Raw genomic sequence first — 108,896 nt, forward strand, 5'->3', positions numbered from 1 at the left:
GCCGGATGCTGGTGGTCAGTATAGAGGGGCTACTGAGAGGTGAACGAACACATTTCGTCATAATCACGGTTACAACCACTCCCGATTTGAAATTCTAGGCCATCAAAGCGATACCAGACACCCGCAACAACACAATCGGTTTCAGAACTAACCAAAGTATCTGCGGGAAGTAGTGACTGGTTCCTCCATTCATTGCTGTCCACTCTGGCGGACACTGTATATTCCCCAGCGGTGCTTCCCCACGTACACTCGACTGCCTCACTGTGAACGACGTTTCCGTCTTTCCCAGCAATAGTGTGTGATGAAGAGTGCACTTGTTTGCCGTCCCGCTTGACTTGAACATCGAACTCGTGTTGTTCCCTGTCAAAGTTACCAACGTCTAGATACCCCAGCTGAATTGAGGAATCCTCAAATAGAGACAAACAACCTCCACTGAACAAACTGACCGATGTACCCCCAGTCGCCAGAAATGAGCGTCGATGCATGTTTCAGACCTATGTATGTAATACTATGAATTTGATGTGTTCGCAGACGCAGTGAGCAGCAAGCATCCGCGCGACCGCAGGGAGTGCGGTTCACTGAACGCGAGGCGAAGCCGAGCGTTCAGCCTTTTTCGCCCACGTTTTTGCCGCGAACGGTGAGCGCTCCGCGCTCACCCGAGCGGGAAAAACGTGGCTTCGGAACGCTTAATGGACGGTCATACGAACCTCGGGCCATGAAGCAGCTCATCATTCACGGGGACCCAGGCATCCGGAAGAACGCCGTCATCGAGTACGACGGCGAGGAGTACGTCTGCTTCGGCATCCAGCGCCAGGGTGAGTGGCACGGTCCCGACCGCGTCCAGCTGTGGTGCACCATCGGCAAGGAAGACGAGTACGAGGACTACCAGCGCCGCGACTACATCCCGAACCACCTCGAAACCGTAGACGCCGACGCCGACGAGATCGGGGTCGTCGCCAAGAACTTCCTCTAACTGTCTCGCTTTCGTTTCACACTCGCGCTGCGACACCGCAGAGCACTGCTTCACTCCCCAGCTGTTTCCCCGCTTGGTCGTTCGCCGGCGATGCGGGGTTGATAATTTGATAGTCTATTTATAGGAGTTTGCACAGTAATAGTGAGTATGGGGGTTGCCGAGCGGGAGGTGGTGAGGGTAGCCTGGGTTCCTGGAACGCACGACGCGGCCGTAGCTGCAGGTCTCGAACGGAGCCATGGACGCCTCACCGTCTCAGAGACGGCACCGACAGACGTCGTGACTCGCATCGCAGACCGGGCGGTCGATTGCCTCGTCACTGGCCAGCAGCTACCGGAGACAACCGGCCTCGACCTGCTTCGCAGCGTGCGCGAAACCGATCCCGTGTTCCCGGTGCTGCTGTACCCTGCCAACAGTGATTCCACTGTCGCGCGCGAGGCGTTCCAGGCCGGCGTCACCGAGTACCTCCCCGGCGGGCCGGACGGCGTGTCGCCCGCGACAGTCGGGGAACGCACCGTCTCGGCCGTCGAGCGGTACCGACGCGAACGGGCGTTCGAGGCCAACGAACGGCGCTACGAGACGATGCTCGACACGGTGGGAGACGTGATTTACACGCTCGACCCCGACGGGGTCATCACGATGGTCAACGATGCGGCGTGCAGTCTGGCTGGCTACGGGACCGACGAACTCGTCGGCGAGCACGTCACGACGGTCATCGACGAGGACGACGTCGCCGACGGCACGGCACTCATCGAGCGCCTGCTCGCCGGCGAGCGCGAGCGCGGCACCGTCGAAATGGACCTCGTCACCAGGGACGGCGAGCGGATTCCCTGTGAAAACAACATCGCGCTCCTCCCGTCCCCGGACGGGGAGTTCGCCGGGACGGTCGGCGTGATGCGCGACATTTCCGAGCGGAAACGCCGAGAGCAGGCGCTGGAGGCGCTCCACGACGCGACGCGCGAGATGATGACGGCCGAGCAACCGGACGACGTCGGTCGGATCGCCAGCCGAACGGTGAGTAACGTCCTCGGCATGCCGGTCAACGGGATGTTCTGGTACGACGAGGTCACGGATGCGCTCGTCCCTGTCGTGGTGTCCGAGGGGGCCGCGACGTTGCTCGACCCGGACATCCGATTCGAGCGCGGTGATGGCATCGCCTGGGACGTGTTCGAGCGCGGGGAGGCACGCGTGTTCGCCGACGTCAGCGAGACGTCCGAGGCGTACAACCCGCAGACGGAGATTCGAAGCGAGTTCATCCTGCCGCTCGGTGACTACGGCGTCCTGCTGATCGGGTCTACCGCGCCCGACGACTTCGACGAATCCGACGTGGCGCTCGCGAAGGTCCTGGCCGCGAACCTCCAGACGGCGCTGGCGGCGACCAGTCGCGAACAGGCACTGCGGGACCGGGAGCGGGAACTCCAGCGACAGAACGAGCGACTCGACCGCTTCGCCAGCGTGGTGTCTCACGACCTGCGGAACCCGCTCAACGTCGCGCAGGGGCGACTCGAACTGTACGCCGAAACCGGCGACGAGAGCCACTACCGCAAAGCCGAGCAGGCACACGAACGGATGGGCGAGATCATCGACGAGGTGCTGGCACTCGCCCGCAAAGGCCGGACTGTCAGTGAACTCGAACCGGTCGACGTCGCTGCCGTCGCCAACGCCGCCTGGTCCCACGTCCAGACGGAAGCGGGAACGCTCCTCGTCGAAGACGCGTTCGCGATCGAGGCCGACCGGAATCGCCTCCAGCAACTCCTGGAGAACTTCTTTCGGAACTCGATCGAACACGGGAGCGCTGACGTCACGATTCGCGTCGGTTGCCTCACCGACAGCGAGTCGGACGGTTTTTTCGTCGCGGACGACGGCCCGGGCATCCCGGAAGCCGAACGCGAGCAGATCTTCGAGTCGGGGTTCTCGACGAGCGACGGCGGAACCGGGTTCGGGCTGTCGATCGTCGAGCAGATCGTGGCGGCACACGGCTGGACGATCTCGGTGACCGAGAGCCGGCAGGGCGGGGCACGGTTCGAGATCACTGGGGTCGACGCGGTCTGAGCGCAGTTACAACGGTTCCGCAGCGGTGAGTTCGCTCTGATCGACGCGATAGATCGTGACCTCGTCCCACTGTCTCGCCACCGTCACTCCCTCGAGCTGGGCCACGTCGACCGGACCGTACGTCGTCCGCTCGGCCGGCCCGACGTAGACGTAGCTCACGTTGTACTCGGTCAACAGCCGCGCCTGGTCGCCCGAAGGACCGGTGTAGATCGTCCGCACGTCGCTCGCCCGGCGTTCGTACGCCTCCTCGCCGCGGTAGCCGATCTCGTGGTGCCAGCCGACGACGGTCGGGACGCCCGTGAGGCTGGCGGCCGCGCTCGCACCGTGGCCCATCGGTGCGTTCCATCGGTAGCCGCCGGGGGCCGACACGATGGTCGGTCGTCCGGGCTGTCGATCGAGCCAGCGGATCGCGGGCGCTTCGTCGGCGTGAGTCGTCCCGACGAACAGCGTCGCGTTCAGCGTCGGATCGTCGGTTTGTGACGTCGGCCCCTCGGCCGTGAAGTGATCGGTGAGCGCGAGGCCACCGTAGATGGACGTCGCTGCGATCAACACCACGGCGAAGATCCGGAGTGTCGGTTTCCAGCGACCGCCGCTGAGTGCCAGCGACGGCCGGTGTCGCCAGACGAGGTCGGTCAGGGCTGCCCCAGCGGCGACGCCCCACAGAACCCACACCTGCATGTAGGTCTTGAACACCGTGTTCATCCGCCCGGGTCCAGCCTGTTCTTTGACGTACAGGAACTCGACGAGCACCACCAGTCCGGCCCCGGCGATGAGCAACACTGACTCGAAGCCCAGTTCGGACAGGAGCCCAGGCTGCCGTTCGTCTGCCGACTCGGTCGCCGCTGCACCCGCGGTCTCCTCACTGCCAAGCAACTGTTCGGCGTCGCCGTCTGTCGCCCTCGCTGTCCCGTTCGTGGGTTGGGCGTCGCGGCCACCGTCTGTCCGTTCAGCGCCTGTGGCGCGCCCGGCACGACCAGCGTCGAGTCGGTTAAGCGCCCAGCCGACGGCGATGAGCGGGGCGAACAGGGCGACAGCGGGAGCCTTACTGAGGACGCCGATGCCGACCACCAGCAGAAGCATGACCGCGACGCGTCCGGCGTTCTCTACTTTTGGGAGCGCGTATCTGAGGAGATACGGGACGAACACGAGCAGGAAGGTGCCGTGAACCGTGACGAGCGGGCCGAGGGCGCTCCGGTCGGGGAAGAGGCCGAGGCTACGCCCGCTCGCTGTTCCGAACCAGAACGGCCCTGAGACGACGACGCCGATGACGACGACGAGGACGCCGACCGCGCCGGCCGTCGCCAGTCTCGCCAGTTCGTCGCTCGTCCAGCGGTCCGGTCGAGCGAGTCGGTTGGCGATCGGCGACGGAGCGAGCGTCCGCGGGTCGCTCGGAGCGAAATACAGGGTCAGCAGGGTCAGCCCTCCGACGCTGGGGAACGACCAGGTGTTGACGACGGCCAACAACCCTGCCAGCGGGGGGAGCGTCGCGAGAACGAGTAGCCGACGCCGCGTGACCTCGGCTTCGGGAGTCCGATAGTAGCTGTAGAGCAGCGTCGCGACCAGCAGGAGGAACGGCGTACTCATCATGTGCGCGTGGAGGTCGCCGTTGAGCCACGCGAACAGCGGGAACTCGTTGATCGTTCCCCCGATGATGCGACTGGCGTCCCAGTAGCTGAACGCCTGCGTCCCCGTGGCCAACCCTTCGACGGGCATCGAGAACAGCCCCGCGACGAACCCGCCGAGACCGTCCGGCAACTGCCAGATGAGAAGGCGACTTGGCGTCGAGAGGTTGCTCGCGATGCCGACGAAAAACACGCCCATTAGCCCGCCGAGCCACCGGGGACTGCCTCGATCTGCGGTGATCGAGCCTGCGAGTCCGTACGCCGCCGTCACGAGCATCGCGTAGAACCCGGCGAGTGCGAGGTTGTACGCGAACTGCGGCTCGGTGCCCGTCAGCCGAGTCAACAGCGACGCGAGCAGGTGCCCGCCGTAGTAGTACTTCACCGGCTCGTCGGCGAACCACATGTCCTCTGGCGGTAACGTTTCTGCGCGGAGGAGCGACTGCAGCAGGCCGAAATCGAGGAACTTCTCCCCGCCGAGGGGGTGGACGGCGGGATCGACTGCCCGAATCGCGATCAGGAACAGAAAGGCAACGGTGAACACGCCGACGGTCTCTGCGAGGACACGCGCGTCGATTTCGACGTCTCGGACGTACACGAGCGCGATGACGAGGCCGAACAGCGTGAGGAGGCCCGCCCAGACGGCGAGTGCGAGGGAGAACTGGCCGATCCAGTACCCCGTGAGCCAGATGATCGCCGCGGAGAGGGGGAGTGCGACGCCGAGACCCCTGTCGGCCAGTCGGGGGAAGAGCGTCGCGGCGATCGGCACGCCGGCCAGGAGGAGGGCGAGATAGACGACCAACCAGAGCGCGACGAGGCCGTATGCCATCACCCGAGAGAGGCGCGTCCGGCCCTATACCTCTTGTGACTCGGTACCTCCGTCGCGATACGAGGGTGTGAAGTCGAACAGTTTTTACACTCCCATCTGATTTTTCACCACAATGAGTCGGTCTCTGGGGATCGTCGTACCAGCGTTCCGACCCGATGCCGAGCGGTTGTCCTCGTACGTCGGAGCCCTCCGCGAGCGGCTCGATCCCGCCGAGATCCGCGTCGAGATCGACGTTCCCTCGAAGGAGATGGTCGCAACGCTGGAGGACCTCCCGGTTTCCGTCGGCGTTTCCCCGTACCGACGAGGGAAGGGTGCGGCGATCACCGCCGGGTTCGAACGACTGGAAGCGGACGTGCTGGCGTTCGCAGACGCCGACGGGAGCACGCCCGCTTCCTCCATGGCGGCAGTCGTCCGGCCGGTGCTGACCGATGCTGCGGACCTGGCCGTCGGCTCGCGGCGTCATCCCGATGCGACCATCCACAGCCACCAGACGCTGGCGAGGCGATACCTCGGCGACGGCTTCGCGCTGCTCGGTCGACTCCTCCTGGATGTCGATCTCCACGACTTCCAGTGTGGGGCCAAAGCGATCGCAGCGCCGACCTGGGACCGCATCCGCGACCACATCTACGAGCCGGGGTTCGCCTGGGACATCGAACTGATCGCGATGTCCGCTGCGGTGAACCAGCGCATCGCGGAGGTGCCCATCGACTGGGAGGACCAACCGGGGTCGACTGTCTCACCGATTCGGACGACGCTGTCGATGGGACGGGCACTGTTCGTCGCCCGGCATCGCGCGAAGCGACTGCGTGATAGCCGGCTGCACAACGTGATCGCCAAGGGCCGCGAGGAGCAACCGGCGCTCATCGACCGCGACGACGCCGAGATGTAACTATGAGTGACGACTACCGACTGCTCGGAATCATTCGTGCCCGTCTGCGCGCGATCGCGTCAGGCATGCGGTTCGGTCGCTTCGTCTCCGTGGGCGTCGTCGGCTTCGTCGTCGACACGATCGTCATCACGCTTCTCACGGTCGGATTCACGGTACCAACGCTGGGTGCCAAGTTGGCCAGTGCCGAGACGGCGATCATCGTCATGTTCGCGCTGAACGAACGCTGGACCTTCCAGCGGTGGGGCGAGGCGGAACTGGTCTCGTTGCTTCGTCGATTCGTCACCTCGAATCTCGTCCGGACCGGCGGGGTCGCAGTGGCCACTGCTGTGTTGCTCGCGCTGAACGGCTGGTTCGGCGTGTGGGTGCCGGTTGCGAACGCGATCGGTATCGGCGTCGGGTTCGTCGTGAACTTCGTGTTCGAGAGCCTGCTGACGTGGCGTGTGCACACGAGCCACAGCGGGGATAATTAACAGACGGCTTCCGAATCACAACCCTTAATTGGCGGTCGGCGTTACAGAAGAGTAGCGGGATGGGATAGCCAGGAGATTCCGGCGGGCTCATAACCCGCAGACCGGTGGTTCAAATCCACCTCCCGCTATATTCTGTCGCTCACAAACCATGAGCGACGAAATCGCTGTGTGGAGTTGAAGCAGGGAGTGGAGTATCACGGAACGACCGTGGTTCAAATCCACCTCCCGCTACTTTTCAGCGACCAACACGCCGCAGCGTCTCGTCTCTGCGGCACCTGTGAGCTGTACATCGGGTCACGGTGATTTGAACCTGGGAACGAGGGAGCGAAGCGACCGACGTTCACGTGGTTCACATCCCGTGAGTGTAGTCGAGTGGATTCGAACGTGGAAACGAAAAGGCAGTCGTGGCGTCAGTCGTCGCCGGTTTCGTCGACGATGACGACGTCGCCGTCGACGACGTCGACGTTGATGAGTGTCTTCGGTTCGTATTTGGTATTCTCCAGCGCGTTGTCGCCGCCGACTTTCTTGATGACGGTAACGATGTCGACGATGTCGGCGCCGATCTCCTCGAGGGCTCCGCACAGTGCTTTGAGGGTGCCGCCGGTCGAGAGAACGTCGTCGAGCAGGAGGACGCGGTCGCCCTCGTAGACGTCGTTCATGTACATCTCGCTCTCGGAGTAGCCAGTGACCTGCGAGAGGGCGACCTCGCCGTCGAGCCCATATTGGCGTTTGCGGACGACCACGAGGGGGATGTCGGTCATCAGTGAGACGGCGGTCGAGATGTGGATGCCCATCGCGGCGGGCGTGACGATCTTGTCGACGTCTTCGAGCTCTACTTTGCGGATGATCTTGATGACGATCTCGCGGAGCAGTTCCGGACGGAGCATCGGAACGCCGTCGCTGATCGGGTGTACGAAGTACTGATAGCCGCTTTTCTCGACGATAGGGGCGTCGCGCAGCGACTCCTGCAATCGGTCCATATCGCCCGCTTTACCTGCGACCACAAAAAGATGCGCGTCACACGAGCGCGAGGAGATCGCTTACCAAACCCACGACGGGCAACGCGAACGCCCCGGCGTAGTCGAAGTACGTCACCCCGGACAGGAGGACGAAAGTCGTCCCGAGACCGCTGGTGAGTCCGAGCGTCACCGCACCGATCCGGTCTGGGACGCGGCCGGAGAGCGAGCCCGCGACAGTCCAGCTACCGAGGAATCCGCCGGTCGCGATTGCGAGGAGCGCGTGGAACTGGAGTGCTTCACCGAGGCCAGGGTTCGTGAGACCGAGATAGGCGACGACGAGTTGGCTGCCGATGAACACGGTCCCGGCGAACGTCCAGAGCGCCGGTTTCCAGTGTGCATCGAGCGTTCGGTGAACGGCTGGAATGCGGATCAGTGCGTAGATCGCGAGGGGGAACAGCGGGTGAAGATAGCGGACAGTGACCTGCGCATGCAGGGGGAGCTTTGGAATGTACAGGAGCACGAAGAGAGTCGAACACGCCAGCACGTACGCGTCGGTCGCGCCCGCAGGCGACTGGAGGTATCGCCGCACTCCTGTCGTTCGGCTCCTGAACGACGCTACGATCGCGATTGGGAGTCCGAGCAACCCGCCAACGAGCGGCGCGGACTCGAGAATCGTGAGGTTGATCGCCTCGAGCCCGTCCTTCTGAGCGACTCCCGGAAGATACCCACTTCGGACGAACGTCCGATAGTATCTCACGGGTTCAGATGCCGTGACGAGGACGCCGTCCCACAGCAGCGATCCGAACGCCGACGCGATGGTAATCACCTTTCCCACGACGGGAACTGAGGAAATATTGTCCCCGCCACTCATATCCAAATCTGCCGCTGATGGCTGATAGGAGGGAAGCATTCGCGGTGGTTTGACAGGATTCCCGGAGATCAGCAGGTTGGTCAGGAAGAAGGGAAGCAGGGAGACGACGAACACGAAAGCGACGAAACCGACGGACCGACGGTCGTTCGAGGGCGCCGTAGCGGCGTCGATCACGACCAGCGGGAGAACCAGTATGAGGGCCTCCGCGGCGTGAATCCAAGCCATGTATCCGACGGCAGCGTATGCGAGTGCACGCGGCACGACCTTCTCGCTCGACTTTCGACTCTCATAGAGGCCGGACATGACGATGACGACGGCGAGAACGGTAAACGAGTGGCGCTTGGGCAGTGAGGCCCAAAACCCAACTGGGGTTCCGATGACTGTCGCTGTCCCTGCCATGAGGCCGAGCCGGTGTGAAGTGAGGTCGGCAACGAGGCGATAGAGCAACACGGCAGTGAATGCACTCGCGGCCATCGTTACGATCTGCAACGCCAGGATCGGGAACAGTGACTGTTCGATAGGCGTCGCGACGCTGACGTTCGCCACGAACGCGACGACCGCGAACCCACTCCCGCCGACGACGAGCCCGTCGCTGTCGAGTAGCCGTCCGACGGTCGCCGCAAAACTGAGAAGGAGGAGACTCCAGAGTGCGATGACGACGACCTGTGGTGCCAGCACTGTTGCCGACGCTCGGAGCGCCCACAGAACGGGGAGTGCCAGGAAGACGATCCCGTAGTCACGACCGAAGACTTTCCCGTTCGCGACGTAGGTCCCTGGTGCATTGAGTCCGCTTCCGTACGGGGCCGTTGAAATGGAGAGGTGACCGTCGGCGACGTTGACGAGCGTAGTCCCGATGGCGTTCGTGTCCGTGATGAACACGCCGATTCGCCAGTAGAGAGCGAAAAAACAGAGCGCACCGAGAAAGAGCGCGAGTCCACGCCGATCTCCGAAGATCGCTCGACCGACCAGTTTGCCGTACGCTTTACCTCGCGCAGTCAGTGTGCTCGATCTCGTCACTCGCTGTGTGCTCATTCTCTCACCTCGACGGTGATCGTCCGGTTCGCGAGCACCCGTGCGCTTCCGTTCGCTCTCATGACCAGTCGCACCTCGCCAGTGTATTCCTCGCGCGTGAACGTCTCGGGCGGCAGCGTGTCTTTGTTCAGTTTGAACGTCACTCGCTCTCCCGAATCGCTCTCGTCGACGAAGTAGACGGACTGGCGACTGTAGCTGAGTCCGGGAACGTCGAGCTTGTAGTTGAGCACCGGCCGACCAGTGACGCGCTCGAACGTGACTGTGGCGGCGGGAACGCGGAGGTAGTAACTCTCGGAGCCGTACTGTCCCTTCTCGAACCCAGCCGACGACGGCAGCGACGCCTCGGTAACAGTCACGTTGCCAGTTCCGAGTTCGCCCTGAGACTGCCGGTTGTCAGTGAAATCGACGAGACCGACAGCAGGCGAGGCGACGAGCGTCCCGAGGACGATGAGCGTCGCTGCGATGAGTGGACTCTGGGACGCAATTTCCATCAGCTAACATCTCGGAGATATATCGTATAAATGTACTGGCTGGTCTGGGGAGCGCTGTCGCTCGTCGATAGCGGACACAAAAAACAGTGTAACGCGGAATTACGAGGTGTTCGGACCGGTGTCGGAAGCGAGGGTCGCGGAGTTGTCGCCTTCCGAGGACTCGTAGACGAGCCGTAGATCGTAGTCGTTGTTCACCCAAGCGGTCATGTAGTCACCGGAGACGACGGCGCTGTCGCCCCCCTTTTTTGAGCTTGTGGTTGTGGTTGGGTTTGCTTCAGCGTCAGCCCACGTTCTGTCACCTTTATTCACAATATCTACTTCTTTAAATGGGAGACTTGAATCGACCGTGGAATTGAATCCCTGGCCTCGAATCACCAACTCTTTTGCTTTGATCGTGGCTCCTCCATCATGCGTAACTGTAAGATTTCCACCAGCCCAACCGTTGTATGAATTATAGTCCCACGTGAATTTCGCCTGCGGTGTCTTGGTCGTGGACCCGCCCAGTCCCAGAACGAACGATGCGATGACGGCGGCCAGGATAACCGTAATCGCGACCATCAGGATGACCCCGATGACCGGGCTGACCGCGTCTTCTTCCTTCAACAGTTTGCGCACCTGCATGGTTACCCGGTTACTTGCTTCTTTACTTATTTGTTTGGGCCAAATCAACTATTAGTTATAATTTAATTTGATATCTGCGCGGATGGAGAAACCGAAAGACAGGCGCTGTTAAGACCGTATTAAGAGTCGAAAATAGAATTAAATGTGTCTTATGCGTCGGGGCCTTCCCAGGATGCGATAGTTGCCGAACTGTCGGAGCTCGCGCCCTGGTAGACGAGGCGGAGCTGACTGTCACTGCCGAGCGGGAACCTGATGTAGTCACCGCCGACGACTGCCGATGCTCCGCCTTCCGTAGTGCTGGCAGTGCCCGTAGTTGCGTCGTTTGAACTCGGGATGGTCGCTGCTGTGTTGTCACTGGCAATCTCTTTCCAGGAGCTGTCACTATCTATCGTCGTTGCACTGTTATCAGGATCGTTAAGCTGCCCACGCACGAACAGTTCCTCGGCTTTGATCGTATCTCCGCCGTCGTGAGTGGCTGTCAGGTTCTCATTACTGTACTCGAAAGTAACCGAGGCCTGCGGTGCGGTCGAACTCACTTGCTCACCGAGACCGAGCACGAACGTTGCGATGACTGCTGCCAGGATGACCGTGATCGCGACCATCAGGATGACCCCGATGACCGGACTCACTGCGTCGTCATCTGAAAGTAATTGTTTGAGTTGCATGGTTTGGGTGGGTGGAATCACACACAGCCCACGGATGGGGAGTCAAGATTCATCAGCCCTGACGATGCCGTCCGGCTTCGAAGTGATACCCGAGGGCGTGCTTATCTCGAAACATGGAAGCAAGCTCATATAAATGCTCGGCCTGTTTTAACCACTGTTTACTGCTTCGGTAAGTACGTATTTACCTGTTACAGCGCCGCCAGGATAGCCGATTCACGTACAATTGTTGGCACATCGGACGATTGCAAACTTGTTTGCTACATGTAATACTTGCATCACTAATCCGGCAGTCGATCGTGAACTTGTCCAATACAAGTAAATATTTTTATAGATGGGTCGCTGGCCCAGCGCCGATGGAAAGCAAAATGGCTTTGATTGGATGCCTCCAACGCGAAGGATAACAGTGAATATTGCCAGGTTCCGAGGGCCTGCACTCGTTTGGACCACTCGGTCACGGGTCTCGATGGGTGAGACAGGATGACGAGCGGGCGACTGATGGTGCCGATAAGCGAGTCGGTCACCCTCCGCAACACCGTCGCGTACGCCGTCCGCCACGCCGTCGAACTAGACGTCCAACGGCCGGTCGTTCACTTCGTCTACCCGTTTTCCCGACAATCGGCCAGTGATGAAGACACTGCAGACGCCGAGGAACTCCTGGAGCGCGTCGAAGTCTGGGCACGGGACGACATCGGCGACGACGAAGGTGCCGTGGACATCGAAACGGCGGTCGTCGGGCTCGACGTGTATCTCTTCAGTCCTGGCGATTACGCAGACGTCTTGACGCGGTACGCAGATCGAGAGGACCTCCGGACAGTGGTGCTCGATCCCGAGTTCAATCCGTCGGGAACGACGCCGCTGTTGCCGCCACTCCAGTCTGAACTCGAACAGGCGGGGTTCGAGGCACTCCAGGCGCCCGTCGAGCGGCCGACGAAGCGCCCTCGATTGGTCCGCGGAGCGGGGGTGGGTCAATTTCTCCTCCTCGCCACGCTCTCGTACGGCTTCTATCTCCTCGTCGGGGGCTCGCTCGCCGTCTTCGATCTCGTGACCGGCGCGATATCCGGACTCGTCGTCGCGACGGTCCTGTGGCACATCTCGTTTACGGGGCCGGTGCGGCCCGACCGACTGCTCGTGCGACTCGCCCGCATGGTCGTCTACGCGCCGTACCTCCTCTGGGAGATCGTCCTGGCGAACTTCCAGATCGCCTACGTCGTGTTGCATCCCAAGCTCCCCATCGACCCGGAGATGGTCGAGTTCGACGCCGCCGTCTGGTCTGCCATCCCAGTGACGACGCTCGCAAACAGTATCACCCTCACGCCGGGAACGCTCACGGTCGACGTCAACCGACAGAACTTCACCGTACACACGCTCACGCCCGGGGCGCGTGACGACCTGTTCTCCGGTTCGCTAGAGCGGGCCGTCCGGTTCGTCTTCTACGGACGCGTCGCCGCGCGAATCCCGAGTCCCAAAGAGCGAGGCGAGGCCGGGGGTGACGAGTCGTGACGCTGGTCACCGACGCGCTGTTCGCGACCGTCGGGGTGTTCGTCGGCTTCTCGCTCGTCATCATCTACCGGATCTTCCGGGGGCCCACGATGCAGGACCGCGTCATCGCGGTCAACGTCGTCGGGACGAACACGGTCGTCATCATCGCGCTCCTCGGCGCCGCGACCGACGACCCCGGCGTCCTGGACATCGCGCTCGTGTACGCGCTGTTGAACTTCCTGATGAGCATCGCCATCTCGAAGTTCACCGTCGAACGCGGAGGTGTCATGTAGATGGTGTCGATCACAGACGGAACGGTCGTGGTACTGCTCGCAGGCGGCGCCTTCTTCGGGCTCGTCGCGGCGATCGGCCTACTTCGGTTGCCTGACCTCTACACGCGCGCTCATGCGGCGTCGAAGACGGACACGCTCGGTGCGGGACTCACGTTGGCGGCCGTCGCTATCGTGTTCGACGCGGGACTGCCGACGGTCAAAACGGTCCTGCTCCTGGTGTTCCTGTTCATCACGAACCCCACGGCCGCCCACGCTATCGCCCGGGCAGCCACCGAGCAAGGAATCGAGCCCTGGACGAGCGATGGCGGAGGTGACCAGTCGTGAGCAATACGCTGGTCCTCGTGATGTTGGCACTCGTGCTCGCGAGCGCCCTCGCGACTGCGGTGCTTCGCGACGTGCTCGGAGCGATCATCGCCTTTGCCGCGTACAGCCTGGGCATCTCGATAATCTGGGTGTTCCTCCGCGCGCCCGACGTGGGACTGACGGAGGCGGCCGTCGGTGCGGGAGTGACGACCGTCCTCTTCCTGCTGACGATCACGAAGACGGTCAGACCGCCTGGAGAGCGAATTATCGAACCGATCGACTGGCGAGGGCTCCTCGTCGCGGTCCTGCTGGTCGGGGTGCTCGCATCGACGCTCGGTGCACTCCCGCCCGTCGGATCGGCCGAGACGCCGGTCGCCACGTCGGAAGTCACCGAGTACTACCTCGGCAATGCCTACGACGAGACCGGCGTCGAGAACGCCGTGACGGCGGTGTTGGCTGCGTACCGTGGCTTCGACACGCTCGGTGAAGCCGTGGTGGTCTTTGCCGCTGGTGTCGGCCTGCTGGTCGTGCTGCAAAAGGAGGAGTTCGCATGAGTGACGCAGACGAGACCGAGGCCGCAGAGCGCCTCTACGTCGAGAGCCCGATCATCATGGCGACGGTACGCGTCGTCGCGCCGTTCGTGCTCACGTTCGGCCTGTTCATCATGTTCCACGGTGCGGACTCGGCCGGCGGTGGCTTCCAGGGCGGCGTCATCGTCAGCACGGTCATCCTCATGGTCGCTATCGCGTTCGGGATCGAGCCGACGCGTGACTGGGTCGACCCGGCGACCATTGTCGCGGTCATGGGGATCGGCGTGAGCGTAATCTTGCTCATCGCGATGGGATCAGTCGCGCTCGGCGGCCGGTTCCTCGACTACCACGCGTACCCCATCCATCACGCGAGCAAGTACGGGATCGAACTCTTCGAAATCGCTATCGGCGTCATCGTCTCGGGCGTCGTCGTCGGCCTGTTCTTCGCCATCGCGGCCGGCGTCTCTCGGGCGCCAGAGGCCGAATCCGAGGACTCGGAGGGACTGCTATGATCGACATCATCGCTTCACGGAGCTACTATCTCGCGACCTTCCTCCTGCTGGGTATCGGCACCTACATCATGATCGCTAGCAAGAACCTCGTCAAGAAAGTCATCGGCATGAACGTCTTCCAGACGGGGATCTTCCTGTTTTTCATCGCCTCTGCCTACATCGACGGGGCGAAAAACCCGGTCATCCACGGCGAGGGACCGTACGTCAGTCCGCTCCCGCACGTGCTCATTCTCACCGCTATCGTCGTCGGTGTGAGCCTGACCGCCGTCGCGCTCGGCCTCATCGTCCGCATCTACGGGGAGTACGGGACGCTCGAAACGGACGTGCTGGAGGAGGTGCGTGCCGATGAGTGATCTTGCCCCCTTCCTGATCGCGTTGCCGATCCTGACGGCCGTCGTCGCGTTCCTGGCCGGCCTCGTGCGCTCTGAGTCTGGCTGGCCGGTCGCCGTCGTCGGGATGGCCGGCCAGGCTGGACTGGCAGGGCTGCTGGCGTACCGCGTGTTTACCGCTGGCCGAATCCAGTACGTGGTCGGTGGATTCGAGGACACGTACGGCATCGAACTCGTCATCGACGGCCTCTCCGCGTCGATGATCGTGCTGATCGCCGCAGTCGCACTCGGCGTGCTGGCCTACGCGCACGCTGCTGGCCCGCGCTCGAACGCGTTCTACACGATGTACGCGCTCCTGGTCGCCGGTCTCACCGGCATGAGCATCACCGGGGACGTGTTCAACATGTACGTCTTCCTCGAAATCACGGGGCTCGCGGCCTATGCAGTGGTCGCCAGCGGAGAGTCGGGCCGGTCGGCGGTCGCGGCACTGAAGTACCTCATCGTCGGGACCGTCGGGGCGTCGCTGTTCCTGCTCGGCGTCGGGTACGCCTACATCGGGACGGGGACGCTCAACATGGCCGATCTCTCGACGGGACTGGCAGCGGTCGGCTACACCTCGACGCTGGTCCAGACGGCCTTCGCGTTCATCGTCGTCGGCCTGTTCATCAAGGTCGCCGTCTTCCCGCTGCACACCTGGCAGCCGGAAGCCTACGCCGGCTCGCCGGACAGCGTCAGCGCGCTCATCGCCGCACTGGTTTCGACGGTCGCTGCATACGCGCTCGCGCGGATCACGCTCGACGTCTTCACGGTGGAGTTCCTGGCGGCGAACCCGCTGGCCCGCGATCTCATGATCGCCGGCGCGATAGTCAGCATCGTCGCCGGCAGCGCGCTCGCGGTCGCACAGACCGAGATCAAACGGATGCTCGCGTACTCGTCGGTGTCGCAGTTCGGGCTCGTGCTCGCGGCGCTCTCGGTGACCAACGAGACGGCGCTCATCGGCGCCGCCGTCCACCTCGTCGGGCACGCCATCATGAAGGGCGGCCTGTTCCTCACGGCGGGACTCGTCGCCACGGGAACGGGCGCACGGACCGTCGCCGCCTACGAGGGCCTCAGCGATCGGATGCCGGTCGCAGCCGGGGCGTTCGCGGTGCTCTCGCTGGCGATGGTCGGCGTCCCGCCGATGGTCGGCTTCGCCGGCAAGTGGTACATCGCGCTCGGGGCCGTCGAGGCGGAGGTGTGGCCGCTGGCGGTGGTCATCCTCCTCTCGACGCTGTTGACCCTGGCGTACTTCGTCCGCCTGATCGAGCGGATGTACTTCCGGGAGGCGACGCCCCTGTCGGACGAGGCGGCCGCGGAGGCTGACGCCGGGTCGCCGACCAGCGACACCGTCCTGGCCGACGGCGGCCGCGTCACGGCGGGGATGTACCTGGCAGTGCTCGTCGCGGCCGTCCTCGCGGCGACGCTGGGGCTCGCAGTGGTAGAGTACGGACGACTGCTCGAACCGACGCTGAACCTACTCCTCTCATGACTGACATCGCATCCATTCGCCCCATCGCGGCCGTGCTCGTGTCGGCGCTCGCAATCGTGCCCATCCTGGCGACCGGGAACCGACCCAACGTCAGGGAGGCCTGGTCGGTGCTGGCGGCAGTGACCAACCTCGGTATCGTCGCCAGCATGGTGCCGGGCGTGCTCGCCGGCAACGTCTACGTGACCGACTTCGGGACGTTTCTGCCCGGCATTCGGTTCGCGCTCCGGGCCGACCCGCTCGGCATCCTGTTCGGGTTGCTCGCTAGCCTCCTCTGGCTCGTGACGACGTTCTACTCCATCGGGTACATGCGAGGACTGGACGAGCACGATCAGACGCGCTACTTCGCGGCGTTCGCGGCGAGCGTCGCCTCGGCGGTGGGCGTCGCGTTCGCAGGCAACCTCATCGTCATCTTCGTGTTCTACGAGCTGCTGACGGTCGCGACCTACCCGTTGGTCGCACACGACGAGACGCAGGAGGCCCGTGCGGCCGGTCGGAAGTACCTCGCGTACACGTTCAGCGGCGGCGTCGCGGTGTTCGCTGGCACCGTGCTCGTGTTCTGGCTGACGGGCACGACCGCATTCACGCCGGGCGGCATCGCGCAACTCGCGACCGCCGATCCCGTGCTGGCCCGCGTTGCGTTCGCACTGCTTGCGAGCGGGTTCGGCGTCAAGGCCGCGCTGATGCCGATGCACTCCTGGCTCCCGGACGCGATGGTCGCGCCGACGCCCGTCTCGGGCCTGCTCCACGCCGTGGCCGTCGTCAAGTCCGGCGTGTTCGGCATTGCCCGGCTTATCCTCGACGTGTTCGGTCCGGATCTGGTCGGTGACCTGGGGATGGGGCTGCCGCTCGCTGCGCTCGCGGCGTTCACCCTCACCGTGGCCAGCGTCATCGCGCTCCGACAGGACAACTTGAAGCGCCGGCTGGCGTTCTCGACGGTGAGCCAGCTCTCGTACATCGTCCTCGGACTCGCCGTGCTCACCCCGTATTCGCTCGTCGGCGGACTGCTCCACATCCCCGCTCACGCGTTCATGAAGCTCACGCTGTTCTTCTGTGCAGGGGCGCTCCACGTCGAGACCCACACCGACGACATCAGCAACATGGCGGGCATCGGCCATCGAATGCCGCTGACGATGAGCGCCTTTGCCGTCGCCTCCATGGGGATGGCCGGGATCCCGCTGGCGGCCGGGTTCGTCAGCAAGTACTTCCTGCTCATCGGATCGATCTCCGCCGGTCAGGCGGTGTTCGCCGGCGCGCTCCTGCTCTCGGGCATCCTGAACATCGCGTACTTCTGGCCGGTCGTCTACACGGCCTTCTTCGAGTCGCCGATCGAGTCCGATCAGAAACCGCTGGTCTCCGGCGTGTTCGGCGGCCGGGTCGCCCGGGAAGCCGCCACCGACGGCGGTCGAAAGCCGGACGAGGGCGGCGACGAGCCACACAAAGACGACCACGGCTACGCGGCCGACCACGAGGGCCAGGGCCTCCAGGACGACATCGAAACCGCCGAGCAACTCCACCACGAAAACGGGCCAGACCACAGGCTCGACTGGGAACACCGGAGCTGGCGCGGTGACGAGTCGACGTGGTTCATGCTCGCGCCGATCCTGTTCGCCGCCGCCGGCTCGATCGCGCTTGGAATCGCACCCGACGCGGCCGTGTTCCTGCGAATCGTCCGTCTCATCGTCGCGGGCGTGACGGGGGTGACCGTCTGATGGTCGATCCCGTTGTTCCGCCGTTCGTGCCCGTCTTGCTCGCAGCAGTCTTGCTCCCGTTCGTCGGGCGCAAACTCGGGCACGCGCTGGGGCTCTTGGCGACGGCCGCCGTCGTTCCGTACGTCTGGCTCGTCCCCGAGGGAGCCTTCCTGCCGGCGCAACTGTTCGGGTTCGACGCGATCCTGTTCAACGTCGACCCGTTCTCCAGGCTGATGGGGCTGATCTTCGGGTTCATCGGTGCCGTCGCGGTGCTGTACTCCTGGGCCAGCGAGGCCGACGCGCCCCAGACGGCCTTCGCGCTGGGCTACGTCGGCACCAGTCTGGGAGCCGTCTTCGGCGGTGACTGGCTCACCCTGATCTTCTTCTGGGAGCTGATGGCCGTCACGAGCACGGCGCTGGTCTGGTACTACGGCGGGCGGGCGGTCCGCTCGGGCTTCCGGTACGCCATCTACCACGGCATCGGTGGGACGCTCCTGCTCGGCGCCATCGTCTGGCACTACGTCGAGGTCGGGTCGTTCCTCTTCACAGCGTCGCCGGACGGCCTGACCGGGGCCGTCGCCCCGCTGCTGGCAGCCGTTGGCATCGGCGTCAACGTCGGGTTCGTCGGCCTGCACACCTGGCTGCCCGACACCTATCCGGCCCCCCACTTCGCGGCGAGCGTCTACCTCTGCGTCTTCACCACGAAGACCGGCGTCTACGGGATGTACCGCGCGTTCCCGAACGGCGAGATCGCCATCGCGTACATGGGCGGCCTGATGGCCGTCTTCGGCGCGAGCATGGCGCTCCTCCAGAGCGACATGCGTCGGCTGCTCTCGTATCACATCCAGTCCCAGGTCGGGTACATGATCGCGGGCGTCGGCCTCGGCGGTGCGCTGGCGACCGCCGGCGCGTTCGGCCACGTGTTCAACCACATCCTCTACAAGAGTCTGCTGTTCATGACCGTCGGCGTCGTCATCTACCGCACTGGGAAGGAAGACTTAGACGACCTCGGCGGCCTCGCTCGGAAGATGCCCATCACCGCGATCACCTTCTTCGTCGCCGCGCTGTCGATCGCGGGCTTCCCCGGCTTCAACGGCTTCGTCTCGAAGGGGATGGTCATCGTCGCTGCCCACCACAAGCACCTGGACGTGCTCTGGTACCTGCTGCTGGCCGGTGGCGTCGGGACGTTCCTCTCGTTCATCAAACTGGGCTACTACGTCTTCATCGAGGGCGAGTACGACGGGATGGTCAAGGACGCCAACGTCGGCCAGAGCGCGGCGATGATTGCAGTGGCGGCGCTCTGTGTCGTCTACGGGCTCTACCCGCCGGCACTGTACGCGCTCCTGCCCGGGTCGTTCAGCTACACCGCGTTCACGCCGAGCCACCTCGCAGAAGGCTTCATCCTGGCCGCAGCCGGGATCGTCGGGTTCGTCGTGCTGAAAACGCCGCTTCACAAGATCGGGCTGGCGCCCGACCTCGACCGCCTGTACAACCCCAGCGTCTTCTACGGCACCCGCGGGTTCGTCGTCGGCGTCACTGAACTGTACGCTGCCGTCGATCGAGCGGTGGTCGGACTCGCACAGCAGACCGTGCACGCGGTCGAACACCCGGACGAAGTCGCCGGCCGACTCCGCGGGTCCGACCGCGTCGACATCCGAGCCGGCTTCGGTACCAGCATCCTGCTGGTCGTCGTCGCACTCACCCTCGCGCTCGTGCTGGTGCTGTAACTCAGGCGAGCTCGCTCGCGAGTTCGTCGGCTACCCGCGCGCCCAATCCCGCTTTGCTGCCGGCGTATTCGTCGACGCTGTCGCTCCGGACCAAGAGCACCTCCGTTTCGGCCTCGCCCATCACGTCGGCGTGATTGCCGACGACGAACGACAGACCGACGCGCTCCAGCGTGTCGCGAGCGCGGTCGACGAGCGCGTCCTCGCCGCCCTCGGTCTCGACCTTGAACCCGACGATGGGGAGGTCCGGCCGTTCCTCGCGAACGGTGTCGATGAGCTTCGGCGTCGGCGAGAGTTCGAGCGTCACGTCCTGCCCGGACTTGATCTTCTCGGGGGCGGCGTCGACGGTGTAATCGGAGATGGCCGCGGCCGAGATCAGAGCGTCCGTCGATTCGGCGTGGGCGAGCACGCCGTCGATCATCTCTTCCGCGCTCTCTGCGTCCTCGACGGTGGCATAGTGGAGCTCGTCGCCGTATCTGTCCGCGTCGTGGACGAGGGTCACGTCGGCGCCGCGGACGAAACACGCCTTCGCGACCGCGCGCCCGGTTCGCCCCGAGGCGCGGTTCGAGAGCGTTCGGACGGGATCGACCGATTCGGTCGTCGCCCCGCTCGTGACGACGACGTGTTCGCCGGCGAGTGGGTGGGGGGTCGCGGCACGGGCCACAGCGGTTACGATGGCGTCTTCGGTCGCGATCTTGGCCTTCTCCTCTTCGATGCGCGGGTCGACGAACTCGACGCCCCAGGACTCGACTGTCTCGATGGCTTCGAGCACGCCCGGGTGGTCGTACATCGGTTCGTGCATCGCGGGCGCGACGACGACTGGCAGCCCTGCACCCAGCGCCGTCGTGGCACAGGTCGTCACCGGCGTGTCGTCGACGGCGGCCGCGATCTTCCCGACCGTGTTGGCCGTGGCGGGGGCGACGAGCAGGACGTCTGCCCACTCGTCGCGGCCGCAGAGCGCGACGTGTTCGACGTTCCCGGTGATCTCGGTGACCACTGGATTGTCGGTGGCGAACTCGAGCGCCCAGGGATGGATGATCCCCTGTGCGCTGTCTGTCATGACGCCCCGAACGTTTGCACCGCGGCGACGAAGCTCGTGGGCGAGTTCCACCGTCTTCACTGCCGCGATGGACCCAGAGACCCCGAGCGCGACGTTCACTCCGTCAAGCATTGTCCTTCTCTTCTTTCGGCTGGGGGTAAATTCCTATGGATGCAAACCGGACTGGGACTTTAAACAACCTCGTATGTATCAGGGAAGATTTAGTATGATTCGCTTCACAGGTGGAGATGTCATGACTGACGAAATCATCTTTCCGAGTCAGGCGTGGTTCGACGAGTACAAGAACAAGGTAAACGAGGACGAGGAGTACGCCGACAAGTCCGAGGGCTGGGGCGTCGACTTCAACGGTGACTTCATCTTCAAGATGACCGACATGCCGATCGATCAGATCGACGTCGACGCCCTGCCGGGCGACCTGCAGGACGAACTCGACACGTACGTCGACGGCGGGACCGGCCAGGCGTTCGTCGGTCTCGAGGACGGCGGCTGTACCGAAGCCTATCTCATCGAGTCCGAAGACGAAGTCGATCAGGGCTTCGTCCTCACGGGCACCTACGACAACTGGGTCGAACTGATCCGCGGCAACATCGGTGCCGTCGACGGGCTCATGTCCGGCAAGTTCGAACTCGACGGCGACATGCAGAAAGTCCTGCAGTACTCCGACGCAGCGACGCTGCTGACCGAGGACGCCGGCAAGGTCGACGCCGTGTTCGCCCACGAAGAGTACGCGAAATAGACGACCGACTCGACCACTTCCGCGCCTGTACCCGGAGGGGGTGGGCGCGTTTCTTTTCGGTTTCGGCTACGACGGTGCGTACGTGCCCTCGAGCCGCGTGTCTGCGATCACGTGCCCGGTCATCGCGTCCTGGAGCGCGTCCTTGTCGGCTGCCGCCGACAGGTCGAGCCTGGTATCGAGCGCGTACAGCATGAACCGGTAGGTGTGTTCGCGGTCAGGGGGGTTCGGACCGCCGTAGCCGTGCTCCCCGTAGTCGTTCTGTCCCTCGACTGCGTCGGTCTCTTCGGGTGACCAGCCTTCGGGCAACGCCTCGGTGTCGGGGTCGACGTTCCAGACGAGCCAGTGGTCCCAGATCTTCCCCGCTGGCTCCATCGCGTCCGGGTCGTCGACGATCAGCGCGAGCGATTCGGCGTCCTCGGGCACGTTCTCGATCGTCAGCGGCGGATTGACGTTCGCCGCCGTGTAGCCGTACTGGTCCGGAATCCGCTCGCCGTCACCGAACGCCGGACTCGTGAGGTGGAGGTCGGCCATAGTAGGTCCCTCTCACAGGAGGTTCCACTGCGAACGAAAAGAAACTAGGCCGACCTTCCGGATCGCTACTCGTCGTCGGCGACGCTGGGGTGCTGCGTCGGCTCTTCGGGGTGTGGGTCGGCGAAGTACTCGCTCATCACGTCGAGTGACTCCTGCTCGCGCTGGCGCCGTTCCTCGTCGCTGATCTCCTCACAGCCCGGCGGCACGTCGCGCCCGCGTCCCGTAAAGTAGCCTTCGGGTGCCGTCCAGTCGTGGTAGAACGGCCGGTCGTCCTCGTCCAGGAGCGACACGGCGACTTCGGCACCGTGGCCGGCACAGATGATCGTCTGATACGGTTTCTCGGCGAGTCGACCCGCGACGTACAGGCCGTCGACGCCCGTTTCCCCCTGTTCGTTGCAGTCGACGAACGTCTTCCCGCGGTCGACGAACCCGATGCCGTCGATCCCGCGGAGATAGTCGACCGTGTTCTTCGTCGCAGCGATCACGTAGTCGCCCCAGACCTGCTCTCCGTCGGCCGTCTCGACGATGAACCCCTCGTCGTCGACCGAGACCTCCGTGACTTCGGCCGTCTCGCGGTCGCAGCCGGCGCGCGCTGCCTGCTCACCGAGCAGCTCCAGGTAGAGCTTGGCGTTCACGCCAGCCGGGAAACCGGGGACGTTCTCCAGATGCGCGTTTCGGTTCAGGATCGACTCGTCGGTGTCGTAGACGAGCGTGTCCAGCCCGTGACGGGCGGTGAACACGCCCGCCGTGAGACCTGCGACACCCCCGCCGACGACGACGACGTCTCTGGTTTCGGTCATAGCAAGCGCGGGTTCTCGGGGGAGCGAATAGTACCTGACGGGTTCGGCCGGGTCAGCCGCATCGAAAGCCAGTCTTACTGTCTTCCGACGCCTTGACAGACCACGCTCGATACTGGTGGCCAACAATGCAAGAGCGATGATTGGTCTGGAGGAAAACAGCCGGGACGCGACCGAACCAATCATGTCTCGAAGATAATCCGGCGCTACCTTCCGCTGGCAGGTCCTTATCTGCTGAACAGTCGTCCGCGTTTAACGGTCTGTGCGGCGAAGAGTCCATGCGGTGAAGGCAATTTATGACAGACAAAAACAACCTTTTAGAGACTCTCACGGGTGACTCGTCGCGTCGATCAGTCCTCAAGACCGGGGCGCTCACCACGGCAGGGCTGACGCTGACCGGTGTCGGGTCGGCTGCCGCACAGGACGACGACGTCGTCGACGGGGGATCGGACAAGGCCCTCATGTTCGCCGACGAGTTCAACCCCAACTCGCGGTTCGTCATCACCTCCCCGGTCATCCGGTGGAACCCCAACGTCCAGGAGGTCAGAGACGCCGACTGGTCGGAGTACAACACCCGGATGATCCGGTACCTCAACACCGGACAGCGGGCGCAGTTCTTCATGGCCGAGGACGCTGAGGTCCCCGATTACGACGACCAAGCCGGCTACGTCGTCGACGCCGAGGGCGACACCCAGCAGGGCAATCCCCAACCAGAAGTGTTCTCCATGGAACAGGAATGGGCGCCCTTCGGTGCCTCACGGCTGGTGACGGTCAACTTCTCGCCCGTCGGCGAGGACGAAGAGGACTCTCTGCTCGAAGACGAAGACTGGTGGCTCGATGGCGACGGCAACGGGGACGGCGGAAATACGACTACCAGCGGCACCCCGCAGTAACGCCAAAATCCCACACTGTCTTCAGCCGTCTCCATTCTTTTCGATCGGACCTGCCCAGTTCGGACAGCCCCGTTCAGTCCGAACGCAGCGACGCCATCCTCGACCGGTTCGTCAACTCACGGCGATGAGAATAGGCAAGAACGATCTCGCCGGCTTCAGTTCCCGAGGTCGAAGTGCTCGGCTGCAGTTTCCATGTCCTTGTCGCCCCGCCCGGAGAGGTTGACGACGATCGTCTCGTGGTCGGTCTCCTCGGCGACTCGCTTTGCCATCGCGAGGCCGTGGGCGGTCTCCAGTGCCGGGATGATGCCTTCAGTCATCGAGAGCGTGCGGAAGGCTTCGAGGGCCTCCTCGTCGGTGATCGCGCGGTACTCGGCGCGACCGAGTTCGCGGAACATCGCGTGTTCTGGGCCGACCCCGGGGTAGTCCAGCCCGGCGGACACGGAGTGGACCTCGGTGTCGTCGTCGATGACCCGGGTCTTCATGCCGTGGATGACGTCTTCTTTGCCGTCGTCCAGCGGAGCCGCGTGGCGAGTCGACTCCGCGCCCTCGCCGCCGCCTTCGCCGCCGTAGAAGGCCACGTCGTCGTCGCGGAAGGCGTGGAACAGGCCGATCGCGTTCGAGCCACCGCCGACGCAGGCGACGCAGGCGTCGGGAAGCCCGCCGATCTGGTCCTGGATCTGCTCGCGTGCCTCTTCGCCGATGACCGACTGGAACTCCCGGACCATCCGCGGGAACGGGTCGGGACCGACGACCGAGCCGACCATGTAGTGGGTGTCGTCCACGTTCTCCATGAAGTCCTCGAGCGCTGCGTCGACGGCGTCGGCCAGCCCTTCGCCACCCTGGGTGACGGGGTTGACCTCGGCGCCCATCAGGCGCATGCGGAAGACGTTCATCTTCTGGCGCTCGACGTCTTTTCTCCCCATGTAGATCTCCGTCTGCAGATCGAACAGCGCGCCGACCATCGCGGTCGCCGTGCCGTGCTGACCGGCGCCGGTCTCGGCGATGAGACGTTCTTTGCCCGCCTTCTTCGCCAGCAGCGCCTGTCCCAGAGCGTTGTTGATCTTGTGGGCGCCGCCGTGCAGCAGGTCCTCGCGCTTCAGATAGATCTCGGCGCCGTACTCCTCGGAGAGCCGCTCGGCGTGGTACAGCGGCGTCGGACGGCCGGCGAACTGCTCCAGCACTGCGCGGAAGTCCTCCTGGAACTCGTCGGTGTCGACGATCTCGTCGAACGCAGCGGCGAGCTGTGCCAGCGGTTCCTGCATCGGCTCGGGGACGTGTCGCCCTCCGAACTGACCGAATTCACCGCTGGCGGCTTTGCGCTCTTGCTCGTTGCTCATAGTGGGTTGTGTGTCTCTACTGATGCACAAATGTGTATCGAATCGCCCAGTGTTGGCGAACGTAGCCCGGTTCTCGTGACTGCTGTCTCGTCCTGGGGCTGCGGAACCCTTACGGTGATGTCTCCCTGAATATCCCCCGTGGATCACGTCGAGGTCAGTACCGTCGTCTACTTGCCACCGGCGGAGGTCTACGACTTCCTCCTGGATTTCCCCCGGTACGCCGACTACTCGAAACACCTCCAGGAAGTCCGGCACGACGGCGACGGCAGCCCCGGAACGAACTACTACATCACCTTCGCCTGGTGGAAACTGTCCTACACTGCCCACTCGAAGGTGACCGACGTGGACCCGCCAGCCAGGATCGACTGGCAGATCACCAAAGACATCGACGCGAAGGGCTACTGGGGGATCGATCACGTCCCCGACGAAGCGCCACCGAACGAACCGACGGCCTGTCGCGTCCGACTCTTCGTCCAGTTCCACCCCGACTCTGCTGACTCCGACTCGATCGACCTCCCCCGATTCGTCTCGCTGGACTGGGTCATCGAGAAGGTCAAGCCGATGATCCGAAACGAAGCGGAGCGAGTCGTCGAACGCATCGTCGCCGACCTCGAAGGCCGTCGGCGCCCCGTCGACCTCGAGATTCACACGACCCCAGAGACGGTGTGAACGTTCAGGGCGATCGGTGCCGGTCGCGATCCGGCAGGCGACCTCAGACAGGGTGTGGACTGGAGCGACGCGCGACTGCGTCTCGCGAGTGGGGAACCTGGGTTCGACCTGGGCGTCCAGGTCACGGTGGAAAAGTCGAACGGCTGACTGCGACGGCTCCGTTCGTTACTGCGACACGTCGTAATCGCCGCCGTACTTCATGAAGAAGTACGCCAGTCCGAGCGTCGCGCTCATGACGAGCGACGTGGCGACGCCGATGGTTTTCGCGCTGTCCGGAAGCACCGGGACGCCGCCACCACCACCACCACCGCTGCCAGCGGGGGCTTTGGTCGGGTAGTCGGTCCCGACGACGATCGAACCCAGCATTCCGCTCGCCTTGTGCGGGTTGCAGTAGTAGTTGTAGACGCCGTCGGAGTTGAACGTGTGCTCGAAGTTGACGCCCGCCGACGCGGTGGGCGCACCCGACTCGAAAGAGCCGTCCTCGGCGACGACGTTGTGCGCGCCACCTTCGCCCGTCCACTCGAACTTGACCGTGGCGCCGTTGTCGACGTGGACCGCAGCCGGCCCGAACGCCAGGCCGCCGTCGCCGACACCGACCTCGACGGTCACCTCTGAGCTGCCGGTCTCGTCGACGACGTTCCCGTCGTAGTTGTTGGCGTCGTCGAGGTAGCCACCGAGGTCCGGCGGACCCGTGGGTGCGCCGCCTCCGCCGCCACCGCCGCCGGTCTCGTTGCCACTGGTTTCGTTGCCAGCAGTCCCGTTACCGCTCGTTTCGTTACTTTCCTGTGCGGCTGCCGTACCGGATGCCGCTGCGACCGCGGTACCGCCAGCGGCCGCCTGCAGGAATCCCCGGCGCGAAACGCCCGCATTATCAGCCATGTGCGACGGTTAGAGAGGGGATGTAGTGAATATGTTGGTTCGTCTGCGTTCCACCGGGGTCACCCCGGGTGCTCGGACAGGTTCCGATGCGCCTTTCACTGCAGAGGTCCAGTTAGTGGGTATGAACGAGGAACCCGGACTCAGCGACCAGTACCGGATGGCCAGTCCCTGGCCGCTGTTCGTGGCGCTCGGGGTGACGCTCTCCGAGGTCGGCATCATTATCGGCATCTTCGCCATCGCAGTCGGCGGACTGTTGCTCCTCGGCGGCAGCGTCGCGGGCATCCTCAAAGAGTCGGGCTACGTGGAGGCGCTCTGGGGCTCGCTCGTCGGGTTCGGCGCCCTGCTCCTCGTCGCCGGTGGCGCGCTGTTCGCGTCGCAAGTCGGCGTCGACGCGGGCGTCATGGTCGACGTGATCGCGAACCCCGGCGACTTCGGACCGGTCGTCCCGCGTGCGCTCGCGATCACGATTTCAGGGGTCATCCTGGTCGCCGCTGGTGGGGCCGGACGCGTGCTCGAAGCGAACGCGATGGACGCCTGAGACCCTTTCGGCCCCGTCGCGCGTCGGCGGTCGATTCCGACAATCTATTTACCTGCGTCTACGAATGGAGGAACATGTCATCGAAGACCTTCGACCGTGAAACGCTGTTGGACCTCACGGTCAACGGCATTCCGCTGGGGATCATGGTCTTTTTCGTCATCGCGTACGCGTTCGTGAACCCCTTCGGTTGGAACGACCTCGTATCGACGCTCCAGTTTTCCATCATCATCGTCACGGCGCTTCTGCTCTCTATCCTGACGTACTTCGCGGGGAAGGCGATCTCCGAGGCCGAAGCCGAGATGGAAGCCGCAGAGTAACCGATCGGCGAACTGACCCCTTCGTCTTTCCGCTCACGTCGTTCCACCAGCGGATCGTGTCCAGCGTCGAGGAAGTCCGATCGACCCTGACTGCTGGCCAGTTCCCCGCCGCATTGCCGTTCGTCGCACGAACTTTCCGTCCGTTCTGCCTGACAGAGTGGGTACGAACGCGTCCCCACGGACACCAAAATGGAACCTTTCTTTAGCCCCCAGGTCAGAGACTTGCATATCATGGCTGAAGGGCAGCTTGCGCTGACGGTGTTGATGGGGGTTTTCCTCGTCGCCGTCGCAGCGCTTTTGGCGCGTGTCGAAAACTGGCGCTCCTACACACCGCTGGCTGGTGGGAGCGCGCTCGGTGAGGAATCGGCTCACGGACACAGCGAGAAACCCGGCGGCATCATCCGCTGGCTGACCACGGTCGATCACAAGGACATCGGGATGCTGTACGGTGCGTACGGCCTCCTCGCCTTCGCCGTCGGTGGCATCATGGCCGTGCTCATCCGACTGCAGCTCCTCGTTCCGACTGGCGCCATCATCGACAACAACTTCTACAACGCGATCCTGACGAGTCACGGGATCACGATGCTGTTCCTGTTCGGGACGCCGATCCTCGCGGCGTTCTCGAACTACTTCATTCCGCTGTTGATCGGGGCCGACGACATGGCGTTCCCCCGCATCAACGCAATCGCGTTCTGGCTGCTCCCGCCGGGCGCACTGCTCGTCTGGGGCGGCTTCCTCATTCCCGGTATCGGAGCGGCACAGACGTCCTGGACGATGTACACGCCGCTGTCGGTCGAGCAGACCCAGGCGGGTGCGGACCTGATGATGCTGGGCCTGCACCTCACCGGCGTCTCGGCGACGATGGGGGCGATCAACTTCGTCGCGACCATCTTCACCGAACGTGACGACGAGGTCAACTGGGCGCGCCTGGACATCTTCTCGTGGACGATCCTGACCCAGTCGGGGATCATTCTGTTCGCGTTCCCGCTGCTGGGGAGCGCGCTCATCATGCTGCTGCTTGACCGGAACTTCGGGACCACCTTCTTCGCGCTCGAAGCGGGTGGGACGATCCTCTGGCAGCACCTGTTCTGGTTCTTCGGCCACCCCGAAGTGTACATCCTCGTGTTGCCGCCGATGGGCCTGGTCAGCTACATCCTGCCGAAGTTCTGCGGCCGGAAGCTGTTCGGGTTCAAGTTCGTCGTGTACTCGACGCTCGCGATCGGCGTCCTCTCCTTCGGGGTCTGGGCGCACCACATGTTCACCACGGGCATCGACCCCCGGCTTCGGGCGTCGTTCATGGCAGTGTCGTTAGCGATCGCAGTGCCGAGCGCGGTCAAGACGTTCAACTGGATCACGACGATGTGGAACGGGAAACTCCGCCTGACGACGCCGATGCTGTTCTGTATCGGCTTCGTCGCCAACTTCATCATCGGCGGGGTCACCGGCGTCTTCCTCGCGTCGATCCCGGTCGACATGATCCTCCACGACACGTACTACGTGGTCGGGCACTTCCACTACGTCATCATGGGCGCCATCGCGTTCGGCGTCTACGCTGGCGTCTACTACTGGTTCCCCATCTACACCGGTCGGATGTACCAGCGCACGCTCGCGAAGTGGCACTTCTGGCTCACGATGATCGGGACGAACCTGACGTTCTTCGCGATGCTCGTGCTGGGCTACCTCGGCATGCCCCGCCGCTACGCGACCTACGACTTCGGCGCCGCGATCTCGCCGCTCACCCAGATCGTCAACTTCCACCAGATGGCGACGGTCGGCGCGCTGATCCTGCTGGTCGGCCAGATGATCTTCGTCTGGAACATCGTCACCTCCTGGCTGGAAGGCCGCCAGGTCGGCGCGGACCCGTGGAACCTCAAGGAAGAGGCTCCCGAACTGTACGGCCGCGAGTTCGTCTGGCACAAGGACCGCATCGAGACCGCCATCGCAGACGGCGGTGAGGAAGAGAAAGCGATGACGGACGGCGGCCAGCCGGCCGACGCCGACGACGCGTAATCGAACGCCGCCGTTTCCTTTTCCGTTCTTTCGTCCCGAACAGCTTCGGGACTGTTCTCTTTTGACCGCGAGTCGTCACTGACTCGTATGACCGGCTGTCACGCTGAACACGACGAACTCGCCGCCGACGTCGAGGGGCACGAGGGCGTCGAGGCGGCCTGGGCGGCCGAGAGCTTCACCGATCAGGTCCTGTTCGTGGAAGTGCCCGACGATCGCGACGTTCCCGACGCGGTGATCGACCGACTCGCCGCACACGGACTGACAGGGGCAAGCGAGGCCTACGGCATCGCGAGCGGGGACGATTCCTCGTCGGCGGGCCCAGTCGGTGATCGTCACCAACACCGGTTCGTCGACCCCGAGGCGAGCGACTGGCTGGCTGGACGGGCCGGCGACTGACGAAACACAGGGGTCGGAGGCCGGTGTCCAGGCTGGACATGGAAAGCGATTTAGCCGGCCTGGAGCTACGGATTCTCAATGAGTCTCTCCGATTCGGACCGCGAACTCGTCACCGCGGAACTCGGCCGCGAACCGACGGCGGCCGAAGCTGCGCTTTTCGAGAACCTCTGGAGCGAACACTGCGCGTACCGCTCGTCGCGACCGCTCCTCGGGGCGTTCGACAGCGAGGGCGACCAGGTCGTCGTCGGTCCCGGCGACGACGCGGCAGTGGTCGCGCTCCCGTCGACCGACGGTGACGGGAACAGTGACACGTACATCACGATGGGGATCGAGAGCCACAACCACCCGTCGTACGTCGACCCGTTCGACGGCGCCGCGACGGGCGTCGGCGGCATCGTCCGCGACACGCTGTCGATGGGCGCCTATCCCATCGCGCTCGCGGACTCGCTGTACTTCGGCGGCTTCGACCGCGAACACTCCCGCTACCTCTTCGAGGGCGTCGTCGAGGGAATCAGCCACTACGGCAACTGTATCGGCGTTCCCACGGTCGCCGGGAGCGTCGCGTTCCACGACGACTACGAGGGCAACCCGCTCGTGAACGTCGCCTGTATCGGCCTCACGAACGCCGATCGGCTCGTCACCGCCGAAGCGCAGGAGCCGGGGAACAAACTCGTCCTCGTCGGCAACGGGACGGGTCGAGACGGACTCGGCGGGGCCTCGTTCGCCAGCGAGGACCTCGCGGAGGACGCCGAAACGGAGGACCGACCCGCGGTCCAGGTCGGCGACCCGTACACGGAGAAACTGCTCATCGAGGCCAACGAGGACCTCGTGGATCAGGACCTCGTCGAGTCGGCGCGTGACCTCGGTGCCGCGGGCCTGGGCGGCGCGACCAGCGAGATGGTCGCCAAGGGCGGCCTCGGTTGTGAGATCGAACTCGAACGCGTCCACCAGCGCGAACCGAACATGAACGCGCTGGAGATCCTGCTCGCCGAGTCCCAGGAGCGGATGGCCTACGAGGTCGAGCCGGACAACGTCGACGCAGTCCGGGAGATCGCCGAGCGCTACGACCTCGGCTGTTCGGTCATCGGCGACGTGACCGAGGGCAACTACGTCTGTACCTTCGAGGGTGAGACGGTCGTCGACACGCCCGCGGAGTTCCTCGGGGACGGCGCGCCGTTCAACGATCTGGAGTCGGTCGAACCCGCGCAACCAGAGACCGATCTGCCGGACGTCGACCTGACCGAGGCGTTCGAGGCGGTCGTCGGCAGTCCGAACACGGCCTCGAAGCGGTGGGTCTACCGCCAGTACGACCACGAAGTCCAGGTCCGGACGGCGACCGCGCCGGGCGACGACGCGGCGCTGCTGGCCATCCGCGAGGAAGGCGTCGGCCTGGCGTTCTCGGCGGGCGCGGACCCCAACTGGACGACGGCGGCCCCCTACGACGGTGCGCGGGCCGTGGCGCTGGAGAACGCGACGAACGTCGCGGCCAAGGGCGCGACGCCGCTGGCCGCGGTCGACTGTCTGAACGGCGGCAACCCGGAGAAACCCGACGTCTACGGCGGGTTCAAGGGGATCATCGACGGCCTCGCAGACATGTGCAGCGAACTCGACGTGCCCGTCGTCGGCGGGAACGTCTCGCTGTACAACGACTCGACGGCCGGCCCGATCCCGCCGACGCCGACGCTGGCGCTGGTCGGAACCAAGGAAGGCTACGACGCGCCGCCCGCCGCGTTCTCCGGCGACGGGGAACTAGTCGTCGTCAACGACCGCAGCCTCGCCGGAGAGGCCGACGCGCGGCTGGGCGGGTCGGAGTATCTCGCACAGTTCGACGGCAGCGACCAGTACCCCGACCTGCCCGACGAGCGCGCGGCGTTCGTCGAGACGCTGGCCGCGGTGGCCGACGCCGAAGAGACGCTGGCCGTTCACGACGTGAGCCACGGCGGGCTGGCGGTCACGCTGGCCGAGATGGTGACCGACGACGCCGGTGCCTCGATCACGCTCGACGGTGACGCATCGCCGGCACACCTGCTGTTCAACGAGCAACCCGGTCGGGTCGTCATCGAAACGACGGACGCCGACGCCGTCGCGGCCGCCTTCGACGGGATCGCACCGGTCGAGACCGTCGGAACGACCGACGAGTCGGCCGAACTTGACCTGACGGTCGGCGACGAGACGATCACCACCGACGCCGACGCCATCGCCGAGCGTCGTTCGATCATCGACCGCGAACTGGAGTAGGGACGACCGCCACGGCCACGGCAGTCGAACCACGCTGCACCGACCCGTCCGTTATTTGTCCGTGGCGCGCGATTTCTCTCCGAGAGATGGACGCGGAGCGGGACGAACCGGCGTTCGTCTGGCGCGTCGAGCGTCAGCTCTCGGACTCCGAGGCGGTGCTCTGGAGCGTCATCGTCGTCGCGTCCGTGTTCGACGTGCTGGCGACGATGCGGGGAATCGCACTCGGTTTCGAGGAGGGAAACGCCGTGGCTCGCGCGTTCATCGACACGTACGGTGATCCGGGGATCGGCCTGCTCAAGTTCGTCGCGCTGGCGCTTCTCGTGGTCGCCTGGTGGGTGCTCCCGGAGCGGTCTGCGACGCTCGTTCTCGCGGGATTCGCCGTGATTTCGCTGCTCACGATCGCGCTGAACGCGATCACGCTGGCGGGGCTCTAGGCGGCTGCATACCCGGAAGAAAGTGTGGCCTTACAGGAGCAGCGGGAGGCCGAACGTGATGGCCACGCCGACGAGGAAGACGACGATGCCGAACCCGACCTGGCCCATCGTGTAGTCGCTCTGGGGTGCGGTGCTCCGGAGTGGCGGCTCCTTCTCGGGAAGGTCCGGACTCGTCGGATCGTAGTCCGGGCGATCTTCGCCGTGGTCGTCAGTCATACGCGGGGATTCACGCGGGGGGTACTTCGGCTTGTCGAAAGGACGGCCGAGTGAACTGCACTCGTGTGGACCGACGCGATCCCGGCGAACGCTCGCAAACGCGTCGGGCGGGAGTGACGACGGTCCGGACGGCTTTTACTGCCCGGCCGCGGATTGACAGGTAACAGACCATGGTCCTGACCAAGCGCATCATCCCCTGTATCGACGTGGACATCGACGAGGACGGGAACGCGGCGGTGTACACGGGCGTCAACTTCGAGGATCTGGAGTACACCGGCGATCCGGTGGAGATGGCGAAAAAGTACAACGAGGCGGGCGCAGACGAGTTCGTCTTCCTCGACATCACCGCCTCGGCCGAGGGCCGCGAGACGATGCTCGACACCGTCAAATCGGTGGCCGACGAGGTGTTCATCCCGCTCACGGTCGGCGGCGGCATCCGCACCCGCGAGGACATCAAGGAGACGCTGCGCGCCGGCGCGGACAAGGTGTCGATCAACACCGGCGCGCTCGAACGGCCGGAACTCATCACGGAAGGGGCGCGCTCCTTTGGCAGTCAGTGCATCGTCATCAGCGTCGACGCCCGGCGCCGCTTCGACGAGGAGGGCGAATACTATGCGGAGGTCGACGGGGAGTCCTGCTGGTTCGAGTGCACGGTCAAGGGCGGTCGCGAGGGCACCGATATCGACGTGATCGAGTGGGCCAAGGAGGCCGAACAGCGGGGCGCCGGCGAACTGTTCGTCAACTCCATCGACGCCGACGGGACCAAGGACGGTTACGACATCCCGCTGACGACGGCCGTCTGTGACGCCGTCTCGACGCCGGTCATCGCCTCCTCGGGCTGTGGCGGCCCAGAAGACATGTACGAGGTGTTCACCGAAGCCGGCGCTGATGCGGGTCTCGCGGCCTCTATTTTCCACTTCGAGGAGTACTCCATCCAGCACGTCAAAGAGTACCTGGACGAGCGAGACGTGCCGGTGCGGTTGTAACTTGTTACTGTACCGCGAGCAACCGTCGGGAGCGAGCGGCTTTTTTGGTCCAGATTTTTCAAGGAGGGTTCGCGAGCGGAGAGAGCGAACCCGACGCAGAAAAAGGTGGGGAGGAGCGAGACGTGCCGGTGCGGTTGTAACTTGTTACTGTACCGCGAGCGACCGGCGGAAGGTTTCGACGATTGGACGTGAACGCTTTTCGGGAGCCGACACCGAAATTGAGGGAGATGCTCACTGGCGGCCCCTTCGTCGTGTTGACGCTCGCACAGACTATCGAGCAGGTCGTCAGCCTCGGAATCTTCGTCGTCGCGCTCGCCCTGGCGACGCTGAGTGCGATGGCCTGGCGCCGCGAGCGCGATCGGCGAATGCTCGTCGTGGCCAGCGCGTACGGTCTGTTCGCGCTGTACGGTCTGATCGTCTTTCTGGAGTACTTTCTGCTACCGATTCTGGGCGGCGTGACTGTCGAACTGCTCGAACATAGCTCGGCCGTGTTGATACTCGCCGGCCTCCTGGCCTTCTTCTACGTCCTCACCGGAGACAGATGACGGGGGCGGACGACGACGCTGCCGAACTGGAACTCGAGTCGCGGCGAGCGATCTACAAGGCCGTCGAGTCGACGCCCGGCATTCACTTCCGGGCGCTCCTCGACGAACTCGACTACGCGCAGGGGACGCTCCAGTACCACCTCCGGTGGTTGGCCGACGCCGACCTCGTTGCAGTTTCCGAGGACGGGAAGTACACCCGCTACTACCCGGAAGGCTCGTTCGACGAAGGGGACCGTGCGGTGATGAACGCGCTCCGGCGCCAGTGTGCGCGGCGGATTCTGGGGTACCTGGTCAGCGAGGGGGCCCTGACGACCTCGGAGCTGAGCGACCGCATCGGGAAGGCCGCGTCGACGGTCTCCTTTCACCTCTCGCAACTCGCAGACGCGGATCTGGTGACCAGTGAACGAGACGGGCGAGCCGTCGAATACGAAGTGACCGACCCCGAGCGCGTGTCACGGCTGTACGCCCTCCACCACCGTTCGTTCGCCGACAGACTCGTCGACCGACTGTTCGACCTCTGGGACGCCTACTGACTCGCTGGGGCCCCGTCAGAGACGGGCCCGTGCGACACCAGCACGCGCAGCGCGAAGAGGTACGTGACGAACGCCGTCGCGGGAACGATCGCCGGACGGATCAGCCCGAGCACGTCCGTGCCGATCGCCGCCGCGTGGATCGTTGCGAAGGCGTAGCCTGCGTAGGCGAAGCCGTGGACGACCTGTGGCCCCCACGGGGCGCTGAACCGCGTCGCATCGAGAAAGCCCAGGGCAGCGACGATGGTCAACAGCAGAGCGCCCACGCCGACTGCGGCACCGGCGACGAGAAACGTGGTGCCGTACTGCGGCTCGGGTGCCTGGCCGGTCGCCACGAGCCACGTGTCGAGGACGCCGAGCAGACCGTGGGCGAGCGTCACGACCAGCGCGAACACGGCGATCTCGACGTGGACGCGCCGAGCCAGTTTCGCGAGCGTCCCGAACTGGGGCTCGCCGTACAGAATCCCCGTCACCGTCGCGGCGTACAGCGCCGGATAGGCGACGAGTCCGGTCGCGCGGTCGAGGAGCCAGACGAGATCCATCAGGACGCCCCCGTCGTGGCGACGACGTCCGGACAGCCGTCGCCGTCCTGGAAGTCGTTTACCGTCTCGGGTCGCGTCGGGCACGCGTCGGCGGTGTCGTTGACCCCGTCGCCGTCGTAGTCCGCGGGCGCCTGTCGGTTCGTCACCTGATCGGCCGCGAGATCGGCGGCCTTCGCGTGCATCGTCTGCTGTTCCCGCGTATCCACGAGCTGCCACGCGACGGGCATCGTCGCGGCGACGAGCAACAGCGACACCAGCGTGACGGCGAGTCTAGTCCGCGACATGGTCTCCGAATCCCTCGGTTTCGTGGAAGATGCCGTCGTGGACGACGAGTGCTTCGAGGCCGTCCCACGCTTCGGCGAGCGTGAGTGCGTCCTCGAGTGGCGACGCCGCCAGCGTCGTCGCGAGCGCGTCCGCTTCAGTGCAGTCGCGAGCGGCGACGACCGTTACGAGATCGTGTCGCGCCCCGGCGTCGCCAGTCCGGGGATCGTAGACGTGGTCGACGCCGCCGCGGCCCCGCCGATAGCCCGCTGAGGTCGCGACGTGCCACTCCGTGTCCAGTACTTTGAGGTGATCGTCCTCTGCCGGCGCGGCACCGTACGGGTTCTCGATGCCGATCGGTCCCGTCGGGTTCGCGACGTCGCCCCCGCCGCTGACGAATCCGTGACGGCCCAGTCCGTCCAGCGTGTCGAAGGCGTGATCGACGACGTACCCTTTCGCCAGGCCGTTCAGGTCGAGCGGCTGGTCGGTTCTGACCTCGTTCCCGTCGACGGTGACCGTCGCTTCGTCGCGGTCCGTCGCGGATGGCTGTTCGCCCCCGTCTCGGATGTAGGCTTTCAGCTCGTGTTCGAACTGCCCGTGGCGAACGTCGAAGGCGCCCTCGGTCCGATCGGCGTACGCCAGTCCGCGCCGGACGACCGACGCGACGTGGTGGTTCTCGACGCGTCCGGTTCTGTTGAGTACCGCGACAGCGCTGTCGCTGTCGAACGCGTTCAGGACGCCTTCCAGCCTGGCTGCCGTTTGCTGGGCCCGCTGGACGGCGCGTCGCGCGCCCGGCCCGATTGCCGCGGCCACGAACGTCGTGTCACAGCACTCGAACCGGACTTTCGCATCGCCCAACTGTTCGCGCGCTCCAGCGACGGCGCTGGAGATCCGATTTGAAATGGCGACCATCAATGCTCCCCTACTCGTGCTCCTCGTGTTCTTCGTACTCTTCTTCCTCTTCCTCGTGGTCCTCGTACTCCTCTTCTTCCTCGTGTGCTTCGTATTCTCCACCGCGACCGTCGTTGCCGTTCGAGACGGCAGCCGTGAAGTTCTGGTTGGGCTGTGGTGCGTCACTGCCTGCCGCCGTCGGTGTGGCGCCACTGGTGTCAGCTGACGTGTCGATGACGCCGGGAACGATCAGCGCCGACGCCACCACGGCCGTGGCGAGTGCTCCTACCAGAGTCAGTGCGACCAGTCGGTTGGTCGGAAGCGGGTTCCGCATATCTACTCGTTCCCGAATCTCCTCAAAGGGCGTTCGCGTCCGGTCGTCGAAACGTCGTACAGTCCTCGAAGCGTCACGGCGGTCGCCGTCGCGTCCGTCCCCGCCAGCTATTTGCCTGTCTGCCACTTTCGAGCGAACGAGTAATGGAATGGCGGTGCGCGTGGTGTGGCAAACCCCACGAAGAGAACGATCCACCGTGTGACAACTGTGGCCACGGCGAGTTCGAGAAGGCGGTCGTCCCGATGGCACCCGAGTCCGATGACGACGACAGTGACACGATCACCGTCTGGGTGTGCGCCGAGTGTGGGAACGACCATCCCAAACACACCCCGCCCTGTGACCGCTGTGGCGGCGGCCCGCTCGAACGCCGCGACGTCGACTACGACGAAGAGGCGGTCATGGCCGAGATGCTCGGCGCCGACGAGGGCGGCCGCTCCCCTTCGGCGGACGTGAGCTACCTCGACGTGCTGGATACGAAACTCGTCCTCGGTTTCGTCGGCGTCGGACTCCTGGTGGTCGTCCTCGCACTGGGGTTCATGGGGATCGTCGACGTCCCCGGCATCCCGAACGACGGCGGGCCGGTTCCCGGAAACGCCACGACGTACCAGGGCCTCTCACTGTCGACCGTCGAAGCGGAGTACGTCTCGGAGTTGAACGCACGCCGCGCGGCGAACGGGGACGCGAACCTCACGCGGGACCAACCGCTCTCGTCGGCCGCGACGTCGTTCAATCAGGATCGCGTCCGTGCGGAATACGCTGACGGCGAGGGGCCGAACAGCAAGGCGGTCGGACGGCGCGTGGACGACGCCTGTGGCGACGCCGACCCCGCGTCCGTGATATTCGCGGTGGAAGCCGGGCAGGGACAGGACGCAAGCCAACGCTTCGACTCGGAGCGAGCGATGGCGCAGGCGCTGGTGAGCGCGTATCGAAACAGTCCGGACGCGCCGGCGTCGTTCGCAAACACCTCGAACGGCATCGTGGGTGTCGACGTTCACGTCGCACCGGACGGGAGAATCTACGTGACGCAGTTCGCGTGCTGACTCAGGCCGCCTGGAAGGCGTCGCGGAAGTTGTTCGCTTTGTCCATGACGCGCTGGGCGCCGTCTTCGAGCGCGTCGAGCGCGTCGACGTCCTCGTCGGTCTTGATCGTGAGGATCGGTTCGGTCTGGCCACCGGACTGTTCGGGGTTCACGTCGTAGGTCGCGGCGTCGACGCCGTCGGTTTCCAGTAGCGCCCCCTTCAGCACGTTCATGAACGTGTGATCCTCGCCCGAAATCTCGATAGAGAGTTCCGTATCGGTCTTCTCGATAACCCGCAGTTCCATACCCGCTTCTGGACACTTGGCAGCATTAAAGTTCACGACTACGCCTGCGCAATCACTCGGCGCGTGAACGCTACATAGCCCGCAAAGTATTTGGACCGCATGGGACTTGGTCATAGCAATGACGACACGCACGGTCGAGCAGGTCGGGAACTGGGAGTCACGGTCGTTTTCCGGAGGTTACCGTGGCTTACAGGAGCTGTCGGACGAGCGCTTCTCCGGCATCGTGACGGCAGGACCGACCCGACTGTGCATGACCAAAGGCAAGGTGGTCGGCGTTCTCGAGGGCGATATCGAGGACTTCGAGGACGCCTCGGGCACTGTCCACGAGGCGCCCTCACCGGCTCTCCCGCTGCTCGCAGTCATGCAGGAGCGTAGTGACGAAGTCCGCGCACAGTACTACACGGAAGAGACACCGGTCTCGGAGGTCGACCAGACGCTGACCGACGGGAACTTCACCGGTTACGTCGAACTCTCTGAGAACGTTCTCAGCGGTGACTACTACATCGTCTACCACCAGGGACGCTCGATGAACGTCGCGTGGGTCGGTGAGAGCCAGCAGCTGCTCATCGAGGACGAAGCTTTCGAGCGCACTCAGGGCGAGGTCGGGATCTACAAAGTCCGACCGGCCGACATCGACGTCATCGAGATTCCGGAACCAGCCACGCCGCCGTCTGACGACACCGGGCCGATCGAGACGGCGACGACCGACGCCGAGACGAGCGACGCCGCCGACTCGTCGGACGAGGCCGCGGCGGAACCGACTGAGGAGCCGGACACGGAGACGGTGGACTCGGACGAGTCGTCCTCTACGCCGGGTGCGGCCGCCGGTGACTCCCACGCGGCCGAGTCGTCCGCGGCACCGTCCGGAGACGGAGCTGACGGTGCGACTGCCAATCGGGCGCACCAGGAGGCCACTCGGGAGCAATCGCAACCAGCGTCGAGCACTCCGTCGTCGGCGTCACAGTCGCCCGACAGCGAGCGAACCGCGTCGCAGGGACGTGACCCCCAGCCACAGGAGCGTGAGCGCGGACAACGTCCCCAGCAGGGCCACTCACACCGCGAGCCACAGCCGAGCCAGAACGGCGGTCAGACGTCGGGGCCGGCCGAGGCGTCACCGAGCGGGAACGGCGGCGACACTCGCCAGCGGGACGCCGCGAGCGCACCGACGCCGACCGAAGCCGTCGGTGGACTTGAAACGCGTTCGATCCCGTCGCTCGATCCGGGCCGGACGAAGACGGCGAGCGACGACGGGAGTTCCAGTCCGACTCCCGACCCGCAACCAGACCGGCCGGCGCCCGGCGGACGGCCAGCGGAGGCGAGCCACCAGCGGGGCGCCCAGCAACCGACCAGGTCGTCGCGCCAGCAACCGCAAGACAGCGCTCCACAGCAACCAGCCGGTCCGTCCCCGGCCACGCAACCGTCCGAGGGGTCCCAGCAGACGGGACGACAACGGGACCAGCACGCGGGGAGTGCAGACGCTGCGACGGCGTCCAGTGACCAGGGCGACCTCGAAGCCGAACTCCAGGAGCGCGAAGACGAGATCGAGCGACTCGAAGCCGAACTCGAATCGGTCGAAGGGGAGCGCGACGACCTCGAAGCACAACTGGACGAAGTCAAAGCCGAGCGAGACGAACTCCAGGACCGCGTCGAGCAACTCGAACGCCGCGTCAGCGAACTCCGGAGTGACGACGGCGGCGAGTCGATCGCGGACCGTCGCCGCATGAGCCCCGGCGAGGTGATCGACGGGACCAACCTGTTCGTCCGCTACCAGTCGAAGGGTGACGCGACCCTGGAGTCGGCCTACCGGGGCAACGCGGAACCGACCGCGGTCAACGACAACCTCGACATCCAGCACCACACCCAGTTCGACGCCGAGGACGTCGCGGTCAACGGCGAGCCGTTCACGGAGTTCCTCCACGGGACGCTCCAGTACAAGTTCGTCGAGTGGACGACGCGCGTCCTCCCGTACGAAATCCGCGACACGGGTCACGAGGGCGGGCTCAGTGATCTCTACCAGGCGCTCCCCGAGATCGACCGGGCCGAACTGAACGGCACTATCAGCGTCGTCTACGAAGAAGAGGGCCAGGAACAACGCAGCCAGGAGACCTTCGACGTGGTGCTCCGCGACCGGATGGGGAACCCGCTGGTCGTCGCGAACATGAACGAGTCGCGCCAGCCGGCGAGTCAGTCGATGATGGAGTCGCTGATTACGGCCTCGAACCGCGTCGGCGAGTCCAAGGAGTCCCTGGCCGGTTCGTTCCTCGTCACCTCGAGCTTCTTCGATCCGGAAGCGATGGAAGCGGCCAAAGACGCGACTGGGAGCGGTCTCCTGAGTCGAGACAAACGAGAGAGTTTCGTCAAGCTGTCACGGAAAGAAGGGTTCCACCTCTGTCTCGTCCAGTACCTGGATGGGCAGTTCGAGCTCTCCGTGCCGGAGCTCTAACTTTCGATTTCCGCGACGTCTTCGATTTTCATGTCGTCGAGCTTGTCGATGATGTGGTTGATCTTCTCGTCCAGATCGTCGACGAACTCGGAGGTCTGCTCGGTCGTGATGGCACCCTGGCTCGACGGCTCGATGAGGTTCTCCTCTTCGAGCACGCGCAGCGAGTAGCGAACCTTGTGATGCGGGTAGCCCGTCTCGTTCGACATCTTCACGATGCCGATCGGCTCGTTCTCGATGACCATCCGGAGGACCTGCAGATGACGCTCGAGCATATCGACTTCCTTCTCAAGCCTGTCTATCATGGCAATTGTTAACTTGTGTTCGCGGGTTTTAAAGGTTGCTGTCGGGGCGACTTAAACAACTGCCTGAATACGTCGATTCGACTGGCACGTAGATAAACGTTTGTGATACGTGAGCAGGGCAAGACGCGAACAGCTGCCCGTGACGTCGGTAACGGTGGTGGTTCGCGACAGCGAGGGGACCGTAATCTGTTTATCACGGTGGGCGTAAACGCCGTTGATGACCGTAACCATCGTTGGGTCGCAACTCGGCGACGAGGGTAAAGGCGGCATCGTCGACTTGTATGGCGACGCCGCTGACATCGTCGTCCGCTATCAGGGTGGCGACAACGCCGGCCACACCGTCGTCGAGGGCGACGAGGAGTACAAACTGTCGTTGGTACCCAGTGGTGCCATCCGCGGGAAGGTTGGCTTGCTGGGCAACGGCTGCGTCGTGAATCCCCGCACTCTCTTCGACGAGATCGACGGCCTACAGGAGCGCGGACTCGATCCGGACGTCCGCGTCGCGAAGCGCGCACACACGATTCTCCCCTATCATCGCGTTCTGGACGGAATCGAGGAGGAAGCCAAGAGCGATTCGGACCTCGAAGCCGGGACGACCGGCCGGGGGATCGGCCCCACCTACGAGGACAAGGTCGGCCGGCGGGGCATCCGCATCGGCGACCTGCTCGATCCCGAGGTCCTCCGCGAGCGCCTGGAGTACGTCGTTCCGTACAACCGCGCCATCGTCGAGGACGTCTACGGCATGGACGCCGGCGAGGAGTTCGACGTCGACGCGCTTCACGAGGAGTTCAGCGAGTACGGCCGCCGCCTCCGCGAGAACGGCATGGCCGTCAACGCCGGCGAGTTCGTCCAGAACCGCATCGACGAGGGCGACAACGTCATGTTCGAGGGCGCGCAGGGCACCTCGATCGACATCGACCACGGGATCTATCCCTACGTCACGTCCTCGAACCCGACCGCGGGCGGCGCCTGTACCGGCACCGGCATCGGGCCGACGACCGTCGGCCAGGGTGAGATCATCGGGATCGTCAAGGCCTACCTCTCACGTGTCGGCACCGGCCCGCTCCCGACGGAACTGGAGGGCGACGAGGAGTCCGAAGACCTCGCGCACTACATCCGCGAAGAGGGCGGGGAGTACGGCACCGTCACCGGTCGCCCGCGCCGCGTCGGCTGGCTGGACATGCCGATGCTCCGCCACGCCGCGCGCGCGAGCGGCTTCACCGGCCTCGCGATCAACCACCTCGACGTTCTCGCCGGGCTCGACGAAGTGAAAGTCGGGCACTCCTACCAGCTCGACGGCGAGGAAGTGTTCACGATGCCCGCGACGACCGAACGCTGGGGCGACTGCGAGCCGAACCTCCGCACGTTCGATGGCTGGCCGGACCCCGACTGGGAACAGGTCGCCGCCGAGGGCTACGAGGCTCTCCCCGAGAACGCGCGTGCGTACCTCGACTACGTCAGCGAGGAACTGGACACGCCGATCTACGCGGTCGGCGTCGGGCCGAACCGCTCACAGACGATCGTGCTCGAACGGCCGTTCGAGGCCTGAGCGTTTCACTCGTTTTCGTCGGCTGTCGCGAGGAGATCGTCCGCGTGCGTCGTGATCGCGCCGACGACAGCCTCTCTGTCCTCGCCAGTGACGTCGAACTCGTCTAAGCTCGCGAGCAGGTGCTCGATCGACCGGTCGAGCAGTGCTTCGGTAAACGGGACGTGGAGATGCGCTGTCCGGATGTCCGGACCGGTGTACTCGGCGGGGCCGCCCGCGGCCTCGCAGAGGTAGTCCGTCTGGTGTTCTTTCAGCGACTCCATGTCCGTGTCGGCGAAGAAGGGGCCCAGCTCGTCGTCCGCGAGGAGGCGCGCGTAGAAATCGTCCACGACGGCGCGGATCGCTTCGCGACCCCCGAGCCTCTCGTACAGCGTCTCGTCGGCTGTCATGGGTGGTGCTACCCGCGAGATCGGCATAAGTGGCCGACTTCGTCCCCAGACCGTGAGAACGCGGCGGTCCGGCACGTTTTTGACCGCCCCGGTCGCACGTTCACTCATGCAAGAGGACTTGATGGACATCATCTGTTGTCCGCTGGACAAAAGCGACCTGGAACTCGAGGTCACCCAGCGTGACGACGAGGGCGAGGTCATCGAGGGGCGACTGGTGTGTTCCGAGTGCGGCGAGGAGTACCCCGTCGAGGAGGGCATCCCGAACCTGTTGCCCCCGGACATGCGCGAAGAGTCTCCCGCATAAACTGAACCTTTTTCCCGAAGCCGCGCGCAGAGTCGGTCGTGCCCGACACGCTACCCGTGTACATCAACCGCCAGGAACGTCACTCCCTGGAGGTCCCGCCGTCGTTCGAGACCGCGGACTCGTTCGTCCTCGCGGTCACGAACCACGGTGAGGCGAGCCGGATTCACGTCCATCTCGACGACGGACTCCCCGAGATCGCGTCCATCGAAGACACGAACTTCTACGTCGAAGCCAACGCGACCAAGGAGATTCCCGTCAGCGTCCACGGAACCGACCACGTGTTCGGCAAGATCAAACTCGTCTCGGGCTACGGGGCCGTGACTCGCTGGGTCGACGTCGAAGTGCTGGAACCGGACGAAGACGACGCCGTCGAGATCGACGAGGAACTCGCGAAGCCACAACCCCGCGACGAGGACGAATCCGACGAGGCGGCCGGCACCCCGCTGCTCGGTGACAGTCCCGTCCTTCCCGTCGCCAGTCTGGGGCTCCTCGCACTCCTCGTCGCTGTCGGTTCGGCCGCGGTCTTCGAGAGCACGGTCGTCGCCGTCGGCGCGGTGCTCGTCTTCTGTGCCGTGCTCGTCGCCGGCTACCTCCTCGCTCAGCAGTGACCGGCGTCAGTGGCCGGACTCGTCTTGGTCGTCCTCGCGTTCGGTCGGGACGCCACAGAGGTTCCCGTCGTCGTCGAAGCGTTTCGCACGGAGGAACCGCGCTCGGTAGCGGTTCGCCCCCTCTCGCGTGTCGGCTTCCCGAATCTCGTCCGTGCGGTCGTCGGCGACGGCGTCGATGATCTCTTCGATCTGTTCTTTCTCGCTGGGAGTCAACTCGAACTCGTAGGTCTGTGACTGCTCGGCTTCGAGTTTCGTCCAGCGACGGGCGGCAGAGATGACCATCGAACAGGGCTCCCGACACGGGAACTCGCCGTCGCCGCCGTCGACGTCAAGGTCGGTCTCGTCGTCGTACTCCCACTCCCGCCGTTTCAGACACTGGGAGTCGGCACAGCAGGCCTCAGCGACCCAGTCGACGTGCTCGTGGCCTTCCTGTCGGTCCCACGTCTCGACGACGCCGTAGATGCCGGTCTGGCGCTCGACCGTCTCGTGCCAGTGTGAGACGTCCAGTTCTCCCTCCCGCTCGCGATGCCAGTTGGCGATCGTCGCCGGATAGACGAACTCGACCGTCTCGACCAGCGCCGCCGGACCGAGATCTGGGAAGACCCAGCCGCTGCGGAGCGTCGGCGCGGTTTTCAGCGGCCGGTATCGCCCCGTCTCGTCGTGTCGGACGAGGTCCCGTGCGTCCAGTGGGTCCTCGTGGACGCGAAGCTCGTCGTCGGGCGTGTCCACGTCGTCGACGTGCCGGAGGTCGTACCGGCGAGCGCCGGTGTCGTCGCGCTCGACGGTCACGTGGAGTTGTCCCCACTCGCGCGTGCGTCCGTCGTCGAGCGCACCGTACCGAGCCAGCACGTCGTCCTCGTCGGCGTGTTCGAGCCACCGGAGGAACGCCCACCGGGCCGGTTCGTCGGACGCCACGTCGCTGAAGAAGTGCCAGTTCGTGACGTACGCTGCCTGCTCCGACGCCACGTCACGGAGTTGCTCGGCCGAGAGTCCCGACTGCTCGGTCTGGGGCGTCCGGAACTCGTATCCATCGTCGGTTGCCTGGACGTGGAGCCCGTCGAACTCGACGCCGTCGCCCTCGTTTGCTGCCTCGATGAGGTGGTCGACCGCCGTCTCGATCATACGAGGACCGAGGGATGCCACCGGAATAAAGTCGGCCTTTCGCGTCGTTGTCGGCCGGTTGGAAACCTGTTATTAATATCTTGGGGTAACTTTCCAGGCCGGAAACTGTCCTTCTCGGCTTATGGGGGATTCGGTACTACGGTGACGTGCATGGTTTCACGGACGGTTCGATCTGTCGTCCTGGTGGTGGTGGTGGCTGCTGCACTCGGCCTGAGCGGCTGTGTCGGCAGCGACCCCGGGACGAACACGACTACCTCCCCCGGCGACGCGACGCCGACGAACGAGTCGATCGACGGCGACGGCGACGGTGACGTCGCTGCGGCGTTCAAACAACGGCTGTCTGAACTCGACAGCTACACTGCCACGGTGGTCTCCCACAGCGAGTTCGGTGAGAACGAGACCAACACGACGACGAAGGTCTGGGCACGCCCGGAAACCGGGCAGGTCCGTCGTGAAGTGGTTTCCTCCCCCTACACCGAGGGGATGGTCACCGTCATCAACGAGACCATGGTGGTGACTTACAGTCGGGAATCGAACGAGCTCACCCGCATCAACCGCTCGAACTACCAGATGGGCCAGTCCGGCAGCGCGAGCGTGACGATGATCGGGTCCGTCGTGGACTCGATGACGGTCGAAACGCTCGGGACCGAACAGGTCGACGGCGAGAAGACGTACCGCGTCCGCCTGGAGCCCAACGCCTCCATGGCAAGCGAGCAGGCGACGATCACCGCCTGGCTCGACGCGGATACGCACTTCCCGGTCCGCGTCGAAACGGCGTCCAACTCCGATCGGGTGAACTTCAGTTCGGTCACGCGGTACGAGAACGTCGAACTGAACCCGACGATCCCGGACTCGAAGTTCGCGCTCGACGTCCCCGCTGACGCGAACACGTCTGACGTCTCGCTCCCCGACTCGCGCGTGTACGACTCGCTGGCCGATCTTCGGGCCAACGCGACGATGTCCCTGCCGGAACCGGACCTCCCTGCGGGGTTCTCCCTGGAACAGGGGCGAGTCACCCGCGGTGACCGTCGGTCGGTCTCCCTCCAGTACCGAAACGAGTCGACGCGGCTCACGGTGACCAAGGCCAACGAGACGACGTACAACGGGACTGATTCCAACGAGACGGTGCAGATCGGCCAACGGACCGGCAGCTACCACGAGTTCGGCTCTGCCGGAATGATCGTCTGGTCGTGTGACGGCTCCCGGTACTCGGTCTCGGGTGGCCTCTCACGCGCCCAGTTGGTCGACGTCGCGGCCTCCGTCGAGTGCGCGTGAGGCCTGCGTGCTCACCTGCCGTTCTGGCTCGTCGCTGTCCGAATCTCCGCTGACGCGCCCTCCCGGTCTCCGCTGACGCGCCCTCCCGGTCTCCGCTGACGCGCCCTCCCGGTCTCCGCTGACGCGCCTTCCAGGTCCCCGCTGACGCTGCTCTCTACTCGTGTGGGTGTTCCGTTGTCGTCTTTTGTTTCCCGTGGGTAGTAGCTTCCCCTGTCGTGAGTGCCCGCAGGTATCCGACACAGAAACGAAGCGCCCGTTGACTGCAGATCCGTTCGGTGAACCGGTGGCGACCGTCGACACCGCCGGTCGCAGGCGTCATGCTGCTGGGAGTCTCGATACGCCGCCAGCGGGAGTGACGGCAGCAAAACGCTGGTGAACAGCAGTGTCGCAGTCCAGTGTGAGTGAGAGTGTGCGCGTGAGCGTCGTCCCGTCCCGTCAGGGTCGTCTGTGCAGCGAGTACGCGATGAACGCGACCCCCAGGAACTGGAAGAGTCGCGTCAGCAGGGTCAGCGGCTGGCGGTAGCGGATGGGTATCAGTCCCTCGCGGAGCAGGACCGAGCCGACGAAGGCGGTGCCGAACGCGACGCCCGTCAGCAGGAGAAGGCCGATCGAGAGGAACTGCATCGGACGGCTCTCGTTGCGCCGGAAGCCTCGGTAGGCCTGGTAGGCGATGTAGGTTCCTAACACCGTCGAGCCGAAGGCGAGCGCGATGATGGCCCAGTTGACGAGCGTGGTCGAAACCACCATGGTCAGAGGTTCTCCCACATGCGAGTGAACCGGTCGGCGGTGTCTTCCTCCTCCGGGAAGTCCGCGCGGGAGGTTCGCTCGATGGTTCCCTCGTAGGCGCCGTCGTCGAGTTCCATCGAGAACTCGGCCAGCGTCGCCGAGAACACCTTGTGGTGGTTTCCACTCAACTCCACTCTGGTCTGTGCTTCGATCAGGTCGTACTCCTGGAGCCACTCGATACGCCGGTAGACGGTCGGCAGGGACGCATCACATTGCTCGCTGAGTTCGTTGGCAGACATGGGTTCGACGCTCGTTGCTGCGAGGATTGAGCGAGCGTACTCGTCGCTCAGCAGGTCGAGCACCTCGTGTAACTCCCAATCCTCACTCACACCTCACGCAACGAATGGGTACGGTTTAAAAACCGGGCGTCCTTTTCCAGGTCTGAAAAACGGTCGAACCCGCGCGTGCGGTCGGCCTTACCGCGCCTTCCTGAGCGAGAGGGTGACGACGCTGCCGGCTCCGTCTGCCGCCACGTCGACGCTCCCGCCGAACGACTGGACGATCCAGGCGACGGCCCACAGTCCGATGCCGCTCCCGTGTTGCAGCGGTGTGACGGTTCGGTCATCGTCGACCGCGACCAGTTCCTGTGACGGAATCCCCGGGCCGTCGTCGCGGACGGTGATCTCGAACCACTCGCCGCGCTCGCGATCCTGTTCTGCGATCGTGACCTCGATCTTCGGGTGGTCGCTGTCGTGGTGTTCGATCGCGTTTTCGACGACGTTCTCGACGACCAGTTCGAGCGACTCGTCGGCTTCGACGACGGCTCGGTCCGGCAGGTCGGTCTCGATGGTCACGCCGGGATTGGCCGACTGGAACGACGCGAGCACGTCGGAGACGAGGTCGACGGCGTCGATCTCCGGGTGGTCCATCCGATCCCGTTCGAGCGCTCGCTGGATCTGCCTGACGTCGCTACTGGTCTCGACGAGTTGTTCCGTCTGGGACGTGGCCACCTCGGCGATCCTGGCTCCCGCCTCGTCGTCGTGTCGCGTTCGGAGCCGATCGCTCAGTAACTCGGCGTTGGCGAGAATCGCGTTGAGGTCGTTGCGGAGGTTGTGTCTGAGCACGCGATCGAGCACTTCGATTCGCTCCTCGCGCTGCTTGCGCTCGGTGATGTCGCGTGCGATGCCGGCACTGGCGACGCCCGCTGCGGTCGGTTCCATCGGGGAGAGGTACGTCTCGGCCGGGAAGCGGCGCCCGTCTTTCCTGATGCCCGTGTACTGGACGACGGCGTTCTCACCGGTGTCGTACTCGTCGGAGAGCAGCCGCACCAGCGCTTCTGAGAACTTCTGGACTTCGTCGTCGCTGACGATCTCCGAGAAGTGGATCTCGTTCGCTTCGATCTCCGCCTGGGTGTACCCGAACTGTTCGGCACCGGCCTCGTTGATGAACGTGAAGTAGCCGTCTTCGTCGGCAGCCCACAGCGTGTCCGGGATCGCCTGGACGATCGTCTCGTACCGTTCGAGTTCCTCGATGCGTTGCTTGCGATCCGTGACGTCCTGCACCACTCCGACCGTTCCCCGGAACGCGTCGTCGTACGGGCGGAGCGCGATCCGCGCCTCGAAGATCCGCTCTTCGTCGGACCCGTTCGGTCGGACCGTGAACTCGAAGCGGTCGGTCTCCCGGTCGGACGCATCGGAGACGAGGTCGCTGACGATCTCGCTGTACGTTTCCAGTATCGTCGCGCGCAGGATCCCCTGCTCGACGAGATCGGACACCGACGTGCCCACGGCAGCGCCCTTCTCGATGCCGACCATCTCGGCCGCGCGCTCGTTGCCGCCGACGATGCGTCCCGCCTCGTCGAGCACGAACACGCCGTCCGGGACGGTTTCGACGATGGTTTCGTACTGTTCGAGTTCGCGCTCGCGCTCCTTGCGTTCCTCGATGTCGCGGACGATCCCGACCGATCCCTCGTAGGCGCCCGCCTCGTCGTACATCACCGAGACGTGGTCTTCGTACTCCCGGCGGGTTCCGTCAGCGTGGATAATCTCCATCTCGAACGTCTCGCTCTCGGTCACCTCGGACTGAACCAGTTCGAGGATGATCTCGGTCCCCTGCTCGACGTCGTCCGGGGGCATGACCTCGCTGACGTGCGTCCCGACGAACTCCTCGCGCTCGAACCCGCCCTTCGTCAAGAGTGCCTCGTTGACCATCGTGACGTACCCCGCGTCGTCGATCATGTACACCGGGTCGGCGATGTGCCTGACCAGTTGTCGGTATCGACCCGCGTCGTCGCCGGCCGCGTCCTCGGTCTGGCGCGATTCGCTTGTCGCGGCCGGCGGGTCGTCCGGTTCGGCTTCGGGAAGCACGGACCGGACTGCCGCGGCCAACTCGTCGGCCGGATCGTCGGCCGTGCGGAGACACCGATGCTCGGTTACGCCGAGTGACAGCGCGTCCACGGGCACTCGCTCGTTCGGTGCGTTCGCGAGATAGACGATCGGAACGTTCTGGTTCCGGTCGCGGACGTCGCGCAGAAAGGCGAGACCCTCGTCGTCGAGGGGCAGACTACTGACGAGACAGGCGACTCCCCCGTCCAGTGCGGCGAGTGCGGCCGCTGGTGAGGTGACGGTCTCGACGTCGACGTCGGGGAACGCTGTCGTAATCGCGCTGGCGCAGTCCCCTGCGGTCAGTCCCTCGGGGAGCGTTCGCCTCGGTCCGAGCAAGAGAACCCGCGACCTGGCCATACCCCCTTGTGTCGATGCACAAATAAAAAACCCTTCCCGGGTGTGATGGTCGGCTTCGTCCTCAGTCGCCGGCGGCTGGGCCGGCGCTACTGGTTTCCCGGCGGACGCGCTCGATGGCGTCGCCGACGTCGGCACCGGCGTCGGCGGCACGTTCGAGCACCACGTCGGCCATCAGCGGTTCGGTCCCGACGGCACCGGAGTACCAGATACGGTGGCCGTCGACTTCGGTGGGCGTGTCCCATCCCTTCCGGTAGTCGTCGGTCAGTCCCATGTCCTCGGGGATGTCCTCCTGGGTGTGGTACCCGTCCGCGATGAACAGCGGGACGACGACGACGTCCTCGGTCGAGAAGTAGTCCGTCACGTCGTCGACCTCGGGGTCTTCGTCCATGAACAGCGCTTCGACCTCGCCGAAGCGGCCCTGTTCGCGGATGCGGTCGGCGTGATACTCGATTGCCTTGGCGCTGTTCTCGTTGCGCTCGGTGCCGTGGCCGACGACCGCGAGCCCGAACTCCCCGTCGTCGACCGAGCGGTCGCCCGTGACGCTGTCGGCGCGCTGGACGATCACGTCGCTCATCGCGTCGTGCGTTCCGACAGGGCCACAGTAGTGTACGGTCTGGTCCGTGTCGGTTGCCGTCACCGTCGTGTGGGTGGCCGACGTCCCGTCAGAGTCCCACTGGTCGACGTCCCACTCCTCCAGACGGAGTTCCCGTGGGATGACCTGTTCGGTGAAGTAGCCCTCGCTGATGAACAGCGGGACGACGTATACCTCGTCGCTCTCGACGGTGCGCAGGACTTCTCGGAAGGACGGTTCCTCCTTCCAGAAACACTCCCGCACTTCGTCGAACGCCCCCGATTCGCGGATGGTGTCTGCGTGATCGAACGTCGGTGTGGCAGACCCCGCGCTGAGGTGCGATCCGTGCGCCGCGATGACCAGCGCTTGCATACCCGCGTCTAGGGAGAGGTCGGTCTTAGGGACTTCGCTGTCACTCGTTCACCTCCTCGGAGTAGGGCTTCTCGATGTCTGCGTCGGCCACGTCGCGCTGGTCGGTCTCCGGTTCCACGTCGATGCGCTCACAGTCGCCACAGGCGGCGCAGTTCGCACAGGGATCGTCGTTCGTTGCCATGATTGCCTCGTGTCAGGCGGCTGGACCCGCTGGCGGTTCCCCCACCGTTCCGGTCACCCGTTGACACAGCAGTACGTATGATGTTGTCTCACATGGCTGGTTTGCAACAATACTGCGGTCACTTTTAACCCGGCGGGCTTTTGTCGTCGGCGCTCGCCGGAGCGAGTATGTCGCTGGCTGAACGCACCCGCGAGGCGGTCCGGGCGAACCCGTTCCTCTACGAGGCACTCCGGGCTGGCGTGGTCAACTACACCGCTGCTGCTCGCTTTCTCGATCTGGGCGTCGACGACCAGGAGGCGGTCGTGGCCGCACTCCGCCGATACGCCGAGGACTTGCCCGAGTACGACGCGACTGGGCGGGACGCTCGGGTAAACATGGAGAGCGGCGTGGGTGTCGCCGAGGATGCAGACCAAGCGGACGCACTGCTCACCGTCGGCGAGACGCGACTCGTGTCCGGCGGCGGGTCGTTGACTGCCATCCTCGCCGGTGGTGACGTGGATGCACGGTCGCTCGGACACGTGTTGACCCATCTTGGGGCAGAAGGAATCGACGTCGAGGCTGCTGGGACTGCGAGCGACGCGCTCACCGTCGTCGTCTCACGGCGGGCGGGACCGGACGCACTTCGCGCTGTCGAGGCGGCACTGGAGACCGTTCCCGATCGTTCGTAAACTCCGCGCTATCGTAGCGTTGAAACGCCGGCCCCGTCTGGTAGGTCGTAATGACCCTTCGTGTGACGAACACCCTCACCGGTGAGCGCGAGGCGTTCGAGCCACAGGATCCCGACTCGGTTCTGCTCTACTACTGTGGCCTGACGACCTCGGACCCGGCCCATCTGGGCCACGCTCGCGGGTGGGTCCACGTCGACGTGATGCACCGCTGGCTCGAACACCTGGGCTACGACGTCCGTCACGTCGAGAACTTCACCGACGTCAACGAGAAGATCGTCGCCCGCGTCGGCGAGGACGGAGCGAGCGAAGCCGCGGTCGCCGAACACTACGTCGGTCAGACCATTCGGGACATGCGCTCGCTCAATCTCCTGCGGACGGAGGTGTACCCACGCGTCTCCGAGCACGTCCCCGAGATCATCGACCTCGTCGAGACGTTAGTCGAGAAGGGCTACGCATACGAGGTCAACGGGTCGGTGTACTTCGACGTCACCGAGTTCGAGGACTACGGGAAACTCTCGAACCAGGACGTCGAGGAACTGGACTCGCAGGGCGACCCCGACGAGCGCTCGGACAAGCGCAACCCGGCCGACTTCGCACTCTGGAAAGCCGACGGCGTCAGCGAAGGGGACATCGCCGAACACCAGCACGAGGAGGCCGCACCGGCCGAAGAAGCTTGCGAGACCGCCCAGACCTGGGACTCGCCGTGGGGCGAGGGCCGCCCCGGCTGGCACATCGAGTGCTCGGCGATGAGCATGACACACCTCGACGACACCATCGACATCCACGTCGGCGGCCAGGACCTGGTTTTTCCCCACCACGAGAACGAGATCGCCCAGAGCGAGGCCGCCACGGGCGAGACGTTCGCCCGCTACTGGCTCCACGTCCGCCTGCTCGAAACCAAAGGCGAGAAGATGTCCTCCTCGCTGGGGAACTTCTTCACCGTCGCGGAGTTCGTCGCCGAGCACGGCGCCAACGTCGCCCGCACGTTCCTGCTCTCGACGGCCTACGCCAACAGCGCCGTCTACAGCGAAGAGACCGTCCAGGAAGCCACCGAACGCTGGGAGCGTCTCGAACGCGGCTACCAGCGGGCCGTCGAGGCGGCGGACAGCGTCGACGCACACACGAAAGTCCCCGACGACCCCCTCAGAGCGGGCGTCGAGACCGCCCGTTCGGACTTCGAGACGGCGATGAACGACGACTTCAACACCCGCGAAGCGATGACGGCGCTGCTCGATCTGGCCGGAGCTGTCAACCGTCACGTCGACGAGCACGACGAGTACGATTACGTCGGGCTTCGACGCGCGATCGAGACGTTCGAGGCGTTCGGCGAGGGCGTCCTCGGACTCTCGTTCGGTGGCGACACCGACGGTGACGTTCGAGTCGCACAGGAACTCGCCGATCTCGTGCTCTCGGTCCGCGAATCAGAGCGCGAGGCCGGCAACTACGAGCGGGCGGACGACCTCCGGGACGAACTCGAAGCCCTCGGCATCACGGTCGAGGACACCGACGACGGACCGGTCGCCCGCTTTTGAGCGGCGGATTTCCCGCCCTGCACTGCTACAACAATTGAGAATCGGGAGCTTATTTTTATTAGTTGGTGGGACTGACACCCCGATAGTTATCGATGAGCCGGGAGCAAGACCGTCCTGCGTCGATCTGCGTGACGAACGCGAAAGGCGGGACGGGGAAAACGACAGTCGCTATCAACATCGCGGGCGCGCTCAACGAGCGTGGCCACGACGTGTTGTTCGTCGATCTGGACCCGCAGGGGAACGCAACCGAAGGGCTCGGGTTGGTCGATGCCTACGACAGGGACCCGCCGACCCTGTTCGACGTCCTGACCGACGCCACGCAGCGGGACGTGATCCGTGACGTCATCGTCTCCCACGAGGAGATGGACGTGCTCCCCAGCCACTTCGAGTTGCTGGAGGCCGAACACGAACTGACGCTCGCCGACGCGATGGCGACGATCGAGTCCGATCCCGCTATCGACGCCGACCCGTCGGCGCTGTCGGCACTGACGAACGTCGTCACGCCGGAGACTATCGCCGGGTCGGAACCGATGGACCACCTCGACCGAGCCCTCGACGTGGTGGCCGACGACTACGACTACGTCATCGTCGACTCGCCCCCGTTCTACGGCCAGTTGACCGACACGGCCATCTACGCGACGCGGAACGTTCTCATCCCGGCGCTGACCGAGGCGACGTCCGAGCGCGCCATCGAACTCCTGTTCGACCAGGTGGCCGCCCTCGAAGACCGGACCGGCATCTCCGTCTCGGAAGTCGGCGTCGTCGCCAACCGGGTCGAATCGACGAACGAGGACGAGGAGATGCTCGAGTGGTTCGAGGCCGTGTTCTCGGACGTGCCGGTGTGGCAGGTCCGCAAACGCGTCGCGCTGCAGCGGGCGTTCTCCCAGGGCAACTCCGTGTTCGCCTACGACGCGAACGTCGACATGACCGACGTCTTCCTGGACATCGCGGCAGACCTCGACGAGCAGTTCGGCTTCGTCGAGGAGGTGACAGCATGACTGATGAGGACACTGACGACAACGACCGGATGAATCGGGCGGATCGACTACGAGAAATGCGCGAGGGACGTCGCCGTGGCCGATCCCGCGATGGCGACACAGACGAACGTCCCACGGCGGACGGTGCCGGTGAAACCGACGACACCGAGACGGAATCCGACGAGGCGACTGAGACGTCCGACCGTGGCAGCGAATCGGAGATGGCCTCGGAGGACCAACCGGTAGACGACGCGACGACCTCAACCGAGCCCGAATCCACGGCCGCCGACTCAACCAACGGCCAGGAGACGGAACCTGCACCCTCGGCCGCCGACTCAACCAACGGCCAGGAGACGGAAACTGAGGACGACGGGTCCGGCGTCGAGGAGAGCGGCTTCGAGTTCGACGACTCGCCCGAGAAGGCGGTCGCCCACGACGAGAAAGCCGAGAAAACGGACGTCGACGCGCCGGCCGTGGCCGACGACGCGGCGGAGCCACAGACGGGCGTCGCCCAGACGGTCAGCACGACCGACGCGTCGTCTGCTGTCGACAACCTGAACGCCGGTAACACGTTCGCCATTCCGGACCAGGCGACGACAGTCACCGAGGAGGACGACCAGTCCACGCTCGACGGCGCCGAACAGAGCGTCGCGGCGGCCCGCGCCGCGGCGGCGTCTCGCGGGACTGCCCACGTCGGCGCTCGCACCCGCGTACTGGAGTTCGAACTCGGCGACGAGCGGTTCTGTCTCGACATCGACTACATCGAAGAGATCGTCGAACTGGAGAACATGACTCGCGTCCCCAACTCTCCCTCGTTCGTCGAGGGCGTCGTCGACCTCCGCGGTCAGGTGACGACCATCATCAATCCGAAGGACGCGCTCGAAGTCGAGGAGGAAGTCGGCGGCAGCCTCATCATCGTCTTCGACTCCGAGGAAGTCGGCGATCAGGGCCATCTCGGCTGGGTCGTCGACGAAGTCCGGCAGGTCACGCCGGTGTCGGACGACGAGGTCAACGACTCGCCCGACGAGGACGCCGAATACATCAACGGCATCATCAACCGCGAAGACGAGGACGACTTCGTCGTCTGGACGACGCCCGAGCTCGCGTTGAACTCCTCGTAACGGTGGCCTTCTCGAACCCAGACACTCTCCTGTGATCGCTGTACTCTCCGTTTCACTATGACCTTCGTTGTTCCATTCGACGGCTCGCCGCTGTCCGAGGCGGCACTGGCCCGCGCCGGCGAGTTCCACGGCCGATTCGACGAGTCGGTCGTCGCCGTGAGCGTCATCCCGAAACGGAACGCGGAGTTCGCCAGAACCAACGCCGGGCTGAACGCGGACAGTCCGCCAGAGACCGACGCCGTCGCGGCGCGCCTCCGCTCGAAGGCGACCCGAATCGTCCCCGACGCAAAGTTCCACTACGAGGTCGTCGGGAAGTACGCACAGGTCAGCTCGATCGCCAACCGCCTCCGACGCGTCGCCCGCCGACTCGACGCGACGATGGTGTTCATCGGCAGCGAGAACGCCGGGCAGGTGGTCAACTCCCTCTCCAGCGTCGGCAGTAGCATCGCCGCCGATACGGCCTACGACGTGGTCATCATCAGACACACTGGCGGCTGACCGACTCGCTGGACGCACCGTCGTCAGTCTCTGCCTGTCGCGGGTTCATTCGTTTGGGTTTTCGCCGCCCACGATCCGGTCGTCGGAGTCGCCGGGCTCCCCGTCTCTCGGCTGGGCCTCGCTGGTGGTCTCTCCTGTGAGTCCGAACTCTTCGCGAACCAGATCGACTGCCTGGTGGACGGTTCCCACCGAGGAGAGATACCCGGCACCGACGGTCGTCTTCAGTGCCACTGCTGCGGATCCCGTGAGGACGGCGGACCCGACCTGTGCGACGGCGCCGTTCCCGATCGAGACCAGCCAGCCGGGCGAGTCGAACGTGAAGTTCGCCAGCCTCGGCTCGAAGCCGCGCCGGTCGGTCCGGTCGTACTCGACGAGTCGCTCGACGTTGTCGGCCGCGACGCGGGCCGCACGGACTGCCGATTGGGCGCTGGCTGGCACGGCTTCTCCGTCGGCGTCGACGATCCGCGCCGCATCGCCGACGACGAACGTGTCGTCGACGAGTCGGAGATGGCTCCTGACGATTGGACGCTCGCCGTCCAGTGCCGTCGGTCCGCGAATCCCGCCGGTCCAGATTAACTGGTCGTAGGCGACGGTCGAGCCGTCTGTGAGACGGACGGCGGCGTCTGTTGCCTCCGTGACCGTCGCGTTCGTCTGCACGACCACGTCGCGTGCGACCAGTTCGTCGTGGACGGCGGACTGGAACCGTTCGGGGAAGTTCGGTGCGACGGCGGCTTTCTGTTCGAGCAGTCGAATCTCCACGTCGCCCGCGACGCCCTCCTCCCGGGCGAGCGCGGCCAGTTCGCCGGCAGTCTGGATGCCGGACAGTCCCGCACCACCGACGACGACCTGTGCCGTGTCGTCGCCCGTGGCGACGTCGAGGAAGTCGGCTCGAATCCGCGCTGCGTCTTCGAGTCGTTTCAGCGGCGTCGCATGGGATTGCAGCCCGGGGAGGTCGTAGAAGGCGGTTTCGGCACCGAGACAGACTGCCCCCACGTCGTAGGTGAGCGTCTCGCCGTCGGCGAGCGTCGCGACGCCGGCGTCGCTTTCGACGTCGGTGACCCGTGCCCGTCGTACGTCGGCACGGTCGAGCACCTCCGTGAGTGGGATCCGTAGGTCGTCGGCGATCGCCGGCCGGCGAATCGCGCGATGGATTTCGTGCTGGACGAGGTGATACTCGTCCTCGTCGACGACGACGAGTTCCACGTCGGGCGGTAGCGTCCGTTCCAGGCGACGCGCGAGGGTGAGACCGGCGTACCCAGCTCCGAAGACGGCGATTCGCATACCGGAGTATGGGGCTGGGCCGTGGTAAAGACCGCCGTCGCTCAGAACAGTGCCTGACTCTCGTCTAGGATCTGTGAGGGACCGCCGACTGTCCAGGTGCGGGTGTCGACGCCGCAGTCGGCGATGGCACCCTCGACGCGGTCGACGTAGTCGGCCGTCGTGTTCACGTAGACGCTGGCGCCGGTGTCGACCGAGAAGTACACCGGTACGTCTTCCTCGCGGAGTTCCCGGACGGTGTTGAACACCTCGAGCGTGCGGGGCTGCCAGTACACCCAGCCGGCCGGTCCGGTCATCGTCGTCGCCGCGAGCGAGAGTGAATCGTGCTCGGCCAGCTCGAAGGTGCGGTCGAAGTCGCCCGCGCGGAGCGCGTCGCGCATCTCGGCGATCTGCCCGTGGATGTGGGCCATCCGCGCCTCGAACATGTGGCTGTCCGCTGCTTCCTTGTGAGCCTCTTCGGTCTCCTTGTAGGCCGGCACCTCCGCGCCGACGATGCGGAGATCGTCCTCCAGGTCAGTCTCGATGCGCTCGGAGCGGCAGTCCTCGTCGTTGAGGCCCGTGCGGAGATGTGAGAACGCGCCGGTGACGGCGCGTGCCGCAGACGACGATCCGCGGCGTGCGACAGCTGAAATCTCCGGGAGGGACATGTCCAGCCCCGCTGCCTCGACGAGGGCGCGCGCTGCCGCCGCGAACCCCGACGACGAGGAGCCGAAGCCGATGTTCGTCGGGAAGTTGTTCTCGGACTCGAAGCGAACGTGGTGATCGATGCCGGCGAGGTCTCGGACGTGATCCACGACTGCCTCGATTCGCTCTGCTCCCCGACCGGTGACCTGTTCGCCGTCGATGACGTAGCGGTCGGCGGTGAGCGACGGGTCGAACTCGGCGGTGGTCTTCGAGTGACTCGGTGCGGTACAGACGCTGATCGAGTCGTGATACGGGAGTCGCAACTCCTCGTCGCGCATCCCGTGATACTTGACCAGCCCCTGGATGGGGTGAGCCTTCGCGGTCGCTTTCATACCTCCCGCTCGGAGCCACCGGGACTTCTAAGTACCTCTTCTCTCGTCCCGAAACCGGTGACCTGTCAGCGTCTCTGGGTTGCCTCTCTGCTCCCGACCGCCAATTCGGCCACGCAGCCAGTCACGGCTGGTCGCTGTCACACTCACGACACTCACTGCGACCACTGTCATCGGTGTAACCTGGTTACAGGTATGTCGCCAATAATATATGTGTCCGCAGGACCGACAAGATACTACGATGTCTCTGACAGACGAAGACCGCAAACTCGACGACGAAGTCGCCGCGCACCGCACGCCCGAACACGACGTCGATCCGTTGTTCGTGAACCGGTGGTCGCCGCGTGCGATGACGGGCGAACCGCTGGCCGAAGCGGAGTTCCTGCCGCTGTTCGAGGCCGCCCGCTGGGCGCCGTCGGCGTTCAACAACCAGCACTGGCGGTTCGTGTACGCGACGCGTGACGACGACGAGTGGGAGACGTTCGTCGATCTGCTGACCGAGAACAACCAGGCGTGGGCGACTGACGCGAGCGTCCTCGTGGCGATCTTCTCGAAGACGACCTTCGAGCACAACGGCGAACCTGCACTCACCCACTCCTTCGACACGGGTGCAGCGTGGCAGAACCTGGCTCTGGAGGGGACGCGACGCGACCTCGCGCTGCACCCGATGGCCGGGTTCGACTGGGAGCGCATCCACGACGCCCTCGGCGTCCCCGAAGATGAGTTCGATGCGGAAGCGATGGTGGCCATCGGCAAGCAGGCCGCCACGGACACCCTCCCCGAGGAACTGCAGGAACGCGAGGTACCGAGCGACCGGAAGCCGCTCGCCGACATCGTCTCTCACGGCTCGTTCGAGTAGCTACTTTTCCGCCACGTCGACACTTGCCTGTTCCACGCCCGCGGTGCTCCTTCACGGGAGTCATTTCGACGACTCGCGGCTTTCCAGACTTTCTGAACGAGGTGCCGAGCCAACGCTCCGGCCGAGTACTGCGACTTCGCTGCCGCTGTGAGCGTTCGAGTCGGGCAGAAAAACGAATCGCGTGTTCGGTGGTTAGAACAGCATCGCGGCGGCGTCGGTCGCCGTGCTGGAGACGGGACCGAACGCGACCAGCAGCAGGAACGTCATGACGCCGGCGGCGACGACCGCGGCGTACAGGCCCGTCGGGTACGAGGAGACCTCGAAGCTCCCGTCGGGTTCCTCGATCCACATCGCCTTGACGACCCGCGAGTAGTAGAACAGCGACAGCGCGCTGTTGACGATGAGCGCCGCGGCCAGCAGCCACGCGCTCGCGCTCGTCGCCGCGACCAGCAGGGCGTACTTCGAGAAGAAGCCGCCGCCGATCGGGAGCCCGGCGAGGCTAAAGAGGAAGATGGTCATCGCGGTACAGGCGATCGGTGCCTGCTTGGCGAGTCCGTTGTAGTCCTCGAAGGTGCGCCCGACACCCCAGTACTCGGCGAGTGCGATGAACAGGAACGCGCCCGTGTTCATGAAGCCGTAGACGAACAGGTGCATCATGCTGGCTCCGAGCGCGAAGCTCTGGTCAGCAGCACCCGAGAGCACGGCCAGCCCGATCAGCGCGTAGCCGGCGTGTCCGATCGAGGAATACGCCAGCATGCGCTTGACCTTGTCCTGCGTTGCAGCCGCGAAGTTCCCGAGCGTCATCGTCACCACTGCCAGGACCGTAAAGGCCAGGCCCCAGTCGATGGCGACGCCGGCGACCGCTTCGATCGGGAACGCGACGGTGAACACGCGGAACGCCAGGACGAACCCGGCGGCCTTCGAGGCCGACGAGAGGAAGCCCGAGATCGGTGCGGGTGCGCCTTCGTAGGCCTCCGGCGCCCAGAAGTGGAACGGGACGGAGGCGGTCTTGTAGGCGACGCCGCCGACGATCATCAGGATGCCGACGCCGAGGATGCCGGGGTCGAGCAACTCGCCAGCCGTGATGACGCTCGCGATGGCCGGCAGTTTCAGGACGCCGGTCGCGGCGTACACCAGACTGATCCCGTACGCGAAGACGGCCGAGGACAGCGCGCCGATGAGGAAGTACTTCAGGCCCGCCTCGACGCTCCCGCGGTTGTTCTTGAGGAACGCGACGAGCGCGAACGAGGGCAGGCTCGCGAGTTCGAGGCTCACGAACGCCGTGGCGAGGCTGTTGGCCGAAGCCATCAGGCTCATCCCCGTCGCAGCGAGCATCACGAGCGCGTAGTACTCGGCCTCGTAATCGTGCCCTTTCAGGTAGTCGTAGCTCGCGACGGTGACGAGCGCTGCCACGCTCGCGAAGATGAACGTGAAGAACAGGCTCATCCCGTCGACGACGAGTGCCCCGCTGAACTGGACGATCGCACCGCCGGTGCGTTCCATGCCGGTCCCAGCGACGAGGAACCAGCCGGTGATCACAAGCGCAACCAGCGAGCCGAGGCTCGCGATTCCGGCCAGCAGGCCCGGCGCGCTCGAATCTGGGTCGATACTGTCCACCACGAGCAGCACCAGCGCCGTCAGTCCGAGGGCGAGGGTGGGTGCCAGCGACGTCCACAGCGGCAGCGGCGCGCCGGATTGTAGCGGAATCATTTAGGCACCACCTCCCAGCATCGGCGTAATCGCATCTTGGATCATCGTGTAGAACAGGTCCGGTGCGACACCGAGCGCGATGACGAGCAGGAGCAGGACGATCAGTGGTGCGACGTCCTGGAACGGCGCGCGTCCGACCTCGTAGTCAGTTTCGAGCCGGAACGGCCCGAACAGCGTCTTCTGCATCGCCCGCAGCAGGTAGCCGGCCACGATCACGATACCGAACATCCCGATACCGGTGAACAGCGGTGCGGCCTGGATGACCTCGGAGTGGAACGAACCGAGGAACACGAGCACCTCACCGACGAATCCGGACATGAGCGGCAGGCCCATGTACCCGAACGCCGCGGCGACGAACACGCCGGCGGTGACGGGCATCCGGTCGGCCATCCCGGACATGTCGCCGATCATCCGCGTGTGCGTCTCGTTGTAGATGACGCCGACCGTCATGAACATCAGCCCGGAGATCAGCCCGTGGCTGACCATCTGGAACGTCGCGCCGCCGACGCCGTGTGGCGTGAAGGCGACGAGGCCCAGGATGACGTATCCCATCGACGAGATGGAGGAGTACGCGACGATCCGCTTTAAGTCCTGCTGGGCCAGCGCCAGCATCGCCCCGTAGATGATGCTCACGACGCCGAAGATGGCGATGATCTCCGCGTTGGCCTTCGCCACGTCGGCGAGCATCGTGAAGTTGAACCGCAACAGTGCGTAGGTCCCCATCTTCAGCAGGACGCCGGCCAGGAGCACCGACACCGGGGTCGGTGCTTCGACGTGGGCGTCCGGCAGCCACGTGTGGAACGGAACGACGGGCACCTTGACCGCGAATCCGCCGAACATGGCGATGAACGCCAGGAGCTTCAGCATGCCCGGCTCGATGCCGGCCAGCGAACTGAGCTGGCCGTCGTTCAGTGCCTGGGCGATTTCGGGCAGGCCCAGCGACGTGATCGAGTCGCCGAGGCCGAAGACGAGGGCGAAAAAGCCCACGAACATCACCAGGCTCGCCACGTTCGTGTAGACGAAGAACTTGATGGCGGCGTACTTCCGGCGCGGGCCGCCCCAGACGCCGATCAGCAGGTACATCGGCACGAGGACTGCCTCCCAGAAGACGAACCAGAGGAAAAAGTCCAGTGCGGCGAACACGCCGATGAGGCTCGCCTCCATGAAGAGGACGAGGCCGTAGAACTGGGACTCCCGCTCGTCGATGGGCGTCCACGCGCTGACGATCGCGAGCGTGGTCAGGATGGTGGTCAGCACGATCAGCGGCATGCTGACGCCGTCGAGGCCCACGTGCCAGTTGATCGTGTAGGCACCGAACGAGATCCACTCGGCCATCGTCTCGAAGGCGAGTTCGCCGCCCAGCAGCGCGTTGCCCGAGCCGTCGAAGATGCTGTACATCCAGAGGCTCAGCACGGCCGGGACGACGCTGAGTGCTGCTGCGAACTTGCCGGCGTACTCGTCGGGTGCGAGCATCACGAGCACCGACGACAGCAGTGCCGTGACGAAGAGGAGTTCGACCAGCATCTAGAACCACCCCCCGACGATGCCGAACGCGACAAGCAACAGCGTCAGTCCGAGCGTCAGGAGTGCGGCGTAGTTGCTGACGACACCGGTCTGGATACGGCGGACGCGGTCGCCCGAGAACAGGCTCACGCTACTGATGCCGTTGACGACGCCGTCGATGATTCCCTGGTCGAAGCGGTCGGCTGCACGAGCCAGCGGCAGCGTAAAGCCCTGTGCCAGCCAGACCTGGTACTCGTCCTGGTAGTAGTTGTGCATGAGTATCGTCTTCACACCTCCGAGTTTGTTCGTGTGCTCGGTGGGTTCCGGCCCGCTGTACAGCATCCAGGCCAGCCCTGCACCGAACAGCGCCAGGCCCAGCGAGACGGCGGCCGATGCTAGCATCGTACCGAGTTCGCCGAGCGGGTAGGCCGCGGAGACGCCCGCGACTTCTTCGAGCACCACTTCGTAGTGGTGCAGTCCAGTGCCGAACTCATCGGCGACGAGTTCAGATCCGCCGAGCCACGTGTGCAGGAAGTCGATGTGTGCACCCGTGATCTTCGCGACCGGGGCCATGTTGATGAACCCGATCGTCGCTGCCAGAATCCCGAGAACGGCGAGTGGAACCTTGACGTTCCAGCGCACGCCGTGTGGGTCCTCTGCGGTGTCGGACCGCGGCTCACCGTGGAACGTGAGCAGGACCATCCGGAAGGTGTAGAACCCGGTGAAGAACACCGCCAGCAGACCCATCGCCCACGCGGCGAGGAACAGCGGGTTTCCGCCAAGCCCGTGGATGAGCGCCTCGAACAGCACTTCGTCTTTGGACCAGAAGCCCGAGAACGGGACGATGCCAGCGAGTGCGAGCGATCCGGAGAGGAACGCGTAGTAGGTCACGGGCATCTTCTCTTTCAGGCCGCCCATGTCCCACATGTTCTCGTTGTGGTGCATCGCGATGATGACCGACCCTGCGCCGAGGAAGAGGAGGGCTTTGAACACGGCGTGGGTCGTCAGGTGGAACACAGCAGCGATGTAGCCACCCGAACCCAGCGCGAGCATGATGTACCCGTACTGGGAGATGGTGGAGTACGCCAGCACCTGCTTGATCTCCTGTTTGACGACGCCCATCGTCGCGGCGACGAGCGCCGTGAACCCGCCCGTCAGCGCGATGATCGCGAGCGCCGTCGGCGACAGCGCGTAGAACCCGTACATGCGCGCGACGAGATAGACGCCGGCCGCGACCATCGTCGCCGCGTGAATGAGCGCGGAGACGGGGGTCGGACCTTCCATCGCGTCGGGCAGCCACGTGTGCAGCGGGAACTGCGCGGACTTGCCGATCACACCGCCCAGTACGAGCACGCCCAGGATCGTGATCCACTCCTGAGCACCGAACGGCACGAGGCTGAGCATCTCGCTCGCGGCCTCGGGCGTCTCTCCGCCCGTGAGCATCTGTTCGGCCATGTGCGGGAAGCTGTGGAGCGTCGTCCCGTCGCCGTGGACGCTCGCGAACAGCCCCGTGCCGAAGGTCGCGAAGATGCCGACGACGCCGATCAGGAAGAAGAAGTCACCGAAGCGGGTGACCAGGAACGCCTTCTTCGCTGCGCTCGGCGGGCCGTCCTCGCGGAACCAGAAGCCGATGAGCAGGAACGAACACAGGCCCACCAGCTCGAAGAACATGAACGCCATCAGGATGTTGTCCGAGAACACGAAGGCGAGCATGCTGAAGCTGAACAGCGAGAGGGAGGCGTAGTAGCGTGCCAGCCCCGTCTCGCCCTCGTCGTTCATGTATCCGAGCGAGAAGATGAACACGAGCAGTGCGATCAACGAGACGATGACCAGCATGAGCGCCGACAGGGGATCGATGTACACGCCCAGATGCAGGTCGAACGTGTTGATCCCGGACACCCAGTGCCAGATCGTCGCGTGATGGGCCGTTTCACCGGGAAGGATCCCGGCGACGGTCAGTAGGGTCGCAATCGAAATCGCCAGCGAGCCGGCGAGCGCGAAGATGCCGGCTAATGCACCTCCCTTGGGCATGTAACGCCCGAACAGCAGCGAGATCAGGAAGGAGACGAACGGGAGTGCCGCTATCGCGGGCACGAACGCGTACGCGGTGAGTGTTTCTCCTGCCATCTTACCACCTCATCGTCGTCGCTTTGGTCACGTCGACGTCCTGGAAGTTCCGGTAGAGAACCATGATGATGCCGATACCGACCGCCACTTCGGCGGCCGCTAACGCCATCGTGAACAGGGAAAAGACCTGTCCCGTGAGGTTGCCCCACAGGAACGAGAACGCGACGAGGTTGATGTTCGCTGCGTTGAGCATCAGCTCGACCGACATCAGGAAGATGAGCGCGTTCTTTCGCGTCAGGATGCCGAACAGGCCGATACAGAATACGCCCGCCGACAGGACGAGGTAGTACTCGGCTGGAACGGCCATTCAGTCGTCACCTCCCTCGTCGTTTTCGAGCGTGCGCCGGATGTCCCGACCGCCGTCGGTCAGTGCGCCGCGGACGCTCCCTTCCTCGCGTCGGGCGAGCATGACCGCGCCGACCAGCGCGGCGACCAGCACGACGTCGATGATCTCGAACACGACCAGGAACTGCTCGCTCTCGTAGGCAGCCAGGTCGCCCATGTTGAACATCGCGTAGCCGATCGACGCGGTGATCGAGCCGCTTCCGGGGAAGCCGGCTGCGCTGGGCAGGTCAGCACCCAGGAACACGACGGCCAACACGGCGAACAGCGCGGCCGCGGCCAGCCCGGTGAGCCAGTTCGCCTCGGTCGCGATCTCGGGTCGGGTAGTCATGTGGTCACCTCACTTAGCTCGTCCATGCTCTCCTGGCGGGTGAGCATGACGGCGAAGGTGATCAGGATCAGCACACCGCCCACGTACACGAGTATCTGCATCGCCGCCACGAATTCGGCGCGCAACATCACGTAGTGGACGGCCACGCTCAGCAGTGCGATCCCGAGCATGAGCGCGGAGTGCCACACGTCCCGGAGTAGGACGACGCCCAGGGCGCTCGCGAGGGTTACGAACGCGAACAACCCGAACGCTATGGTTTCGTACAGTGCCATCTTACATGAGTCTCCTTCCGGCGGGCCTTTGAAGATTTCTTTATCAAATTCACGCGCGTGCGCTATGACCCCTCGAATCTGCCAACTAATCCACGGTTATTTTGTGCTCGGGGTGTGAACTACGTGTGACAATTCGTCACAACTGGTCCTCCGGTGTCACTAAGACCGGCTTTCGACCGGGAGTTTTTTAGAGGAGATACCACGCGGAAACGGTACGACGGACCTCCGAGTCGCAAGCGAGTATTTCTGCGGTGAACGAGTGATTGGAGTGCCGGTTTTGCGATCGAGCGGTACCCTAACAGTCACGGAACGAGCGGAATCGCATGGTGTTCGATTCTGCTCGGCGGTCGCACCGAGCGCGCGTCCGACTGCAACGCTGAGGAAGAACGGGATGCCGAGGGTGACCACTGCCATGACGGCGGCGCCGAAAAGCGTGAAGTAGAGCCACAGGCCGCCAGCAGTGAGAAGTGTGATAATGGCTTTACTTGGCTCTCCACTCAGTACGGATGGGAGACCTGGCGCTCCCATCACGAACCTGGCCGCAAGGAAGGCTGCGATGGGCATCGTCCCGGTGAGATAGGTCACGAGTCCAATGGTGCCGCCTACGACTGTCCCGCCCCCTGCTGTCAGGTTGCTTCCACTGTGTTCAGCCAACCGGTTCCAGAGCCACCCGCCGACGTAGCCGGCGTTCAGTACACAAAAGAGACTCATAGCCACCGCTCCGACGACCAACCCGGCGAGTTCGAGGCTGGTCCATTCCCCTGTTGCGAGCGCCTCACGCTGAACGGGATCGAAGATTGCGGTCCCCAGATACACGGTCGCGAACCACACCCCGCTGAAGACGGCCGCAACGCGACAGAAGAGTCGGCGGACATCCGCCGCGTTCGTCGGGTCGTCCACGTATCGACTCACGACCCACTGCATGGGCAAACGTACAGTCTAAGCGACATTCAGCGTTGGGGTCGGTGGGGCCATCATAAAACAAGCATCCGGCGAACGAAGTGAGCCGGCTCACTCCGCGCGAGTATAACGAGCGCGGAGCAAGTTTTAGTCCAGGTTTTGCGAACGAGTGGTTCCCGCAGCGAACGAAGTGAGCGAGGAAACCCGAGTGAGTAAAAAGTGGTTATTGGTAGTCGACTTCGCCGTCGCCTTCGCCGATCCACGCGCCGCGGTCCGGCTCACGCGATTCGAGCGGGTCGATGTCTTTGTACCACGGGACGTTCTTGAGCTGCTCTTTGTTGTAGGCGAGTTCGTCCTTGGTGTCGGCGGTGAACTCGAAGTTCTGGGTGAGCAGGATGGCGTCGACGGGACAGACCTCCTCGCAGAGTCGGCAGTAGATACACTGGCCGATGTGGAGGTTGTACTGCTCGCCGTTGCGCTGTTCGTCGGTGACGATGTTGATCGTGTTGTTCGGGCAGACGTTCTCACACTGCCGACACCAGATGCAGCGTTCCTGGCTGAACTTGTGAACGCCGCGGAAGCGCGGGCTCACGTCGGGTGCGGTGTCTGGATACTCGACGGTGAACGTCTCGCCGTCGAGCGCGTGTTTCATCGTCGTCGCCATGCCTTTGAGGAGTCCGATCATTGGTAGTCACCTCCGGTCGTGGAACGCGTCGAGTACATCAGACGACCACCCCCACGAGGACGGCCGTCAGGACGAGGTTCGCCAGCGAGAGCACGAGCATGCCCTTCCAGCCGATCTCGATGAGCTGGTCGATGCGCACGCGGGGGAGCGCCGACCGCGCCCACTGCGTGAACAGGAACACGCCCCAGATCTTGATGACGAACCAGACGATCCCCGGCAGGACCGGGCCGGCCGGGCCGCCGAGGAAGATCGTCGCGATGATGGCACCGCCGAGGAACACGTGGATGAACTCGCCCAGGTACAGCAGGACGAAGTACACCGACGAGTACTCGGTCTGGTACCCGGCGACGATCTCGGTCGGCGCCTCGGGGATGTCGAACGGGTTCCGTCCGACCTCCGCGAGGTTCGCGACCATGAACAGCACGAACGCGAACGGGTTCACGAACGCGTACCACGACGGGATGGCCAGGCCACCGATCGAGAACAGCGTCTCGGTCTGTGCGGCGACGATCTCGCTCATCTGCAGCGTGCCCGCGAAGATGACGACGGACGCGCCGGTCAGTACCAGCGGGATCTCGTAGGCCAGGTTCTGCGCGACTGCACGCAGCGAGCCGAGGAACGAGTACTTGTTGTTCGATGCGTAGCCGGCCATCACGAGGCCGATTGACGCGATCGAGGCGACGGCGAAGACGTACGCCAGCCCCGTCTCGGGGTCGGCGACCTGGATACCGTTGCCCATCGGGATGACCGCGAAGCCGAGCAGCGCCGAGCTCGCGAGCACGAGCGGCGCGAGGTCGTAGGCCGGGCGGTCGACTTTTTCCGGAACGATGAGTTCCTTCGAGAGGAGTCGAACCGCGTCAGCCACGATGATGAGCAGGCCGAACGGTCCGACTCGGTTGATCGCGATGCGGTCCGTGAACGCGGCCGTGATCTTCCGCTTCGCCCAGATGACCAGTGCCGTGTTCGTCAGCATGAACGTGCCGACCAGCGCCGACGCGATGATCGCTGCCAGGAAGAAGTGCAGCGGATTGTCGGCGTTGAGACCCAGCAGGTCGACGAGGGTCTCCGGCAGCGGTGCACTCGGTGCGTTCTGGAGCGGTACCATCACCGATCCACCTCCCCGAGCACGATGTCGAGGCTACCAAGCGACGCGACCATGTCCGGGATGTACTCGCCCTCGGACATCACGGGCAGCGTCTGCAGGTTCGAGAAACACGGGCTGCGGATCTTGAACCGGGCGGGCTTGTCCGTCCCGTCCGAGCGGATGTAGATCCCGAGTTCGCCCTTGGCCCCTTCGACCGCGCGGTAGATCTCCGTGTCGGGGTCGGGCTTGAGCGTCCGCGGGACGTTGGCCTGAATCTCGCGCTCGTCTTCGGGCCAGTCCTCCAGCAGGTCGACACACTGCCCGATGATCTTCGCGGACTCCTCGACCTCCTGCATGCGCACGAGGACGCGCGCGTAGTTGTCGCAGCCGTCCTCGGTGACGACGTCCCAGTCGAGTTCGTCGTAGTAGCCGTACGGGTCGTCGCGCCGCAGGTCGTAGTCGATGCCCGAGCCACGAGCGACCGGGCCGGTCGCGCCGTAGTTCTTGGCGACCTCCGGCTCCAGCACGCCGGTGTCGACACACCGGAGCTGGAAGATCTCGTTGCTCGTGATGAGGTTGTGGTACTCCTCTAGCTTCTCCGGCATGCCGTCGAGGAAGTCACGAATCTTCTCGAAGAACTCCTCGCGGGGTTCGGGCAGGTCCCACACGACGCCACCGAGCCGGAAGTAGTTGAACATCAGCCGCTGGCCGGTGAGGTCTTCGAGGATGTCCTGTGCGATCTCGCGGTCGCGAATGCCGTACTGGAAGATCGCCGTGAAGTCGCCGTAGACGTCCAGCGCGAACGTCGCGAGCGCGAGCATGTGCGAGGCGATGCGGGAGAGTTCCGCGCCCATCGTCCGGATGACCTGGGCGTATTCGGGCACCTCGATGTCTGCGAGGTCCTCCGCGGCGCGCGCGTACGCCCACTCGTTCAGCAGCCCCGCCGAGATGTAGTCCCAGCGGTCCGGGTACGGCATGATCTGGTGGCGGTACGTTCCCTGCTGACAGAGCTGCTCCTCACAGCGGTGGAGATAGCCGATGTCGGGGTCGAGGTCGGCCACCTGCTCGCCGTCCAGGACGGTCTTGACGTGCAGGACGCCGTGCGTCGCAGGGTGGTGCGGGCCGATGTTGATGAACATCGTGTCCGAGTTCTCGCCCGCACGGTGGTCCTCCTGCAGCGGGTTGGCGTGCTCGCGCAGCGAGACGATCTGGGGCTGGGTCTGATTGTAGTCCAGCGACAGGGGATGGCCCTGCCAGGTCTCGGGCAGGAGGATGCGGCGCAGGTCCGGGTGATCCTCGTACTCGATGCCGACGAGGTCGTAGGCCTCCCGCTCGTGCCAGTCTGCGGTTCGATAGACGTCGTTCGCGCTCTGACTGACCGGATCGTCTTTGCTGGTCGGCACGACGACCGACAGCTCCTGCGTCGGGTCGTCGTACTTCTTGAGGTGGTAGATGGACTCGTAGCGGTCCTGGTACTCCTGGGCAGTGACGCACGAGCAGTGGTCGAAACCGGCGTCCTGCTTCAGCGTGCTGAGTGCGTCCTGGACGTCGTCGGGACGGACGACGAACCCCTCGGCGTTGACGTGCTCCTCGCGGTCGAGGACCAGGTCACCCAGGAGGGTTTCCAGAGCGTCGTAGTCGAGGCCGTCGTCGGTGACGCCGACTTCCATCTCGGCGTCGCGTGGTTCTTCTAAACTCATGGCGAATCAGTCCAGTTATAGCGCATGACGAGGTCGTCCTCGTCGATCTGGTCGGCGAGCTTCTGGACGATCTCGTCGCGTTCGAGGTCGCCGAACTGCTCCAGCTCGTAGGGTTTGACCGTCACGGGTGCGGACTCGCCGTTGGCGACACGTTCCTGGAGCTTCGCGACTCCGTAGATGAGTGCCTCCGGGCGCGGCGGACAGCCGGGGACGTGAATGTCCACCGGAATGACTTCCTCTGCACCTTTGATGACGTTGTATCCTTCCTGGAACGGGCCACCAGAGATCGTACACGAGCCCATGCCGACGACGAACTTCGGCTCGGGCATCTGGTCGTAGACGCGCTTCATCCGGGGCGCGAACTTCGAGACGATCGTCCCCGGAACGATAATCACGTCAGCCTGTCGTGGTGACGCACGCGGAACCCCTGCACCGAAGCGGTCCAGGTCGTGTTTGATCGCGTACGTGTGAATCATCTCGATGCTGCAGCAGGCGATTCCGAACTGCAGCATGAACATCGAGGAACCCCGGACCCAGTTCATGAACTTGTCGAACTTCGTGAGGATGAACGGCGACGAGCCGAACGCCTCCCGAAGCGGTGAGTTGAACCGGTTGTCCGCTTCCTGCCCCATCCGGGCTTCCTGCGTCGAAAGTGAGTCGTTTGTCGTGTCGTTACTGCTCATTGGTTTGTCCTCCGTTCACTCGCAGCCCGCGGGGAGCGGACCCATTTGACTGCGCCGTTGCGCCAAGCCCACCCGAGACCGATGACGAGTACGCCGATGAACACCAGCATCGGCGCCAGGGCCTTGTCCAGCCCGACGCCGCTCTCCAGTGCGCTCCGGTAAATGACCGTCCAGGGGAAGATGAGGACGGTCTCGATGTCGAAGACAACGAACAGGAGCGCGACCATGTAGTACTGGATGTTGAACCGTATGCGGGTGTCACCCGTCGGAATTTCACCGCTCTCGTAGGTGGTGAGTTTCCCTTGCTCGGGCACGCTTGGCCGGAGAAGCTTTGAAATCGCCATCATCCCAAGTGGGATGAGTACACCAACCAGCGCCAGCGCCCCGATGGCTATCCATGGATTGCTCATCCGTGTGCACCTATCGTTTTGCGGGTTAGGAACGGGGCCATATAAGGGTTCATTCTTCCGGATTTGGCCCCGCTCGTTACTTCCTCGGGCGAGCGGTCACCGGTGTTCCCCGACCTCGACTTCGCATACCCTACCCGCATCTACCTGCCGGGAACCGGGTACAGAGGATGCTACGAGCCGTAGTAACGCCGTATGCACTCGTCTGCCAACTGACGATCGCTGCTTCGTAAGCTGGTCTTTCTGGCTCCCGTCACGGCTCGATCCAGTGGAAGCGTCGGGACTACGCTCGACGGAGGCGACGCATCGGCGCGCACCCGACGGAACGCTACGGCCGGTTCGAATCGACGAGTTCCATCGTCAGGAAGGTTTGTCCGGCCTGCGAACCGCGCATCGAGACGGCGAAGGGATAGTCCTCGTTGACGCAGGTCCGGAGTTGCTGCTGGGAGTCTTCGGGGACGACGACGTACTCGGTACACTGAATGCCGTTCACGGTTGTTTCTCCCTGCGGTGCGACCGTCGCAGTTCGGCCAGCCACCGAACTGTTCGTCGGGAGTTCGTTGCCGTCGACGGTGAAGTTCTGACCGGACCCGTCGCCCATCCCAGCGATCGCGAGCGGCGCGCGTGCGTAGACGAACATCCCAGCCACCTCGTCACGACCCGCTTTTCGCACGATCTCGCTGTGCGTTCCCGTGATCGTCGTGTTCTTGGTCGTGTCTCCGTTGCTGGAGGTGACCTCGACTGTCACGTCGTCACCGTCCACTGCGACGACTGTCCACGTCTCCGTCGCCGTCGATCCGAACAACGAGCTGTCGTAGGTGTACGACTCACCGTCAGTGAACTCGTAGGTCGAGAGTCCGATCTCCCCTGGATCTGACCCACCCCCGTCCCCTTCCGCGGGTGCGTCTGTGGGCGCGTCCGTGGTGGGTGACTGTCCGCCGGTGTTACAGCCTGCCAGTACCAGCAACAGACTCATCAACAGGACGCCGACAGTCTGCCGGGTTGCTAATCGTCCCATGCCAGCTAGTTTGTCTATTGGTCATAAAATGCTATTGTGTGTCAACATATGTTCACCATATTATAACTGAGTGTCACAGTGTTCTGTTATGTGTGGGGTTTTAGAAAATGTGCTTATACTTTCGGCTACCCGTAGCGGTTACTGAAAGGGCTGGTCGTTCCAGAACAGCGTGGTTCCGGGAGGCTCAGTCCCGCTGCGATTTGAACTCGGGCGTGCCGAGTTCGTGCAGGTCACGCGAGACGTCGCCGACGCCGTCCTGGAGCCCCTCGTGATAGGAGACGAGACGGTCGCGGAGGTCCTCGTGCTGGCGGGCGAGTATCTGGACGGCCGACAGCGCGGCGTTGAACGACTTGCCGGCGTCGACGGCCACGATTGGGGCTCCCTGGGGCATCCCGATGACCGACGGGAGCGACTTCTCCTGGACCGGGACCCCGATGACCGGGAGCGGGTAGGCGATCGAGGCGGTCATGTTCGGCAGGTCGGCGGATTTTCCACCCGCGCCAGCGATGATGACGTCCAGTCCGCGGTCTGCAGCCGTCTCCGCGTAGGTGTACATCAGTCCTGGGGTGCGGTGGGCCGAGACGACGAACGTCTCGAACGTGAACCGCGACTCGGGGGGGTCGTCGTAGTCGGTCTGTTCCTCGAAGCCGAGTTCCTCCGTCAGAACGTCGTACGCGCCGGGGCGGCCCGCTTCGGACCCGGCCATCACGTCGAGGTCCGAGTCGGACCCCATGATGATGCCGATCTCGGGCGTCGCCTCGTCGGGGGTGTCCTGCTGTGCCTGTGCTTCGAGGTCGTCGATGAGTGACTGAACGTTCTCTGCGGTGGTCATGACTGGAAGGTGAGTCCGTCGCGCAGTTCGCGTACCGATTCGAGCAGTTCCGTTGGGTCGTCGTCGGCGTCACCGGTCAGGGTCACGTGGCCCATCTTTCGGAGCTCGTAGACCTCTTTCTTTCCGTACCAGTGGAGGTGTGCCTGCGGGGTCTTGAACACCGACTCTTCGCCGGTGAGCGTTGCGTCCTGACGCTCGGCAACGTCGCCGAGGATGTTGGCCGAGACGGTCGGCGCTCGGCGCTCTGTCGACCCGAGCGGACGGCCGGTCACGGCGCGGACGTGCTGTTCGAACTGGGAGGTGTGACAGCCCTCGATGGTCCAGTGGCCGGAGTTGTGGGGCCGCGGTGCGATCTCGTTGAGCAGGATCTCCTCGCCGGTGTCGAACAGTTCGATCCCGAAGACGCCCCGGCCCTCCATCACGTCGAGGACGTCGGTCGCGACGTCTCGGGCGTCTTTCCGGACCACTTCACTCGCGCGTGCGGGCGAGACTGTTTCGCGGAGGATCTCTTCCTCGTGGATCGTCTCGGTCACGGGGAACGTCGTCGTCTCGTGGGCGCCGCGACAGCCCATGACGGCGAGTTCGCGCTCGAAGTCGAGGAACTCCTCGACCATCGCCGGGCCCGCGATCTCGTCAAACGCCGCCGCGACGTCGTCGGGCGACTCGACGAGGATGTTCCCGCGGCCGTCGTACCCGCCGGTCCGGGCTTTCAGCATCGCGGGATAGCCCAGCTCGTCGAGCGCGTCCCGAAGTTCGTCCTCGGTATCGACCTGTCGGAACGCCGGAACAGGGACGCCCGCGTCCTGAAGCCGTTCTTTCTGGACCAGTTTGTCTTCGATGAGTCGGAGCGTGTCGGGTGCCGGGTGGACCGGCACGCCGGTCTCCTCGCTGACCGCTTCGAGGAGGTCCGGGTCGGCCAGTTCGATCTCGTAGGTGAGGTAGTCGGCGCGTTCGCCGAGTTCGTGGAGCGCGTCGTGGTCGTCGAAGTCTCCGACGACCTGGTCGCGGACGACCGGTGCGGCCGGTGCGTCCGGCGTCGGGTCCGAGACGACGAGTTCGACGCCCAGCGGCCCGGCGGCTTCAGCGAGCATCCGGCCGAGTTGGCCGCCACCGACCACACCCAGCGTCGGTCCTGGCGAGGTGAGTGTCATTGGGCGCCGCTTCCCGAGCGACCTGCTTAAGCGTTGTTACAGCGGGTCGCTCCCCGTCCAACTGCGCCCGAGCTACCCGGTCGCGTTGGGTTCCGTGGCGTAGTCCGGGTGGAACAGGAAGACGGTCTCCGTCCCGTAGGAGCGCAGTTCGTAGGTCGCGAGCCAGTAGTCCGGGAACTCCTGGCGGACCGTGTCTTTCTCGGACTGCCGCGTGATGATGACCGGCGGCGGGTCCGACTCGTACTCGCTCAACTCGGCCGAGTCGTCGGCACAGCTCACCGTCGAGTTCTGCTTCTCGAAGTACCAGGGTAAGGGGAGCGAGTTGAACCACTTCGCGCACGCGGGTTGCCTATCGGCCTCTTCGGCTCCGTCCACGAAGAACGACCCGTACAACAGCACGTCGGTCCCGTTGTCGTGCCGATCCGACGCGGCGGCCATCCGGTCGAGCGACGGCTGGAGGTTGCCGGCGGGCTGTGCGTACTGGACGAGCTTGTTCTCGTCGGACTGGGGTTGCATGTACACCCACTGGCCCGCGGAGAAGGCGACGAAGCCGACGATGACCAGCAACAGCATTGCGCTGAGTCCGACGGACAGTGAGTCGTCACGGGCGAGTGCCGACCGGCCCCAGCGAACGATCACCGCCACCCCGACGGCGGCGGGGATCGCCAGCGGGACGACGGCGTGCATTCCCGCCCACGGTGCTTGGATGTCCGTGATGATCGGGTAGCCGAGCACGGAGACGAAGCCCGCGTAAAAACTGAACGCGACGACGTCTCGCGGCCCGTCCTCTGCGTACCGGTCGACGACGAATCCCAGCACGGCGAGCAGGCACAGCGCCAGCGCGCCGTATCCCAGCGTTTCGAGGAGGTCGCCAAGATACGGGAGGTAGGAGTGGTCCTGGTGGCCGCCGTTGACCCAGAGGCCGAAGAACCGCTTCCAGGAACCGACGACCGCTTCCTCGATGACGGCGGGAAACAGCGTGGGATCGTTCAGCGCGTCGCCGAACGTCGCCGTTCCCTCGAGATCCGTCCCCTCCAGGTCCCCGCGCGGCGCGTAGAAGTACACGATGATAGCCACGAATTCGAGGATCGCGAACAGCAGGGACGGCAGCCAGTGCCAGAGCTTATAGGCGGTCGTTTTGACGTACTCCCACAGCAGCGTCGACCACTTCTGGTCTTGTTCGGTCGCGTAGAGGAGTCGGTGGTCGAGCAAAAGCACTGTCGCGCCCAGCCAGGTCACCAGGTAGATGAGCACGTTCTCTTTGGCGGTGGTCGCGAGCGCGACGCAGGCGACGCCCGCAAAGAGGTATCGCCGCCGGCCGGTGTCGATGAGGCGGACGAACAGCACGAACGCGAACAGCATGAAGAAGGCGACGAGGGGGTCCCCGCGCATGAACCGGGAGTAGTACAGCAAGAGCGGGTTGACGGCGAGCAGCAGCGCCAGCGCCCCGACTTCCACGTCGCGGAGCCGCTCGCGGAGACCGAGGGCTGCCAGCGGCGTCAGGCCACCCAGCAGCGCCACGACCAGGCGCATGTTCGCGTCCGAAACGCCGAACAGATCGAACACGAGCGCGTTGACGTGGTGGTAGAAGGGACCGTGGATGATCGGGCGATAGTACATGTCGCCGGTTTGCATGTAGTCGAGAATCCACCAGCCGACGCGGGCTTCGTCCCAGTGGGCGGTGCGCTCGCCGAGGGCGAACAGGCGGATGAGGAGAGCGAACGCCACGACGGCGCCGACCGCGAGGGTCAGGCGGTCGACGCCGTATCTGGTGAGAAAGCCGGTCTCGGACTGGTGGCTACTATCAGTCGTGGAGGGCGAGTCGTCGTCCTCGACCGTTGCCATTGTGAGTCGTCATGCTCCCGGGGGTTAGGATTCTTCTGGTTCCGGATGCCCGTCGGTGCCGAACGGTATTTCTTTAGGTCCCCGTTGCTATCCCCGCCATATGGTACGGCTCGGACTGGTGGTCGCGAGGTTCAATCGCGACGTCACCGAGGAAATGGAGCGGACGGCCTTGGAAGCCGCCGAGGAACTGGACGCGGAGGTCGTCGAGACCACGCACGTCCCCGGTGCGTACGACGCACCGCTGGCAGCGGATCGGCTGGCTCGTCGGGACGACATCGACGCAGTCACGGTCATCGGCGCCATCAAGTCGGGTGACACCGACCACGACGAGATCATCGGCAACGCGATGGCCCAGGGCCTGACCGAGGTGAGCCTCGACCGAGACACCCCCGTCACGCTGGGCGTCACTGGCCCCGGCATGAGCATGGACGAGGCCCACGCTCGCACCGGCTACGGCGCGAGCGCACTGGAAGGAGCCGTCGACCTCGTGGAGTCACTAGCATGAGCATGGACTTTGCATCCCGCGTACGACGAGTCGAACCGAGCGCAACTCTCGCGATCAGCAACCTGGCGTCCGAACTGGAGGCCGACGGCGTCGACGTCGTGGACCTCTCGGTCGGCGAACCGGACTTCGATACCCCCGAGAACGTCAAACAGGCTGGGAAGGACGCGATGGACGCCGGCCACACCGGCTACACGTCCTCGAACGGCATCCCACAACTCCGAGAGGCCATCGCGAACAAACTGCAGGACGACGGCCTGGACTACGAGGCCGACAACGTCATCGTCACCCCCGGTGGGAAGCAGTCCCTCTTCGAGATCTTCATGTCGCTCATCGACGACGGCGACGAGGTCTGCCTGCTGGACCCCGCGTGGGTCTCCTACGAGGCGATGGTCAAGATGGCCGGCGGCTCGCTGTCCCGGGTCGACCTCTCGCCCCACGACTTCCAGCTCGAGCCCGCGCTGGACGAACTCGCCGACGCGGTCTCTGACGACACCGAACTGCTCGTCGTCAACTCCCCGTCGAACCCCACTGGAGCCGTCTACTCCGACGCCGCCCTCGAAGGCGTCCGCGACCTCGCCGTCGAGCACGACATCACCGTGATCTCCGACGAGATCTACAAGGAGATCACCTACGGCGTCGAGCACACGAGTCTGGGCACGCTCGACGAGATGGGCGACCGCACGATCACGGTCAACGGCTTCTCGAAGGCCTACGCGATGACCGGCTGGCGGCTGGGCTACTTCGCCGGCCCCGAGGAACTGATCTCCCAGGCGGGCAAACTGCACAGCCACTCCGTCTCGTGTGCCGTCAACTTCGTCCAGCACGCGGGCGTCGAAGCACTGGAGAACACCGAGGAGTCCGTCGTCGAGATGCGCGACGCGTTCGAGGAACGGCGCGACATGCTCGCGGACCTGTTCGCCGAGCACGGCGTCGACGTGCCGGTCGGCGACGGCGCGTTCTACATGATGCTCCCGGTCGACGACGACGACCAGGCCTGGTGTGAGGGCGCCATCGAGGACGCCCACGTCGCCACGGTTCCGGGCAGCGCGTTCGGGACGCCCGGTTACGCCCGGCTCTCTTACGCGGCGAGCAAAGAGCGCCTCAAGGAAGGCGTCGACCGACTCGCCGAGAACGGCTACCTGTAGACTCACACCGCTCTTTTACTCTCACCAAGGCGTATATCCCTGGCTGGACAGCAATCGAGTAGGATGATCCAGCGCGCGCTTCCGCTCTTGCTCGTCGCCGCGATGCTGGTCGCTGGCTGTGTGGGTGGCCCCGGCCAGACGCCCACGGACACCGAGACAGCCGTTCCGACCGCGACGGAGTCGCCGTCGACGACGACCGACGAACCGACGCCCGACGAGAACGCGACCGTCGAGTGGCCCGAGGGACCGAAGTCACAACCCGACCGGCCAGCGACCCTCACGACCGAGCGCGTCCGCGAGTTCGCGAAGACCCACGAGTACCGCTACGTGTACAACTCGCTGTGGGTCAACGAGCACACGAACGTGACGCTGGACTGTTCCGTGAACGAGGTCGGCCCCGCCGGCGACGGGTACGAGGCGATCGTGAGCTGTACCGGCTATTCGAACACCCGCGGTCCGACAGCCGGAACGCAGACGGCCACTGACGTCCACGCCGACTGGTTCACGCAGACGTACGTCTACTACGTCGACGATGACTCCCTCCGGCGGACGCGCGCCGACGAGTGAGCGGTTCGGACGCCGCTGGGATCGACACCGATCTGCCTGTGTTCCGGTCGTATGTGGGTGAAAACCGCAAGCGGGCGGACCAATCCTTTTCCGCCGCCTCGGCGTACCGATCCCATGCGGCTCGTGCAGATCTCAGTCTCCGACGACACGCGCGACGCCGTCCTCGACGTGCTTCGTGACAACAATCTCGGCTACACCATCACGGCGGGCGCGGGCGAGCAGTCCGACCGGTCGCTGGTCTCGTTCGTCCTGCCGGCGGACGCCGTCGAGCACGTGCTCGAAGATCTCCGGGAGACCGGGTTCGAGGAGGATCAGTTCACCGTCTCGCTCAGCGCGGAGTTCGCCGAAGTCGAGGGGCTCGACTCCGTCCAGGACCACTGGGCGAACACCTCGAACAAGATCGCTCCGCGAACCCTCCGGTCGAAGGCCAAGGACATCCGGCTGAACACCCGGTCGTACGTCTGGCTGATGTTTCTGAGTACGATCGTCGCCACCGCGGGACTGTTGCTCGGGTCGCCGGCGATCATCGTCGGGTCGATGGTCATCGCCCCGCTTGTCGGCCCGATGCTGACCGCGAGCGTCGGCGCGGTCCGCAATGACCGTCGGATGGTCGTCCAGAGCCTCCACATGCAGGCGCTCGGATTAGGGGTAGCTATCCTCGGCGCCGTCGTCGTGAGCATGCTCGTCCGTGGATTGCAAATCGTGCCGCCCACGCTGGCGATCGAAACGCTGGAACTCGTCGCACTCCGCGTCTCCCCCGGAGTCCTGTCGGCGGCCGTCGGGCTCGCTGCCGGCGCGGCGGGCGCGTTCAGTATCGCCACGAAGGGTCGCGTGAGTCTCGTGGGAGTGATGATCGCGGCTGCCCTCATCCCGACGGCGGCGACGACCGGGATCGCCCTCGCCTGGCAGAACGTCCTCGTCACGGTGGGGTCCCTACTCTTGCTCGTTGTCACCGTCGTGGCCGTCAACGTCGGCGCGTTCGCCGCGTTGCTGTATCTCGGTTACAGACCGGACGAACAGAACAGCGACGGCTCGTTCGTCCCGGAGTCGACGAAAGCCCGGGTCGTCGTCGGGACGACGCTCCTGCTCGCTGCGTTCATCTCCCTGGTCGTCCTCGGTGGGTTCACACAGCAGGCCGTGTTCGAACAGCAGGTCAACGTCGCTGTCTCGAACACGCTGGACGACGGACAGTACGAGAGCCTCCAGTCTGCAGGGCTGACGATGGAGTACACGTCCCCGGTGTTCGTCCAGCAAGAGCCCGTGATTACGGTCACGATCAGCCGCACGTCCGACCGCGAGTTCTCGGAGTTACCGTCGGTGCTCGAGCGCGCCATTCGCGAGAAAACTGGGCGGACCGTCGCCGTTCGAGTCAGGTTCGTCGACTACGAGCACTGAGGCGCGCGGTCAACAGCGCTGGTCGCAGACCCGGTCGATGATGTCGCCGGTCGAGAGCAACTCGTCGTCGTGGTTCGGTTCGCGACCGGACGCGCGACGGACCTCACAGTCGATGCCCCGTTCGTCGAGGGCCTCGGCGATGGAGTCTTCCTCGTGATGCTGGTCGTAGCCGAGGGCGATGACGTCCGGTTCGATGTCGCGGATGGGGACGAAGATGTCCTCGGGATGGCCGATCCGCGCCTCGTCGACGACTTCCAGCGCCGCGACCATGTCCCGCCGTTGCTCGTTCGAGAGCACTGGCGGTTCCTTGTGGGTGACGTTCTCGCGGCGGGCGATGATGACGTGGAGTTCCGTGCCCATCGACGCCGCGTCCGAGAGGTAGTGGACGTGGCCCGGATGGAGGATGTCGAAGGTGCCCTGTGCGACGACTGTCGTCGATGTGTCCGATGGCGATGGCGTCATAGATCGTCTCGTAGTTCCGCGTCGATGTCTGCCTGCGTGAAATCGAAGAACTCCTCATCGGGGAGTTCGACGTCCAGCACGTCCAGGTCGCGGGGATCGCCGTCCTGGTCGAACGCCCGCCAGTCCGTCGGCCCGTAGGGGGCGCCCATGATGATGTGGACGTTGCCCTTGTGGAACGTCTGGAGATCGGCGTCGCTCGGTCTGAGGGCGCCGTTCGGGTGAGAATGGATCGACCCGGCCGCACGCATGTCGTTCGGAATCATGCTCGTTTTGACCGTCGCGCTGACGGGATTGGACTCGGTGCCCGGAATGACGAGCACGTCGGTGATGACCGTCCCGTCTCGTTCGAGGCCGAGTTTCTGTGCGTCCTCGCCGCGGAGGAGTCCCATGTACTCGTTGGGGTGTGCACCCTCCGCAGCTTCGCGGGCGAAGTCGAGGGCCGCCTCGGCGATCCCGAGGATTTCACCCGACCGAAACAGCCGCATAGCTTATTCTCGGTGCGGTTGCCTTCTAAGGGTTCCGGAACCCGCGTGCCGCCTCCAAGAAGACGGTTTCCAAAGCTTGAAACCGGCGAGTGTCGAAGCACGGCTACATGTCTCCAACGCCGACTCCCGACGACGGGGCGGACCTATCCGCCGACGGGGAGCCTGTCGTTTACGACCTCGCCGATGGCTGTACACTCGACGACGTCTCCGAAGGCAACCGCTATCACGCCACGGTCAACGGCGTCGTTGCGTACGGCGTCTTCGTCGACCTCTCGGCTTCGGTTTCAGGACTCGTGCACGAATCGAACCTGGTCGCCGACTACGACGTCGGCGACGAACTGATCGTCGAACTCGCGGAAATCCGTGAGGACGGCGACATCAGTTTCGAGGAAGTGGAACTGGCGAGCTACGAAACCGAACGCGTCGACGCCGGTGCCCAGGTCCCCGTCACGGATCTGGAAGCCGCCGTCGGTGACACGGTGACGCTCGACGGTATCGTCGTACAGATCAAACAGACCGGCGGCCCGACGATCTTCCACGTTCGGGGCGAATCCGGCGTCGTCCCCTGTGCCGCCTTCGAGGAAGCCGGGGTCCGCGCCTATCCCGACGTCGAACTCGACGACGTGGTCCGACTGACCGGACGCGTCGAGCGGCGAGAGGAGTCGGTCCAGATCGAAGTCGACGAGATCGAACGGTTCGAGCCGATGGACGCGAAACCCATCCGCGAGCGACTCGACGACGCCCTCGACGAGCAGGCCGAACCCGCCGAGGTCGAACCGCTCGTCGACTGGCCGGCGTTCGAGAAGCTCCGGCCAGATCTGGAACGCGTCGCCAAACGCCTGCGTGCCGCCGCCCTCGACGGCCGTCCGATCCGGATGCGCCACCACGCCGACGGTGACGGCCTCTGTGCCTCGGTGCCGCTCCAGCTCGCCCTGGAGCGATTCCTCGCCGAGCACCACCACGATCCGGACGCCCCGCGTCACCTCCTCAAGCGCCTCCCGAGCAAGGCCCCCTTCTACGAGATGGAGGACGTCACGCGGGACCTCAACTTCGCACTGGAGAACCGCAAGCGCCACGGCCAGAAACTGCCGATGCTCTGCATGCTCGACAACGGGTCGACCGAAGAGGACACGCCGGCCTACCGCAACCTCGCGCACTACGACGTGCCGATCATCGTCGTCGATCACCACCACCCCGACCCCGACGCGGTCGGCCCGCTCGTCACCGACCACGTCAACCCGTACCTCCACGACGAGGACTACCGGATCACGACCGGGATGCTCTCGGTCGAACTCGCGCGGATGATCGACCCGTCGCTCACGGACGAACTCAGGCACGTCCCGGCCGTCGCCGGGCTGTCCGACCGGTCCCAGGCCGAGGCGATGGACGAGTTCATCGACCTCGCCGCACAGGAAGGGTACGACGAGGCGGACCTGCGCGACATCGGTGAAGCGCTCGACTACGCCACCCACTGGCTCAAGTACAACGACGGGCGCCAGCTCATCAACGACGTCCTGAACGTCAACTGCGACGACCGGGACCGTCACGAGGAACTGGTCGAGTTCCTCGCCGCCCGCGCCGAGCGCGACGTGGAGAAACAGCTCGACGCCGCGATGAGCCACGTCGAACACGAGGAACTCGACAACGGCGCGCACCTCTACCGGATCGACGTCGAGAACTTCGCACACCGGTTCACCTACCCCGCTCCGGGGAAGACGACCGGCGAGATCCACGACCGGAAGGTCCAGGAGACGGGCGATCCCGTCATCACGATCGGTTACGGTCCGGACTTCGCCGTCCTGCGCTCGGACGGCGTCCGTCTCGACATCCCCGAGATGGTCGTCGAACTCACCGAGGAGATCGACGGCGGTGGCGTCTCCGGCGGCGGCCACCTCGTCGTCGGCTCGATCAAGTTCGTCTCTGGCATGCGCGAAGAAGTGCTCGACGCGCTCGTCGAGAAGATGGCCGACGCCGAACTCGACGAGGCGCTCGCAGCCACGTTCCAGGCAGACGAGTAACCCCGTTCGCTGATCGCTGTTCTTCTCCATCGAGTGCCGCAGTGCGCTCCGTCGACCGCTCGGCCTGTGAGTGCAGACAGCGCCTGAACGTGGGAATCCGGTGTCACTGGGTACGCTGAGGTCGAACACGCGATATGCCAGAGCGTGTCGAGTGTCCGGTACGCAGGCCCCCGCAGAGAACGCGGCGGCGTACCCGAGCGACATCAAAAGGTAAAGTGCCTCTGTCTCGGAGACACTGGTATGGCCGACGAGGAGATCGACGACGTGGACAGGGCGGTTCTCTACGCACTCCAGGAAGACGCTCGGAACATGTCGTCTGGAGACATCGCGGAACGGACCGGTACGTCGGACAGCACCGTCCGCAAGCGCATCCAGCGTCTCGAATCCGACGACGTAATCAAAGGATACAGCGCGAACGTCGACTATCAACGGTCGGGCTATCCGCTCCGCATGTTGCTCTATTGCACCGCTTCGATCCCCGAACGCGGCGACATGATCGCCGAGATTCTGGAGATCGACGGCGTCGTCTCGGTCCAGGAGCTAGTTACCGGCGAACAGAACCTCCTCGTGACGGTCGTCGGCGAGTCGGACAGCGACATCACGCCCGTGGCACAGGAACTCCTCGACATGGGACTCACGGTCGCCGACGAGGTACTCGTTCGGAGCCACGAGACGACGCCCTTCGGCAAGTTCGATTCCGAGAACGACGGCTAAACGACGACTCGTTTGACGTCCAGTCCGGTCGCGCGCCGGACGACTGCCCGTATCGGATCGACCGCGCCAGCCAAATTGTCCGAGTCACCGTCGAGAACAGTGAGCGCCGCCCGCCGGCCGGGGGCGATGACGCCACAGTCGAGCCCGGCAAGCTCGGCACCCGCCGTCGTCGCCATCCGGAGCACTTCCCGCGCTGTCACGTCGAACCGCTTCGCCGTGTACGCCATTTCGCGAAACATCGACGGGGAGTTCAACATCACGTTGTCCGTTCCGAGTGCGACCGTCGTGTGGTCGAGTAGCTCCCGTATCGGAGGGGTTCCGACCTCGAGAACGGTGTTCGCGCGCGGACACACGGCGACTGGAACCGACTGCTCCGCGACTCGGTCGAGGTGCTCCTGTTCGGCGTGTACCATGTGGACGAGCAGCTCCGGCTCCAGGTCGAGCGCCGGATGAATGTCGGTCGCGTCCGGTTCGCCGGCGTGGATGGCAAAGGGGGCGTCCCGTTCCTCGCACGCAGCACGCTGTTCACTGAAGTCGTCGTCGTTCGCGCCGGACGCTCCGTACCCGTCGGCGACGTCGAGGACGGATTCGGCTCCGCTCCCGAAGATAAACGGGTCGACGTCTACCGGCCGTGCCGCTTCTCGGAGCGCGCGTGCGCCGGCGGTTCCGGACTCTCGAAAATCCAAACAGGCGATCGTCCCGGTTCGCTGCATGTATCGAAGGGTCCGACGCATGGCCGTCACCAGATCGGACCGATCGGCAGCCGCCAGTTGCCGGTGTTTCAGGCTATCCGGCGGTGCGACCGCCTCGTCGAGCGAGAGCCCGACGGCCGCTTCTTTCGCGACGGAATCTCCCAGGTGCGTGTGGGCGTTGACGAACGCCGGCAGTACGACGTCGGTCGATGCCGTCTCCGCCTCCTCGATCGCCTCGATCCGACCGTCCTCGATGACGACACGACCTCGGATCGGCTCGAACGACCGCCCGACGAGAACGGTCCCAGCGATTTCCTTCATACGAAGATCTCGGATCAGGTAACGATATGGTTTTTCAAATCGATATATCGAACAGTTCGGTAATTTTACTTTGGCACGGGGCCTGATCTGTCCCGGGTGCCGATGGTCGATACTGACGCGCGCGAACGGAGGAGGTCACCTGTCGATGAGCGGGGCCTCTTCGCGGAATCCACACCGCTGCGGACGGTGTGGTATCGACTCGTCGAGTACAACGTCAGCCGCCAGGTTCAGTACCTCCAGCAGGTACTCCCGCCGTCGGTCACGATCGCTGGCTACGTTCACGATCAGGACGGGGCGTACAGTTCGTTCCCCGACAATCGGTATCTGGTCGCGCTCGACGGTGAGACCGACCCGTCTCGGATCAGGACGTTGCTCCCCGAAGACACTTCGGTCCAGGTCGCGAGTCTCTTGCATTATTCCTAACTGTTAGATCTCCTCGCGCAGCCCGAGCCACACAACCATAATGTTCTATAATAACGAACTCTGCGAACACTCTGGTAATATAGATAGCTTTAATAGACGTATTGTTCGTAGATGTGGGTAGCAACGACCGATAGTCGAGGTCGCGGGTCGGTTCGGCCCGCTGACACGGCGGTCGGTCGCAGATAGATCAAACGATGACAGGAGACGAACAGGCGACGACCGTGGGACAGCTTCCAACTCCGACGACCGAGCAGGCGCGTCTGCCGGCGCTGTTGACGCGACTCGTGTGGCTGCTGTGGATCGGAAGCGTCGGCGCGTTTACCGCCCATCTCTGGAGCGGTGAGGCCTGGGCAGTCCCCGGACTCGTGCGAATCGACGGACTGACGGTCGTGATGTGGGTGACGGTCACCTTCTTCAGCGGCATCGTCCACAGCTATTCGCGGCGCTACATGGCCGGGAGTCGCAGTATCGACCAGTTCTTCGGCCGTGTGTTCGCGTTCACGCTCGTCGTGATGGCGCTCGTCGCGGCTGACAACCTCCTGGTGTTCGGAATCGCGTGGCTCGTGATGGGGCTCGTGATGGCTAGTCTGATCGGCCATGTCGACGGGTGGCCACAGGCACAGGCCGCAGGGTCGCTCGCGCGTCGGTACTTCCTCGCGGGGAGTGCGTTCCTGGGAGTCGCGCTCGCGACGCTGTGGTGGACGACCGGAGCGACGACCATCTCAGGGGTCGCGTCGGCTGTCGGACCGACGTCGTCGACGGCTGTGCTCGTCGCCGCCAGTGGGCTCGTGCTCGCGGCGATGATTCAGTCGGCGCTCGTTCCCTTCCACACGTGGCTGCTCTCGTCGATGACGGCACCGACGCCGGCCTCGGCGCTGATGCACGCTGGCTTCGTCAACGCGGGTGGGATCCTCCTGGTGCGTTTCGCGCCGGTCGTCACCGTCGAGTCGGGATTCATGCTCGCGGTCGTGCTCGTCGGCGCGGCGAGCGCGCTCGGCGGGAAACTCCTGAAGACCGTCCAGACGGACGTCAAGGGAACGCTCGGGTGCTCGACGGTCGGTCAGATGGGCTTCATGATCATGCAAGCCGGGCTCGGATTCTTCGGGGCCGCCATCACGCACCTCGTCCTCCACGGGTTCTACAAGGCCTACCAGTTCCTCGCGTCGGGAAGCCAGGTCGCACACGAGAGCCCGGCGAAGGCGAAGCCGACCGGCGCTGCTGGCGTCGTCGGCGTCGCCGTGATCGCTGCCACTGCTCTCGCAGGGGGCGTCCTGTTTGCCGTCCTCACCGGCAAGGGCACCAAGCTGGGCAGCGGCCTCCTGCTCGTGTTGCTCGTCGTCCTGACCGTGCTCCACGCCGCCCGCGACGTCGTCACGGACGCCTCGGTGCCGGCTGCGATCCGGTACGGTGCGATGCCGCTGGTGGCCCTACCGGCAATCGCGGTCTACGCGGCGGTCTACAGGCTGATCGAAGGACTTCTGGCCGGACTGCCTGCGATCGGCCAGCCGGCTGAACTGACCGCGATCCACGGTCTCGTCGCCGCCGCGTTCGTCGTGGCGTATCTCGCCATTGAGAGCGGTGTCTACACGCACAGCCACCGCCTGTACGTCGCGCTGGTGAACGCGACCCAACCCTCGTCTGAAACCCTGCTGACATCTACGGAGGACTACAATGAGTACTGAATCCGCGATCGACGAGAGTATCGACGCAGCAGCCGACGCGGTCGGATCCGTCTGGCCGCTCCACTCGTTCGTGACGGCCAACCCGCTGGCTGGCTACGAAGACCAGCCGTTCCACGAGGCCGTCGCGGACGCTGAACGAGTCCTCGGCGGCGAGGGCTATCCGAGCGCCGACGTGTTCTGCCGGGCGCTCGAATCCGGCCAGATCGACCGCGAAATCATCTCGGACAAGCTGACTGAGCACGGCTACGAGGCCGATCCCGAGTCGTCGCTCGCGGAGATGGACGCTCCGGACGCAGGAGCGACGCCCGACGCGACGACGACGGCCACCGACCGCGTGGTGGACGCCGTACTGACGAAGTGGCTCGCGGCCTTCCTCGACCAGGGAGAGGCGACGTGGTCGATGCCGAACCGCGAGCAGGGCTTCTACGACGCGTTCAGGACCGTGGCCCCACACGACGGTGACGTCCCGAACGGGAGCGCACTCGCGGATCTTCCCGACCAGCCGGTCGACGCGATCCGCGACCGTCTCGCGGCGTATCCGGTCGGGGAGTGGCAGGACATCTTCGAGTACCACCTGTCGGCGCTCCCGGGCTGGACGGGATATCTCAAACAGCGTGCGGCCGACGGCGACGATTGGCAGTCGGCGTACCCGATCACGCTCACTGGCTATCTCGCGGTGCGCCTGGCGCTCGCCGAGGCGTTCGACGCACCGATCGAACCGCCAGAGGGGTTCGACAGCGAGGCCGACGACACCGGGTCCGACGAGCGGGTCCCTCTCCCCGAGGTCTGGTTGAGCGCGTGGGAAGCGACGTACCGCTCGGAGCTGGTCGAGTCACTTACCGAGACCAGTGCGTCGGTGGCCGAGTCCGAGAGCGCCGACCGTCCGGACGCCCAGCTGGTCTTCTGTATCGATACGCGCTCGGAGATCATCCGCCGCCACATCGAAGCCGTCGGCGAGTACGAAACCCACGGCTACGCCGGGTTCTTCGGCATTCCGATGCGCTACGCCGGATACGACGCTGACGTGACTGTGGACGCCTGCCCGCCGATCCTCGACCCACAGCACCGTATCGCGGATCGTCCCGCGAAGGGAAGCGACGCTGGACAGGCAGCCTACGATCGCTGGCAGCGCACCGTCGAGGCTGGGCAGAGGGTCATCAAGCGTCTCAAGTCCAACGCCGCGACGGCGTTCAGCTTCGTCGAGAGCACCGGCGTCGGGTACGGCGCCGCGCTAACCGCACGCACACTCCTTCCGGCGCGCGTGTACGATCTCCTCGAGGGCGCCGACGGGTGCGTCCCCGACGACCACGAGGTCTGTGAGCCCTCGGTCGACTACAACCCGGATTCGGTCCACAGCCTCCGCGAGGGGCTCACGCTCGACGAGAAGGTCGAGTACGCCGTGACTGCCTTCGAACTGATGGGCTGGGAGCAGTTCGCCCGCGTCGTCGTCTTCACCGGCCACGCGAGTCAGACCACCAACAACCCCTTCGATTCGAGTCTCGACTGCGGCGCCTGTGCCGGCAACCCGGGCGGCCCGAACGCTCGCACGCTCGCGGCCATCTGTAACGACGACGCGGTAAAAGCTGAACTTCGCGAGCGCGGAATCGACGTTCCCGAGGACACCGTCTTCGTCGCCGGCGAACACAACACGACCACCGACGAGATCGAACTGTACGACGGTGACGTCCCGGCGTCCCACGAGGACGACGTGGAACAGCTCCGTGCGGACCTCGCAACCGCTCGCGCCGGCGCGGCCACCGAACGCGCAGGCGACATGGGTGCCGACGCCGACTCGGCCGTCCGCGAGACCGAGCGCCGCGCCGCAGACTGGGCGGAGACGCGCCCCGAGTGGGGACTGGCCGGGAACGCCGGGTTCGTGGTCGGCCCCCGCGAACTCACCGACGGGCTGGACCTGGACGGGCGGTCGTTCCTCCATTCCTACGACTGGACGACCGACCCGGACGGCGACGCCCTCGAAGCGATCGTGACCGGCCCCATGATCGTCACCCAGTGGATCAACACCCAGTACTACTTCGCGGCGGTCGACAACGCGGCCTACGGGAGCGGGTCGAAGGTGACCCACAACCCGGTCGGGAACGTCGGGGTCTACCAGGGCAACGGGGGCGACCTGATGACCGGGCTCCCGCTCCAGTCCCTGATGAACGCCGACGACGAACCGTACCACCAGCCGCTTCGCCTCTCGACGGTCGTCCACGCGCCGGTCGACCGCGTCACCGACGTCTTGACCGACCACGAAGAGGTGATCGAACTGCTGGACAACGACTGGCTCTCGCTGACGGTCGTCGACCCGACTCAGGGTCACAGTGCTTTCCACTACGAGGAGGATCTGGAGTGGACGCCAGTGTCCGAACAGACCGAAGCATCCCCGGAGATGCCGACCGCTTCCGCTGTCGCGGACGATTAACTCTCTCTTCGGTCCGGAAAACGTCGGTGGGCTGTTCCGACCCTGTTTCTGATCGCTGATTCGTTCGCGACCACGCAGTACACGGCCGCTAAACCTACTGTAGTCTCACCACTCGACCCCTGTATTTGTTATAGCGGCATGCGATTCATAGACGGTACGTCAGCAGACATCCGGCCTGGCCGGTGGAACACCTGCGATCCGCCCTAGTGGACAGACGGCCCAAACTGTTAATTTACAATAGTTAGTATAGTGTAAATATGGATGCGATGCAGCCCTCCAGGCGAACAGTGCTGCGGTCGATGGGGTGTGTGGGTGTTTTCGGTATCGCCGGTCGGGCGATACAGGGGACACGTGCCCAGCAGGCCGACGCCGAGTCGTGGCCCAGGCCACGATACGACGCGGGTCACTCCGGCTATGCCCCGAAGAACACGGGCCCAGAAGGGGAGGTGGCGGTCGCGTGGACGCTCGACGTCGAGTCGTGGCGAGCGTTCCAGCCGGTGATCGTGAACGGGAACTGGATTCGGGAAACGGCGGACGGGGCGGTCAGCGCGAACGCGATGGCTGACGGAACCGAGCGCTGGTGGGTCGAATTCGACGCCGAGTCGGTCAGCGTTCTGTCGGCGTTCGATGGAACCGTCTACGTCCAGATGGCGTCCGGGAACGATCCCGAGAATCCGACGTTGCACGCTCTGTCTGCGGCCGACGGTAGCGAACAGTGGCAACGTGCAGACGGCGCCACTGCGATCGTGGACGACGTTGCGTACCGGACAGCCAACGGCCTCGTCGCGACGGCAACCGAAGACGGACTGGGTCGATGGCGGACCGATGGGCGGTTCTCCTCTGTTTCGGTCGGGGACGGAACGGTCTACACCGTCGGCGTTCGAGACCCGGAGACTCACCCCAGTAAGGACGATGAGGCGGTGTTTGCGTTCTCGGCCAGCGATGGTTCTCAGCAGTGGACGTTCGAGCCAGACGGGAAGGAAGTCTCGACGGTCGTCGTACGGGGCGACACCGTCTACTTCGAGACCAGCGCGAGCCTGGTGTACGCAGTGGCAGCCAGTGACGGGACGGAACGCTGGAGGACTGTCACCAGCGCCGGAACCGCCCCGGTCGTCACGGACGACACTGTCTACGTCCAAAATTCCGAGCGACTGTCGGCCTTGTCGGCAACCGACGGGAGCGAGCGGTGGCGGTACACCGCCGAGATCACCGGAACCAGTCCGATCGTCGTCGGTGACACTGTCTACGTCGGCACCGCCGAGGGGCTCTTCGCGCTGGCCGTCGATGATGGCTCCGAGCGGTGGCACTTCGAGACGAAGTGGCCGGTCAAACAGTCGCCCGCGGTCGTCGACGGAACCGTTCTCTTCGTGACGCGGGACCCACGACCGCAACCGGGCGGAACGGTGTACGCCCTGTCCGGCACGAGGTCGACGTCGTCGCCAACCCCGAGCACGACGACCTCGTCGCCGCCGTCGACGACGACACAGACGACGCCCGCTCACGAATCGACCACAGAACCGACGACTGCTCCCCGAACGACGACCCAACAGACGGACTCCGATTCGTCTTCGTCGACTGATACGGTCACGGCGTCGACGGCGAGTTCGCCCGCAGACGATCAGCCGGCCACTGTCGTGACGGAGACGGCGACCACCGACGAGGACGGCCCCGGTTTCGGCGTCCTCTCGACGCTTGCCGGCTTCGGCGTCGCTGGGTGGCACATCCTCTCAGACAGCGACGAATAACTCTCTGTAGGCCCGAACTTGCCGTTTCCCGGGTCCTTACACCTCTCTTCCCGATCCGAGACCTGCCCTCGCATCGTCGCCAGCCTCGAACTGGATGCGGCGGCCGAGTAGCACGGCGACGAATAGCCCGACCACGAGGGTGCCGATCAGCCCGAGCGGAAGGGTCCAGTCGCCGCCTTGCCAGTCCGCGTCGAACACCGCTGCGTAGTATTCCGCGACGTCTGCCCCCTCTAACAGGAGCATCACTTCCCGGTTCTGGCGCGCGGAGTGATTGTTCCAGTTCAGCGATCCAACGAGGACCTGCTCGTCGTCGATCACGACGCCCTTGGCGTGGATTTTCTCGAAGCGTCCCCTGGGTGCCGCCATTCGTGCCTTCAGCGGGATGTTCTCCTGAGCCGCCCGGTCGTTGAGCCACTGGATCAGGCGTCGATTGTCTTCGGCGACGTACCAGGCGCTGCTGAGCAGGATTCGGACGCGAACCCCACGTCTCGCGGCCCGAAGTGCGGCCTGCAGAAACGGCTGGCGGCGACCTCCGATCGACATCTGCTCGACCCGCACGGATTCGGAGGCGTTGTCGATGAGTGCGACGAGCCGCCGCTCGGCGTTGTCCGGTGCGCGAAGCAGTTCGATCCGCTCGGCGGTCACTCGTCGCGAATCGAACCGACTCGGGTACGTCTGGTTTGCAGGCGGAGCCTGGGGGGGCTCGAAGGTTCGTCCCTGGCGGTAGTCCGGCCAGGGGAGTGCGTCCCGCCAGGTCGCGTCAGCGCGGAACGTCTCTGCCAGACCGGTGACGACACGGGGGTCCGAGACGACGACGCCCCACCCCCGGCTGGCGTGGCCGCCGGTTCCGGCGGCCTTCCAGTTTTCCGTCGTCACCAGGGCCCTGTCGTCGACGACGGCGTACTTGGCGTGGTGAAACTCGTAGCGGGCTCGGTCCCCGCCGAGGACGGTGACGGTGACGCCCTCGGCGACGAGTCGGTCGAGCGCGGTCGCTTCGCGCCGGGTGAGTCCACCGACTGGACTGCTATCGACGAGCACCTGCACGTCGACGCCACGGTTTGCGGCGTTCGAGAGCCGGTCGACGATTCGCTGGGCGGTCAACGTGTACCCCGCCAAGCGGATTCGGTCGTCGGCAGTCCCGATCGTCTCGGCGGGAACGTCGCTCCCGTCCGGGAGCACGAACGCACGAACCTGGCCGCCTGACCCCGAGACGACGGGGAAATTCGTCGCACCGACGGACTGCCACTGGAGACCCCGAGCGGTCGCACGTCCCCGTTCACCTTCCGGTGCATCGGTGTATCTGACCGAATCGACCTGGGTCGATCCCCGTTCGAGCGTCAGTCGTTCGCCGCTGTTCGCGAGCTGCAGGCCGGGTGTGAGGTGGACGACTCGACGTGACGTGAGGTTCCGGGTGCGGTTCGGCGCCATCGAGAGAACCGTGTGATTTTGCACGGTGACGTCTGGCAACTGGACGCGACGCTCGCCGTCATCGAGCGACCAGTTCCGCAGCGATGTGGGCTCGTCGACCTGGAGAACGACGAATTCGCCGGCGTCGCCGTCGGCGACGGGATTCGGGTAGACGCCGGCGATGCGAACTGTTCGGTTGCCGTCGGCGGGGTGAGCGCTGGCCGGGGTGACACCGGCGATCGCGAGCACAGTGAGGAGAGCGAACGCCGTGAGTGCAGCGGTTTTCGACACCACACGGGCGAGTGGTCCCGTTTCTGGTCATAAACCTTCGTCCGCGATATAGAATGCTGTCGGGTGCGGGTCGCCTGGAACGGACGGCGCAATCGACGACGAGCGGCTACGGCCCCGCAGTCAGGCTGTTTCGTAGCTCTTGCAGTGACTGCCGGATCTCGACGATCAGGTTGTACTTCGAGATCGCAATCGACTGAGCGGCTGATTGCGGTGGAACCGAGTTGATCTCGGCCTGCGCTTTCTGTTGTTGGACGGTGAGCGAGTTGTCGAACTCCTGCAGTCGATCGTACAACTGCTGGACGTTCGGTTGCGTCGTGGGCTGCTGTGGCTGACCCGGTTGTCCGCCGGGGGCTGGTTGCCCCTGCTGGGTTGGGGGCTGCCCAGATCGCGCAGTCGGTTGGCCGGTGGCGGCCGTGGGGGCGCCGGGTTGTTGCGGTGGCCCGCGTTGTGGCGTCGGTTGCTGTGCCGGCCGTCCGTACGGTTGCTGACTGGGCTGGGTGGTGGGCGGTGTCGCGGCGCGTCCTGGCGGTGAGGGGCTCCCCTCCGGTCCGGCACCTGTGGGTTGGCGCGGGTCTCGACCCCCTGTAGCCTGCGTCTCGCTCGGTGCCTGGGGCTCCGGTTGCGGTGGCGTTCGTCCGGTCGGTTCCGGCGTTTCGGTCGATGGCTGCTCGGCTTCCGGCCGTCGTCGGAGCCTGTCGATGAACTCCCATTCGCCGTCGATGGCGTCCGTTCCTAACTCGTTGCGATACTTCTCGACGAGTTCCGGGTGGTAGGCGTCCCTGATCTCGTCGATGTCGATCTCGTCTTCGTCTTCGCCTTCGAGTGCCCGTCGGAGGTCCGAGGCGTACCCTCGCGACGAGTCGGTCAGATCGCTGACGTCCGTCGTTTTCCCCTCCGGGCCGACCGCCATCCAGGCGTTGATGAGCCGCTGTTTCTTCGAGAGTTCCGCTTCGAGTTCGTCCACGTCGCGATTAGCCATGCTGGGGCTGTCCACCGCTCAGCGCTTCGTTATACGTTGCATAGGGTGAACTAAGCCTGAGCAACTGGAACGCACGGACGCACGTCGGGACGGACCCCCGGAATCTACCGGGCGAGCGCGTCGGCGACTTTCTCGACCGGATGCGGTGGCTCCGCGTCAGCGTCGGGTTTGTCGCCGAGTTGCGTCCGGCAGGACGCCCCGGGGGCGACGACGACGTCGCCCGAACTCGCGTCGACCTGGTCGAACAGGATCGAACCGATCGCTCGACTCATCGAGTAGTGTTCAGTTTCGTAGCCGAACGACCCTGCCATCCCGCAGCAGCCCGAATCCAGGGGGTCGACGGCGTAGCCCGCGCGGCGGAGCACGCCGACCGCGTGGTGGTCCTTCGTCAGCGCTTTCTGGTGGCAGTGACCGTGATAGGTCAGCTGTTCGTCCGGCGCGTCGAAGGCGATGGCGTCGTCGAGCCGGTGGGCGTCGACGTACTCCAGGACGCCGTAACTGTTCGCGGCGACGCTGTCCGCGTCGTCCGAATCGAGCAGATCCAGGTAGTCGGACTGGTACATCACGGCGTCGGACGGCTCGACGGCGACCACGTCCCAGCCGTCCGCGACCTTCGGCGCCAGCGTCTCGACGTTCGCTGCGGCCGTCTCGCGAGCCGCCTCGAGGAATCCCTTCGAGAAGGCCGCACGGCCGCTGTCGCTGACGCTCGTCGGAACGTCGACGTGGACGCCTGCTGCTTCGAGGACTCGAACGGCCGCTTTTCCCGCTTCCGGCCGGCTGTAGTTCGTGTAGGTGTCCGGGAGCAACAGTGCGCGGTGGTCGGCCTCGGTCGCCGGGACGGCGGGGTCGTGGGCCTCGAACCAGTCGACGAACGTCGACCGTCGGAACGTCGGGAGCGACCGCTCGCGCGCGATACCGAGCGTCTTCTCCATGACGGTTCGCATCCCCGGGAGTTTCGGCAGCCAGTTCGAGAGCGGTGCCAGGCGACTGCCCAGCGCGGAGAGGCGGTCGACGTTTGCGAACAGTTTGTCCCGGCTGCTCGCCCCTTCGCGCTGGTGGTACGCGTGCGTAAGCTCGGCTTTCAGCTTCGCCATGTCGACTTCGCTCGGGCAGTCTTTCGCACAGCCCTTGCAGCCGATACAGAGGTCGAGGATCTCGGTCACGAACTCGTCGTCGAACTGTTCGCCGTCCGGGAGGTCACCGGCCATGGCTTGCCGGAGCATGTTCGCGCGACCGCGCGTCGAGAGCGATTCCTCGTTGGCTGCACGGAACGTCGGACACATGACGCCGCCGGTCGTGTCCTGGTGGCCGCGGCAGCCGCCACAGCCGTGACACAGCTCCGCCATCCCCTCGAAGCCGTTCTCGGTGTCCCACTCGAGCGTCGGTTCGAACCCGGGATCGAACTCGTACTCCGGCGAGAATCTGAGATCGGCCGTCATGTCCGTCGGGTCGTCGTCGCGGAAGACGACCTGGCCGGGGTTGAGCAGCCAGCTCGGATCGAACGCCGACTTGAGGTCCTTGAACGTCTCCCAGACGTCGTCGCCGTACAGTTTGTGGTTCCACTGCGTACGCGCGCGACCGTCACCGTGTTCGCCGGAGACGCTGCCGTCGTACTCGACGACGAGGTCCGTCGCCGCGTCGGCGATGGCTTCCATCGTCTCGACGCCCGGGTCCGTTTTGGTGTTGACGAGCGGTCGAATGTGGAGGACGCCCGGCCCCGCGTGTGCGTAGAAGCTCGCGTAGGTGTCGTGATCGTCAAGCACGTCTTCGAAGTCCGCGACGAACTCGGGGAGGTGTTCGGGCGGGATCGCGGTGTCCTCGACGAAGGCGATGTGTTTCGCGTCCGTCGTCCGACCCAGAAGGATCGGCAGTCCGGACTTCCGGAGTTTCCAGAACTGCTCGCGCTCGGCGGCGTCGTGGGCTTCGTCGGCCGACACCGCACGGGCTGGCTCGCCGGTCGCCACGCCGCCGTCGGTCGGCGTCGCCTGGGTGTCGGTTCCCGGTGCCCGATCCGCCAGCAGGTCCGCGACCTGCTGACGGCCGTCTTCGTCGTCGTCGGCGTAGAACTCCACGAGCAACACCGCACCGGTCCCTTCGGGCACCATCTCGTCGACGAGGGTGCCGAACTCCTCGGTCTCGCGGGAGAGATCCAGCAGGACGTCGTCCAGTACCTCGACGGCCGCGGGGTCGTGCTCCAGGATCGCTCCCACGTCCTCCATCGCGTCGAGCAGCGTCTCGTATCGAAGCAGTCCCATCGCCTTCGTTTCGGGAATCGGCTCCAGCGAGACCACGGCTTCGGTCACGATCGCGAGCGTCCCCTCGCTGCCGGCGATCAGTCCCGGCATGTCGACGACGCCGTCCTCGCGTGCGCGGTCGACGACCCAGTCGAGATTGTATCCGGAGACGTTCCGTTTGAGGTCGGGATAGGCGGCTTCGATAGTGTCGCCTTCGTCGTCGATGACGCGCTGGACCTCGGCGTAGATGCGGGCCTCGAGGTCGCCGTCGGGATCGGCCCGCTCGCCGAGTTCCGCCACCGACAGCTCCTCGAACCTGGTCACGGTCCCGTCGGCGAGGACGACCTCCAGTTCGTCGACGTAGGCGTCGGTCTTCCCGTACTTCAGCGAGTGTGCGCCGGTCGAGTTGTTCCCGATGGCGCCTCCGAGGACGCTCTTGTCGCCCCACGCGGGGTCCGGCGCGAACTTCAGATCGTGGTCGGCCAGCGCTCCGTTGAGGTGGCCGAGCGTGATTCCGGGCTGGGCGCGCGCCTGGCGCTCGTCGGGATCGACGGCCAGCAGGTCGGTCATGTGGCGGCTGGTGTCGAGGACGACGGCCCGGTTGACCGTCTGGCCGGCCAGGCTCGTCCCGCCGCCCCGAGGCAACACTGGAATCTCCCGCAGCGCGCAGTACTCGACGACGGCTGCCACGTCTGCCGTCGAGGTGGGGAACACGACGCCGATGGGCGTCACCTCGTAGATGCTGGCGTCGGTGGCGTACAGCTCCCGGGAGTACTCGTCGAAGCGTACCTCGCCCTCGACGCGTTTGTCGAGGTCCCTGACCAAGCCCGATCGGGCGACGTCGCCACCGGCGTAGTCGTAGTCAGCACGCCGGTCGACTGCTGGGTCGGCGTCGGGCGCAGGTGTCATGTCCGGGGTTTCGACACCGGACGCGAAAAACGGTTGGCTTTCTAGGCCGCGGACTCGGTCGTTGCCTTCTCGGCTTCGACCTGGACGATGTACGCCGTGTCGTCGGTGTACGACGCGACGGCGTCACGTGCGCGCTGCGTGCCGATCTGGTTGAGTGCCCACGCGGCACTCGCGCGAACCTCGTCGGCGTCGTCGTCGGCGAGCACGTCCGCCAGCGGCTCGATCGCGCGGGTGTCGCCGATGAGGCCGAGCGCTCGGGCCGCGGTGCTGCGGACTTCGGGGTTGTCGTCGACGAGTTGATCGGCGACCGACTGCGTGGATTCCTCGCTGCCGATGGCGCCGAGCGCGCGGAGCGTGGTCTTCCGGAGCGCCACGTCTCCACCCTCGACGTAGTCGGCGATCGTCTCCAGTGCGGCCTCGTCGCCGATCTTGCCCATGATCTCGATGGCGTCCTTGTTACGCTTGGTGGCCAGCGGTTCCAGCGCGTCGAGGGCTTCCGGCGGCGCGATCCGGCGCAGCGTGTCGAGGATGTTCTCCTCCATGTAGTCCGAATCGAACGTCTCCAGCCCGAGCAGGATCATCTCGATGGCGTCGGTGTCGCCCTCCTTGTAGGCTTTCTCGTGGAGCATGATCGCGTTCCACTCGGCCGGGAAGTCCTTGCGGTTCTCGGATTCGAGCGGCTCGTAGAACCCTTTCCGTTCGAGTTGCTCTCTGACCGAGAGATCGGTCCACTGCTCGGCGGCGTCGAGGTCGTCGGTGAGCGTCTCGGCACTCTCGAGCAGCGTTTCGATTGTCCCCTTGTCGTCGTCCGGGTCCAGGTCCGTTTCGTCCACGATTCCGCGGACGTTGGACAGTGCCGCAGCCAGGTCGTCTGGACTGTCGCTGTCCGGCTCGAACGTGTCCACGAACTGGCTGCCGGCGAGATCGAGGAACTCCTCGACGGCGACGGCGGCGTCGTCGGCGCCCTCCGGCGTCCAGTCGCCGTCGGTCAGCGTCCCTTCTGCCGCCTCGATCTCGTCCTGGACGTCCTCGCTGTACGGGCCGCGCTCGTCCTCGACGGCGCTCCGGAGGTCGTCGATGCGGCCGAGCAGGTCCTCCTGTGCGTCCGCCTCTTCAGGCACTTCGGAGGCCTCGACCTCGTCCTCCACGGCGTCGAGTTCGGTCTCGATCTCGTCGAGTTCCGACTCCAGTTCCGCGTCGTCGAGTTCTGCCTCGATCTCGTCGAGTTCGGCCTCGAGGTCCCAGACGGTCGGGTGGTACTCCTCGGGCATCTCGCTGTCGAGGTCCGCGACCCGGCTCTCGAGTTCCTCGCGTTCCTCGGCGTCGGCCGGGATGTCCGAGTCCTCGACGTCAGATTCGACGTCGGCGAGGTCCGCCTGGAGAGCGTTGATCTCCTCGGTGGTCTCGACGGCGTCGATCTCGGTCTCGATCTCGTCGAGGCGGCCCTCGAACGACTCTGCCGCCGGTTGCCACGCCGGCGGGAGTCGGTCGCGAAGCTCCTCGATCCAGGATTCGAGCGTCTCGCGCTCCTCGGCGTCGGCAGGAACGTCCGACGCGTCGAGCGTGCTCTCGATGTCGTCGAGTTCCTCCTCGGCAGCGACGATCTCTTCCTTCGTCTCGACGCCGTCCTCGACCGTCTCCAGAACGTCGTCGAGTCGCGCGCTGAGGTCCTCGACGACGGGTTGCCAGTCCGGCTCGTCGTCGTCCCCGATGAACATACCTAAACCTGCGAGAGTCCCCACAAAAGGCGTTTCCATTCCACTTTTTACTTCGGGGGGTTTCCTCGGCCCGTTCGGGCCTGCGGGAACCCCCCTCGTAAAACCTGGACTAAAACTGCTCGGCGCGAAGCAACTGGCTTCGCGCCGAGGGAACCGCCTCGCGACGCTCGGCGGATGCTCGTGCGTCCCCGATCGAGACTCTCGATCGCTCCGTCAACTCGCTGGTCGTCACGACACCGTGCTGAGTAGCAGGAGCAGAGTTAGTGGCAATGGTCTATCAGATGGAGAGGGCCGACTGCATATAGCACCGTATTCGTCGAAGCGGAGTTGGTGTCTGTGTTCGTCCACTTACTAATTGGTTGCAATTTTCTGCGCGGCTGCAGAGAGACCGTCGTGATAATTGAGGAAGTGACTCTCACCTTCGATGTCCCACTGACCGTCACCGGACCCGACCGCGTCGTGGACTACTGCTCTTCCGTTGTCAGTGTGGACCCGGATTACTTGCAACTGTTCGCCTTCTTCGACGGAGTCTCGCTCGTCAGAATCAGTCGTGAACGCGACCATCGTGGAATCCTCTAATTCGTCGATGAAGCGGATGGTGACGTCGTGATTGTCTGCGATGGTGCGCGCAGCGTCTTCGATAACCTTCAACATATCGGATTTTTGGTTGGTTGGTGAGGCACTAAGATGCTTCGGTGAATCCGGGAGTTCGCGTGAGAGGGAAACTCACCCCGGTTTGAGCTGATCTGAGGGCGAGTACCGGCTCCCGGCATATCGCGTTGAGGAGCGCGAGGATGACCAGACCAACCCAGATCCCGGCGGCAGCGAGCAACCGGATCGGTCGGACCAGTCGCTGGCGGTCGGTTCGACCGACGGCAGCGCAGGTTGGTTCTTCCACGGTCTTCACCATCCGTAGAACTGGTCAGACTGCCTATGACAGTTGGTATCGGTTCTCAGCCCCAGGGAATACGTTTCGGAGCTGTATCGAACGCTCGGTCGGTCTCGGCTCCCGACTTCCCTGTTCCGTCGCGAGTAGTGGCAGCGAAGTGAGGGTATCCGAGCGGGAAACGGGTTAGACGAGGTAGCGTCGGTAGAACCACGGCCCGATGAGGTAGAGCACGGCCATGAACAGCAGCGCGCGCGGGAACAGGCGGTTGAACGCCGTCGGCGCGACGATCGCGCCCAGCTGAATGATCGCCATGCCCATGACGTGACTCACCTTGAGGTCCGGGTACGTGATCGTCGTGACCATCAGGTAGGTGAAGGCCGCGGTGAGTGCGACCAGCAGGGCCGCCTGCTGGAAGCCGGCCAGGTAGACGACAGCGAGGATGGTCGCAGCGAGCGTGGTCTGGACGCCCTCGGTCGAGTCGCTCCCGATGTCGTAGGCCGTGTACATTCCGAGCCGGACGACGCCGGCACCGACGAACAGCGCCGGAATCAGGAAGGACGCAGCGAGTGCGAGCGGCGGATCAGCGGTCGTCAGCGTCAGTCCCCACTCCTGGCTGGCGACGCTGAAGACGAAGACGGCGGGCGCGACGCAGAAGGAGGCCACGTCGGCCAGCGAATCGATGAACTCGCCCACCGGCGTGCCGCCGTACTTCTCGGCGATGACGCCGTCGAGGCCGTCGGTTCCGGCTGCCAGGAGGATCAGGCGCGCGCCGAGGCTGGGGTCGATCGTCGCGGCGACGGCGGCCGCAAAGCCGAGCGCTGCGTTTGCGACGGTCATCGCGTCTGCCGGTCCCAGCCGGCCGACGAACCGCGGCTGCATACGTCCCGGTCCGCCCACCGCCGTCTTAGTCGGTTCGATACGGTCCCGTCACGGCGTCGTCACCTCACCCGAGCAGGAGCATGACGCTCGTCACGATGAGTCCGAAGCCGGCGACGGTCCCGAACACCGTCACCAGTCCGAGCAGCGGCCGGTCCCGGTCGGCGTCGAAGCCGTAGCCTCGTCCCGCGAGCGTCACGGCCCCGACGGCAGCGAGCACGACGCCCGTGACGACGCCGAGCGCGGCGAGCGGGGGAATCTCGTGGCGCAACTGGACGGCCGCGACCGCCACCAGAACGACGGCGAGCGCGATCGATCCGTAGCCGAACGTGTCCGATCCCATACTCCGTCGATGGGGGGCCTGGGTGAAAAGTCCGCCCATCCGGTCGAAACCGCGCGACATTTGACCGTCGAGTCCTGACAATCGACCATGGACAGACGGGCCTTCCTCGCGACGGTCGGCGGCAGTACCGTCGCACTCGCGGGCTGTTTGGGCGCCGGCGGGCAATCCAGCGGCGATCACGACGTCGGCATGTCGTCGTCCCGGTTTCTGCCGGGCGAGTACGCCGTCGCTCCCGGCACGACCGTCGTCTGGAAGAACACGAGCTCGCATTCCCACACCGTGACCGCCTACGAGAGCGGGATTCCAGACGAGGCCGACTTCTTCGCCTCGGGAGACTTCGCGACGCTCGACGCCGCTCGTGACGGCTGGACGTCGGGACTGCAGGGCGCAATCGAGACCGGGGAGGCCTACGAACACACGTTCACGGTCCCCGGGACGTACAAGTACTTCTGTATCCCCCACGAGCAAAACGGGATGATCGGCACCATCGAGGTGACCGACGACGCGACGCGCACACCCACGGGTGGTCGTGAAACCGTCTCGACGCCGCAAAAGAACGAGCGTACTGTGACCGCGACCGAATAGAAAGCAGCGACGAGTTACTCTTCGTCGGCTTCGGCTTCTTCGTCGTCGGCTTCTGCGGCCGCGTCCTCGTCAGCTGCTTCGTCTTCGGCTGCTTCCTCCGCTTCGTCGAGGTCGACAGCGGTCTCTTCCTCGTCGAGGTCGACGGAGGTCTCCTCCTCGGCGGCGACCTCTTCGGGGTGTGCCTCGAGGGTGGCCTTCTGGATCTCGACGCGGCGCACCGGGTAGATCTGCTTTGCCTCGTTGTAGATGGCGCTGGAGAGGCGGCCGGTGATGACGCTGTCGATGAGGTCCTTGAAGGTGCGGTCGCTGGCGCTCTCCTCGACGATGTCGATCATCTCGCGTCGGATGGCCTTCTCCTGGCTCTCGTCGGCGGACTTCGTGGTGAAGGCGACCGGCTGGATCTGCAGGCGGTAGTCGTCCGTCGTGAGGACGGTGATGAACGCCTCGATCTTCGAGGAGCCGCGTCGAACCAGGCTCCGGGTGTAGTCGCGCGTGAGTTCGTACTTCGAGAACTCGGTGTAGGCGGACTTGCCGGCGACCTCGTTGACCTGGAACTTGAGCTTCTTGTTGTTCTCGCTGGCGTCGTTCTGCAGTTCGCCCAGCGTCGTTTCGATGGTCCGTCCGAGGACCTGCTCCGATTCCTCTGCGGGCGTGGATCCGAGTTCCTCGCGCTCGAACATCTCGGGTGCGAGTACGTCGTACCACTGCTTGCCCTGTTTCCGTCGTGAAACTGATCGTTCACTCATGATTGTGTCGTATCTGTCAGTTGATCTGCGATCCGTAGGTTGACCACGTAGTCGTCGACCGTCGCGTGGAGACCGCCTGTCCCCTCGCGCTCGATCGTCGTCCGAACCGTCTCGCCGTCGGCCGTCGTCTCCATCTCGTCGGTGTTGTCCGGGCGCAGGGCGGCTGCGACGCGCGCGGCCCGCTCGTCGTCGCCGTGCGTCGTCGTAATCGTCGCGCGGCGCGTCATAGTGCCTCCCTGAACGCCGTGATGAACGCCGCGGTGTCGGCGTCGAACCTGGCCTGTGCCCCGTGACTCGTCGCGGCCGCGTGGCCGTCGACGGTCGCAGCGGCCTGCTCCATCGTCGCCGTGACGTCCCGGTCGTCGGTCGCCGTGACGGCTGCGCAGCCGTCGGTGACGAACAGCGCGACCGGTTCCGGTGACCGGAAGTCACCGAGGAGTCGCGCGATCGTCCCGACTGGCACCTCGGAACCGTCCGAGACGTCGAGGTCGTCGGTGTCGCCACGGGCGACGAACAGCCCGTCGTAGCGGTGTGTCGTCGCCGACCGGAGCGCGCGATGGGCGCGTTCGCCGTGCGTTCGCCAGGCGGCGAGTGCCGACTCCCGGGCGTCGTGGCCGAGTGCGAGCGCGACGCCCGTTCCCGGCTGCTCGCGAGCGATGGCGTCGAGTACGTCGCCGTACCCTTCGACCGTCGCGAACGGACCGTCGATGGCGTGGGGGCGGAGCGCCCGCTCGACCAGCTCGGCTCCCCGCGCGGTGGCGGCTTCGGGTTTGACGGTGTGGACGGCGACCAGCGACGCGATGCGTCGGTGGGTCTCCTCGTCCACGTCGTCGGTTGCGTCGGAAGCGCCCACCGCGCTGAGCATCTCGCGCGCCCTATCCGCGTCACCGGAGAACGGTGCGTGGACGAGCGTGCTGTGTACCAGGCCGTCGGCAACGTCGTCGGTCGGCACTGCGACGCCCGGTCGCCGTGCGGCACCGGCAGCGGCAGCCCCCTCGAAGAGGTCGCCGCTCGGCGTCGCTGGGGCGGTCGTCGCGCCGGCCAGTGCGAGCACTGGATCGCCGTTCCCGGCGAGTTCGCTCGCGGCAGCGTTGGCCAGTTCGCTCACTGGCTGCTGTCCGTGCGGGAGCGCGCAGTCGCCGGCCGCGGGAGCCAGTCCGATGGTGATGGTGACGTCGGCCTCCGTCTCGCGGGCGGTGTCGGCCGCTGGCTCGACGACGCTGGCCTGAAACGGCCGGTCCGTGGCGTCGAGCGCACGGGCGAGGACACCGGTCGCTGCCAGCGCGTCGCCGTCTGCGGCGGCGACGAGGCGAACGAAGTCGGCGTCGCGGCAGGCGGCGGCGACGTCGCTCGCGGTGGCGGCTGACCCGGCGGGACGGTCGGCTGTGGACATCTATTCGAGAATCTCTTTCGCGGTGTCGTACGAGTAGGTGAAGTCGGCGTCGACTTCGTCGCCGCGGTAGTAATCGACGAGGCGGCGAATCTTCGACTCCGTGTTCTGGAGCGCGCGCTTGTTCTGGTGGTCACCGGGGTTCTCGTCCATGTGCTCGCGCAGGCGGACGGCCCGCTCCATCAGGTTGCGGAGGTCCTCGGGGAGGTCCGAATCCGCGTCGTTCTCCTCGAGGATCTCGGTGATCTTCTTGCCGGTCGCCAGTTTGACGTTCGGCACGGGCGTCCCCTGGACGCCCTCGTCGCGGAGCTTCAGCCCGATGACGCTCGGGTTGTGCCCCTGCTCTGCTAGTTCGACGACGCGCTCTTCGATGGCGTCTTCGTCGACGTCACTCCACTCCGGCGGCTCGTCTGCCACGGGCTTGTCCGAATCGGACGACCCGCGGCGGCGTGTGTGCATTCGTGCCATTGTTCTGATTGTTGGAACCGCATCGACCGCTGTCCAGCGTGTCGCCGGCAGGCGCTCCTGGTCGGAGACCAGCACCGCGAACCGGCGTGTCGCCGAAACACTACCGCAATCCCAAGCCGCGGAAAGGTCGGTGACTCGGGGCGTCGTGCCCGAGAGCCACGTGAGCGGCGAGTCAGAGTTGCGGCCGTGCTGTTCCCACGTGACCGTTCTCCTTGTGACACTAAACGGTTGCTACTCGCGACGAGCGCCCCGCCGCCGTGGCTCTCGGACCCAGAATAGTAAGTGTATTTATATATGGCCAGTGGGCTTATGCCAGCACCTTCCAAAATCCACGCAGTATGAGTCCAGGCGGGGTCCGCCAGCGGCTGTCGGGTGACGCGCGCGGTCAATCCAGCCCTCTCGGGTATTTGCTCGTCATCGCGGTCGTGCTGGCAGGGACGATCGCGGTCGTTTCGCTCGGCACGACCGCGATGGAATCGACGCGGGGCCAGTCGGAACTCCAGCGGGCCGAACACTCGATGACGCTGTTCGACTCGCGCACGGCCATGGTCGCGCTCGGCGCGTCGAACACGCAGACCATCTCGTTCGGCCAGGACAGCGGGTCGTTCACGACGGAACCGGACGCCGGCTGGATCGCCCTCAAACACCACAACTACTCCGAAAACGACAACGTGGAGGTCCTGTACAACGAGTCGCTCGGCAAACTGCTCTACACGAACGGCAAGACCGAGATCGCCTATCAGGGCGGTGGCGTCTGGCGGAAAGACGACGTGGGCGACGCGATGATGGTCTCGCCGCCGGAGTTCCACTACCGCCGGGCGACGCTGACGCTTCCCATCATCCGGGTTCGCAGTGACAGCGAAGGCTCGAGCACGTCGCGGGTCTCCGTGAGCCGGACGTCCCCGGAGCAATCGGTGTATCCGAACGCGACGAGCGCGACCGTCGACGCAGTCGGTGCTCCGTACAACCACACGAGCGGCCCGAAACAGTACGAGAACCCGATCGAGAACGGGACCGTCTACGCCTGGGTCAACAGCGAGTACTACGAGGGATGGGCCGAGTACTTCCGGCAGCGGACGACCGGGAACGTCACGGTCTACGACAACAACCAGACCGTTCGGCTGGAACTCGTCTCCTTCGGCGGTGCACCTGGCCAATTCACGTTACCACAGGCCGGTGACAGCGTCGACGCCGGGGGCATCTCGGACGGCCACCCGATCAACGAGTTCGACGTCACGCTGGACATCGAACAGAACAAGCCCCACTTCTCGTTCTACGCGACCGAGGAGGGCAAAGAGTTCGAGATCCACGTCTACTCGGACGTGAACCCGAACAACGCATGTTCAGACCCGGACGAGGACGTCTACGTCGGCGTTTACTACCACGACGGCGACGGCTCGACGGAGTACGAGTCCTTCGAGACGGCCGTCGATCCCGATTCGGTGTCGGGCATGAACTGGCAGTGCAGCGGCGGCGACCTGAAGCTCCACGTCGACTTCCTCAGCTCCATCCCGATGGAGTACGACGAGATCGGATCTAAAGGCGACAACGACCCGAACATCGACGATCCGAACTGCGGGACCTCGACGGGCGTCACGCTCGGCAACAAGTACGCGTTCAACGAGCACATGCAGGACTGTGACGGCAACGGCTGGGAGCTCCGTGACACCGCGACCTGGGACGAACACGAGGACACCGTGAGCGACGAGCCGGCCGAGTACGACGAAGGCGCTGGGGACACGGAGAGTATGAACGCAGTCGTCAACCACTACTTGCAACTGACCGGCCCCGACGTCGATCTCATTGCCAAGACGGGGCCGGGGAACAGCGACCCGATCAACGAACCTGCCTCCCGAGGGGCGCTCAACTACGACGAGACGAAAGGTTCGGAGTTCATCGCGTTCCTCCACGTGACAGAAAACGACGTGCAGGTCGAGTTCAACTGAACCGGACTACTTTTCCAGGGCGACGGTGATCCCGCTGACTGAGACGTACAGTTCCTCGGGCACGTCGAGCGCACAACTCACCCGGCTGGTGCCGGTCTCCTCGTCGATGGCACACGACGTGACCACTTCCTTCCGTTCCAGGTACTGTTGCCAGATGTCGGCCCGTGGCGTCGTCACGTTGATCCGCAGCTGGCCATAGTGGCTCAACTCGTCGTCCCGTATCTGGCCGGCCGACCGCGCCTCGCTGGCGCGGACGCGAATGGTCGTCCCGCTCAGGCTCTTCGGCGAGTTGGTCTGGGTCTTGACGATCGTGAGGAACATCCTGTCGTCTTCGAGGACGAGCGGGGGCCTGTTGAGCACGACACCCCCGTCCCGTTGGGATCGAACGACGGCCCCGAAGGAGTAGGCGATCTGAGTCTCGCGCCCTCGCGTCGCCGTCCAGACGATGGGTTGGGCCTGGACGTTACGGATCGTCTCCCAGCTGCCGCTCGTGGTGTTTTTCGCCGTGACGTTCATGCGGACGACTGTCGCCGTGTTCAACTGGGCTTTTTCGAGGCTGATCTCGGTCGCGCGATGGGGCGCGCCCTCCTGGTGGACGTCGGCCATGTTGTCGGCCAGCACGTCGAACGCTCGCTCGGCGTTGTTGATCTGCTCCGCGTTCCGAGAGTCCTGGAGCGTCCCGAGGCCGCTCACCGAGATGATGGCGACCGTCGTCGCGACCAAGCCGAACACGAGGACGAACCCGATGACGTCGCTCACTGCGCGCTCGTCGCGGCGACTCATCTGCTGGCACCCCCGCTGACCACTTCTAGATCACCGCTCGCCGTCTCGTTGATGTGGAGCGTACCGCCGTTGATCGCGGTGTCCTGCACGTCGGATTGATTGACCAGATCCACTCTGACGCGGACGGCCGGGTTCTCCGTCGTGAGGATCAGATGGGCGTCCTTCGACGCGACGACTCTGACGTTGTAGGTCCCGCCGGCGACAGTCTCGGGCATGGTGCGTTCGAGCCTGACCGTCGAGTTGCCCTCAGTCGACTGGGACAGTCGGTCCGCCGTCGCGACGTCGGCGGCGATCTGCTGGCCGACGACGCGCAACTCCGTCCGGATGGCGCTCTCGCGCTGGTCCGTGACGAAGGTGCCACCGGCTATCAACAGGCCCGTGATGAGGATGACGCCGATGGCCATCCCCATGGCGTAGTTGAGCGTGATGGCCTGCCCGCGGTCGGTCTGCGGCCGTCGATCAGTCATCCGTCTCACCCGGGACGACCCGTGCGTCGCTCTCGTATTCCATGCGTCGTTCTTCGTACTCGACGAAAATCTTCGCGCCGTAGATCGCCTCGTCCGTGATCGGCGGCGGACCACTGGATCCGGGGGCGTTGTAGGTTGATCCGTCTCTGACGTCGCTTTGCGACTCGTTGACCAGCACCCGGTAGGTGCCCTTCACGTTGTTGCTGTTCCGGAAGCGCAGGTCGTACGTCGGACCGATGTCCTCGCCGAACCTGAGCGCTCGGCACTCGGTTCCGTTGAACGTGCCCGCTGAGACGTTGACCCAGAAGGATTCGACGCCGCCTGTATCATCGAGCACGTCACAGGTGTGTCGGTCGTCGTCACCATCGACGACGGAGACCACGTAGCCCGACTCTGACAGGCCCAACTCGTCGTTGTCCTCGTGTACGATCTCCATTGTCCACGTCGCACCGCTCGTATCCTCGGCGACGATCGTGAAGTTGTGGAGGTCGTCGAGGTCGTCGACGCTAGGGGACGCCGAGATGTTCCCGGTGTTCTCGATCGCGTCAGGGTCTGTGACGTGCAGCCGGAGATTGCGGGCGCCGTCCGCGTCCTCGACCAGCGTCCAGTCGGCGTCGTAGGTTTTGTCGGTGAAGTTCCTGGCCTCGAACGACTGGTTGATCCAGGTCCCCTCGTCGGTGGCGACGAGCGTCGCGTCGACTGCCTGGCCGTTAGCCACCTGAAACTCGCGCGCGTACTGGGTCGTGTTGTTCACCCCGATTCTGACCTGCTCGACGAGCGTCTCGTAGCTGGTCCCGCCGCTGGCGTTGTGTTCGTTGACGTAGCTGATGATCGCGGCCGTCGCGTCGGCCATGTCGGATTTGACCTTCACCGCGTCGGACGCTTTCGCGGCCTCGCTCCGGGTCGCGAGGTTCTCCGTGTAGATGACCGAGTTCAACACGAGCGCGAGCGCGACGAACGACACTGCGAGCGCGAAGCCGGTCACCAGGATGATCTGGCCGCGACTCCGGCTCTCGTCGGCCATCCACTCTCTCAGATCCGCCATACGATCACCTCCACGCGCACCACGGTGTGAACCGGACTGTTCTTGGCGACGTCGTTGGACATGTACGAATCTTCCACGCTCGTTCCGGGCCGCTCGCCGCTTTCGTTGTAGAGGCGCGCGTCGTCTGTCAGCACGACCGTCCGAGCGGACATCACCGCGTTGTCGCTCGGCTCTCCCTGGTTGACCATCAGTTGCTCGCCGACGTTCCCGCTCGCCGTCCGGTAGTAAACTCTGACGTTGTACGCGACCCCGCGGTCGCCGAACTGCCGTTCGAGCGTCCTGCCGAACTCGTTGGGCGGTGCCTTGATCGTGTAGAACGTCTCCGAACTCGTGTTCTGGAACCGCTCACCGGTTTCGTTCCAGTACAGCACGGCGCGACGGAGCGCACCGCTCTCCGCCGCGCTCGCGAGAACGCCCTCGACGCTCGCCTGCTGCTGGTTCTCGATGTGCTGGCTGGACGTACTCGCCGAGAGGGGCGTGACGGCGGTCATCTGGAGCGCGAACACCACGCTGGTCAACAACAGGAGCGCGCCGACGATGGCCTCCAGCGTGTGCACCTGTGCCCGCATCGTCACCACACCTCCACGATGAGCACCACATCGACTTTCTCCGCCGACCCGGCGCTCCGGTTGATCGAGACGACCCGTCGCGCAGTCACGGTCGCGTCGGCACGGTTCGGCGGCGTCTCCCCGATGGCGAACGGTCTGTCACAGGACTTCGCCGCATTGTTCGACGCGTTGCTCTGTTCGACGAGTCGCCCCGGATCTGTTCCGTTGTTGTCCCAGCACAGGAGGTCCTCGGCCCCGCCGTGCGCGGAGAGGTTGCCCCGGAGGGTTACGTTGACCAGTCGCCTGTCCTGGACGCCGATGCGCTCTTCTAACGTCGATCCGGTGAACTGGCACCCGCCGTGACCCGGCGTCGTGTTCTGGAAGAAGTCGATCGTGCAACTCGCGTTCACGATGTGCGGGTTCGCCGGGTCTCCGAGGAGTCCCTCAGAGAGCTGGTCCCCCACTCGGTTCGAGGTCACGATGTTGTCCTGTGCGCCCTTCGTGAACGGTTCCAGCGACCCGGGGATGAACAGGAGCACCGAAATGAGAATAATCAAGAAGACGCTCATCCCCGTCGCGAAATCCAGCGTCGTCTGTCCGCGTCCCCGCGAACGCGTGTTCGTCCCGGTCTGTCGTAAGAGACGACCACTTCTTCGAGCCTCGCTGCCACTGTCAGCGTGTGAACTCCCAGTCCCGCGCGTAGGGTGGTGGGACTGGGAATTCGCGTTCGTATCTGTTGTCACGGAGATCGGTCTTCGATGACTGGGGGGAGTTCGCAACTCTGTACTCTTCGACTATGTGTCCGACTTCTGGTAATTGATAAACGGCTAAGGATATGTTATGGGTTTTGGCCGAGTGTTGATATGAAATGACAGTGTGACTCCCTGACGGTGGCCGGGTGGCTTCGATGGGTTTAAGAAAACCCACCGGAAAGCAGAGAGTGCGAGGGCTCGTAGATCAGCGGTAGATCACTCCCTTGGCATGGGAGAGGCCCCGGGTTCAAATCCCGGCGAGTCCATCACGTTTCCTACGCCGTGGTCGTTGAATTCGTCGGTAGTTCCTTCTCACCCTTTCGACTATACCTACTCATTCCAGCGGATCGCTCTCCCCCTCGTCGTCTTGCAGATTTTCGAGAGACCGTTCGTCGTTGTACTCCTCTGGTCCCGCTTGCTCGCCCGTGAGCTCGTTGAGAACTGCCTCTTGAGCCTCGGCGGGGGATTCGAACCGTTCGTCGGTCAGGCGGTCGAAGACTGACCCCAG

Annotated in this window: 112 protein-coding genes and 2 tRNA genes (1 of these 114 only partly in view); 51 read left to right on the forward strand and 63 right to left on the reverse strand. The window is 64.8% G+C overall.

Annotated features, from left to right (window positions below; translation table 11 throughout):
* Positions 1-715 precede the first annotated feature (715 nt).
* Complete coding sequence (locus tag ACFR9U_RS09330) at positions 716-973, forward strand: HAH_0734 family protein (protein ID WP_247374577.1); 258 nt, start codon at positions 716-718, stop codon at positions 971-973.
* A gap of 147 nt (positions 974-1,120) precedes the next feature.
* Positions 1,121-3,022: a PAS domain-containing sensor histidine kinase gene (locus ACFR9U_RS09335; protein WP_247374574.1), complete on the forward strand. Its 1,902-nt coding sequence runs from the start codon at positions 1,121-1,123 to the stop codon at positions 3,020-3,022.
* Between the two features lie 6 nt (positions 3,023-3,028).
* Here the strand turns inward: ACFR9U_RS09335 and ACFR9U_RS09340 are convergent, their stop codons facing one another.
* Positions 3,029-5,470, reverse strand: coding sequence for a DUF2298 domain-containing protein (locus ACFR9U_RS09340; RefSeq protein ID WP_247374572.1), 2,442 nt, complete (start codon positions 5,468-5,470; stop codon positions 3,029-3,031).
* A 112-nt stretch (positions 5,471-5,582) separates the two neighbouring features.
* Here ACFR9U_RS09340 and ACFR9U_RS09345 point away from each other — a divergent pair, with 112 nt between their 5' ends.
* The 3 genes from ACFR9U_RS09345 (at position 5,583) to ACFR9U_RS09355 (ending at position 6,957) form a co-directional block, all read left to right on the forward strand.
* The gene (locus ACFR9U_RS09345; RefSeq protein WP_247374569.1) at positions 5,583-6,359 is read left to right on the forward strand and encodes a glycosyltransferase; all 777 of its coding nucleotides are present in this window, start codon (positions 5,583-5,585) and stop codon (positions 6,357-6,359) included.
* Positions 6,360-6,361: 2 nt separating this feature from the next.
* Positions 6,362-6,829 (forward strand): GtrA family protein, encoded by a 468-nt coding sequence (locus tag ACFR9U_RS09350; RefSeq protein WP_247374567.1) that lies wholly within the window; start codon positions 6,362-6,364, stop codon positions 6,827-6,829.
* 53 nt (positions 6,830-6,882) lie between these two features.
* Positions 6,883-6,957: transfer RNA gene (locus tag ACFR9U_RS09355), tRNA-Met, on the forward strand.
* A gap of 282 nt (positions 6,958-7,239) precedes the next feature.
* On the opposite strand, the gene hpt is transcribed toward ACFR9U_RS09355, so the two are convergent.
* From hpt to ACFR9U_RS09380, 5 genes are all read right to left on the reverse strand, one after another.
* Entirely contained in the window at positions 7,240-7,809 is a 570-nt protein-coding gene (hpt, locus tag ACFR9U_RS09360; RefSeq protein ID WP_247374564.1) for a hypoxanthine/guanine phosphoribosyltransferase, read from the reverse strand.
* A gap of 37 nt (positions 7,810-7,846) precedes the next feature.
* Positions 7,847-9,691, reverse strand: coding sequence for a hypothetical protein (locus tag ACFR9U_RS09365; protein ID WP_247374561.1), 1,845 nt, complete (start codon positions 9,689-9,691; stop codon positions 7,847-7,849).
* On the reverse strand, positions 9,688-10,182 hold the full coding sequence (locus tag ACFR9U_RS09370) for a hypothetical protein (RefSeq protein ID WP_247374557.1): 495 nt from the start codon (positions 10,180-10,182) through the stop codon (positions 9,688-9,690). The genes ACFR9U_RS09365 and ACFR9U_RS09370 overlap by 4 nt, the downstream gene beginning before the upstream one ends.
* Positions 10,183-10,281: 99 nt before the next feature.
* Entirely contained in the window at positions 10,282-10,803 is a 522-nt protein-coding gene (locus ACFR9U_RS09375; protein ID WP_247374554.1) for a type IV pilin domain-containing protein, read from the reverse strand.
* 149 nt (positions 10,804-10,952) lie between these two features.
* On the reverse strand, positions 10,953-11,468 hold the full coding sequence (locus ACFR9U_RS09380) for a type IV pilin domain-containing protein (protein WP_247376126.1): 516 nt from the start codon (positions 11,466-11,468) through the stop codon (positions 10,953-10,955).
* 477 nt (positions 11,469-11,945) lie between these two features.
* Here ACFR9U_RS09380 and ACFR9U_RS09385 point away from each other — a divergent pair, with 477 nt between their 5' ends.
* From ACFR9U_RS09385 to ACFR9U_RS09425, 9 genes are read left to right on the forward strand one after another with little or no spacing between them, the layout of a single operon-like run.
* Positions 11,946-12,968: a monovalent cation/H+ antiporter subunit E gene (locus tag ACFR9U_RS09385; RefSeq protein ID WP_247374551.1), complete on the forward strand. Its 1,023-nt coding sequence runs from the start codon at positions 11,946-11,948 to the stop codon at positions 12,966-12,968.
* Complete coding sequence (locus tag ACFR9U_RS09390; RefSeq protein ID WP_247374549.1) at positions 12,965-13,240, forward strand: cation:proton antiporter; 276 nt, start codon at positions 12,965-12,967, stop codon at positions 13,238-13,240. Before ACFR9U_RS09385 ends, ACFR9U_RS09390 begins: the two co-directional genes overlap by 4 nt.
* Positions 13,241-13,564, forward strand: a complete 324-nt coding sequence (gene mnhG / locus ACFR9U_RS09395) for a monovalent cation/H(+) antiporter subunit G (protein ID WP_247374529.1) — start codon at positions 13,241-13,243, stop codon at positions 13,562-13,564.
* On the forward strand, positions 13,561-14,097 hold the full coding sequence (locus ACFR9U_RS09400; RefSeq protein WP_247374527.1) for a DUF4040 domain-containing protein: 537 nt from the start codon (positions 13,561-13,563) through the stop codon (positions 14,095-14,097). Before mnhG ends, ACFR9U_RS09400 begins: the two co-directional genes overlap by 4 nt.
* Positions 14,094-14,585, forward strand: a complete 492-nt coding sequence (locus ACFR9U_RS09405) for an MnhB domain-containing protein (RefSeq protein WP_247374524.1) — start codon at positions 14,094-14,096, stop codon at positions 14,583-14,585. Before ACFR9U_RS09400 ends, ACFR9U_RS09405 begins: the two co-directional genes overlap by 4 nt.
* Entirely contained in the window at positions 14,582-14,938 is a 357-nt protein-coding gene (locus ACFR9U_RS09410) for a cation:proton antiporter subunit C (protein ID WP_247374488.1), read from the forward strand. Before ACFR9U_RS09405 ends, ACFR9U_RS09410 begins: the two co-directional genes overlap by 4 nt.
* Entirely contained in the window at positions 14,931-16,442 is a 1,512-nt protein-coding gene (locus tag ACFR9U_RS09415; protein WP_247374485.1) for a monovalent cation/H+ antiporter subunit D family protein, read from the forward strand. The genes ACFR9U_RS09410 and ACFR9U_RS09415 overlap by 8 nt, the downstream gene beginning before the upstream one ends.
* Positions 16,439-18,151: a cation:proton antiporter gene (locus ACFR9U_RS09420; RefSeq protein ID WP_247374481.1), complete on the forward strand. Its 1,713-nt coding sequence runs from the start codon at positions 16,439-16,441 to the stop codon at positions 18,149-18,151. Before ACFR9U_RS09415 ends, ACFR9U_RS09420 begins: the two co-directional genes overlap by 4 nt.
* Positions 18,151-19,857, forward strand: coding sequence for a Na(+)/H(+) antiporter subunit D (locus tag ACFR9U_RS09425; protein ID WP_247374478.1), 1,707 nt, complete (start codon positions 18,151-18,153; stop codon positions 19,855-19,857). Before ACFR9U_RS09420 ends, ACFR9U_RS09425 begins: the two co-directional genes overlap by 1 nt.
* 1 nt (position 19,858) lies before the next feature.
* Here ACFR9U_RS09425 and coaBC read toward each other — a convergent pair whose 3' ends face one another.
* Complete coding sequence (coaBC, locus tag ACFR9U_RS09430; RefSeq protein WP_247374474.1) at positions 19,859-21,025, reverse strand: bifunctional phosphopantothenoylcysteine decarboxylase/phosphopantothenate--cysteine ligase CoaBC; 1,167 nt, start codon at positions 21,023-21,025, stop codon at positions 19,859-19,861.
* A gap of 121 nt (positions 21,026-21,146) precedes the next feature.
* On the opposite strand from coaBC, the gene ACFR9U_RS09435 reads away from it, so the two are divergent.
* The gene (locus tag ACFR9U_RS09435; RefSeq protein WP_247374454.1) at positions 21,147-21,650 is read left to right on the forward strand and encodes an SCP2 sterol-binding domain-containing protein; all 504 of its coding nucleotides are present in this window, start codon (positions 21,147-21,149) and stop codon (positions 21,648-21,650) included.
* 66 nt (positions 21,651-21,716) lie between these two features.
* Here ACFR9U_RS09435 and ACFR9U_RS09440 read toward each other — a convergent pair whose 3' ends face one another.
* Both ACFR9U_RS09440 and ACFR9U_RS09445 read right to left on the reverse strand, forming a co-directional pair.
* Positions 21,717-22,181, reverse strand: coding sequence for a YbhB/YbcL family Raf kinase inhibitor-like protein (locus ACFR9U_RS09440; RefSeq protein ID WP_247374452.1), 465 nt, complete (start codon positions 22,179-22,181; stop codon positions 21,717-21,719).
* Between the two features lie 65 nt (positions 22,182-22,246).
* On the reverse strand, positions 22,247-22,981 hold the full coding sequence (locus tag ACFR9U_RS09445) for an FAD-binding protein (RefSeq protein WP_247374449.1): 735 nt from the start codon (positions 22,979-22,981) through the stop codon (positions 22,247-22,249).
* Positions 22,982-23,274: 293 nt separating this feature from the next.
* On the opposite strand from ACFR9U_RS09445, the gene ACFR9U_RS09450 reads away from it, so the two are divergent.
* Entirely contained in the window at positions 23,275-23,871 is a 597-nt protein-coding gene (locus ACFR9U_RS09450; protein WP_247374444.1) for a twin-arginine translocation signal domain-containing protein, read from the forward strand.
* A 155-nt stretch (positions 23,872-24,026) separates the two neighbouring features.
* Here ACFR9U_RS09450 and trpB read toward each other — a convergent pair whose 3' ends face one another.
* On the reverse strand, positions 24,027-25,208 hold the full coding sequence (gene trpB / locus ACFR9U_RS09455; RefSeq protein WP_247374440.1) for a tryptophan synthase subunit beta: 1,182 nt from the start codon (positions 25,206-25,208) through the stop codon (positions 24,027-24,029).
* Between the two features lie 138 nt (positions 25,209-25,346).
* On the opposite strand from trpB, the gene ACFR9U_RS09460 reads away from it, so the two are divergent.
* Positions 25,347-25,877, forward strand: a complete 531-nt coding sequence (locus ACFR9U_RS09460; protein WP_247374437.1) for an SRPBCC family protein — start codon at positions 25,347-25,349, stop codon at positions 25,875-25,877.
* 165 nt (positions 25,878-26,042) lie between these two features.
* Here ACFR9U_RS09460 and ACFR9U_RS09465 read toward each other — a convergent pair whose 3' ends face one another.
* Positions 26,043-26,756 (reverse strand): halocyanin domain-containing protein, encoded by a 714-nt coding sequence (locus ACFR9U_RS09465; RefSeq protein WP_247374416.1) that lies wholly within the window; start codon positions 26,754-26,756, stop codon positions 26,043-26,045.
* A gap of 121 nt (positions 26,757-26,877) precedes the next feature.
* Here ACFR9U_RS09465 and ACFR9U_RS09470 point away from each other — a divergent pair, with 121 nt between their 5' ends.
* The 6 genes from ACFR9U_RS09470 to ACFR9U_RS09495 all read left to right on the forward strand — a co-directional run bounded on the left by ACFR9U_RS09470 (position 26,878) and on the right by ACFR9U_RS09495 (position 32,689).
* On the forward strand, positions 26,878-27,294 hold the full coding sequence (locus ACFR9U_RS09470; protein WP_247374413.1) for a DUF7541 family protein: 417 nt from the start codon (positions 26,878-26,880) through the stop codon (positions 27,292-27,294).
* 74 nt (positions 27,295-27,368) lie between these two features.
* Complete coding sequence (locus tag ACFR9U_RS09475; protein WP_247374410.1) at positions 27,369-27,611, forward strand: DUF6684 family protein; 243 nt, start codon at positions 27,369-27,371, stop codon at positions 27,609-27,611.
* 231 nt (positions 27,612-27,842) lie between these two features.
* Complete coding sequence (gene ctaD, locus ACFR9U_RS09480) at positions 27,843-29,621, forward strand: cytochrome c oxidase subunit I (RefSeq protein ID WP_247374406.1); 1,779 nt, start codon at positions 27,843-27,845, stop codon at positions 29,619-29,621.
* Positions 29,622-29,708: 87 nt separating this feature from the next.
* Entirely contained in the window at positions 29,709-30,017 is a 309-nt protein-coding gene (locus ACFR9U_RS09485; protein ID WP_247374403.1) for a hypothetical protein, read from the forward strand.
* A gap of 78 nt (positions 30,018-30,095) precedes the next feature.
* Positions 30,096-32,255, forward strand: a complete 2,160-nt coding sequence (gene purL / locus ACFR9U_RS09490) for a phosphoribosylformylglycinamidine synthase subunit PurL (RefSeq protein ID WP_247374397.1) — start codon at positions 30,096-30,098, stop codon at positions 32,253-32,255.
* Positions 32,256-32,341: 86 nt separating this feature from the next.
* Positions 32,342-32,689 (forward strand): DUF5658 family protein, encoded by a 348-nt coding sequence (locus tag ACFR9U_RS09495; RefSeq protein ID WP_247374393.1) that lies wholly within the window; start codon positions 32,342-32,344, stop codon positions 32,687-32,689.
* A 30-nt stretch (positions 32,690-32,719) separates the two neighbouring features.
* On the opposite strand, the gene ACFR9U_RS09500 is transcribed toward ACFR9U_RS09495, so the two are convergent.
* Positions 32,720-32,905: a DUF7550 family protein gene (locus tag ACFR9U_RS09500; RefSeq protein ID WP_247374389.1), complete on the reverse strand. Its 186-nt coding sequence runs from the start codon at positions 32,903-32,905 to the stop codon at positions 32,720-32,722.
* A 170-nt stretch (positions 32,906-33,075) separates the two neighbouring features.
* Between ACFR9U_RS09500 and hisF the strand changes: the two genes are divergently transcribed.
* The 3 genes from hisF (at position 33,076) to ACFR9U_RS09515 (ending at position 34,969) form a co-directional block, all read left to right on the forward strand.
* Positions 33,076-33,891, forward strand: coding sequence for an imidazole glycerol phosphate synthase subunit HisF (hisF, locus tag ACFR9U_RS09505; RefSeq protein WP_247374386.1), 816 nt, complete (start codon positions 33,076-33,078; stop codon positions 33,889-33,891).
* Positions 33,892-34,118: 227 nt separating this feature from the next.
* On the forward strand, positions 34,119-34,436 hold the full coding sequence (locus ACFR9U_RS09510; RefSeq protein ID WP_247374368.1) for a hypothetical protein: 318 nt from the start codon (positions 34,119-34,121) through the stop codon (positions 34,434-34,436).
* Positions 34,433-34,969 carry a winged helix-turn-helix transcriptional regulator gene (locus ACFR9U_RS09515; RefSeq protein WP_247374365.1) on the forward strand — a complete coding sequence of 179 codons (537 nt, stop codon included), beginning with the start codon at positions 34,433-34,435 and terminating at the stop codon, positions 34,967-34,969. The genes ACFR9U_RS09510 and ACFR9U_RS09515 overlap by 4 nt, the downstream gene beginning before the upstream one ends.
* Here ACFR9U_RS09515 and ACFR9U_RS09520 read toward each other — a convergent pair.
* Genes ACFR9U_RS09520 through ACFR9U_RS09535 form a run of 4 tightly spaced genes read right to left on the reverse strand, consistent with a single transcriptional unit; the run spans position 34,963 to position 36,994 of the window.
* On the reverse strand, positions 34,963-35,508 hold the full coding sequence (locus ACFR9U_RS09520; RefSeq protein WP_247374354.1) for a hypothetical protein: 546 nt from the start codon (positions 35,506-35,508) through the stop codon (positions 34,963-34,965). The genes ACFR9U_RS09515 and ACFR9U_RS09520 overlap by 7 nt on opposite strands.
* Positions 35,508-35,792 carry a hypothetical protein gene (locus tag ACFR9U_RS09525; RefSeq protein ID WP_247374352.1) on the reverse strand — a complete coding sequence of 95 codons (285 nt, stop codon included), beginning with the start codon at positions 35,790-35,792 and terminating at the stop codon, positions 35,508-35,510. The genes ACFR9U_RS09520 and ACFR9U_RS09525 overlap by 1 nt, the downstream gene beginning before the upstream one ends.
* Positions 35,779-36,681, reverse strand: coding sequence for an FAD:protein FMN transferase (locus ACFR9U_RS09530; RefSeq protein ID WP_247374349.1), 903 nt, complete (start codon positions 36,679-36,681; stop codon positions 35,779-35,781). Before ACFR9U_RS09530 ends, ACFR9U_RS09525 begins: the two co-directional genes overlap by 14 nt.
* Positions 36,682-36,691: 10 nt before the next feature.
* Positions 36,692-36,994: a hypothetical protein gene (locus ACFR9U_RS09535; RefSeq protein WP_247374336.1), complete on the reverse strand. Its 303-nt coding sequence runs from the start codon at positions 36,992-36,994 to the stop codon at positions 36,692-36,694.
* Between the two features lie 143 nt (positions 36,995-37,137).
* Between ACFR9U_RS09535 and ACFR9U_RS09540 the strand changes: the two genes are divergently transcribed.
* On the forward strand, positions 37,138-38,034 hold the full coding sequence (locus tag ACFR9U_RS09540) for a CAP domain-containing protein (RefSeq protein ID WP_247374334.1): 897 nt from the start codon (positions 37,138-37,140) through the stop codon (positions 38,032-38,034).
* A 1-nt stretch (position 38,035) separates the two neighbouring features.
* On the opposite strand, the gene ACFR9U_RS09545 is transcribed toward ACFR9U_RS09540, so the two are convergent.
* On the reverse strand, positions 38,036-38,317 hold the full coding sequence (locus tag ACFR9U_RS09545) for a DNA-directed RNA polymerase subunit L (protein WP_247374331.1): 282 nt from the start codon (positions 38,315-38,317) through the stop codon (positions 38,036-38,038).
* Positions 38,318-38,435: 118 nt separating this feature from the next.
* Here ACFR9U_RS09545 and ACFR9U_RS09550 point away from each other — a divergent pair, with 118 nt between their 5' ends.
* A complete protein-coding gene (locus tag ACFR9U_RS09550; protein WP_379814210.1) occupies positions 38,436-40,760 on the forward strand; it encodes a DUF7527 domain-containing protein in 2,325 nt (774 codons plus the stop codon).
* Here ACFR9U_RS09550 and ACFR9U_RS09555 read toward each other — a convergent pair.
* Positions 40,757-41,062 carry a hypothetical protein gene (locus ACFR9U_RS09555; RefSeq protein ID WP_247374327.1) on the reverse strand — a complete coding sequence of 102 codons (306 nt, stop codon included), beginning with the start codon at positions 41,060-41,062 and terminating at the stop codon, positions 40,757-40,759. The genes ACFR9U_RS09550 and ACFR9U_RS09555 overlap by 4 nt on opposite strands.
* 217 nt (positions 41,063-41,279) lie before the next feature.
* Between ACFR9U_RS09555 and ACFR9U_RS09560 the strand changes: the two genes are divergently transcribed.
* Positions 41,280-42,611, forward strand: a complete 1,332-nt coding sequence (locus tag ACFR9U_RS09560) for an adenylosuccinate synthase (RefSeq protein WP_247374324.1) — start codon at positions 41,280-41,282, stop codon at positions 42,609-42,611.
* 5 nt (positions 42,612-42,616) lie between these two features.
* On the opposite strand, the gene ACFR9U_RS09565 is transcribed toward ACFR9U_RS09560, so the two are convergent.
* On the reverse strand, positions 42,617-42,997 hold the full coding sequence (locus ACFR9U_RS09565; RefSeq protein ID WP_247374322.1) for a truncated hemoglobin: 381 nt from the start codon (positions 42,995-42,997) through the stop codon (positions 42,617-42,619).
* Between the two features lie 106 nt (positions 42,998-43,103).
* Between ACFR9U_RS09565 and ACFR9U_RS09570 the strand changes: the two genes are divergently transcribed.
* Entirely contained in the window at positions 43,104-43,301 is a 198-nt protein-coding gene (locus tag ACFR9U_RS09570) for a methytransferase partner Trm112 (protein WP_247374310.1), read from the forward strand.
* Between the two features lie 38 nt (positions 43,302-43,339).
* Positions 43,340-43,909 carry a DUF7524 family protein gene (locus ACFR9U_RS09575; protein WP_247374295.1) on the forward strand — a complete coding sequence of 190 codons (570 nt, stop codon included), beginning with the start codon at positions 43,340-43,342 and terminating at the stop codon, positions 43,907-43,909.
* A 6-nt stretch (positions 43,910-43,915) separates the two neighbouring features.
* Here ACFR9U_RS09575 and ACFR9U_RS09580 read toward each other — a convergent pair whose 3' ends face one another.
* Positions 43,916-45,031, reverse strand: coding sequence for a DR2241 family protein (locus ACFR9U_RS09580; RefSeq protein ID WP_247374292.1), 1,116 nt, complete (start codon positions 45,029-45,031; stop codon positions 43,916-43,918).
* Positions 45,032-45,181: 150 nt separating this feature from the next.
* Between ACFR9U_RS09580 and ACFR9U_RS09585 the strand changes: the two genes are divergently transcribed.
* A complete protein-coding gene (locus ACFR9U_RS09585; RefSeq protein WP_247374290.1) occupies positions 45,182-46,306 on the forward strand; it encodes a LolA family protein in 1,125 nt (374 codons plus the stop codon).
* A gap of 435 nt (positions 46,307-46,741) precedes the next feature.
* Here ACFR9U_RS09585 and ACFR9U_RS09590 read toward each other — a convergent pair whose 3' ends face one another.
* The 5 genes from ACFR9U_RS09590 to ACFR9U_RS09610 all read right to left on the reverse strand — a co-directional run bounded on the left by ACFR9U_RS09590 (position 46,742) and on the right by ACFR9U_RS09610 (position 50,897).
* Positions 46,742-47,053 (reverse strand): DUF7521 family protein, encoded by a 312-nt coding sequence (locus ACFR9U_RS09590; protein WP_247374288.1) that lies wholly within the window; start codon positions 47,051-47,053, stop codon positions 46,742-46,744.
* A 2-nt stretch (positions 47,054-47,055) separates the two neighbouring features.
* Positions 47,056-47,421, reverse strand: a complete 366-nt coding sequence (locus tag ACFR9U_RS09595; protein WP_247374286.1) for an ArsR/SmtB family transcription factor — start codon at positions 47,419-47,421, stop codon at positions 47,056-47,058.
* Positions 47,422-47,508: 87 nt separating this feature from the next.
* Positions 47,509-49,773, reverse strand: coding sequence for a PAS domain-containing sensor histidine kinase (locus ACFR9U_RS09600; RefSeq protein ID WP_247374284.1), 2,265 nt, complete (start codon positions 49,771-49,773; stop codon positions 47,509-47,511).
* Positions 49,774-49,834: 61 nt separating this feature from the next.
* The gene (locus ACFR9U_RS09605; protein ID WP_247374282.1) at positions 49,835-50,716 is read right to left on the reverse strand and encodes a CbiX/SirB N-terminal domain-containing protein; all 882 of its coding nucleotides are present in this window, start codon (positions 50,714-50,716) and stop codon (positions 49,835-49,837) included.
* A 40-nt stretch (positions 50,717-50,756) separates the two neighbouring features.
* Positions 50,757-50,897 (reverse strand): hypothetical protein, encoded by a 141-nt coding sequence (locus tag ACFR9U_RS09610; RefSeq protein WP_247374280.1) that lies wholly within the window; start codon positions 50,895-50,897, stop codon positions 50,757-50,759.
* Positions 50,898-51,064: 167 nt separating this feature from the next.
* Here ACFR9U_RS09610 and ACFR9U_RS09615 point away from each other — a divergent pair, with 167 nt between their 5' ends.
* The 5 genes from ACFR9U_RS09615 to ACFR9U_RS09635 all read left to right on the forward strand — a co-directional run bounded on the left by ACFR9U_RS09615 (position 51,065) and on the right by ACFR9U_RS09635 (position 55,693).
* Positions 51,065-51,565 (forward strand): DUF7523 family protein, encoded by a 501-nt coding sequence (locus ACFR9U_RS09615; protein ID WP_247374278.1) that lies wholly within the window; start codon positions 51,065-51,067, stop codon positions 51,563-51,565.
* A 50-nt stretch (positions 51,566-51,615) separates the two neighbouring features.
* Entirely contained in the window at positions 51,616-53,097 is a 1,482-nt protein-coding gene (gene cysS / locus ACFR9U_RS09620; RefSeq protein ID WP_247374276.1) for a cysteine--tRNA ligase, read from the forward strand.
* Between the two features lie 92 nt (positions 53,098-53,189).
* On the forward strand, positions 53,190-54,095 hold the full coding sequence (locus ACFR9U_RS09625; RefSeq protein WP_247374274.1) for a ParA family protein: 906 nt from the start codon (positions 53,190-53,192) through the stop codon (positions 54,093-54,095).
* Positions 54,092-55,195: a chemotaxis protein CheW gene (locus ACFR9U_RS09630; RefSeq protein WP_247374272.1), complete on the forward strand. Its 1,104-nt coding sequence runs from the start codon at positions 54,092-54,094 to the stop codon at positions 55,193-55,195. Before ACFR9U_RS09625 ends, ACFR9U_RS09630 begins: the two co-directional genes overlap by 4 nt.
* A gap of 57 nt (positions 55,196-55,252) precedes the next feature.
* On the forward strand, positions 55,253-55,693 hold the full coding sequence (locus tag ACFR9U_RS09635) for a universal stress protein (protein WP_247374269.1): 441 nt from the start codon (positions 55,253-55,255) through the stop codon (positions 55,691-55,693).
* A gap of 45 nt (positions 55,694-55,738) precedes the next feature.
* Here ACFR9U_RS09635 and ACFR9U_RS09640 read toward each other — a convergent pair whose 3' ends face one another.
* Together ACFR9U_RS09640 and mvaD are read right to left on the reverse strand one after the other, a co-directional pair.
* Positions 55,739-56,974, reverse strand: a complete 1,236-nt coding sequence (locus tag ACFR9U_RS09640) for an NAD(P)/FAD-dependent oxidoreductase (protein WP_247374267.1) — start codon at positions 56,972-56,974, stop codon at positions 55,739-55,741.
* Positions 56,975-57,015: 41 nt separating this feature from the next.
* Positions 57,016-57,987, reverse strand: a complete 972-nt coding sequence (gene mvaD, locus ACFR9U_RS09645; RefSeq protein WP_247374264.1) for a phosphomevalonate decarboxylase MvaD — start codon at positions 57,985-57,987, stop codon at positions 57,016-57,018.
* Between the two features lie 238 nt (positions 57,988-58,225).
* Here mvaD and ACFR9U_RS09650 point away from each other — a divergent pair, with 238 nt between their 5' ends.
* Entirely contained in the window at positions 58,226-58,843 is a 618-nt protein-coding gene (locus ACFR9U_RS09650) for a nitroreductase family protein (protein ID WP_247374252.1), read from the forward strand.
* Between the two features lie 192 nt (positions 58,844-59,035).
* Here ACFR9U_RS09650 and ACFR9U_RS09655 read toward each other — a convergent pair whose 3' ends face one another.
* The 16 genes from ACFR9U_RS09655 to ACFR9U_RS09730 all read right to left on the reverse strand — a co-directional run bounded on the left by ACFR9U_RS09655 (position 59,036) and on the right by ACFR9U_RS09730 (position 75,433).
* Positions 59,036-60,553 carry an NADH-quinone oxidoreductase subunit N gene (locus tag ACFR9U_RS09655; RefSeq protein ID WP_247374250.1) on the reverse strand — a complete coding sequence of 506 codons (1,518 nt, stop codon included), beginning with the start codon at positions 60,551-60,553 and terminating at the stop codon, positions 59,036-59,038.
* Complete coding sequence (locus ACFR9U_RS09660) at positions 60,554-62,077, reverse strand: complex I subunit 4 family protein (RefSeq protein ID WP_247374248.1); 1,524 nt, start codon at positions 62,075-62,077, stop codon at positions 60,554-60,556.
* The gene (gene nuoL, locus ACFR9U_RS09665) at positions 62,078-64,183 is read right to left on the reverse strand and encodes an NADH-quinone oxidoreductase subunit L (protein WP_247374245.1); all 2,106 of its coding nucleotides are present in this window, start codon (positions 64,181-64,183) and stop codon (positions 62,078-62,080) included.
* A gap of 1 nt (position 64,184) precedes the next feature.
* Positions 64,185-64,490 (reverse strand): NADH-quinone oxidoreductase subunit NuoK, encoded by a 306-nt coding sequence (nuoK, locus tag ACFR9U_RS09670; RefSeq protein WP_247374234.1) that lies wholly within the window; start codon positions 64,488-64,490, stop codon positions 64,185-64,187.
* The gene (locus ACFR9U_RS09675; RefSeq protein WP_247374231.1) at positions 64,491-64,856 is read right to left on the reverse strand and encodes an NADH dehydrogenase subunit 6; all 366 of its coding nucleotides are present in this window, start codon (positions 64,854-64,856) and stop codon (positions 64,491-64,493) included.
* Positions 64,853-65,128 carry an NADH-quinone oxidoreductase subunit J gene (locus ACFR9U_RS09680; protein WP_247374229.1) on the reverse strand — a complete coding sequence of 92 codons (276 nt, stop codon included), beginning with the start codon at positions 65,126-65,128 and terminating at the stop codon, positions 64,853-64,855. The genes ACFR9U_RS09675 and ACFR9U_RS09680 overlap by 4 nt, the downstream gene beginning before the upstream one ends.
* A gap of 159 nt (positions 65,129-65,287) precedes the next feature.
* On the reverse strand, positions 65,288-66,052 hold the full coding sequence (locus ACFR9U_RS09685) for a hypothetical protein (RefSeq protein ID WP_247374227.1): 765 nt from the start codon (positions 66,050-66,052) through the stop codon (positions 65,288-65,290).
* A gap of 199 nt (positions 66,053-66,251) precedes the next feature.
* A complete protein-coding gene (locus ACFR9U_RS09690; protein WP_247374225.1) occupies positions 66,252-66,713 on the reverse strand; it encodes a NuoI/complex I 23 kDa subunit family protein in 462 nt (153 codons plus the stop codon).
* A 37-nt stretch (positions 66,714-66,750) separates the two neighbouring features.
* Complete coding sequence (locus ACFR9U_RS09695) at positions 66,751-67,818, reverse strand: complex I subunit 1/NuoH family protein (RefSeq protein WP_247374222.1); 1,068 nt, start codon at positions 67,816-67,818, stop codon at positions 66,751-66,753.
* A complete protein-coding gene (locus ACFR9U_RS09700; protein ID WP_247374220.1) occupies positions 67,818-69,497 on the reverse strand; it encodes an NADH-quinone oxidoreductase subunit D in 1,680 nt (559 codons plus the stop codon). Before ACFR9U_RS09700 ends, ACFR9U_RS09695 begins: the two co-directional genes overlap by 1 nt.
* Positions 69,494-70,129 (reverse strand): NADH-quinone oxidoreductase subunit B, encoded by a 636-nt coding sequence (locus ACFR9U_RS09705; protein ID WP_379814345.1) that lies wholly within the window; start codon positions 70,127-70,129, stop codon positions 69,494-69,496. Before ACFR9U_RS09705 ends, ACFR9U_RS09700 begins: the two co-directional genes overlap by 4 nt.
* Before the next feature lie 47 nt (positions 70,130-70,176).
* Positions 70,177-70,590 carry an NADH-quinone oxidoreductase subunit A gene (locus ACFR9U_RS09710; RefSeq protein ID WP_247374216.1) on the reverse strand — a complete coding sequence of 138 codons (414 nt, stop codon included), beginning with the start codon at positions 70,588-70,590 and terminating at the stop codon, positions 70,177-70,179.
* Positions 70,591-70,915: 325 nt separating this feature from the next.
* Entirely contained in the window at positions 70,916-71,605 is a 690-nt protein-coding gene (locus ACFR9U_RS09715; RefSeq protein WP_247374213.1) for a hypothetical protein, read from the reverse strand.
* Positions 71,606-71,789: 184 nt separating this feature from the next.
* Complete coding sequence (locus tag ACFR9U_RS09720) at positions 71,790-72,437, reverse strand: AIR carboxylase family protein (RefSeq protein ID WP_247374211.1); 648 nt, start codon at positions 72,435-72,437, stop codon at positions 71,790-71,792.
* On the reverse strand, positions 72,434-73,588 hold the full coding sequence (locus tag ACFR9U_RS09725) for a 5-(carboxyamino)imidazole ribonucleotide synthase (RefSeq protein ID WP_247374202.1): 1,155 nt from the start codon (positions 73,586-73,588) through the stop codon (positions 72,434-72,436). Before ACFR9U_RS09725 ends, ACFR9U_RS09720 begins: the two co-directional genes overlap by 4 nt.
* A gap of 72 nt (positions 73,589-73,660) precedes the next feature.
* Entirely contained in the window at positions 73,661-75,433 is a 1,773-nt protein-coding gene (locus tag ACFR9U_RS09730) for a flippase activity-associated protein Agl23 (RefSeq protein ID WP_247374200.1), read from the reverse strand.
* Between the two features lie 100 nt (positions 75,434-75,533).
* Between ACFR9U_RS09730 and ribH the strand changes: the two genes are divergently transcribed.
* From ribH to ACFR9U_RS09750, 4 genes are all read left to right on the forward strand, one after another.
* Positions 75,534-75,938 (forward strand): 6,7-dimethyl-8-ribityllumazine synthase, encoded by a 405-nt coding sequence (gene ribH, locus ACFR9U_RS09735; protein ID WP_247374198.1) that lies wholly within the window; start codon positions 75,534-75,536, stop codon positions 75,936-75,938.
* A complete protein-coding gene (locus tag ACFR9U_RS09740) occupies positions 75,935-77,083 on the forward strand; it encodes a pyridoxal phosphate-dependent aminotransferase (RefSeq protein WP_345893344.1) in 1,149 nt (382 codons plus the stop codon). The genes ribH and ACFR9U_RS09740 overlap by 4 nt, the downstream gene beginning before the upstream one ends.
* A 63-nt stretch (positions 77,084-77,146) precedes the next feature.
* Positions 77,147-77,650: a hypothetical protein gene (locus tag ACFR9U_RS09745; RefSeq protein WP_247374185.1), complete on the forward strand. Its 504-nt coding sequence runs from the start codon at positions 77,147-77,149 to the stop codon at positions 77,648-77,650.
* A 114-nt stretch (positions 77,651-77,764) separates the two neighbouring features.
* Complete coding sequence (locus ACFR9U_RS09750) at positions 77,765-79,045, forward strand: TIGR00341 family protein (protein ID WP_247374182.1); 1,281 nt, start codon at positions 77,765-77,767, stop codon at positions 79,043-79,045.
* A gap of 9 nt (positions 79,046-79,054) precedes the next feature.
* Here ACFR9U_RS09750 and ACFR9U_RS09755 read toward each other — a convergent pair whose 3' ends face one another.
* A complete protein-coding gene (locus tag ACFR9U_RS09755) occupies positions 79,055-79,507 on the reverse strand; it encodes an FAD synthase family protein (RefSeq protein ID WP_247374180.1) in 453 nt (150 codons plus the stop codon).
* Positions 79,504-79,992 carry a Mov34/MPN/PAD-1 family protein gene (locus tag ACFR9U_RS09760; RefSeq protein ID WP_247374178.1) on the reverse strand — a complete coding sequence of 163 codons (489 nt, stop codon included), beginning with the start codon at positions 79,990-79,992 and terminating at the stop codon, positions 79,504-79,506. Before ACFR9U_RS09760 ends, ACFR9U_RS09755 begins: the two co-directional genes overlap by 4 nt.
* Before the next feature lie 107 nt (positions 79,993-80,099).
* Between ACFR9U_RS09760 and ACFR9U_RS09765 the strand changes: the two genes are divergently transcribed.
* Positions 80,100-82,010, forward strand: a complete 1,911-nt coding sequence (locus ACFR9U_RS09765) for a DHH family phosphoesterase (protein ID WP_247374155.1) — start codon at positions 80,100-80,102, stop codon at positions 82,008-82,010.
* A 240-nt stretch (positions 82,011-82,250) separates the two neighbouring features.
* Positions 82,251-82,724, forward strand: a complete 474-nt coding sequence (locus tag ACFR9U_RS09770) for an Lrp/AsnC family transcriptional regulator (protein ID WP_247374143.1) — start codon at positions 82,251-82,253, stop codon at positions 82,722-82,724.
* Here ACFR9U_RS09770 and ACFR9U_RS09775 read toward each other — a convergent pair.
* Positions 82,721-83,737, reverse strand: a complete 1,017-nt coding sequence (locus tag ACFR9U_RS09775; RefSeq protein ID WP_247374141.1) for an amidohydrolase family protein — start codon at positions 83,735-83,737, stop codon at positions 82,721-82,723. The genes ACFR9U_RS09770 and ACFR9U_RS09775 overlap by 4 nt on opposite strands.
* A 102-nt stretch (positions 83,738-83,839) precedes the next feature.
* On the opposite strand from ACFR9U_RS09775, the gene ACFR9U_RS09780 reads away from it, so the two are divergent.
* The 4 genes from ACFR9U_RS09780 to ACFR9U_RS09795 all read left to right on the forward strand — a co-directional run bounded on the left by ACFR9U_RS09780 (position 83,840) and on the right by ACFR9U_RS09795 (position 90,012).
* On the forward strand, positions 83,840-84,160 hold the full coding sequence (locus tag ACFR9U_RS09780; RefSeq protein WP_247374130.1) for a hypothetical protein: 321 nt from the start codon (positions 83,840-83,842) through the stop codon (positions 84,158-84,160).
* 194 nt (positions 84,161-84,354) lie between these two features.
* The gene (locus ACFR9U_RS09785; RefSeq protein WP_247374127.1) at positions 84,355-85,842 is read left to right on the forward strand and encodes a proton-conducting transporter transmembrane domain-containing protein; all 1,488 of its coding nucleotides are present in this window, start codon (positions 84,355-84,357) and stop codon (positions 85,840-85,842) included.
* The gene (locus tag ACFR9U_RS09790; protein WP_247374124.1) at positions 85,832-88,267 is read left to right on the forward strand and encodes a DUF2309 domain-containing protein; all 2,436 of its coding nucleotides are present in this window, start codon (positions 85,832-85,834) and stop codon (positions 88,265-88,267) included. Before ACFR9U_RS09785 ends, ACFR9U_RS09790 begins: the two co-directional genes overlap by 11 nt.
* A 257-nt stretch (positions 88,268-88,524) precedes the next feature.
* Positions 88,525-90,012, forward strand: a complete 1,488-nt coding sequence (locus ACFR9U_RS09795; protein WP_247374122.1) for an outer membrane protein assembly factor BamB family protein — start codon at positions 88,525-88,527, stop codon at positions 90,010-90,012.
* Between the two features lie 36 nt (positions 90,013-90,048).
* Here ACFR9U_RS09795 and ACFR9U_RS09800 read toward each other — a convergent pair whose 3' ends face one another.
* The 7 genes from ACFR9U_RS09800 to ACFR9U_RS09830 all read right to left on the reverse strand — a co-directional run bounded on the left by ACFR9U_RS09800 (position 90,049) and on the right by ACFR9U_RS09830 (position 99,658).
* Entirely contained in the window at positions 90,049-91,713 is a 1,665-nt protein-coding gene (locus tag ACFR9U_RS09800) for a phospholipase D-like domain-containing protein (RefSeq protein ID WP_247374120.1), read from the reverse strand.
* A 103-nt stretch (positions 91,714-91,816) separates the two neighbouring features.
* Positions 91,817-92,689, reverse strand: coding sequence for a hypothetical protein (locus tag ACFR9U_RS09805; RefSeq protein ID WP_247374118.1), 873 nt, complete (start codon positions 92,687-92,689; stop codon positions 91,817-91,819).
* Between the two features lie 104 nt (positions 92,690-92,793).
* Positions 92,794-95,832 carry an FAD-binding and (Fe-S)-binding domain-containing protein gene (locus ACFR9U_RS09810; protein ID WP_247374116.1) on the reverse strand — a complete coding sequence of 1,013 codons (3,039 nt, stop codon included), beginning with the start codon at positions 95,830-95,832 and terminating at the stop codon, positions 92,794-92,796.
* 41 nt (positions 95,833-95,873) lie between these two features.
* Positions 95,874-97,550 carry a HEAT repeat domain-containing protein gene (locus tag ACFR9U_RS09815; protein WP_247374102.1) on the reverse strand — a complete coding sequence of 559 codons (1,677 nt, stop codon included), beginning with the start codon at positions 97,548-97,550 and terminating at the stop codon, positions 95,874-95,876.
* Positions 97,551-97,901: 351 nt separating this feature from the next.
* Positions 97,902-98,204: a hypothetical protein gene (locus ACFR9U_RS09820; RefSeq protein ID WP_247374100.1), complete on the reverse strand. Its 303-nt coding sequence runs from the start codon at positions 98,202-98,204 to the stop codon at positions 97,902-97,904.
* Positions 98,205-98,622: 418 nt separating this feature from the next.
* The gene (locus ACFR9U_RS09825) at positions 98,623-99,318 is read right to left on the reverse strand and encodes a protein sorting system archaetidylserine synthase (RefSeq protein WP_247374098.1); all 696 of its coding nucleotides are present in this window, start codon (positions 99,316-99,318) and stop codon (positions 98,623-98,625) included.
* A 64-nt stretch (positions 99,319-99,382) separates the two neighbouring features.
* Positions 99,383-99,658 carry a hypothetical protein gene (locus tag ACFR9U_RS09830; protein ID WP_247374086.1) on the reverse strand — a complete coding sequence of 92 codons (276 nt, stop codon included), beginning with the start codon at positions 99,656-99,658 and terminating at the stop codon, positions 99,383-99,385.
* A gap of 87 nt (positions 99,659-99,745) precedes the next feature.
* On the opposite strand from ACFR9U_RS09830, the gene ACFR9U_RS09835 reads away from it, so the two are divergent.
* Positions 99,746-100,243, forward strand: coding sequence for a cupredoxin domain-containing protein (locus ACFR9U_RS09835; RefSeq protein ID WP_247374084.1), 498 nt, complete (start codon positions 99,746-99,748; stop codon positions 100,241-100,243).
* 14 nt (positions 100,244-100,257) lie between these two features.
* On the opposite strand, the gene ACFR9U_RS09840 is transcribed toward ACFR9U_RS09835, so the two are convergent.
* The 4 genes from ACFR9U_RS09840 to ACFR9U_RS09855 are packed head-to-tail and all read right to left on the reverse strand — an operon-like array spanning position 100,258 to position 102,847.
* Entirely contained in the window at positions 100,258-100,989 is a 732-nt protein-coding gene (locus ACFR9U_RS09840; RefSeq protein WP_345893341.1) for a 30S ribosomal protein S3ae, read from the reverse strand.
* Positions 100,986-101,216: a KEOPS complex subunit Pcc1 gene (locus tag ACFR9U_RS09845; RefSeq protein ID WP_247374082.1), complete on the reverse strand. Its 231-nt coding sequence runs from the start codon at positions 101,214-101,216 to the stop codon at positions 100,986-100,988. Before ACFR9U_RS09845 ends, ACFR9U_RS09840 begins: the two co-directional genes overlap by 4 nt.
* Complete coding sequence (locus ACFR9U_RS09850; RefSeq protein ID WP_379814230.1) at positions 101,213-102,382, reverse strand: hypothetical protein; 1,170 nt, start codon at positions 102,380-102,382, stop codon at positions 101,213-101,215. The genes ACFR9U_RS09845 and ACFR9U_RS09850 overlap by 4 nt, the downstream gene beginning before the upstream one ends.
* Positions 102,383-102,847 (reverse strand): 30S ribosomal protein S15, encoded by a 465-nt coding sequence (locus ACFR9U_RS09855; RefSeq protein WP_247374076.1) that lies wholly within the window; start codon positions 102,845-102,847, stop codon positions 102,383-102,385. It lies immediately after the preceding gene.
* A gap of 338 nt (positions 102,848-103,185) precedes the next feature.
* On the opposite strand from ACFR9U_RS09855, the gene ACFR9U_RS09860 reads away from it, so the two are divergent.
* Positions 103,186-104,793: a DUF7289 family protein gene (locus tag ACFR9U_RS09860; protein ID WP_247374074.1), complete on the forward strand. Its 1,608-nt coding sequence runs from the start codon at positions 103,186-103,188 to the stop codon at positions 104,791-104,793.
* A 6-nt stretch (positions 104,794-104,799) separates the two neighbouring features.
* Here ACFR9U_RS09860 and ACFR9U_RS09865 read toward each other — a convergent pair whose 3' ends face one another.
* From ACFR9U_RS09865 to ACFR9U_RS09885, 5 genes are read right to left on the reverse strand one after another with little or no spacing between them, the layout of a single operon-like run.
* Entirely contained in the window at positions 104,800-105,576 is a 777-nt protein-coding gene (locus ACFR9U_RS09865; protein WP_247374072.1) for a DUF7289 family protein, read from the reverse strand.
* Complete coding sequence (locus ACFR9U_RS09870; RefSeq protein ID WP_247374070.1) at positions 105,573-106,043, reverse strand: DUF7266 family protein; 471 nt, start codon at positions 106,041-106,043, stop codon at positions 105,573-105,575. Before ACFR9U_RS09870 ends, ACFR9U_RS09865 begins: the two co-directional genes overlap by 4 nt.
* The gene (locus tag ACFR9U_RS09875; protein ID WP_247374068.1) at positions 106,036-107,088 is read right to left on the reverse strand and encodes a DUF7261 family protein; all 1,053 of its coding nucleotides are present in this window, start codon (positions 107,086-107,088) and stop codon (positions 106,036-106,038) included. The genes ACFR9U_RS09870 and ACFR9U_RS09875 overlap by 8 nt, the downstream gene beginning before the upstream one ends.
* Complete coding sequence (locus tag ACFR9U_RS09880; protein WP_247374057.1) at positions 107,076-107,657, reverse strand: DUF7288 family protein; 582 nt, start codon at positions 107,655-107,657, stop codon at positions 107,076-107,078. Before ACFR9U_RS09880 ends, ACFR9U_RS09875 begins: the two co-directional genes overlap by 13 nt.
* Before the next feature lie 2 nt (positions 107,658-107,659).
* Positions 107,660-108,205: a DUF7287 family protein gene (locus tag ACFR9U_RS09885; protein ID WP_247374055.1), complete on the reverse strand. Its 546-nt coding sequence runs from the start codon at positions 108,203-108,205 to the stop codon at positions 107,660-107,662.
* Positions 108,206-108,582: 377 nt separating this feature from the next.
* Here ACFR9U_RS09885 and ACFR9U_RS09890 point away from each other — a divergent pair.
* Positions 108,583-108,654, forward strand: a tRNA-Ala gene (locus tag ACFR9U_RS09890).
* A 68-nt stretch (positions 108,655-108,722) separates the two neighbouring features.
* Here ACFR9U_RS09890 and ACFR9U_RS09895 read toward each other — a convergent pair.
* On the reverse strand, positions 108,723-108,896 hold the 3' end of the coding sequence (locus ACFR9U_RS09895; protein WP_247374053.1) for a DUF5789 family protein. Its footprint extends 210 nt past the window's final position; the window shows 174 of its 384 coding nt (coding positions 211-384); its start codon lies beyond the right edge, outside the window — the gene reads right to left on this strand; the stop codon is at positions 108,723-108,725.

The organism is Halorientalis brevis (assembly GCF_042678165.1).
GTDB classification, from domain to species: Archaea; Halobacteriota; Halobacteria; order Halobacteriales; family Haloarculaceae; genus Halorientalis; species Halorientalis brevis.

Excerpts from the sequence above, each read along its gene's own strand:
- ACFR9U_RS09330 (WP_247374577.1), top strand. The coding sequence starts at position 716 with ATGAAGCAGCTCATCATTCACGGGGACCCAGGCATCCGGAAGAACGCC.
- ACFR9U_RS09335 (WP_247374574.1), top strand. The coding sequence starts at position 1,121 with ATGGGGGTTGCCGAGCGGGAGGTGGTGAGGGTAGCCTGGGTTCCTGGA.
- ACFR9U_RS09340 (WP_247374572.1), bottom strand. The coding sequence starts at position 5,470 with ATGGCATACGGCCTCGTCGCGCTCTGGTTGGTCGTCTATCTCGCCCTC.
- ACFR9U_RS09345 (WP_247374569.1), top strand. The coding sequence starts at position 5,583 with ATGAGTCGGTCTCTGGGGATCGTCGTACCAGCGTTCCGACCCGATGCC.
- ACFR9U_RS09350 (WP_247374567.1), top strand. The coding sequence starts at position 6,362 with ATGAGTGACGACTACCGACTGCTCGGAATCATTCGTGCCCGTCTGCGC.
- hpt (WP_247374564.1), bottom strand. The coding sequence starts at position 7,809 with ATGGACCGATTGCAGGAGTCGCTGCGCGACGCCCCTATCGTCGAGAAA.
- ACFR9U_RS09365 (WP_247374561.1), bottom strand. The coding sequence starts at position 9,691 with ATGAGCACACAGCGAGTGACGAGATCGAGCACACTGACTGCGCGAGGT.
- ACFR9U_RS09370 (WP_247374557.1), bottom strand. The coding sequence starts at position 10,182 with ATGGAAATTGCGTCCCAGAGTCCACTCATCGCAGCGACGCTCATCGTC.
- ACFR9U_RS09375 (WP_247374554.1), bottom strand. The coding sequence starts at position 10,803 with ATGCAGGTGCGCAAACTGTTGAAGGAAGAAGACGCGGTCAGCCCGGTC.
- ACFR9U_RS09380 (WP_247376126.1), bottom strand. The coding sequence starts at position 11,468 with ATGCAACTCAAACAATTACTTTCAGATGACGACGCAGTGAGTCCGGTC.
- ACFR9U_RS09385 (WP_247374551.1), top strand. The coding sequence starts at position 11,946 with ATGACGAGCGGGCGACTGATGGTGCCGATAAGCGAGTCGGTCACCCTC.
- mnhG (WP_247374529.1), top strand. The coding sequence starts at position 13,241 with ATGGTGTCGATCACAGACGGAACGGTCGTGGTACTGCTCGCAGGCGGC.
- ACFR9U_RS09405 (WP_247374524.1), top strand. The coding sequence starts at position 14,094 with ATGAGTGACGCAGACGAGACCGAGGCCGCAGAGCGCCTCTACGTCGAG.
- ACFR9U_RS09410 (WP_247374488.1), top strand. The coding sequence starts at position 14,582 with ATGATCGACATCATCGCTTCACGGAGCTACTATCTCGCGACCTTCCTC.
- ACFR9U_RS09415 (WP_247374485.1), top strand. The coding sequence starts at position 14,931 with ATGAGTGATCTTGCCCCCTTCCTGATCGCGTTGCCGATCCTGACGGCC.
- ACFR9U_RS09420 (WP_247374481.1), top strand. The coding sequence starts at position 16,439 with ATGACTGACATCGCATCCATTCGCCCCATCGCGGCCGTGCTCGTGTCG.
- ACFR9U_RS09425 (WP_247374478.1), top strand. The coding sequence starts at position 18,151 with ATGGTCGATCCCGTTGTTCCGCCGTTCGTGCCCGTCTTGCTCGCAGCA.
- coaBC (WP_247374474.1), bottom strand. The coding sequence starts at position 21,025 with ATGCTTGACGGAGTGAACGTCGCGCTCGGGGTCTCTGGGTCCATCGCG.
- ACFR9U_RS09435 (WP_247374454.1), top strand. The coding sequence starts at position 21,147 with ATGACTGACGAAATCATCTTTCCGAGTCAGGCGTGGTTCGACGAGTAC.
- ACFR9U_RS09440 (WP_247374452.1), bottom strand. The coding sequence starts at position 22,181 with ATGGCCGACCTCCACCTCACGAGTCCGGCGTTCGGTGACGGCGAGCGG.
- ACFR9U_RS09445 (WP_247374449.1), bottom strand. The coding sequence starts at position 22,981 with ATGACCGAAACCAGAGACGTCGTCGTCGTCGGCGGGGGTGTCGCAGGT.
- ACFR9U_RS09450 (WP_247374444.1), top strand. The coding sequence starts at position 23,275 with ATGACAGACAAAAACAACCTTTTAGAGACTCTCACGGGTGACTCGTCG.
- trpB (WP_247374440.1), bottom strand. The coding sequence starts at position 25,208 with ATGAGCAACGAGCAAGAGCGCAAAGCCGCCAGCGGTGAATTCGGTCAG.
- ACFR9U_RS09465 (WP_247374416.1), bottom strand. The coding sequence starts at position 26,756 with ATGGCTGATAATGCGGGCGTTTCGCGCCGGGGATTCCTGCAGGCGGCC.
- ACFR9U_RS09470 (WP_247374413.1), top strand. The coding sequence starts at position 26,878 with ATGAACGAGGAACCCGGACTCAGCGACCAGTACCGGATGGCCAGTCCC.
- ACFR9U_RS09475 (WP_247374410.1), top strand. The coding sequence starts at position 27,369 with ATGTCATCGAAGACCTTCGACCGTGAAACGCTGTTGGACCTCACGGTC.
- ctaD (WP_247374406.1), top strand. The coding sequence starts at position 27,843 with ATGGCTGAAGGGCAGCTTGCGCTGACGGTGTTGATGGGGGTTTTCCTC.
- ACFR9U_RS09485 (WP_247374403.1), top strand. The coding sequence starts at position 29,709 with ATGACCGGCTGTCACGCTGAACACGACGAACTCGCCGCCGACGTCGAG.
- purL (WP_247374397.1), top strand. The coding sequence starts at position 30,096 with ATGAGTCTCTCCGATTCGGACCGCGAACTCGTCACCGCGGAACTCGGC.
- ACFR9U_RS09495 (WP_247374393.1), top strand. The coding sequence starts at position 32,342 with ATGGACGCGGAGCGGGACGAACCGGCGTTCGTCTGGCGCGTCGAGCGT.
- ACFR9U_RS09500 (WP_247374389.1), bottom strand. The coding sequence starts at position 32,905 with ATGACTGACGACCACGGCGAAGATCGCCCGGACTACGATCCGACGAGT.
- hisF (WP_247374386.1), top strand. The coding sequence starts at position 33,076 with ATGGTCCTGACCAAGCGCATCATCCCCTGTATCGACGTGGACATCGAC.
- ACFR9U_RS09510 (WP_247374368.1), top strand. The coding sequence starts at position 34,119 with ATGCTCACTGGCGGCCCCTTCGTCGTGTTGACGCTCGCACAGACTATC.
- ACFR9U_RS09515 (WP_247374365.1), top strand. The coding sequence starts at position 34,433 with ATGACGGGGGCGGACGACGACGCTGCCGAACTGGAACTCGAGTCGCGG.
- ACFR9U_RS09520 (WP_247374354.1), bottom strand. The coding sequence starts at position 35,508 with ATGGATCTCGTCTGGCTCCTCGACCGCGCGACCGGACTCGTCGCCTAT.
- ACFR9U_RS09525 (WP_247374352.1), bottom strand. The coding sequence starts at position 35,792 with ATGTCGCGGACTAGACTCGCCGTCACGCTGGTGTCGCTGTTGCTCGTC.
- ACFR9U_RS09530 (WP_247374349.1), bottom strand. The coding sequence starts at position 36,681 with ATGGTCGCCATTTCAAATCGGATCTCCAGCGCCGTCGCTGGAGCGCGC.
- ACFR9U_RS09535 (WP_247374336.1), bottom strand. The coding sequence starts at position 36,994 with ATGCGGAACCCGCTTCCGACCAACCGACTGGTCGCACTGACTCTGGTA.
- ACFR9U_RS09540 (WP_247374334.1), top strand. The coding sequence starts at position 37,138 with ATGGAATGGCGGTGCGCGTGGTGTGGCAAACCCCACGAAGAGAACGAT.
- ACFR9U_RS09545 (WP_247374331.1), bottom strand. The coding sequence starts at position 38,317 with ATGGAACTGCGGGTTATCGAGAAGACCGATACGGAACTCTCTATCGAG.
- ACFR9U_RS09550 (WP_379814210.1), top strand. The coding sequence starts at position 38,436 with ATGACGACACGCACGGTCGAGCAGGTCGGGAACTGGGAGTCACGGTCG.
- ACFR9U_RS09555 (WP_247374327.1), bottom strand. The coding sequence starts at position 41,062 with ATGATAGACAGGCTTGAGAAGGAAGTCGATATGCTCGAGCGTCATCTG.
- ACFR9U_RS09560 (WP_247374324.1), top strand. The coding sequence starts at position 41,280 with ATGACCGTAACCATCGTTGGGTCGCAACTCGGCGACGAGGGTAAAGGC.
- ACFR9U_RS09565 (WP_247374322.1), bottom strand. The coding sequence starts at position 42,997 with ATGACAGCCGACGAGACGCTGTACGAGAGGCTCGGGGGTCGCGAAGCG.
- ACFR9U_RS09570 (WP_247374310.1), top strand. The coding sequence starts at position 43,104 with ATGCAAGAGGACTTGATGGACATCATCTGTTGTCCGCTGGACAAAAGC.
- ACFR9U_RS09580 (WP_247374292.1), bottom strand. The coding sequence starts at position 45,031 with ATGATCGAGACGGCGGTCGACCACCTCATCGAGGCAGCAAACGAGGGC.
- ACFR9U_RS09585 (WP_247374290.1), top strand. The coding sequence starts at position 45,182 with ATGGTTTCACGGACGGTTCGATCTGTCGTCCTGGTGGTGGTGGTGGCT.
- ACFR9U_RS09590 (WP_247374288.1), bottom strand. The coding sequence starts at position 47,053 with ATGGTGGTTTCGACCACGCTCGTCAACTGGGCCATCATCGCGCTCGCC.
- ACFR9U_RS09600 (WP_247374284.1), bottom strand. The coding sequence starts at position 49,773 with ATGGCCAGGTCGCGGGTTCTCTTGCTCGGACCGAGGCGAACGCTCCCC.
- ACFR9U_RS09605 (WP_247374282.1), bottom strand. The coding sequence starts at position 50,716 with ATGCAAGCGCTGGTCATCGCGGCGCACGGATCGCACCTCAGCGCGGGG.
- ACFR9U_RS09610 (WP_247374280.1), bottom strand. The coding sequence starts at position 50,897 with ATGGCAACGAACGACGATCCCTGTGCGAACTGCGCCGCCTGTGGCGAC.
- ACFR9U_RS09615 (WP_247374278.1), top strand. The coding sequence starts at position 51,065 with ATGTCGCTGGCTGAACGCACCCGCGAGGCGGTCCGGGCGAACCCGTTC.
- cysS (WP_247374276.1), top strand. The coding sequence starts at position 51,616 with ATGACCCTTCGTGTGACGAACACCCTCACCGGTGAGCGCGAGGCGTTC.
- ACFR9U_RS09625 (WP_247374274.1), top strand. The coding sequence starts at position 53,190 with ATGAGCCGGGAGCAAGACCGTCCTGCGTCGATCTGCGTGACGAACGCG.
- ACFR9U_RS09630 (WP_247374272.1), top strand. The coding sequence starts at position 54,092 with ATGACTGATGAGGACACTGACGACAACGACCGGATGAATCGGGCGGAT.
- ACFR9U_RS09635 (WP_247374269.1), top strand. The coding sequence starts at position 55,253 with ATGACCTTCGTTGTTCCATTCGACGGCTCGCCGCTGTCCGAGGCGGCA.
- ACFR9U_RS09640 (WP_247374267.1), bottom strand. The coding sequence starts at position 56,974 with ATGCGAATCGCCGTCTTCGGAGCTGGGTACGCCGGTCTCACCCTCGCG.
- mvaD (WP_247374264.1), bottom strand. The coding sequence starts at position 57,987 with ATGAAAGCGACCGCGAAGGCTCACCCCATCCAGGGGCTGGTCAAGTAT.
- ACFR9U_RS09650 (WP_247374252.1), top strand. The coding sequence starts at position 58,226 with ATGTCTCTGACAGACGAAGACCGCAAACTCGACGACGAAGTCGCCGCG.
- ACFR9U_RS09655 (WP_247374250.1), bottom strand. The coding sequence starts at position 60,553 with ATGATTCCGCTACAATCCGGCGCGCCGCTGCCGCTGTGGACGTCGCTG.
- ACFR9U_RS09660 (WP_247374248.1), bottom strand. The coding sequence starts at position 62,077 with ATGCTGGTCGAACTCCTCTTCGTCACGGCACTGCTGTCGTCGGTGCTC.
- nuoL (WP_247374245.1), bottom strand. The coding sequence starts at position 64,183 with ATGGCAGGAGAAACACTCACCGCGTACGCGTTCGTGCCCGCGATAGCG.
- nuoK (WP_247374234.1), bottom strand. The coding sequence starts at position 64,490 with ATGGCCGTTCCAGCCGAGTACTACCTCGTCCTGTCGGCGGGCGTATTC.
- ACFR9U_RS09675 (WP_247374231.1), bottom strand. The coding sequence starts at position 64,856 with ATGACTACCCGACCCGAGATCGCGACCGAGGCGAACTGGCTCACCGGG.
- ACFR9U_RS09680 (WP_247374229.1), bottom strand. The coding sequence starts at position 65,128 with ATGGCACTGTACGAAACCATAGCGTTCGGGTTGTTCGCGTTCGTAACC.
- ACFR9U_RS09685 (WP_247374227.1), bottom strand. The coding sequence starts at position 66,052 with ATGCAGTGGGTCGTGAGTCGATACGTGGACGACCCGACGAACGCGGCG.
- ACFR9U_RS09690 (WP_247374225.1), bottom strand. The coding sequence starts at position 66,713 with ATGATCGGACTCCTCAAAGGCATGGCGACGACGATGAAACACGCGCTC.
- ACFR9U_RS09695 (WP_247374222.1), bottom strand. The coding sequence starts at position 67,818 with ATGGTACCGCTCCAGAACGCACCGAGTGCACCGCTGCCGGAGACCCTC.
- ACFR9U_RS09700 (WP_247374220.1), bottom strand. The coding sequence starts at position 69,497 with ATGAGTTTAGAAGAACCACGCGACGCCGAGATGGAAGTCGGCGTCACC.
- ACFR9U_RS09705 (WP_379814345.1), bottom strand. The coding sequence starts at position 70,129 with ATGGGGCAGGAAGCGGACAACCGGTTCAACTCACCGCTTCGGGAGGCG.
- ACFR9U_RS09710 (WP_247374216.1), bottom strand. The coding sequence starts at position 70,590 with ATGAGCAATCCATGGATAGCCATCGGGGCGCTGGCGCTGGTTGGTGTA.
- ACFR9U_RS09715 (WP_247374213.1), bottom strand. The coding sequence starts at position 71,605 with ATGGGACGATTAGCAACCCGGCAGACTGTCGGCGTCCTGTTGATGAGT.
- ACFR9U_RS09720 (WP_247374211.1), bottom strand. The coding sequence starts at position 72,437 with ATGACCACCGCAGAGAACGTTCAGTCACTCATCGACGACCTCGAAGCA.
- ACFR9U_RS09725 (WP_247374202.1), bottom strand. The coding sequence starts at position 73,588 with ATGACACTCACCTCGCCAGGACCGACGCTGGGTGTGGTCGGTGGCGGC.
- ACFR9U_RS09730 (WP_247374200.1), bottom strand. The coding sequence starts at position 75,433 with ATGGCAACGGTCGAGGACGACGACTCGCCCTCCACGACTGATAGTAGC.
- ribH (WP_247374198.1), top strand. The coding sequence starts at position 75,534 with ATGGTACGGCTCGGACTGGTGGTCGCGAGGTTCAATCGCGACGTCACC.
- ACFR9U_RS09740 (WP_345893344.1), top strand. The coding sequence starts at position 75,935 with ATGAGCATGGACTTTGCATCCCGCGTACGACGAGTCGAACCGAGCGCA.
- ACFR9U_RS09745 (WP_247374185.1), top strand. The coding sequence starts at position 77,147 with ATGATCCAGCGCGCGCTTCCGCTCTTGCTCGTCGCCGCGATGCTGGTC.
- ACFR9U_RS09750 (WP_247374182.1), top strand. The coding sequence starts at position 77,765 with ATGCGGCTCGTGCAGATCTCAGTCTCCGACGACACGCGCGACGCCGTC.
- ACFR9U_RS09755 (WP_247374180.1), bottom strand. The coding sequence starts at position 79,507 with ATGACGCCATCGCCATCGGACACATCGACGACAGTCGTCGCACAGGGC.
- ACFR9U_RS09760 (WP_247374178.1), bottom strand. The coding sequence starts at position 79,992 with ATGCGGCTGTTTCGGTCGGGTGAAATCCTCGGGATCGCCGAGGCGGCC.
- ACFR9U_RS09765 (WP_247374155.1), top strand. The coding sequence starts at position 80,100 with ATGTCTCCAACGCCGACTCCCGACGACGGGGCGGACCTATCCGCCGAC.
- ACFR9U_RS09770 (WP_247374143.1), top strand. The coding sequence starts at position 82,251 with ATGGCCGACGAGGAGATCGACGACGTGGACAGGGCGGTTCTCTACGCA.
- ACFR9U_RS09775 (WP_247374141.1), bottom strand. The coding sequence starts at position 83,737 with ATGAAGGAAATCGCTGGGACCGTTCTCGTCGGGCGGTCGTTCGAGCCG.
- ACFR9U_RS09780 (WP_247374130.1), top strand. The coding sequence starts at position 83,840 with ATGGTCGATACTGACGCGCGCGAACGGAGGAGGTCACCTGTCGATGAG.
- ACFR9U_RS09785 (WP_247374127.1), top strand. The coding sequence starts at position 84,355 with ATGACAGGAGACGAACAGGCGACGACCGTGGGACAGCTTCCAACTCCG.
- ACFR9U_RS09790 (WP_247374124.1), top strand. The coding sequence starts at position 85,832 with ATGAGTACTGAATCCGCGATCGACGAGAGTATCGACGCAGCAGCCGAC.
- ACFR9U_RS09795 (WP_247374122.1), top strand. The coding sequence starts at position 88,525 with ATGGATGCGATGCAGCCCTCCAGGCGAACAGTGCTGCGGTCGATGGGG.
- ACFR9U_RS09805 (WP_247374118.1), bottom strand. The coding sequence starts at position 92,689 with ATGGCTAATCGCGACGTGGACGAACTCGAAGCGGAACTCTCGAAGAAA.
- ACFR9U_RS09810 (WP_247374116.1), bottom strand. The coding sequence starts at position 95,832 with ATGACACCTGCGCCCGACGCCGACCCAGCAGTCGACCGGCGTGCTGAC.
- ACFR9U_RS09815 (WP_247374102.1), bottom strand. The coding sequence starts at position 97,550 with ATGTTCATCGGGGACGACGACGAGCCGGACTGGCAACCCGTCGTCGAG.
- ACFR9U_RS09820 (WP_247374100.1), bottom strand. The coding sequence starts at position 98,204 with ATGTTGAAGGTTATCGAAGACGCTGCGCGCACCATCGCAGACAATCAC.
- ACFR9U_RS09825 (WP_247374098.1), bottom strand. The coding sequence starts at position 99,318 with ATGCAGCCGCGGTTCGTCGGCCGGCTGGGACCGGCAGACGCGATGACC.
- ACFR9U_RS09830 (WP_247374086.1), bottom strand. The coding sequence starts at position 99,658 with ATGGGATCGGACACGTTCGGCTACGGATCGATCGCGCTCGCCGTCGTT.
- ACFR9U_RS09835 (WP_247374084.1), top strand. The coding sequence starts at position 99,746 with ATGGACAGACGGGCCTTCCTCGCGACGGTCGGCGGCAGTACCGTCGCA.
- ACFR9U_RS09840 (WP_345893341.1), bottom strand. The coding sequence starts at position 100,989 with ATGAGTGAACGATCAGTTTCACGACGGAAACAGGGCAAGCAGTGGTAC.
- ACFR9U_RS09845 (WP_247374082.1), bottom strand. The coding sequence starts at position 101,216 with ATGACGCGCCGCGCGACGATTACGACGACGCACGGCGACGACGAGCGG.
- ACFR9U_RS09850 (WP_379814230.1), bottom strand. The coding sequence starts at position 102,382 with ATGTCCACAGCCGACCGTCCCGCCGGGTCAGCCGCCACCGCGAGCGAC.
- ACFR9U_RS09855 (WP_247374076.1), bottom strand. The coding sequence starts at position 102,847 with ATGGCACGAATGCACACACGCCGCCGCGGGTCGTCCGATTCGGACAAG.
- ACFR9U_RS09860 (WP_247374074.1), top strand. The coding sequence starts at position 103,186 with ATGAGTCCAGGCGGGGTCCGCCAGCGGCTGTCGGGTGACGCGCGCGGT.
- ACFR9U_RS09865 (WP_247374072.1), bottom strand. The coding sequence starts at position 105,576 with ATGAGTCGCCGCGACGAGCGCGCAGTGAGCGACGTCATCGGGTTCGTC.
- ACFR9U_RS09870 (WP_247374070.1), bottom strand. The coding sequence starts at position 106,043 with ATGACTGATCGACGGCCGCAGACCGACCGCGGGCAGGCCATCACGCTC.
- ACFR9U_RS09875 (WP_247374068.1), bottom strand. The coding sequence starts at position 107,088 with ATGGCGGATCTGAGAGAGTGGATGGCCGACGAGAGCCGGAGTCGCGGC.
- ACFR9U_RS09880 (WP_247374057.1), bottom strand. The coding sequence starts at position 107,657 with ATGCGGGCACAGGTGCACACGCTGGAGGCCATCGTCGGCGCGCTCCTG.
- ACFR9U_RS09885 (WP_247374055.1), bottom strand. The coding sequence starts at position 108,205 with ATGAGCGTCTTCTTGATTATTCTCATTTCGGTGCTCCTGTTCATCCCC.